This window comes from Sulfitobacter sediminivivens (assembly GCF_042611115.2).
Taxonomy (GTDB): Bacteria; Pseudomonadota; Alphaproteobacteria; order Rhodobacterales; family Rhodobacteraceae; genus Sulfitobacter; species Sulfitobacter sediminivivens.
Map to the genome: position 1 here is coordinate 1 of NZ_JBHGAR020000011.1, position 115,343 is coordinate 115,343.

Annotated in this window: 106 protein-coding genes, 2 tRNA genes and 2 pseudogenes (1 of these 110 running past the window's edge); 62 read left to right on the top strand and 48 right to left on the bottom strand. The window is 57.4% G+C overall.

All coding sequences use genetic code 11. From position 1 onward, the window contains the following. The first annotated feature begins 64 nt into the window (after window positions 1-64). Window positions 65-1,111, top strand: coding sequence for a DNA methyltransferase family protein (locus ACEWL3_RS12280; protein WP_386182525.1), 1,047 nt, complete (start codon window positions 65-67; stop codon window positions 1,109-1,111). Next, window positions 1,108-1,557, top strand: coding sequence for a hypothetical protein (locus ACEWL3_RS12285; protein WP_386182527.1), 450 nt, complete (start codon window positions 1,108-1,110; stop codon window positions 1,555-1,557). Before ACEWL3_RS12280 ends, ACEWL3_RS12285 begins: the two co-directional genes overlap by 4 nt. Window positions 1,558-1,677: 120 nt before the next feature. Here ACEWL3_RS12285 and ACEWL3_RS12290 read toward each other — a convergent pair. Then, window positions 1,678-1,767, bottom strand: a tRNA-Ser gene (locus tag ACEWL3_RS12290). Window positions 1,768-2,014: 247 nt separating this feature from the next. Between ACEWL3_RS12290 and ACEWL3_RS12295 the strand changes: the two genes are divergently transcribed. The 14 genes from ACEWL3_RS12295 to ACEWL3_RS12360 all read left to right on the top strand — a co-directional run bounded on the left by ACEWL3_RS12295 (window position 2,015) and on the right by ACEWL3_RS12360 (window position 13,640). Beyond that, window positions 2,015-2,908: an SPOR domain-containing protein gene (locus ACEWL3_RS12295; protein ID WP_386182528.1), complete on the top strand. Its 894-nt coding sequence runs from the start codon at window positions 2,015-2,017 to the stop codon at window positions 2,906-2,908. A 25-nt stretch (window positions 2,909-2,933) separates the two neighbouring features. Continuing rightward, window positions 2,934-4,103: a D-alanyl-D-alanine carboxypeptidase family protein gene (locus tag ACEWL3_RS12300; protein ID WP_386182530.1), complete on the top strand. Its 1,170-nt coding sequence runs from the start codon at window positions 2,934-2,936 to the stop codon at window positions 4,101-4,103. Next, window positions 4,100-4,726 (top strand): dTMP kinase, encoded by a 627-nt coding sequence (gene tmk / locus ACEWL3_RS12305; protein ID WP_386182532.1) that lies wholly within the window; start codon window positions 4,100-4,102, stop codon window positions 4,724-4,726. Before ACEWL3_RS12300 ends, tmk begins: the two co-directional genes overlap by 4 nt. Before the next feature lie 377 nt (window positions 4,727-5,103). Continuing rightward, complete coding sequence (locus ACEWL3_RS12310; protein ID WP_386182534.1) at window positions 5,104-5,877, top strand: extensin-like domain-containing protein; 774 nt, start codon at window positions 5,104-5,106, stop codon at window positions 5,875-5,877. A 184-nt stretch (window positions 5,878-6,061) separates the two neighbouring features. After that, entirely contained in the window at window positions 6,062-7,177 is a 1,116-nt protein-coding gene (locus ACEWL3_RS12315; RefSeq protein WP_386182536.1) for a DNA polymerase III subunit delta', read from the top strand. 19 nt (window positions 7,178-7,196) lie between these two features. Continuing rightward, entirely contained in the window at window positions 7,197-8,003 is an 807-nt protein-coding gene (locus ACEWL3_RS12320) for a TatD family hydrolase (RefSeq protein WP_386182538.1), read from the top strand. After that, window positions 8,003-8,803 carry an MBL fold metallo-hydrolase gene (locus tag ACEWL3_RS12325; RefSeq protein ID WP_386182540.1) on the top strand — a complete coding sequence of 267 codons (801 nt, stop codon included), beginning with the start codon at window positions 8,003-8,005 and terminating at the stop codon, window positions 8,801-8,803. The genes ACEWL3_RS12320 and ACEWL3_RS12325 overlap by 1 nt, the downstream gene beginning before the upstream one ends. Before the next feature lie 74 nt (window positions 8,804-8,877). Then, window positions 8,878-9,807, top strand: coding sequence for an AEC family transporter (locus tag ACEWL3_RS12330; RefSeq protein WP_386182542.1), 930 nt, complete (start codon window positions 8,878-8,880; stop codon window positions 9,805-9,807). 106 nt (window positions 9,808-9,913) lie between these two features. Continuing rightward, a complete protein-coding gene (locus ACEWL3_RS12335) occupies window positions 9,914-10,291 on the top strand; it encodes a hypothetical protein (RefSeq protein WP_386182543.1) in 378 nt (125 codons plus the stop codon). Then, the gene (locus ACEWL3_RS12340) at window positions 10,288-11,346 is read left to right on the top strand and encodes a Rieske 2Fe-2S domain-containing protein (protein ID WP_386182545.1); all 1,059 of its coding nucleotides are present in this window, start codon (window positions 10,288-10,290) and stop codon (window positions 11,344-11,346) included. Before ACEWL3_RS12335 ends, ACEWL3_RS12340 begins: the two co-directional genes overlap by 4 nt. Then, window positions 11,343-12,089 (top strand): hypothetical protein, encoded by a 747-nt coding sequence (locus ACEWL3_RS12345; RefSeq protein ID WP_386182547.1) that lies wholly within the window; start codon window positions 11,343-11,345, stop codon window positions 12,087-12,089. The genes ACEWL3_RS12340 and ACEWL3_RS12345 overlap by 4 nt, the downstream gene beginning before the upstream one ends. Further along, window positions 12,089-12,343 carry a hypothetical protein gene (locus ACEWL3_RS12350; RefSeq protein WP_386182549.1) on the top strand — a complete coding sequence of 85 codons (255 nt, stop codon included), beginning with the start codon at window positions 12,089-12,091 and terminating at the stop codon, window positions 12,341-12,343. Before ACEWL3_RS12345 ends, ACEWL3_RS12350 begins: the two co-directional genes overlap by 1 nt. A 426-nt stretch (window positions 12,344-12,769) precedes the next feature. After that, on the top strand, window positions 12,770-12,946 hold the full coding sequence (locus ACEWL3_RS12355; protein WP_386182551.1) for a hypothetical protein: 177 nt from the start codon (window positions 12,770-12,772) through the stop codon (window positions 12,944-12,946). A 157-nt stretch (window positions 12,947-13,103) separates the two neighbouring features. Beyond that, window positions 13,104-13,640 (top strand): Hint domain-containing protein, encoded by a 537-nt coding sequence (locus ACEWL3_RS12360; RefSeq protein WP_386182553.1) that lies wholly within the window; start codon window positions 13,104-13,106, stop codon window positions 13,638-13,640. A 775-nt stretch (window positions 13,641-14,415) separates the two neighbouring features. On the opposite strand, the gene ACEWL3_RS12365 is transcribed toward ACEWL3_RS12360, so the two are convergent. Both ACEWL3_RS12365 and ACEWL3_RS12370 read right to left on the bottom strand, forming a co-directional pair. Continuing rightward, a tRNA-Leu gene (locus ACEWL3_RS12365) sits at window positions 14,416-14,499 on the bottom strand. 126 nt (window positions 14,500-14,625) lie between these two features. Continuing rightward, window positions 14,626-16,284 (bottom strand): NAD(P)H-hydrate dehydratase, encoded by a 1,659-nt coding sequence (locus tag ACEWL3_RS12370; protein ID WP_386182555.1) that lies wholly within the window; start codon window positions 16,282-16,284, stop codon window positions 14,626-14,628. 168 nt (window positions 16,285-16,452) lie between these two features. On the opposite strand from ACEWL3_RS12370, the gene ACEWL3_RS12375 reads away from it, so the two are divergent. From ACEWL3_RS12375 to ACEWL3_RS12405, 7 genes are all read left to right on the top strand, one after another. Continuing rightward, a complete protein-coding gene (locus ACEWL3_RS12375; RefSeq protein WP_114878173.1) occupies window positions 16,453-16,791 on the top strand; it encodes a P-II family nitrogen regulator in 339 nt (112 codons plus the stop codon). A gap of 36 nt (window positions 16,792-16,827) precedes the next feature. Further along, on the top strand, window positions 16,828-18,234 hold the full coding sequence (gene glnA / locus ACEWL3_RS12380; RefSeq protein ID WP_386182558.1) for a type I glutamate--ammonia ligase: 1,407 nt from the start codon (window positions 16,828-16,830) through the stop codon (window positions 18,232-18,234). Between the two features lie 167 nt (window positions 18,235-18,401). After that, window positions 18,402-18,629, top strand: coding sequence for a hypothetical protein (locus tag ACEWL3_RS12385; protein WP_386182560.1), 228 nt, complete (start codon window positions 18,402-18,404; stop codon window positions 18,627-18,629). A 126-nt stretch (window positions 18,630-18,755) separates the two neighbouring features. Continuing rightward, complete coding sequence (locus ACEWL3_RS12390) at window positions 18,756-19,565, top strand: lytic murein transglycosylase (protein ID WP_386182562.1); 810 nt, start codon at window positions 18,756-18,758, stop codon at window positions 19,563-19,565. 257 nt (window positions 19,566-19,822) lie between these two features. Then, window positions 19,823-20,251, top strand: coding sequence for a glyoxalase superfamily protein (locus ACEWL3_RS12395; RefSeq protein ID WP_386182564.1), 429 nt, complete (start codon window positions 19,823-19,825; stop codon window positions 20,249-20,251). Next, on the top strand, window positions 20,248-21,582 hold the full coding sequence (locus tag ACEWL3_RS12400) for an SDR family oxidoreductase (RefSeq protein WP_386182566.1): 1,335 nt from the start codon (window positions 20,248-20,250) through the stop codon (window positions 21,580-21,582). The genes ACEWL3_RS12395 and ACEWL3_RS12400 overlap by 4 nt, the downstream gene beginning before the upstream one ends. Then, window positions 21,579-22,046 carry a DUF2269 family protein gene (locus tag ACEWL3_RS12405; RefSeq protein ID WP_386182568.1) on the top strand — a complete coding sequence of 156 codons (468 nt, stop codon included), beginning with the start codon at window positions 21,579-21,581 and terminating at the stop codon, window positions 22,044-22,046. Before ACEWL3_RS12400 ends, ACEWL3_RS12405 begins: the two co-directional genes overlap by 4 nt. Here ACEWL3_RS12405 and ACEWL3_RS12410 read toward each other — a convergent pair. Then, a complete protein-coding gene (locus ACEWL3_RS12410) occupies window positions 22,043-22,750 on the bottom strand; it encodes a heme-dependent oxidative N-demethylase family protein (protein WP_386182570.1) in 708 nt (235 codons plus the stop codon). The two genes, ACEWL3_RS12405 and ACEWL3_RS12410, sit on opposite strands and share 4 nt — an antisense overlap. A gap of 116 nt (window positions 22,751-22,866) precedes the next feature. Here ACEWL3_RS12410 and dddP point away from each other — a divergent pair, with 116 nt between their 5' ends. Further along, on the top strand, window positions 22,867-24,207 hold the full coding sequence (gene dddP / locus ACEWL3_RS12415) for a dimethylsulfonioproprionate lyase DddP (RefSeq protein WP_386182572.1): 1,341 nt from the start codon (window positions 22,867-22,869) through the stop codon (window positions 24,205-24,207). An 83-nt stretch (window positions 24,208-24,290) separates the two neighbouring features. On the opposite strand, the gene ACEWL3_RS12420 is transcribed toward dddP, so the two are convergent. Both ACEWL3_RS12420 and ACEWL3_RS12425 read right to left on the bottom strand, forming a co-directional pair. Continuing rightward, entirely contained in the window at window positions 24,291-32,765 is an 8,475-nt protein-coding gene (locus tag ACEWL3_RS12420) for a glycoside hydrolase family 94 protein (protein WP_386182574.1), read from the bottom strand. Then, window positions 32,765-33,787, bottom strand: a complete 1,023-nt coding sequence (locus ACEWL3_RS12425) for a universal stress protein (RefSeq protein ID WP_386182576.1) — start codon at window positions 33,785-33,787, stop codon at window positions 32,765-32,767. The genes ACEWL3_RS12420 and ACEWL3_RS12425 overlap by 1 nt, the downstream gene beginning before the upstream one ends. A 371-nt stretch (window positions 33,788-34,158) precedes the next feature. Between ACEWL3_RS12425 and ACEWL3_RS12430 the strand changes: the two genes are divergently transcribed. The 9 genes from ACEWL3_RS12430 (at window position 34,159) to ACEWL3_RS12470 (ending at window position 44,162) form a co-directional block, all read left to right on the top strand. Further along, window positions 34,159-35,493 carry a class I SAM-dependent methyltransferase gene (locus tag ACEWL3_RS12430; protein ID WP_435000962.1) on the top strand — a complete coding sequence of 445 codons (1,335 nt, stop codon included), beginning with the start codon at window positions 34,159-34,161 and terminating at the stop codon, window positions 35,491-35,493. After that, a complete protein-coding gene (locus ACEWL3_RS12435) occupies window positions 35,465-35,992 on the top strand; it encodes a universal stress protein (RefSeq protein ID WP_386182580.1) in 528 nt (175 codons plus the stop codon). Before ACEWL3_RS12430 ends, ACEWL3_RS12435 begins: the two co-directional genes overlap by 29 nt. A 551-nt stretch (window positions 35,993-36,543) precedes the next feature. Further along, window positions 36,544-37,527, top strand: coding sequence for a zinc-dependent alcohol dehydrogenase family protein (locus ACEWL3_RS12440; protein ID WP_386182582.1), 984 nt, complete (start codon window positions 36,544-36,546; stop codon window positions 37,525-37,527). An 83-nt stretch (window positions 37,528-37,610) separates the two neighbouring features. Next, window positions 37,611-40,268, top strand: coding sequence for an erythromycin esterase family protein (locus ACEWL3_RS12445; protein WP_386182584.1), 2,658 nt, complete (start codon window positions 37,611-37,613; stop codon window positions 40,266-40,268). A 391-nt stretch (window positions 40,269-40,659) separates the two neighbouring features. Beyond that, window positions 40,660-41,103 carry an Hsp20/alpha crystallin family protein gene (locus ACEWL3_RS12450; protein WP_386182586.1) on the top strand — a complete coding sequence of 148 codons (444 nt, stop codon included), beginning with the start codon at window positions 40,660-40,662 and terminating at the stop codon, window positions 41,101-41,103. Between the two features lie 24 nt (window positions 41,104-41,127). Further along, the gene (locus tag ACEWL3_RS12455; protein ID WP_386182588.1) at window positions 41,128-41,529 is read left to right on the top strand and encodes an Hsp20/alpha crystallin family protein; all 402 of its coding nucleotides are present in this window, start codon (window positions 41,128-41,130) and stop codon (window positions 41,527-41,529) included. A 44-nt stretch (window positions 41,530-41,573) separates the two neighbouring features. Continuing rightward, window positions 41,574-42,083, top strand: coding sequence for an Hsp20/alpha crystallin family protein (locus ACEWL3_RS12460; protein WP_386182590.1), 510 nt, complete (start codon window positions 41,574-41,576; stop codon window positions 42,081-42,083). A 56-nt stretch (window positions 42,084-42,139) separates the two neighbouring features. Continuing rightward, window positions 42,140-43,552 (top strand): DegQ family serine endoprotease, encoded by a 1,413-nt coding sequence (locus ACEWL3_RS12465; RefSeq protein ID WP_386182592.1) that lies wholly within the window; start codon window positions 42,140-42,142, stop codon window positions 43,550-43,552. 19 nt (window positions 43,553-43,571) lie between these two features. Beyond that, complete coding sequence (locus ACEWL3_RS12470) at window positions 43,572-44,162, top strand: nucleotide exchange factor GrpE (RefSeq protein ID WP_386182594.1); 591 nt, start codon at window positions 43,572-43,574, stop codon at window positions 44,160-44,162. A gap of 113 nt (window positions 44,163-44,275) precedes the next feature. Here the strand turns inward: ACEWL3_RS12470 and ACEWL3_RS12475 are convergent, their stop codons facing one another. Continuing rightward, a complete protein-coding gene (locus tag ACEWL3_RS12475; protein ID WP_386182596.1) occupies window positions 44,276-44,995 on the bottom strand; it encodes a DUF5765 domain-containing protein in 720 nt (239 codons plus the stop codon). A 291-nt stretch (window positions 44,996-45,286) separates the two neighbouring features. On the opposite strand from ACEWL3_RS12475, the gene ACEWL3_RS12480 reads away from it, so the two are divergent. The 6 genes from ACEWL3_RS12480 (at window position 45,287) to ACEWL3_RS12505 (ending at window position 49,812) form a co-directional block, all read left to right on the top strand. Then, complete coding sequence (locus tag ACEWL3_RS12480) at window positions 45,287-45,643, top strand: GerW family sporulation protein (protein ID WP_386182598.1); 357 nt, start codon at window positions 45,287-45,289, stop codon at window positions 45,641-45,643. A 6-nt stretch (window positions 45,644-45,649) separates the two neighbouring features. Next, on the top strand, window positions 45,650-46,231 hold the full coding sequence (locus ACEWL3_RS12485; RefSeq protein WP_386182600.1) for a DUF2953 domain-containing protein: 582 nt from the start codon (window positions 45,650-45,652) through the stop codon (window positions 46,229-46,231). Continuing rightward, window positions 46,228-46,476: a hypothetical protein gene (locus ACEWL3_RS12490; protein ID WP_386182602.1), complete on the top strand. Its 249-nt coding sequence runs from the start codon at window positions 46,228-46,230 to the stop codon at window positions 46,474-46,476. The genes ACEWL3_RS12485 and ACEWL3_RS12490 overlap by 4 nt, the downstream gene beginning before the upstream one ends. Window positions 46,477-46,480: 4 nt before the next feature. Further along, the gene (locus ACEWL3_RS12495; RefSeq protein ID WP_435000968.1) at window positions 46,481-48,034 is read left to right on the top strand and encodes a bifunctional aminoglycoside phosphotransferase/ATP-binding protein; all 1,554 of its coding nucleotides are present in this window, start codon (window positions 46,481-46,483) and stop codon (window positions 48,032-48,034) included. Between the two features lie 106 nt (window positions 48,035-48,140). After that, window positions 48,141-49,016: a helix-hairpin-helix domain-containing protein gene (locus ACEWL3_RS12500; RefSeq protein ID WP_386182606.1), complete on the top strand. Its 876-nt coding sequence runs from the start codon at window positions 48,141-48,143 to the stop codon at window positions 49,014-49,016. 61 nt (window positions 49,017-49,077) lie between these two features. After that, the gene (locus ACEWL3_RS12505) at window positions 49,078-49,812 is read left to right on the top strand and encodes a L,D-transpeptidase family protein (protein ID WP_386182608.1); all 735 of its coding nucleotides are present in this window, start codon (window positions 49,078-49,080) and stop codon (window positions 49,810-49,812) included. 15 nt (window positions 49,813-49,827) lie between these two features. Here the strand turns inward: ACEWL3_RS12505 and ACEWL3_RS12510 are convergent, their stop codons facing one another. Next, a complete protein-coding gene (locus ACEWL3_RS12510) occupies window positions 49,828-50,061 on the bottom strand; it encodes a hydrolase (protein WP_386182610.1) in 234 nt (77 codons plus the stop codon). A 312-nt stretch (window positions 50,062-50,373) separates the two neighbouring features. On the opposite strand from ACEWL3_RS12510, the gene ACEWL3_RS12515 reads away from it, so the two are divergent. Then, window positions 50,374-51,102 carry an SGNH/GDSL hydrolase family protein gene (locus ACEWL3_RS12515; RefSeq protein ID WP_386182612.1) on the top strand — a complete coding sequence of 243 codons (729 nt, stop codon included), beginning with the start codon at window positions 50,374-50,376 and terminating at the stop codon, window positions 51,100-51,102. Between the two features lie 641 nt (window positions 51,103-51,743). On the opposite strand, the gene ACEWL3_RS12520 is transcribed toward ACEWL3_RS12515, so the two are convergent. Further along, complete coding sequence (locus ACEWL3_RS12520) at window positions 51,744-52,898, bottom strand: trans-sulfuration enzyme family protein (RefSeq protein ID WP_386182614.1); 1,155 nt, start codon at window positions 52,896-52,898, stop codon at window positions 51,744-51,746. 196 nt (window positions 52,899-53,094) lie between these two features. On the opposite strand from ACEWL3_RS12520, the gene ACEWL3_RS12525 reads away from it, so the two are divergent. Together ACEWL3_RS12525 and ACEWL3_RS12530 are read left to right on the top strand one after the other, a co-directional pair. Further along, window positions 53,095-54,318: a bifunctional alpha/beta hydrolase/OsmC family protein gene (locus ACEWL3_RS12525; protein ID WP_386182616.1), complete on the top strand. Its 1,224-nt coding sequence runs from the start codon at window positions 53,095-53,097 to the stop codon at window positions 54,316-54,318. Between the two features lie 115 nt (window positions 54,319-54,433). Beyond that, entirely contained in the window at window positions 54,434-54,691 is a 258-nt protein-coding gene (locus ACEWL3_RS12530; protein ID WP_386182618.1) for a DUF6455 family protein, read from the top strand. An 81-nt stretch (window positions 54,692-54,772) separates the two neighbouring features. On the opposite strand, the gene ACEWL3_RS12535 is transcribed toward ACEWL3_RS12530, so the two are convergent. Further along, window positions 54,773-55,900: a hypothetical protein gene (locus ACEWL3_RS12535; RefSeq protein WP_386182620.1), complete on the bottom strand. Its 1,128-nt coding sequence runs from the start codon at window positions 55,898-55,900 to the stop codon at window positions 54,773-54,775. Window positions 55,901-56,157: 257 nt separating this feature from the next. Between ACEWL3_RS12535 and purB the strand changes: the two genes are divergently transcribed. From purB to ACEWL3_RS12560, 5 genes are all read left to right on the top strand, one after another. Next, window positions 56,158-57,462, top strand: coding sequence for an adenylosuccinate lyase (gene purB / locus ACEWL3_RS12540; RefSeq protein WP_386182622.1), 1,305 nt, complete (start codon window positions 56,158-56,160; stop codon window positions 57,460-57,462). Window positions 57,463-57,558: 96 nt separating this feature from the next. Beyond that, window positions 57,559-57,717 carry a hypothetical protein gene (locus tag ACEWL3_RS12545; RefSeq protein WP_386182624.1) on the top strand — a complete coding sequence of 53 codons (159 nt, stop codon included), beginning with the start codon at window positions 57,559-57,561 and terminating at the stop codon, window positions 57,715-57,717. Window positions 57,718-57,845: 128 nt separating this feature from the next. Next, window positions 57,846-58,364 (top strand): hypothetical protein, encoded by a 519-nt coding sequence (locus ACEWL3_RS12550; RefSeq protein ID WP_386182626.1) that lies wholly within the window; start codon window positions 57,846-57,848, stop codon window positions 58,362-58,364. Window positions 58,365-58,441: 77 nt separating this feature from the next. Next, window positions 58,442-59,509, top strand: coding sequence for a flagellar motor switch protein FliG (locus ACEWL3_RS12555; protein WP_386182628.1), 1,068 nt, complete (start codon window positions 58,442-58,444; stop codon window positions 59,507-59,509). A gap of 71 nt (window positions 59,510-59,580) precedes the next feature. After that, window positions 59,581-60,480 carry a lysophospholipid acyltransferase family protein gene (locus ACEWL3_RS12560; RefSeq protein WP_386182630.1) on the top strand — a complete coding sequence of 300 codons (900 nt, stop codon included), beginning with the start codon at window positions 59,581-59,583 and terminating at the stop codon, window positions 60,478-60,480. Window positions 60,481-60,512: 32 nt separating this feature from the next. Here ACEWL3_RS12560 and ACEWL3_RS12565 read toward each other — a convergent pair whose 3' ends face one another. Beyond that, entirely contained in the window at window positions 60,513-61,214 is a 702-nt protein-coding gene (locus ACEWL3_RS12565; RefSeq protein ID WP_386182632.1) for a DUF1223 domain-containing protein, read from the bottom strand. Window positions 61,215-61,440: 226 nt separating this feature from the next. On the opposite strand from ACEWL3_RS12565, the gene acnA reads away from it, so the two are divergent. After that, window positions 61,441-64,230 (top strand): aconitate hydratase AcnA, encoded by a 2,790-nt coding sequence (acnA, locus tag ACEWL3_RS12570; protein ID WP_386182634.1) that lies wholly within the window; start codon window positions 61,441-61,443, stop codon window positions 64,228-64,230. A 50-nt stretch (window positions 64,231-64,280) separates the two neighbouring features. Here acnA and ACEWL3_RS12575 read toward each other — a convergent pair whose 3' ends face one another. The 10 genes from ACEWL3_RS12575 to yajC form a co-directional block, all read right to left on the bottom strand. Beyond that, the gene (locus tag ACEWL3_RS12575) at window positions 64,281-64,820 is read right to left on the bottom strand and encodes a DsbE family thiol:disulfide interchange protein (RefSeq protein ID WP_386182636.1); all 540 of its coding nucleotides are present in this window, start codon (window positions 64,818-64,820) and stop codon (window positions 64,281-64,283) included. Further along, entirely contained in the window at window positions 64,813-64,971 is a 159-nt protein-coding gene (gene ccmD / locus ACEWL3_RS12580; RefSeq protein WP_386182638.1) for a heme exporter protein CcmD, read from the bottom strand. Before ccmD ends, ACEWL3_RS12575 begins: the two co-directional genes overlap by 8 nt. Next, complete coding sequence (locus ACEWL3_RS12585) at window positions 64,968-65,702, bottom strand: heme ABC transporter permease (RefSeq protein ID WP_386182640.1); 735 nt, start codon at window positions 65,700-65,702, stop codon at window positions 64,968-64,970. Before ACEWL3_RS12585 ends, ccmD begins: the two co-directional genes overlap by 4 nt. Window positions 65,703-65,754: 52 nt before the next feature. After that, window positions 65,755-66,411, bottom strand: coding sequence for a heme exporter protein CcmB (ccmB, locus tag ACEWL3_RS12590; protein WP_386182642.1), 657 nt, complete (start codon window positions 66,409-66,411; stop codon window positions 65,755-65,757). Beyond that, the gene (gene ccmA / locus ACEWL3_RS12595) at window positions 66,408-67,025 is read right to left on the bottom strand and encodes a heme ABC exporter ATP-binding protein CcmA (RefSeq protein WP_386182644.1); all 618 of its coding nucleotides are present in this window, start codon (window positions 67,023-67,025) and stop codon (window positions 66,408-66,410) included. The genes ccmB and ccmA overlap by 4 nt, the downstream gene beginning before the upstream one ends. Before the next feature lie 63 nt (window positions 67,026-67,088). Continuing rightward, on the bottom strand, window positions 67,089-67,442 hold the full coding sequence (locus tag ACEWL3_RS12600) for an Mth938-like domain-containing protein (protein WP_386182646.1): 354 nt from the start codon (window positions 67,440-67,442) through the stop codon (window positions 67,089-67,091). Between the two features lie 3 nt (window positions 67,443-67,445). After that, window positions 67,446-68,201, bottom strand: coding sequence for a sulfite exporter TauE/SafE family protein (locus tag ACEWL3_RS12605; RefSeq protein ID WP_386182648.1), 756 nt, complete (start codon window positions 68,199-68,201; stop codon window positions 67,446-67,448). Next, window positions 68,194-69,162: a protein translocase subunit SecF gene (gene secF, locus ACEWL3_RS12610; RefSeq protein WP_386182650.1), complete on the bottom strand. Its 969-nt coding sequence runs from the start codon at window positions 69,160-69,162 to the stop codon at window positions 68,194-68,196. The genes ACEWL3_RS12605 and secF overlap by 8 nt, the downstream gene beginning before the upstream one ends. 1 nt (window position 69,163) lies before the next feature. Further along, on the bottom strand, window positions 69,164-70,813 hold the full coding sequence (gene secD / locus ACEWL3_RS12615) for a protein translocase subunit SecD (RefSeq protein WP_386182652.1): 1,650 nt from the start codon (window positions 70,811-70,813) through the stop codon (window positions 69,164-69,166). A 35-nt stretch (window positions 70,814-70,848) separates the two neighbouring features. Continuing rightward, a complete protein-coding gene (yajC, locus tag ACEWL3_RS12620; RefSeq protein ID WP_114878132.1) occupies window positions 70,849-71,127 on the bottom strand; it encodes a preprotein translocase subunit YajC in 279 nt (92 codons plus the stop codon). 230 nt (window positions 71,128-71,357) lie between these two features. Here yajC and serS point away from each other — a divergent pair, with 230 nt between their 5' ends. After that, window positions 71,358-72,650 (top strand): serine--tRNA ligase, encoded by a 1,293-nt coding sequence (gene serS, locus ACEWL3_RS12625; protein WP_386182654.1) that lies wholly within the window; start codon window positions 71,358-71,360, stop codon window positions 72,648-72,650. Between the two features lie 28 nt (window positions 72,651-72,678). Here serS and ACEWL3_RS12630 read toward each other — a convergent pair whose 3' ends face one another. Next, entirely contained in the window at window positions 72,679-73,842 is a 1,164-nt protein-coding gene (locus ACEWL3_RS12630; protein WP_386182656.1) for a T6SS phospholipase effector Tle1-like catalytic domain-containing protein, read from the bottom strand. 89 nt (window positions 73,843-73,931) lie between these two features. Between ACEWL3_RS12630 and ACEWL3_RS12635 the strand changes: the two genes are divergently transcribed. Next, on the top strand, window positions 73,932-74,654 hold the full coding sequence (locus tag ACEWL3_RS12635) for a TspO-related membrane protein (RefSeq protein WP_386182658.1): 723 nt from the start codon (window positions 73,932-73,934) through the stop codon (window positions 74,652-74,654). 17 nt (window positions 74,655-74,671) lie between these two features. Here ACEWL3_RS12635 and der read toward each other — a convergent pair whose 3' ends face one another. Genes der through ACEWL3_RS12650 form a run of 3 tightly spaced genes read right to left on the bottom strand, consistent with a single transcriptional unit; the run spans window position 74,672 to window position 78,304 of the window. Beyond that, window positions 74,672-76,138 (bottom strand): ribosome biogenesis GTPase Der, encoded by a 1,467-nt coding sequence (gene der, locus ACEWL3_RS12640; protein ID WP_386182660.1) that lies wholly within the window; start codon window positions 76,136-76,138, stop codon window positions 74,672-74,674. Window positions 76,139-76,198: 60 nt separating this feature from the next. Further along, the gene (locus tag ACEWL3_RS12645) at window positions 76,199-77,551 is read right to left on the bottom strand and encodes a PQQ-like beta-propeller repeat protein (RefSeq protein WP_386182662.1); all 1,353 of its coding nucleotides are present in this window, start codon (window positions 77,549-77,551) and stop codon (window positions 76,199-76,201) included. Between the two features lie 51 nt (window positions 77,552-77,602). After that, the gene (locus tag ACEWL3_RS12650) at window positions 77,603-78,304 is read right to left on the bottom strand and encodes a tetratricopeptide repeat protein (RefSeq protein ID WP_386182664.1); all 702 of its coding nucleotides are present in this window, start codon (window positions 78,302-78,304) and stop codon (window positions 77,603-77,605) included. A gap of 230 nt (window positions 78,305-78,534) precedes the next feature. Here ACEWL3_RS12650 and ACEWL3_RS12655 point away from each other — a divergent pair, with 230 nt between their 5' ends. From ACEWL3_RS12655 to ACEWL3_RS12665, 3 genes are all read left to right on the top strand, one after another. Continuing rightward, on the top strand, window positions 78,535-79,782 hold the full coding sequence (locus ACEWL3_RS12655; protein WP_386182666.1) for an efflux RND transporter periplasmic adaptor subunit: 1,248 nt from the start codon (window positions 78,535-78,537) through the stop codon (window positions 79,780-79,782). Further along, on the top strand, window positions 79,779-83,660 hold the full coding sequence (locus ACEWL3_RS12660; RefSeq protein WP_386182668.1) for an efflux RND transporter permease subunit: 3,882 nt from the start codon (window positions 79,779-79,781) through the stop codon (window positions 83,658-83,660). The genes ACEWL3_RS12655 and ACEWL3_RS12660 overlap by 4 nt, the downstream gene beginning before the upstream one ends. Before the next feature lie 94 nt (window positions 83,661-83,754). Further along, on the top strand, window positions 83,755-84,225 hold the full coding sequence (locus ACEWL3_RS12665; protein ID WP_386182670.1) for a DUF302 domain-containing protein: 471 nt from the start codon (window positions 83,755-83,757) through the stop codon (window positions 84,223-84,225). A gap of 74 nt (window positions 84,226-84,299) precedes the next feature. On the opposite strand, the gene ACEWL3_RS12670 is transcribed toward ACEWL3_RS12665, so the two are convergent. Beyond that, complete coding sequence (locus ACEWL3_RS12670; protein ID WP_386182672.1) at window positions 84,300-86,162, bottom strand: ABCB family ABC transporter ATP-binding protein/permease; 1,863 nt, start codon at window positions 86,160-86,162, stop codon at window positions 84,300-84,302. A 116-nt stretch (window positions 86,163-86,278) separates the two neighbouring features. Beyond that, the gene (locus ACEWL3_RS12675) at window positions 86,279-87,577 is read right to left on the bottom strand and encodes a LysM peptidoglycan-binding domain-containing protein (protein WP_386182674.1); all 1,299 of its coding nucleotides are present in this window, start codon (window positions 87,575-87,577) and stop codon (window positions 86,279-86,281) included. 138 nt (window positions 87,578-87,715) lie between these two features. On the opposite strand from ACEWL3_RS12675, the gene ACEWL3_RS12680 reads away from it, so the two are divergent. Continuing rightward, window positions 87,716-88,267 (top strand): LOG family protein, encoded by a 552-nt coding sequence (locus ACEWL3_RS12680; protein ID WP_386182676.1) that lies wholly within the window; start codon window positions 87,716-87,718, stop codon window positions 88,265-88,267. A 367-nt stretch (window positions 88,268-88,634) separates the two neighbouring features. On the opposite strand, the gene ACEWL3_RS12685 is transcribed toward ACEWL3_RS12680, so the two are convergent. The 9 genes from ACEWL3_RS12685 to ACEWL3_RS12725 all read right to left on the bottom strand — a co-directional run bounded on the left by ACEWL3_RS12685 (window position 88,635) and on the right by ACEWL3_RS12725 (window position 96,763). Further along, entirely contained in the window at window positions 88,635-89,090 is a 456-nt protein-coding gene (locus ACEWL3_RS12685; protein ID WP_386182678.1) for a host attachment family protein, read from the bottom strand. A gap of 153 nt (window positions 89,091-89,243) precedes the next feature. Continuing rightward, entirely contained in the window at window positions 89,244-89,843 is a 600-nt protein-coding gene (locus ACEWL3_RS12690) for a superoxide dismutase (RefSeq protein WP_386182680.1), read from the bottom strand. A gap of 262 nt (window positions 89,844-90,105) precedes the next feature. Next, window positions 90,106-90,522 carry a hypothetical protein gene (locus tag ACEWL3_RS12695; RefSeq protein WP_386182682.1) on the bottom strand — a complete coding sequence of 139 codons (417 nt, stop codon included), beginning with the start codon at window positions 90,520-90,522 and terminating at the stop codon, window positions 90,106-90,108. 108 nt (window positions 90,523-90,630) lie between these two features. Then, complete coding sequence (locus tag ACEWL3_RS12700) at window positions 90,631-91,200, bottom strand: sarcosine oxidase subunit gamma (RefSeq protein WP_386182684.1); 570 nt, start codon at window positions 91,198-91,200, stop codon at window positions 90,631-90,633. Beyond that, on the bottom strand, window positions 91,193-94,210 hold the full coding sequence (locus ACEWL3_RS12705; protein WP_386182686.1) for a sarcosine oxidase subunit alpha family protein: 3,018 nt from the start codon (window positions 94,208-94,210) through the stop codon (window positions 91,193-91,195). Before ACEWL3_RS12705 ends, ACEWL3_RS12700 begins: the two co-directional genes overlap by 8 nt. After that, a complete protein-coding gene (locus ACEWL3_RS12710; RefSeq protein ID WP_386182688.1) occupies window positions 94,207-94,539 on the bottom strand; it encodes a sarcosine oxidase subunit delta in 333 nt (110 codons plus the stop codon). Before ACEWL3_RS12710 ends, ACEWL3_RS12705 begins: the two co-directional genes overlap by 4 nt. A gap of 291 nt (window positions 94,540-94,830) precedes the next feature. Further along, on the bottom strand, window positions 94,831-95,004 hold the full coding sequence (locus ACEWL3_RS12715; protein WP_386182690.1) for a hypothetical protein: 174 nt from the start codon (window positions 95,002-95,004) through the stop codon (window positions 94,831-94,833). A gap of 168 nt (window positions 95,005-95,172) precedes the next feature. Continuing rightward, entirely contained in the window at window positions 95,173-95,415 is a 243-nt protein-coding gene (locus ACEWL3_RS12720; RefSeq protein ID WP_114878115.1) for a hypothetical protein, read from the bottom strand. A gap of 103 nt (window positions 95,416-95,518) precedes the next feature. Next, entirely contained in the window at window positions 95,519-96,763 is a 1,245-nt protein-coding gene (locus tag ACEWL3_RS12725; protein ID WP_386182693.1) for a sarcosine oxidase subunit beta family protein, read from the bottom strand. Between the two features lie 261 nt (window positions 96,764-97,024). On the opposite strand from ACEWL3_RS12725, the gene ccmI reads away from it, so the two are divergent. Genes ccmI through ACEWL3_RS12740 form a run of 3 tightly spaced genes read left to right on the top strand, consistent with a single transcriptional unit; the run spans window position 97,025 to window position 98,983 of the window. After that, window positions 97,025-98,251: a c-type cytochrome biogenesis protein CcmI gene (ccmI, locus tag ACEWL3_RS12730; RefSeq protein WP_386182695.1), complete on the top strand. Its 1,227-nt coding sequence runs from the start codon at window positions 97,025-97,027 to the stop codon at window positions 98,249-98,251. Beyond that, window positions 98,248-98,754: a Holliday junction resolvase RuvX gene (gene ruvX / locus ACEWL3_RS12735; RefSeq protein ID WP_386182697.1), complete on the top strand. Its 507-nt coding sequence runs from the start codon at window positions 98,248-98,250 to the stop codon at window positions 98,752-98,754. The genes ccmI and ruvX overlap by 4 nt, the downstream gene beginning before the upstream one ends. Continuing rightward, window positions 98,744-98,983, top strand: a complete 240-nt coding sequence (locus tag ACEWL3_RS12740) for a DUF1289 domain-containing protein (RefSeq protein ID WP_386182699.1) — start codon at window positions 98,744-98,746, stop codon at window positions 98,981-98,983. Before ruvX ends, ACEWL3_RS12740 begins: the two co-directional genes overlap by 11 nt. A gap of 380 nt (window positions 98,984-99,363) precedes the next feature. Here ACEWL3_RS12740 and ACEWL3_RS12745 read toward each other — a convergent pair whose 3' ends face one another. The 5 genes from ACEWL3_RS12745 to dusA are packed head-to-tail and all read right to left on the bottom strand — an operon-like array spanning window position 99,364 to window position 103,476. Next, a complete protein-coding gene (locus ACEWL3_RS12745; protein WP_386182701.1) occupies window positions 99,364-99,963 on the bottom strand; it encodes a metallophosphoesterase family protein in 600 nt (199 codons plus the stop codon). After that, entirely contained in the window at window positions 99,963-100,817 is an 855-nt protein-coding gene (locus ACEWL3_RS12750) for an EamA family transporter (RefSeq protein WP_435000986.1), read from the bottom strand. Before ACEWL3_RS12750 ends, ACEWL3_RS12745 begins: the two co-directional genes overlap by 1 nt. 60 nt (window positions 100,818-100,877) lie before the next feature. Then, complete coding sequence (locus ACEWL3_RS12755; protein WP_386182705.1) at window positions 100,878-101,630, bottom strand: cupin domain-containing protein; 753 nt, start codon at window positions 101,628-101,630, stop codon at window positions 100,878-100,880. After that, on the bottom strand, window positions 101,624-102,445 hold the full coding sequence (locus ACEWL3_RS12760; protein ID WP_386182707.1) for a sulfite exporter TauE/SafE family protein: 822 nt from the start codon (window positions 102,443-102,445) through the stop codon (window positions 101,624-101,626). Before ACEWL3_RS12760 ends, ACEWL3_RS12755 begins: the two co-directional genes overlap by 7 nt. A gap of 29 nt (window positions 102,446-102,474) precedes the next feature. After that, entirely contained in the window at window positions 102,475-103,476 is a 1,002-nt protein-coding gene (dusA, locus tag ACEWL3_RS12765; protein WP_386182709.1) for a tRNA dihydrouridine(20/20a) synthase DusA, read from the bottom strand. A gap of 113 nt (window positions 103,477-103,589) precedes the next feature. On the opposite strand from dusA, the gene ACEWL3_RS12770 reads away from it, so the two are divergent. The 5 genes and pseudogenes from ACEWL3_RS12770 to ACEWL3_RS12790 form a co-directional block, all read left to right on the top strand. Then, the gene (locus tag ACEWL3_RS12770) at window positions 103,590-104,678 is read left to right on the top strand and encodes a site-specific integrase (RefSeq protein ID WP_386182711.1); all 1,089 of its coding nucleotides are present in this window, start codon (window positions 103,590-103,592) and stop codon (window positions 104,676-104,678) included. A gap of 91 nt (window positions 104,679-104,769) precedes the next feature. Then, a pseudogene (locus tag ACEWL3_RS12775) lies at window positions 104,770-105,962 on the top strand (DUF932 domain-containing protein). 171 nt (window positions 105,963-106,133) lie between these two features. Beyond that, complete coding sequence (locus ACEWL3_RS12780; protein ID WP_386182713.1) at window positions 106,134-106,541, top strand: hypothetical protein; 408 nt, start codon at window positions 106,134-106,136, stop codon at window positions 106,539-106,541. Between the two features lie 2 nt (window positions 106,542-106,543). Then, window positions 106,544-107,149 carry a hypothetical protein gene (locus tag ACEWL3_RS12785; RefSeq protein WP_386182715.1) on the top strand — a complete coding sequence of 202 codons (606 nt, stop codon included), beginning with the start codon at window positions 106,544-106,546 and terminating at the stop codon, window positions 107,147-107,149. A 163-nt stretch (window positions 107,150-107,312) separates the two neighbouring features. Continuing rightward, a pseudogene (locus ACEWL3_RS12790) lies at window positions 107,313-108,257 on the top strand (ParB/RepB/Spo0J family partition protein); the annotation flags it as partial. 352 nt (window positions 108,258-108,609) lie between these two features. Here ACEWL3_RS12790 and ACEWL3_RS12795 read toward each other — a convergent pair. The 7 genes from ACEWL3_RS12795 to ACEWL3_RS12825 form a co-directional block, all read right to left on the bottom strand. Continuing rightward, on the bottom strand, window positions 108,610-109,224 hold the full coding sequence (locus ACEWL3_RS12795) for a type 2 periplasmic-binding domain-containing protein (protein WP_386182717.1): 615 nt from the start codon (window positions 109,222-109,224) through the stop codon (window positions 108,610-108,612). Between the two features lie 451 nt (window positions 109,225-109,675). Continuing rightward, window positions 109,676-111,304, bottom strand: a complete 1,629-nt coding sequence (locus ACEWL3_RS12800) for an amidohydrolase (protein WP_386182719.1) — start codon at window positions 111,302-111,304, stop codon at window positions 109,676-109,678. 10 nt (window positions 111,305-111,314) lie between these two features. Then, on the bottom strand, window positions 111,315-112,244 hold the full coding sequence (locus ACEWL3_RS12805) for an ABC transporter ATP-binding protein (protein ID WP_386182721.1): 930 nt from the start codon (window positions 112,242-112,244) through the stop codon (window positions 111,315-111,317). Then, window positions 112,241-113,218 (bottom strand): ABC transporter ATP-binding protein, encoded by a 978-nt coding sequence (locus ACEWL3_RS12810; protein WP_386182723.1) that lies wholly within the window; start codon window positions 113,216-113,218, stop codon window positions 112,241-112,243. The genes ACEWL3_RS12805 and ACEWL3_RS12810 overlap by 4 nt, the downstream gene beginning before the upstream one ends. Then, on the bottom strand, window positions 113,215-114,093 hold the full coding sequence (locus ACEWL3_RS12815) for an ABC transporter permease (RefSeq protein WP_386182725.1): 879 nt from the start codon (window positions 114,091-114,093) through the stop codon (window positions 113,215-113,217). The genes ACEWL3_RS12810 and ACEWL3_RS12815 overlap by 4 nt, the downstream gene beginning before the upstream one ends. A gap of 14 nt (window positions 114,094-114,107) precedes the next feature. Beyond that, window positions 114,108-115,046, bottom strand: coding sequence for an ABC transporter permease (locus ACEWL3_RS12820; RefSeq protein WP_386182727.1), 939 nt, complete (start codon window positions 115,044-115,046; stop codon window positions 114,108-114,110). Window positions 115,047-115,064: 18 nt separating this feature from the next. After that, a protein-coding gene (locus ACEWL3_RS12825) for an ABC transporter substrate-binding protein (protein ID WP_386182729.1) crosses the window boundary here: on the bottom strand, window positions 115,065-115,343 show its final stretch. Its footprint extends 1,284 nt past the window's final position; the window shows 279 of its 1,563 coding nt (coding positions 1,285-1,563); its start codon lies beyond the right edge, outside the window — the gene reads right to left on this strand; its stop codon occupies window positions 115,065-115,067.

The following is a 115,343-nucleotide window of genomic DNA, read 5'->3' on the forward strand; positions in this document are numbered from 1 at the left end:
TGAAGCCATCATCCCGATGGACCAACGGCCAATCATGCACTAACTTTTAACATGGACCACTCAAGTGGGGCTGCTCAACTATCTAGGCATTCAGAAAAGTGGTCCGTTTGATGTTGACGGAGAAAAGGCGAGGACTTGGCTAACAGAACCAACAAACCCTAATGGGCGGCCCAATTCCACCTCCTTGAAGCCATACTGGAACGGAGATGACATAACAGGTCGTCCACGTGATTATTGGTTGGTCGATCTACCTCAGGGATTAGCCGAGGGCGACGCATCGCTCTTTGTTAGCCTTTTTGAACACGTATCTGTTTCCGTAGACGAAGATGGCAAGACCGTTAAAGAACTCCGAGAAGACCTTGGCGAACGTGCAGGGCCTCGTTGGTGGGAGCCACATTGGCCCAGACCTGAAATGCGAAAGCGCATTGCAAGTGTTGAACGATACATCATTACAGCTGAAACCTCGCAACATCGTCTATTCGTCTGGCTATCGTTGCCTGTTCTTCCAGATAAGAATTTAATCGTTGTGCCCCGCTCAGACGACACGACTTTTGGCATACTTCACAGTAAAATCCATGAAGTTTGGTCACTTCGCAAAGGGTCCGACCTTCAAGACCGACCACGCTACACTCACACTTCAACCTTAGCTACGTTTCCCTTCCCCGAAGGCTATACCCCCAATATCCCCGCCGCCGACTACTCCACGGACTCGCGCGCGGTCAAAATCGCCGCCGCAGCCTCGCGGCTGAATGAGCTGCGCGAAAACTGGCTTAACCCTGCCGACCTTGTAACTCGCGTCCCCGAAGTGGTCGCAGGTTATCCCGACCGCATCCTGCCAAAAGATGAAGCCGCCGCCAAAGAGCTGAAGAAACGCACCCTGACCAACCTCTACAACACCCGACCCGCATGGCTCGACCATGCCCACAAGGCGCTGGATGAAGCCGTGGCAGAAGCTTACGGCTGGGGCAATGATTGGCGCGATGGAAAGCTTACAGAGGATGAAATCCTGTACCGCCTGTTCAAACTCAACCAAGAGCGGGCGAAAATCGAGGCGAAAGCTAAGACAAAGGCCAAAATTAAACCTAAAACCAAATCAAAGAAGACAAAGTGACGCCGGGAACCCTACGCGCCCATATTCGTCCCCTGCCCGAATTCTTGCCCTGCACCCTCGCAATGGAAAAGGCTATTTCGGTTGGCGTTGGTTTTGACGGCGCATGGTATCGCTCGCAAAAAGAGCATTGGTTAGGGTGGTTGGCCGAATACAACGGCGCGGGCGCATATGGTCGATCTGACCAAACGCCGCGCAATGCTCAATATGCTTATAACCACTTCCAATGCGCCCCCATGTTGTTCTGGCTGGCTGAGGCGCTGGGTTTTGAAACAGACATTTTAGAAACGGCCTATGATGCGGTTATTGCAATAGATGCAATGGGTGCTGTCCAATGCGTAGCGCTTCGCCGGGTAATTCACTGGGAACACATCGAACGCAGGTTAGAGGTTTGGCCCTATGGCACGTTTGATCGACTCAGAATCCGGCTTGCTCAATACACCTCGTAGGGTTCACGCTTCAACGCAATCAGTCTTGCCATGCAAAATCGAACTGGCGGACAAATTGGGGGACACATCACGGACATGCCCACCTAATACTCTGTTATGAAATGATAAATAAAGATTAAGTGGCGGAGGCTCAGGGATTCGAACCCTGGGAGGACTTTCACCCTCGTCGGTTTTCAAGACCGGTGCATTCGACCACTCTGCCAAGCCTCCGCAGCCCGCCCCTCCTAAAGCGCCAAAGTTGATTCGGCAAATGGGCAAATGCATTCAGCCAAAATTTTATTTCATATCAGCCGCTCCGAGGGGAAATCTGCCGATCTGCCAAGGTCGGCCTTTTCAGGTGCGGCCATGCAGGTTAGAGTGCAAAAAAGCCTCTCTTGAAGGGGATGTTCAGACGTGCCGGAACAACCGGTAAAACAGGCCCTTTTCCATTCTGGGCACGCAGGCAAGGACAACAAACATGAGCAGGCCAACAAACCCCATGCGCAAACCGCACCGGGCAGTGACAATGCTAACAGGTGCTGCACTTTCGCTGAGCCTTCTGGCGGGATGTGATGAAAACGGCAAGTTTGCCATGCCCTTGCCAAAAGCCGGTGCCAAATCCAGCACAGTCGCCACCGCCAAATCCACCACGCTGGTTGAGCGTGACGTTGAAGCGCCCGACGTGTTTTCGGTCACCGATCAAGGATTGTGGGATGGCCGTCCCTCCCTTGGCGGTGTCTGGGTTGCGCATCCCGATGTCACCGATCCGGAGCGGGTGATCATCCGCAACGAGGCGAATGGCAAGTTCGTGATTGGCGCGTTGTTCCGCCGGGAACGTGACCTGCCGGGCCCCAAGCTTCAGATTTCGTCCGATGCGGCTGCGGCGCTCGACGTTCTGGCCGGCGCACCTGCCCCACTGAATGTCACCGCCCTGCGCCGCGAAGAGGCAGACGCGCCCGCCCCGGAAGCCACTGCAGTGGCTGGCACTGTTGCCGCCCCTGCCGAAATCACAGAAACAGCGCTTGATCCGATTGCATCCGCAGGTGCCGCAATTGAAGAGGCCGACCCCACACCCGTCGCCGCAGCGGCAGAATCAGCTCAGCCAGCCGCCCCTGCACCGCGCGCGCCTGCATCCAATCTGTCGAAATCCTATGTCCAGCTGGGTATTTTCAGCGTTGAAGCCAACGCCGAACGCACTGCCAAACAAATGCGCGGCGCGGGCATGGTGCCATCCGTCAGGCGCAGTGAGATCAATGGCAAGGCGTTTTGGCGTGTTCTGGTTGGCCCGGCGACAAGCGCATCTGAACTTGATAACCTGATCAAAGCGATCAAGGCTGAAGGCTTCTCTGATGCCTACGCCGTTTCAAATTGACCTGATTTAGGAGCATCTTAACCCAATGATCCGCCATATTTCTGCCTGTCTGGCGCTGATCCTGTTCAGCTTGCCCGCCTTCGCGTTTGAGACCCGCGCCACTGCGGCTTATGTTCTTGATCAAACAACCGGAACCGTCTTGTTGGCCAAGAATGCCGACACGCCTCTGCCGCCCGCGTCCATGTCAAAACTGATGACGCTTTACATGGCATTTGAGGCAATCGAACGGGGCAAGGAAGATGGCGGCCTTAATCTGGTTGAGGAATTGCCGGTCTCTCAACACGCCATGTCCTATGGCGGTTCGTCAATGTTTTTAAGGTCCGGGGAGCGCGTCAAGGTCGAGGACCTTTTGCGGGGGATCATCGTATTGTCTGGCAATGATGCCTGTGCCGTGATCGCAGAAGCGCTGTCGCCTGACGGGACAGAATACGGCTTTGCCCGGTTGATGACCCAACGCGCACAGCAACTCGGCATGACCAATTCAACATTCGCCAATTCAAACGGATGGCCGCAAGCGGGACACCTGATGTCAGTGCGCGATCTGGCGCTGCTGGCGAACCGTATCATCACTGACTTTCCACAGTTCTATCCGCTGTTCGCTGAGACCGAATTTGAATTCGACAACCGGGTCCCCAGCAACAAGTCAAACCGTAACCCGTTGTTAACGCTGGGTATTGGCGCAGATGGGTTAAAGACGGGCCACACCAGCGAGGCGGGTTATGGTCTTGTCGGCTCTGCCAAGCAAGGTGATCGGCGGGTGATCTTTGTCCTGTCCGGCCTCGACAGCGTTGCCGCCCGTGCGCAGGAATCTGAATCCATCGTTAATTGGGCGTTCCGGCAATTCTCGCAGCGGTCACTGGGCAAAGCCGGCACACAATTGGCCGAGGCCCCGGTGTCGATGGGCATGGCCCAGACAGTCGGTCTGGAACTGAAAGAAGAATTGTCGGTTCTCGCGCCGGTCGCAGGGGGTCAGGAAATGCAGGCCGAGGTGATCTACAAAGGTCCCTTTCGTGCGCCCATTTCCAAGGGTGATGAATTGGCAGAACTGGTTCTGACCCGTGAAGGTCTGTCTGAAATCCGGGTCCCGCTGGTTGCCTCAGAGGCAGTCGGCCCCGGGGGCTTCATGGTCAAGATAACCGCCGCCGTACGTCATCTTTTGGCGCGCCTCAACGCGGGGCCACAGGACGCGTCGTGACCGCCAATGACGCCCTAACGGGCCTGTTCATCAGTTTTGAAGGCATCGATGGGTCGGGCAAGTCCACGCAGGCGCATCTGTTGGCTGACCACCTGCGCGCGCAGGGGCGTGAAGTCGTGCTGACGCGCGAACCCGGTGGATCGCCGGGTGCCGAAGAAATCCGAGCTCTGGTCTTGCAGGGCGACCCGAACCGTTGGTCGGCAGAGACCGAAATCCTGCTGTTCACGGCCGCGCGCCGTGATCATCTGGAACGCACCATTCGCCCGGCTTTGGCGGCAGGCAAAGTGGTGATCTGTGACCGCTTTGCCGATTCCACTCGGATGTATCAGGGGTTGTCCCGTGGCGATCTGCGCCAGACGGTGGACACACTGCACGACCTGATGATCGGGGTGGAACCGGACCTGACGATTCTGATCGACATGAACCCTAAAAAGGGGCTGTCACGTGCGTTGTCACGGCAGACGGCGGAAGAACGGTTTGAGGGTTTTGGCGAGGTCTTGCAGACCAAGATGCGCGCTGGCTTTCTGGCGCTGGCCGAGGAATTCGCGGATCGGTTTGTGGTCATTGACGGCGGACGGAGCGTTGAGGACGTGGCAGTGGATGTGGTCCAAGCCCTAGGCTGAGAGGGACCCTTGTCGAGCGCTCCTTCGAAACGACTGCATCCCGGCAAATAAACATTGCCAAATTACACAATGCGGGGCAATCCAGATGTTCACTGCAGTGGGACTATTTGCAGTTACTTCCGTAACACCCTGAGCATGTGTGCTAAAGACGCCTTATTGTGTCTCGGGTGTTTTCAACTGGCCTCTGATTGGCGAAAAACGGGGGTGTTGAAGTTGTGAAATCGTATTGTTCCAAGCGCTTACAACGTTAGATTGCAAAGACAAAGGGTATCGGCCGCTATTGCTGCGTCGCAAGGTATGATAGGGTCCTGTATCAACGACCTGAAGAAAGAGACAAATAGGCAATCGGCCGAACCTGAATGGGAACGAGGTATTCTATGCGCGTATTGGTTCCATTGTTTATTTTATGTGCAAGTATGGCGGGTGCCGCGCCGGATTGCGAAGAACCTGAGCAGGCGCAATCACAAGATCTTGCGGTGTATGAACTGCCCGCAGATCTGGCGGTAATCTCCGAGCAAGACGCCGCCGCTGCCAACCCTAAACCAGACTTAATGGTCTCTCCAAGACCACGGCTGCGCCCTTGCAGGTCTCGCCAGATCGAAATCGGGCGAGAAAAGATGCTTGAACGCGGCGCGGTGTGTAGCGACTGGACCATTATCGGTGAAAACCGCAAGCCCTTTTCTGGGAAGTTGCGGGGATGCGGCATTGCCGACCCTGTACGCATCAGAGCTGTGTCTGATGTCTTGCTCAGCCAGTTGGCGACGATGGATTGCAGGACGGCCATTACGCTGAAGACGTGGCTGGAGAACACGGCAAAACCGGCCTTTGCGGATCAGGGAGGTGGTCTGAAGGGATTGCGCCTGTCCGGCCACTATGCCTGCAGGAAACAGAACAATCGGACCCGCGGGCGTCTTTCCGAACATGCCAAGGGCCGCGCGGTTGATATCTCGTCCTTCATACTGATGGATGGTACCGTGATCACCGTGCGCGACGGCTGGGCGAACAAAGCGACAAACGGTGTTATGCGTGAGCTCCACACAGGGGCCTGCGGTCTGTTCGGTACGGTGCTTGGCCCTGACGCGGACCGCTATCACAAAGATCATTTCCATTTTGATACGGCGCGTCGTCGCAGCGGATCTTATTGCCGATAGCGACCTGGCCCTGCTCCTGCTCCAATACGTCCAGCATTCCCTGTATCCTCGACCTCCTTTGCAGTGACCTTTCTCAAATCAATGCCAGCTAAGGCCTCAAACCTGCCATGCCCACGGCCATCGAACCCGCAATCTCGTCTCTCTCCTTCTTCCCTCTCGCCCCAAACATGGTACACCCCAGATCATGAGCGATGATGCCCCCCAACCTGACCGCGTAGACGGTGCCCTGCACCCGCGCGAAACCGTGCGCCTGATTGGGCAGGAAGCGGCCGAGGCTGCGTTTCTGGCGGCGTTCAATGCGGGCAAGCTGCACCATGCATGGATGCTGACCGGGCCGCGCGGCGTGGGCAAAGCTACACTGGCGTGGCGCATTGCGCGGTTTTTGCTGGCAACGCCGGACCCCGATGAGGGCGGTATGTTTGCGGCCCCCACACCCGGCTCGCTGGATATTGCCCCCGATCACCCGGTTGCCCGGCGTATTGCATCAGGCGGTGAAGGCGGCCTCAAGGCGGTCACGCGCAGCATCAACCCTGACACCAAGCGCATGCGCAAGCAGATCGTGGTGGATGACATCCGCGCGCTGAACGGTTTTTTCCAGATGTCCGCCGCTGATGGTGGTCGCCGGGTGGTGATCATTGATGATGCGGATGAGATGAACGTGAACGCGGCCAATGCGCTCTTGAAAATGCTCGAAGAGCCGCCTGCGCGGGCCACGCTTTTGTTGCTCAGCCATCAACCCTCGGGCCTGTTGCCCACGATCCGGTCGCGCTGCCGGGTTTTGCGCATGGGCACGCTGGATGCTGATCAGATGGCCGAAGCGCTGGCAGCCTCCGGTGTCTTGATCGAGGGCGATCCGGGCGCGCTGGCGGAACTTTCCGGCGGATCGGTGGGCGGTGCGTTGCGCCTGTCGCTGATGGGCGGGCTCAATATCTATGCGGAACTGGTGGCGCTGATGGCGTCCCTCCCCCGCATGGACCGCGCCCGCGCGATCAAGCTGGCCGAAGCCGCCGCCCAGCGCGGTGCCGAAGAAAAGCTGGCGTTGCTCTTTACCCTCGTTGATCTGTTGCTGGCACGGCTTGCACGCACCGGGGCCACCGGCACGCCACCCGCTGTTGAGGCCGCACCGGGCGAAGCGCAATTACTGCACCGTCTGTCACCAACCCCTGCGCAGGGTCGTGCATGGGCGGAAGTGGCGCAGGAGATATCTGCACGTGCGCAACATGGCATGGCGGTCAACCTTGACCCTGCCGCACTGGTCCTAGATACCCTGTTCAAGATGGGCGACACCGCGCCCCGCTAGCGCAGATACCGGGACAGGCATGACCAACCCACCACAGATCACAGACAGCCATTGCCACCTCGATTTCCCCGATTTCGAAGGCCAATTGACTGACATCATCGACCGTGCCACCGCCGCCGGTGTAACCCGCATGGTCACGATCTGCACAAAGCTCAAGAACGAACCGGCCGTCCGCGCCATTTCAGAGGCGCACGCACCGGTTTTCTATGCTGCGGGGACCCATCCGATGTCCGCCGCGTCAGAACCATTGGCCCGAACTGACGAACTGATCGCGCTTGCCCGCCATCCAAAAATGGTCGGGATTGGTGAAACCGGACTTGATTATCACTACACCGCAGAATCCGCTGATGTTCAGCAACAATCCCTGCGCATCCACATTGATGCTGCACGGCAAACGGGGCTGCCGCTGATCATCCATGCGCGCGCGGCGGACGACGATATGGCACGCATCCTGACCGAAGAACATGCAAACGGCGCGTTTACCTGCGTGATGCATTGCTTTTCATCTTCGGCTGCATTGGCGCAGGCCGCACTTGATTTGGGGTTCTACTTGTCGATGTCCGGCATCACCGCATTCCCCAAATCTAGCGATCTGCGTGACATCTTTGCTGCCGCACCGCTTGGTCGGATATTGGTTGAAACAGATGCACCCTACCTTGCGCCGCCTCCGCACCGGGGCAAACGGAATGAGCCCGGATACACGGCACATACCGCGCGCAAGGCGGCAGAGACATTTGGCATGGACTACGCCGATTTTGCTGCCCAAACGCAGGATAACTTTGATCGCCTGTTTACCAAGGTCGCACAATACAAGGCCGCAGCCTGATGGCAGAGATGCGTGTCACCATATTGGGCTGCGGGTCTTCGGGCGGGGTGCCGCGTCTGGGCGGTCATTGGGGGGCCTGCGACCCGACCGAGCCGAAAAACCGCCGCGGTCGCTGTTCCTTGCTTGTTGAGCGGGTCACGACGGAGGGAACCACGACCGTGTTGATCGACACCTCCCCCGACCTGCGCAACCAACTGCTTGATGCAGGCGTCGGGCGGCTTGATGCGGTGATCTATACCCACGCGCATGCGGACCATGTGCATGGGCTGGATGATCTGCGGATGATTGTCATTAACATGCGCGCGCGCCTGCCGGTCTGGGCCGACGCCCCGACCCGCGCCGCGCTTTTTGCGCGGTTCGGCTATGCTTTTGTGACACCAAAAGGCTCAATGTACCCGCCCATTCTGGACATGAATGACATTACCGGGGATGTGTCGATTGACGGACCCGGCGGCACCCTCACCTTCACCCCGTTTTTGGTGAAACACGGTGGCATGGATGCGCTGGGGTTTCGGATGAACGACGTGGCGTATCTGCCTGATGTGGCGTCTATTCCTGATGATGTCTGGCCGCATCTCGAAAATCTGACCTGCTGGATTGTGGACGCCCTGCGCCGGGATCCGCATCCGACCCACAGCCATTTGGCCCAGACCCTTGAGTGGATCGAAAAGGTGGCACCCCGCAAGGCGGTGCTGACCAACATGCACAATGATCTGGACTATGCGACCGTTTGCGCCGAGACACCCGACCATATCGAACCCGCCTTTGATGGGCTGACGCTGACATTCCCGCTTCCGTGACGTTTCAATCGGCCAGATAACCGCGGCGCGCGGCTCTGCACGCCTGCCCTCTCACCCCAACCACAGGTCCCGATTTGCAAACGCTCCTTGATGTCATCCTACCGGTCTTTCTGGTCATTGGCTTTGGCTATGTCGCAGTCTGGCGGGGTCTTTTCCCGATGACGGGCATCGACGGGGTGATGAGGTTTACCCAGAATTTCGCCATCCCCTGCCTGCTGTTCCAAGCCATCGCCCGGCTGGATTTGTCTGCGTCTTTCGATCCGCGCCTAATGTTCAGTTTCTACGCAGGTGCAGCTTTGTGTTTCGCACTTGGCATCTTTGGCGCACGGCTGCTTTTTAAGCGCGATTGGGAAGACTGCGTGGCCATCGGTTTTTGCTGTCTCTTTTCCAATTCGATCCTGCTGGGTCTGCCGATCACGGAACGCGCCTATGGGCCTGATGCGATGGCGGGCAACTTTGCCATCGTCGCGTTTCATGCGCCGTTTTGCTATGGTCTGGGGATCACGGTGATGGAATTTGTGCGCAACCGAGGCCAAACCGGTCTGTCGCTGGTGCGCAATGTCAGCCGCGCGATGTTCCGCAATGCGCTGGTGATCGGCATCCTGCTGGGCTTTGCCGTCAATCTGACCGGCCTGCCCATTCCCGGTGTTGTTGATGATGCGCTGTCGCTGATCGTGCGCGCCGCCTTGCCTGCGGCACTTTTTGCGCTTGGTGGCGTGCTGATCCAGTACAAGCCAGAGGGCGATATGAAGGCCATTGCCATGGTCTGCATCATCGCGCTGCTGGTGCATCCGGCACTCGTCTGGACTTTTGGCACCACCCTTGATCTGCCCCAGGATGCGTTTCGGTCCGGGGTGTTGACGGCGGCAATGGCACCGGGGTTCAACGCCTATATTTTTGCCAATATGTATGGCCGCGCGCGCCGGGTGGCGGCAACATCGGTGTTGATCGCCACGGCCAGCTCAATCCTGACCGTTTGGTTCTGGCTGATCGTGCTGGCCTAGCAGGTCGTCAACCCTATTGTTTTTGCTCACTTCCTTCTTGTCCTATGACGCACAATAGCGTTGTATTTGATTGAAATGCCGATCCACGTCGTCGTTGGAGGGGAAAATGACTGCGTCACTGTTTTTGATAGGCTTTGCACAGGGCTGGGTGGTGTTGGGCGCGGCCGTCGCCATCGCTTTTGTGCTTTTCGGGATGGATATCATTGACGAAGATGCACGCGGCGCACTGACGTTCAGACCGCTGATCGTGCCGGGCGTGATCCTGATCTGGCCGCTTGTGTTGTGGCGCTGGTGGGAATTGGCACATGGGGGCGACAATTGGCATCTGCGCCACAAACCACCGCGTCAGGCGCACGCGGTGGTGGCGGCTGTGATGGCCGTTGTTGTGATCCTGACGCTTGGCAGCGCCTATGCTTTTCGCCAGACATGGCCCGCTGATGTGCCCGCAGTCCGGCTTGCCCCCGCCGGGGAGGTCACACAGTGAGCGTCAAATACGTCCCCGTTCAATGGAACCGGAACAAATACATCTATGATGCGATCCTGATTGTCGGGATCATGGCGTTCTTGTGGATTTTTGTGAACCTGACTCCCGGTATTCTGGACCATGAGCGCGCCATCACGGGACAGATTCACAACGCCCGCGCCTTTGGGGCCTGTGCGTTTTTCATGATGACAGCGATCCTGACGATCGGACCACTTGCCCGGCTCGACACGCGGTTCTTGCCCCTGCTCTACAACCGCCGCCATTTTGGCGTTTTGACGGTTTTTGTCGCGATCACCCATGCCGGCTTTATCCTCAACTGGTACTTTGTTGGCGGGCCGATGGACAAATATCTGGCACTTCTGGCATCGAACACCGGCTATGGAAGACTGCTTGGCTTCCCGTTCGAGGCGTTCGGAATCTTTTCCCTTCTCTGCCTGATGATATTGGCGGCGACCAGCCATGATTTCTGGATGAAATTCCTGACCCCACGGGTCTGGAAATCGCTGCATTATCTCATCTATCCGGCCTATGCGTCCGTGGTGGCCCATATCGCCTTCGGGGTCCTGCAAGATCAGACCAATCCGGTTTTCGGAATAATCGTGGCGATTTGTGTCGCTGTTACGACCCTGCTGCATCTTGCCGCTGCCTGGGCCGAACGCACACGTCTGGACCCGGTGGCTACAGCCGCAGAGGCTTCATGGGAAACCATCTGTGCATTGGGCGACATAGCCCAGAGCCATGCCCGCGTTGCACGACTTTCAAATGGTGAAAGAGTGGCCGTTTTCCGCAATCACGACACCCTTTCCGCCATTTCGAACGCCTGCGCGCACCAGAACGGCCCGCTGGGCGAAGGCAAGATCATCAATTGCCTTGTGACCTGCCCATGGCACGGGTTTCAATATGATGTCACCAACGGCATGTCGCCTGCCCCTTTTACTGAAAAAGTACCAACCTACCGGGTGCGCGTGGTCAACGGACAGGTGCAGGTTGATCCCGACGCCAATCCGCCCGGCACCTTTGTCGAACCCTATGCTCTGTCGGGAGACACGACATGAAGCTCCCCAAGAAGCCATTTTTCGTTGGGTACCTGCCTGTCCCGGCGGCCCTTAAGGGGTTCCTGATCGGTGTAATGGCGCTCTTTGTCGTGCTGATGGGGGCGATGGGTCTGGTCGTGGGGGCGACACAGGATGACCCCGGTTCGGGGGCGTTCCGATTTGATTATGGCGCGCAGACGGTAACCGGCATTGTGCAAAACGCGCCCTACCCCACGCTCTATGTCACGCAAGGCAACGACCGTATCAAAGCGGGCCACACTCTGATGTTGGCAGGTCCCGCAAAACGGGGTGCCCAGCGCCGCACCGCGCCCCACGAGGGGCAATCGGCCGTGGTGACAGGTATCGTATTGGAGCGTGGATCAATCGACATGCTTCAGGTTCGCAGCGTCAAAGCGGACGACCAAGATCCAGCGCCCGTACCTGCGCAAGATTTGGGCGTCTGGCGGCTGACGGGTGAGATCTGTGATGGCAAATGCCTCGCCGGGGCGATGCGTCCGGGTCGGGGGCTTGCACATAAAGCCTGCGCCAATCTGTGCCTGCTGGGCGGTGTTCCACCCGTCTTCGTGTCCTCTCAGCCCGTGGAGGGCACTGAATTCTTGATGATCGGTGACAGCGGCGGTGGCGCGGTGAGCCCTTTGATGCTCGATTACGTCGGTATTTACATCTCTGTCGAAGGTCAGGTTGTGCGCCGTGGCGATCTGCTGCTGTTTCTGGTCGATGACACAACGATAGAAGTGCTGTGATGATTCTCAGCTTTTTCAAAATCCTGTTGGTCTTTATCGCTGCGCTGGCGCTGCTTTATATCTCACGGTTCTGGCCGCTTGAACTTTGGGCGCGCAACGGGGCAATGGCCGAACTTGGCCTGCGCCCGCAAGGGGGCCTTTTGCAGGTCTGGCTGAGCGGCACCAATCTTGCCGCGTTTGAGCTGATGATCTGGGCATTCATCGTTTTTATCACGCTGAGTGTCCTCGAAAAAATCGCCGGCCCTACCGTCTAACTCTCCACGTTCAGGGTCCGCTAAAATTCTCATACCTTTCTCAGAACAATCATAATCCGACACATCCTCAAGCATGGAAATCGGCAAACAACGCGCGGGATAACTGGAAACCGTCCGTATTGCGGTCTTCCCGTGAACAATGGGCACATACTCGCCCCATAGTTTCCCGTAATGAGGGTAAATTAATCACCCGTTATTGGTGTATCTGCGTGTGCAAAAAAAATAAATTCAACCAATTCCAGAACTGGCTCCCGTTGGGCTAGAAAGAGGAACGAGATTTAAACCAAGCTGATTTTATGCTGCAGCCCGTCTCCATCCCGTCAGGCAGCAGGGACGATTATTAATGAGTACTGACCGTGCGGCCTGCACCGCACGGTCACTTTAACACCCTAAGTTGCAATCTGGTTTGAGTTATTGGAGAACAATATGCATAAGACACAGACACACGGATCTGCCAATTATCGGCAATCATCCGATGCACGTCCGCCCAACGCACCGGCCGAAACGCTGAATGCCGAGCGGATCGAACGGGTACATTCCTATCTCTATGCTGTTTTTATGGGCGTCTGCATTTCGCTGATCACGCTCCAGTTTTTGGGCTGATGCCTTAGCGCCAACCATATTTCCACCGCACAAACGCAAATTGCGGTGACCAAAAGAGCGGGGCAATGTTCTCCTGGCCCTTGCTTGGCCTGCCGGTGTTGGAGGGCACCGGCAGGCCACAAAAACAGTATCTTAGTTTGTAATTTGTGAGTACCCCATGTTGCGGCCCTTTGACGACGAGCAGTTGCTCGAAAACATACGCGTGAAATTAGGTCCGGACGTCGTAACGCCGAGACCCCAACGCCCTGCGCCGGACACCCGGTCCTGGACATTGCCGGGCTTTGGTGGAAAAGCACGGGTAGCAACCTCATTCGGAAACTTGCCGATAGAAGCGCTGCGTCTTCGCGACCCTGTGAGAACACAGTCTGGTAGGTACCTGAAAGTACAGTGGATTGATAAAATACAGCTTGATGCCAAGTTCCTTTCGCTGCATCCAAAATCAAATCCGATTGTGATCCCGAGGGCGTCACTTGATCGGCAGCTTCCGATCAGTGATGTCTTGGTGTCGCCAGTGCAGACCCTTAAGTTGCCGCGACACACAAGCGGCACATCCACAACTTATGCTGAATCACTTGTCGGGCGGGGCTATATCGCCAGAAAGCCGCAGAGTGGGTTCACCTATTATCTGTTCCATTGCGGCGAACCTGCCTGCGTCAATATTGAAGGTCTGTGGTTCGACGTGTCACCTGAGTGATCAGAGCTGACCACCAGCATCCCCGTCTTGGTAGCGTCCCCCCACGAATCGCCAACGCCCCTGTGATGACCTGACTGACGTGGGGTCGGACCCCAACCGCATTCATCTAGAGATCTAAATGGGGCTGAGCGCCCGGCTTTGTCGTGTTGGCAGATCTAGGAATTGGATTGGCCTGCCCTGCACCCTAGTTTGTCGCCACCGGCGCAACAATCAAGGGTATCCGTGCAAAATGTCAGTGGTTGTGACTGTAAACAAATCACCCGTTAATAGTGAATTTTCACCCCCAAATTTTTTAAATTCAACCAATTGGAACGACTCAGGCTGAAATGCATATTCAACCATAGAAGGTAAACGGTTGTGGCCACGATCTTCGGTTCATTTCTGGCCCCGCGTCATTGTCGTTTCATCCCCGTGGGACAATGACGCGAAAGCATTCTTAACGAGTACAGGCCGCGCCGGGAAACCAGCGCGGCCTTTTTTCGCCTAATCGCGTAACGAGTGAAGTGGGAACCAGTCATGCCAAGGCAAATTTTCAGAGAGCCGGGAGTTTTCCAACTTCTAGAAAAGTTATCGGAACATGAAGCCGCCGAGCGCAGAGCCAGACGGCGTGGCGTGACCTATCGGGTTCTGGCCGGTGCCTGCATAATTTTGATTGGTTTTTCAGCGCTTTCTTAAGTGATGCTCACATGGCGTTTGGCAGATCTTGTGGAATGCCGGTTAAGCCACCCGCCATAACACGCGTCGACCGCAACCTTAATTTGATTTTCCGGCATAGTGGTGCGGGTGAAGGGACTCGAACCCCCACGCCATAGGCGCCAGAACCTAAATCTGGTGCGTCTACCAATTCCGCCACACCCGCACACATCGCCTTGGCGATTGACGGCCCTCGTATCAAACACGCGCGGGCTTGGCGAGGGTAAAAATCAGGCCCTTGAAAGGCACACTTCATGTGCTGCGGATGACCTGGGGAATGCCATGACACCAGCTATACACCCAGATGCCGGAACACTTTCGGCAATTCTTCGGGCAGGTCCTCGGCAATCAATCCGGGACCAAAGCTGCGGGCGCATTCGACGTGTAACCATGCGGCGACCTCGGCCATGGAAAACACTTCTGACGCAAGCGGTGCACCCGCCAGCCCCGCGATCATGCCGGCCAGAACATCACCTGCCCCGGCTGTGGCAAGCCACGGGGCGGCGCGATCGTACGTCGCCGCGTGCACCGATGCCCCACCGCCTCGTTCGGCGATGACGGTGTCGGCTCCTTTCAGCAAAACAACACAACCTGCCCTTTCGGCGGCCTGCCGCGTTACGTCGATCTTTGATGCGCCTTGGCGCAGCGCCTGCCCGAGATCGGGAAACAATCGGTCAAATTCACCTAAATGTGGCGTTAGGACCGTGCGCCCGTAGGTCTGCTCAAACAGGGTGTCGGGACAATCGGTAAAGCTACTGAGTGCATCAGCGTCCAGAACGACCACCGGATCGCGCCGGTCACGCGCCGTGGCGCGCCGGGCCAAAACGGCACCCACCATTGCACGCGTATTCTCGGACACGCCAAGTCCCGGGCCAAGGCAAAAACCCGTCACCCTGTCGTCGGCAACCTCGCCCAGCGCCGCAGGATCACGCAGCGCACGCAGCATGATGGCGTCCAGATGGCAGGCATTCTCTTGCAAGGCGGCAGGCGGGCACAGGACGGTCACCAACCCGGCACCGACCCGCAATGCCGCGCGCGCTGCCATCCGTCCGGCCCCACCCCGACCGACGCCCCCCGCAAAGACCATGATATGGCCACGGTCATATTTATGGGTCGCCAGTCCAGATCGCCCCATTTGGTCATTGGGCCACATCCGTTGTGGCAGCGGTTTGCCCAAAAATATCGGCTCAACCAGACGCGCGCGCTCGAGATCCGGCGGCATGCCGATGCTGACCCGCTCCTGCGCTTCGCCGTCAAGCCCGATGTCCGCGACGCGCAGTTCGCCGCATAGTGTCGGACCGAGGGCCAGATAATGGCCCGGCTTCGGGCTGTGAAAGGTGACCGTCAGATCGGCAGAGTTCAGCGTTCTGGGCCAGGCGTCAAAATCGGGATCATCGGGAGAGCCGTTGAAAGAAATAAACCCCGTATCCAGATTGAGGCCCGAAGGGCAATCGACGGCAACGGTTTTGATCCGGTGGCTCTTGGCCCATCCTGCCCTGCCCCCTTGGTTCAAGACCTGTGCGATCTCGTCCGGCAAGGCACGCGTCAGGCCGATGCCAAACACCGCGTCCACGACAATATCCGGTCGGGCCACCTTGAACACATTTTCTGCATGCAACAGACGGATTTCACCCAATTCCGCCCATCGCTTGAGGTTGGTTTCAGCATCCGGTGGTAGTTTTTCTGCATCCCCATAGAGAAACACGTCAACGTCCCAACCCCACTCCTTCAACAACCGCGCCACGACAAACCCGTCTCCGCCGTTGTTGCCCGGTCCGCACAGCACCACTGCCCGGTGCGAGGTCGCGGCCAGTTCCGGCCATACCTCAAACACGGCATCCACCACGCCGCGCCCTGCCCGCTCCATCAGCTCAAGCCCGGTTACGGCCCCCGCATCTATCGCGGCCTGTTCAATCTGGCGCATCTGGGCGGCGGTCAGCAGTTCGGTCATCTCAACTCTCGATTCAACTATGCCCAATTATTAGGCGGTTCGATTATTTTTCAGGCGCGCTCAAATAAATTGCACCGTCTTCAGACCCCAGACTAGCCCGTTGCATGGACCCTGCCCATCCAAAATGAAATGACGCCCTCAACGCGCGCAAATATTTGGAGGACCCTCATGAAAAAGATCGAAGCGATCATCAAACCGTTCAAACTGGACGAAGTGAAAGAAGCCCTTCAGGATGTTGGCGTTCAGGGTCTGTCTGTCATTGAGGTCAAAGGTTTTGGACGCCAAAAGGGACACACCGAGCTTTACCGGGGGGCCGAATACGTCGTTGATTTCCTGCCCAAGGTAAAAGTTGAAGTGGTGTTGGACGACGATCAGGTCGATGCCGCCATCGAAGCCATTGTAGATGCTGCCAAAACCGAAAAAATCGGCGATGGCAAAATCTTTGTCTCCACAATCGAACAAACAATCCGCATCCGGACCGGAGAAACCGGGTCGGACGCACTGTAATCATCACCACGACATTCCAAGCAGAGGACAAAACTCATGGACAACAAAGCGTTCCTGAAAAAGATCAAAGACGAGGATATCGAATATGTCGATATCCGTTTCACTGACACACGCGGCAAGCTGCAGCATGTGACTGTGGTGAATGATCTGGTAGACGAAGATTTCCTTGAAGAAGGGTTTATGTTTGACGGCTCTTCCATCGCCGGCTGGAAAAGCATCGAAGCGTCCGACATGAAGCTGATGCCGGATGTGGAAAGTGCCTATGTCGATCCATTCTATGCCGAAAAAACCATCTGTGTGCATTGTTCGATTGTTGAACCGGACACCGGCGAATCCTACGAACGTGACCCCCGCGGCACGGCCGAAAAAGCAGAGGCCTATCTGAAATCCTCCGGTATCGGTGATACCGCCTATTTCGGTCCTGAGGCCGAATTTTTCCTCTTTGACGATGTGAAATTTTCCAATTCAATCAACAAGGTATCCTACGAAGTTGATGCATCCGATGCGTCGTGGAACACTGACACAGACTATGAAATGGGGAACATGGGCCACCGCCCCGGCCTCAAGGGCGGCTATTTCCCGGTCAACCCGGTGGATGAGGCACAGGACCTGCGCGCCGAAATGCTCTCCACGATGAAGCGTCTTGGCATGAAGGTCGACAAGCATCACCACGAGGTTGCGTCGTGCCAGCACGAGCTTGGTTTGATCTTTGGCACGCTGACCACGCAGGCCGACGAAATTCAGAAGTACAAATACGTGATCCACAACGTCGCCCATGCTTACGGCAAGTCCGCGACATTCATGCCCAAGCCGATCTATGGCGACAACGGGTCGGGCATGCACGTGAACATGTCGATCTGGAAAGACGGCAAGCCGTTGTTTGCAGGCGACAAATACGCCGACCTCAGCCAAGAGGCACTGTGGTTCATCGGTGGCATCCTGACGCACGCCAAATCGCTGAACGCCTTCACCAACCCGACCACCAACAGCTACAAACGTCTGATTCCGGGCTTTGAGGCACCCGTGCTGCGCGCCTATTCCGCACGCAACCGCTCGGGCTGCGTGCGTATTCCATGGACAGAAAGCCCCAAGGCCAAACGTGTCGAGGCGCGTTTCCCTGATCCAGCGGCAAACCCATACCTGTGCTTCTCTGCCCTGCTGATGGCTGGCCTTGACGGCATCAAGAACAAGATTGATCCCGGCGAAGCCATGGACAAGAACCTCTATGATCTGCCCGCCGAAGAACTGGCCGGTATCCCGACGGTCTGCGGCTCCTTGCGCGAAGCAATGGAGGAATTGCAGAAGGATATGGATTACCTGCTTGCAGGCGACGTATTCACCAAGGATCAGATCGAAGGCTATATCGCGCTCAAGATGGAAGAAGTCCACACATACGAGCACACGCCGCACCCGGTCGAATTCGGCATGTACTACAGCTGCTGATCAACAATTCAGGTCAGAATCGACCGTTGATCATCAAAGGGCATCCTCACTGGGGTGCCCTTTTTCGTTAAATATCAGGGTGATCCAAAATGCCCCACCCGCGCCCAATTTTGGCCCCTATTATTAGTGAGATTGGGCCCCAGTACCCCAGTAGGTGGAATTTAACGATGGCCGTGTCTACAACTACTTTCGAACAACGCATCGCGCGCATTAACAAGGCGCAGGAGGTTACTTTTACTGGTGTAGCCAAGAAATCCGGTGGACGCGCCCGTTCAAAAAGCTCCATCTTTACGTTTCCATTTTTTGTTGGCGTTACCATCCTGACGGGCGGCGCAGCTTACGCTTGGGCCGCGACAACGCCCGAATATCAGTGGGTCCTTGCTTTCGCAGGCTAACCGCGCCCTACCTGCACGAACATCGTGCGGTATTACGTCACCACTCACGTCTGCCTAACTCTTTGCACCTTGCAGAATTCGCGTTAAGGTTCGGGAAATTTTGCCCCGTCCTTTGTGAGGTTTCAGATGCGCCAAATTAAATCTTTCATCATTTCATTATCCCTCACAGCCGCCCTTGCCGTGCCGGCCTATGCGGCCCCTTGTGGCAACAGCGGTGGCGGGTTCAACGCCTGGAAAGCTGCCTTTGCGGCCGAGGCAAAAGCGGCAGGTGTCAAACAGCGCGGTCTTGATGCGCTGGCTTCGGCATCCTACGCAAGCAGCACCATCGCGGCTGATCGCAATCAGAAGGGCGTGCGTTATGCGCTGAATGATTTCATCCGCATCCGGCTCGGCTCGCTTGATGGGTTTGCCGCATCGGCGCGCAAACGCAAGGCGCGCAACGCTGGTTTTTACCAGTCCCTTGAAAACCGCTATGGGGTGCCTGCGGGCGTGCTGCTTGCCATCCATGGCATGGAAACAGGCTTTGGCAGAAACATGGGCAACAGCGCCGTCGTGCCCGCCATCCTGACGCTGGCGTATGACTGTCGCCGGTCGTCCTTGTTCACCCCCCATGCGATTGGTGCCCTGATGCTTGTCGATCGCGGGACCATCACGGCCAATACCAAAGGGGCGAAACATGGCGAGTTGGGACATACACAATTCCTGCCCGGCAACGCATTACGTTACGGTGTCGATGCAAACGGCGATGGTCGTGTCGATCTCTACAATGAAGCGGATGCCTTGGCATCAACCGCCAATTACCTGCGTCAAAAAGGCTGGAAACCGGGGGCCGGATATCAAGAGGGCCAGACCAATTTCCGTGTCCTGAACCAATGGAACGCCGCGACCGTCTATCAAAAGGCGATTGCGCTCGCCGCTGCGCGCATCGACGGTTAACCTCATGAATGCGGCTAAACTCGGGCCCACCCATCCTGCTTCTTTTCGCCAAATATACTCAAAAGCCACAGCTGCCCTGCGCACCGCACATCGCGCCTTGCACGTGCCCTTTGCTGCTCCTATGTCATGACGCAAGGGTCAGGCCCCTGCCGTCCGCAATTCGGTGAAGCCCTGAAACGAACAACACACCAATCTCTCGCAGATTGTTGGGCAACGCGGACCCCCTTCACGCCTTTGCGAGAATAGGAGTGTTTGAAATGAATTATCCCGTCCCACCCCGTGACGTCTTGAAATCACAGGCAAAACGCCTGCGTGGTGACATGGCCGCGCGTGGTCAGATCATGAGCCATGCCGAAGCGCTGGAAACCATCGCCCACCAATGGGGCGCGCGTGACTGGAACACCATCGCCACACAGGCCCGCAACGATCACGCCAGTTTCACCCCCGGCCAGACCGTGTCTGGCCGGTACCTGGGCCATTCGTTCACCGGTCAGGTCAAAGCCGCACGCATATCGGCAAATGGCTTCTGGGCGCTTACCGTGCGCTTTGACACCGCGATCGACGTGGTCACATCCACGCATTTCAGCTCGTTCCGCCGACAGGTGAACGCGACGGTGAACCCCGGTGGGGTGTCGCCACAAAAGACCTCAGACGGCCAGCCACACATGGTGCTGGATATACCATGAGCAACGATGCGCGGGCAGGGCCATCGGTCAAATCTCCGCCAAGGGCAGTTGTCCTTGGCGGGTATGGTCTGATTGGTGCGGCCTGTCTGCGCGCATTGCAATCCGCCGGGTTTACGGTGACTGGCGTGGGGCGCGACGCAGATGCGGCGCGACGCGTCGACCCGGATGGTGATTGGCTGATCCGCGATATCGCCAGGATGCCCGCTGCCGATTGGGCGCGCGATCTGGCGGGCATCGATGTAGTGGTGAATGCGTCGGGCGCGTTGCAGGATGGCGCGCGGGATGATCTTGCGGCGATCCACGAAGGTGCGATCAAGGCGCTCATCGAGGGGCTTGGCGATCAGCAGACGCGTTTCATTCAAATTTCGGCTGTGGGTGTGGCGCTGGATGCCGCAACGGCCTTTATGAGCACCAAGGCCCATGGCGACGCGGCTCTCAAGAACAGCACGCTCGATTGGATCATTCTGCGCCCAACACTTGTTCTGGGCCGCACCGCTTATGGCGGCACGGCGTTGCTGCGCGCGGCCGCTGCGATGCCGCTCATTGGTTTTCAGGTTTTGCCTGAGACGCCGGTTCAAACAATCGCGCTAGACGATCTGGCCGCAGCCGTGGTGCAGGCCGCGCGCGGTGATATTCCGACTCGCACGCTTGCTGATGTGACATCAGCCGATGTGCACACATTTGCAAGCCTCACCAATAACATACACGGCTGGCTGGGGTTTGCCCCTTGGCGGTTCACCATCACCGTGCCGCGCCCCCTGCTGACCCTCACAGGCAAAATCGCCGACGGATTGGGCTGGCTTGGCTGGCGTTCCCCTTTTCGATCAACCGCGCTTACGGTGCTGGCAGACGGGATAAAGGGCGATCCTGCTGCCTGGCACGCGGCCGGTGGCGCAACCTGCCAGTCCCTGGATCAAACCCTGCGTGACATGCCCGCAACCCTGCAAGACCGTTGGTTTTCAAGGCTTTTCCTGCTGCTGCCTGTGGCGATTGCCACATTGTCCCTATTCTGGATATTGTCCGGTCTCATTGGCCTTGCCCGCACAGGTCCCGCCATCGAGGTTCTCACATCGCGCGGCATCGACGCCGGTATCGCATCTTTTGCGGTCATCGTCGGTGGCGTGATTGATTTAGCCCTTGGTACCGCAATTCTGTTTCGCCGCCACGCGCACCGCGCCTGTGGGGGGATGATCGCCGTTTCGCTCGGGTTTCTGGCCGCTGGCACTGTGCTGACACCCGATATCTGGGTCGATCCGCTTGGCCCCTTTGTAAAAGTGCTACCGGGCATTGTGCTGGCCGGCATTGTCATGGCGCTGATGGACGACCGATGATCCACGATCTGTTGCTCTTTGCCCATGTGATTGGGACCGCCGTGTTGCTGGGCACCGGCGCAGGCATCGCGTTTTTCATGGTTCTCAGTCAGCGCAGTCAAAACCCCGCGATGATCGCCCATGTCGCAGGGATTGTAGTGGTGGCCGATTGGCTCTTCACCGCAACCGCCGCTGTCGCCCAACCGATCACCGGGTATTTCCTGGCGCAAGCTGCCGGATGGCCGCTGACCTCTGGTTGGGTGGTTTGGGCACTGCTGCTTTATGTCTTTGTCGGGGTCTTTTGGCTGCCTGTGATCTGGATACAGAAACAACTGCGTGATCTGGCCCAAACCGCTGCGGCCCAGGGCATTCCCCTGCCCCCGCGCTTTCATCGCCTCTATCGCATTTGGTTTGCCTGCGGATTTCCCGCCTTTGCCGCTGTGCTGGCCATCCTCTGGCTGATGATCACCAAACCCACGTTCTAGGCACCGCGCACCACCCAGGTGTGAATGGTGAATATCACCGCATCACTCTTGGGCAGCCGCAAAATGCATTGCCGTTCAGAGCGCTGGAAAACCCGTGGCCGATCCTCGGCAATCCGACGTGGCTGATGCAGGTCCGGCTCTGCATAGGACAATCTGTTAAACCGCCACAGGGGCCGCCCCACCCGTACCCCATCAAACAATCGCTGGACCCGCCGCGCGATGTTGTCGTCATATTCAACCACCGTGTCGTGAATACCAACCAACGGCCGCCCGGCTTTGTCCGCCAAACGCCAATTCGCAGGGAAACACAGCACCGCACCGGTCAGCACATGTTCCTCGCCGCGCTTTTGCAGGACACAAATATCTTCCTGCACCAGATGCCCCAGCGTCCAAAGCGGTGCCGACCAATCCAATTCGACGCGCCGCCCATCGGGGGTTGTCACCTGCTCTTCGCCAACCTCAAACCCCAATCCCGGCAACAACAACAACGCCTCTGACAGCACTTCGCACGCCGCCTCAAACGCAGGCGGATCACACCACAACACCGCCTCAGGACGATTGGCGATCAGATCCGCCCGATACGCCATCTGCGCAGCATAGGCCTCATCCACCCGCAGCCAGTCATCTGCCGCACAGGGACCAACGCCGGGCAACTCTGCGGTGCCTCGTTGCGCATCCGGCAGCGCATCTTGCAAAATCATCATCCCTCAACTCCTACCAAGCGCCCCGCAAAAACGACATGCAAAAGCGTCGGGTTTTGCCAAATATTCCAGTTCAAACCGCGCCATGCTGGGACAAGCGATCATCCAGTGAGGTTCCCATGAACTACCATTACAGCGCCACCCGCAAAATTGACCCGACCTTGGGCAGCCATTTGCTCGACGGCAGCCCCAACGACAATGACCGCATTGAAATCGGCCCGACACAACTTGCCTTTGCCGAATGGAAGGCCGCCGGGCTGACCCTGCCCAATCTTGCGGCCATGCGCCAGTATCGCCTGGACCGCCTGACCAAAAACATCACGGATCGCGGCTATGGCGGTCTGCTGATGTTTGACCCGCTCAACATCCGCTATGCCACCGACAGCACCAACATGCAGCTTTGGAACACCCACAATCCGTTCCGCGCGGTGCTGGTCTGCGCCGATGGATACATGGTGATCTGGGACTATAAAAACGGCATGTTCCTCAGTGAATTCAACCCCTTGGTGCGCGAACAACGTTCTGGTGCGGATCTGTTCTACTTTGACCGTGGCGACAAGGTCGATGTGGCAGCCGACGTATTCAGCAACGAAGTCCGCGCCCTGATCGAGGCCCATGCAGGCGGCAACAAACGCATCGCGGTCGACAAGATCATGCTGCACGGGCTGCGCGCATTGGAAGCGCAGGGGTTTGAGGTCATGGACGGCGAGGAGGTCACCGAAAAAAGCCGCTCTGTCAAAGGCCCCGACGAAATCCTCGCAATGCGCTGCGCGTCAAATGCCTGTGAAGTGGCGGTGAAAAAGATGGAGGATTTTGCCCGCGCCAACGTCGGCGACGGCGTGACCTGCGAGGATGACATCTGGGCCGTGATGCACGCCGAAAACATCAAACGCGGCGGCGAATGGATCGAAACCCGCCTGCTTACCTCGGGCCCGCGCACCAACCCGTGGTTTCAGGAATGCGGCCCCCGGATCACCCAGGCAAACGAGATCATCGCATTTGATACCGACCTTGTCGGCAGTTATGGCATCTGCGTCGACATCAGCCGCACCTGGTGGATCGGCGACGAAAAACCGCGCCCCGATATGATCTATGCCATGAGGCACGGTGTCGAACATATTGAGCAGAATATGCAAATGCTCAAACCCGGCGTGATGATCCCGGAGCTTAGCGCGAACACCCATGTGCTGGACGCGCAGTTTCAGAAACAGAAATACGGCTGCCTGATGCACGGGGTGGGCCTGTGTGACGAGTGGCCCCTCGTCGCCTATCCCGACAACGCCGTGCCGGGTGCGTTTGATTACCCACTGGAACCCGGAATGGTGCTCTGCGTCGAAGCGCTTGTCTCCCCCGAGGGCGGTGATTTTTCGATCAAACTGGAGGATCAGGTGCTGATCACCGAAAGCGGGTTTGAGCGGCTGACGGAGTATGAATGGGATGCGGCGTTGATGGGGGGTTAGGCTGGGACTATTCCGGTGTGGCTTTGGTTATTTAGGGCGGATTTCTGGCAGTTCTGAACATTCATTTGTGGCGTGACTGCGTATCATTTCACGCTGTCGGATTGTTCCGCCTCAGCCCTAAATGGTGCGACTATGGTCGCGACGACCTGACATGTGCGATCCTTGCCCGGAAATCGAACGGAAAGCCCATCGATGGCGCACTGGTCCGCAACGATCCGCATCTCACCATGACCGATATTATCGGGATCCTTGATTGCAATTTCGATCCGGCCTTGTTCACTTTCGATTATGATTTCTGCTTGCCCCCAGTTGCTTGGCAGGCAGGGGTCCAACCGCACGCAGCACGCTTCTGGCTCTATGCCCAGAATACCGGAAACACCCAACTGCCAAGTCCAGCCGGCCGCACCGGTATACCACGACCACCCCCCCTGACCGATCTGTGCACCTACACCGGACACGTCACCGGCCAGAACATAAGGTTCCCGGCGGTAATGATCTGCATCTTGCAGGGAGCTGGTTCGCGCAATTGGGTTGATGATGTCAAACACGCGATGCGCAAGGTCGCCATCCTTGATCTTGGCGTATGCCATGCCCAGCCACGCAGCAGCATGGGTGTATTGACCACCGTTTTCGCGCACGCCTGGCGGGTAGGCTTGAATATATCCGGGATCACGTTCCGTCTTGTCAAAGGGGGGCGCAAGAAGCCGGATAAGACGCGCCTTTTCGTCAACAAGATCAGCGCCCGCCGATCCAAGAGCGGCGCGTGTACGGTCATCCACTGGCAGACCTGACAGAACTGACCACGCTTGCGCAATCAGATCAATCCGGCACTCGGTATTCCGGGATGACCCCCAAGGCATCCCGTCATCGTCAAAAGCACGCAAATACCAATCGCCATCCCATCCATGGCGATCCAGCGCGCTGACCAGATCATCGACGTGGGCCTGCCACAGATCTGCGGCGTCCACATGTCCTGCCTGCCCCGCGATTGGCGCAAAAATGCCGATAGTTGCGATCTGAAACCATGCAAGCCAGACGCTTTCGCCCTGCCCTTTCTCACCGATGCGGTCCATGCCGTCATTCCAGTCACCCCCACCCATGAGGGGCAAACCATGCGCGCCCGTTGCCATCATCCGGCCCAGCGCGCGCGCGCAATGATCAAACAGGGTTCCTACGTCGCCAGTCTCAAACAATGCATAGCGGTCGTGTTCTTCGGGACGTAGTTCAGGTGCCCTCAGGAACGGGATCTCGACATCCAGAATTTCCGTATCACCCGTGGCCTGAATATAGCGGCCCGTTACATAAGCCAGCCACACATAGTCATCCGAACACCGCGTGCGTACACCGCGCCCCAACGGTGGATGCCACCAGTGCAACACATCGCCTTGTTCAAACTGGTAATGTGCCGCCCGAAGAATTTGCGCCCGCGTTCGATCAGGATCCGTCAACAGCAACGCAAGCACATCCTGCAATTGATCGCGAAACCCGTATGCCCCGCCCGCCTGATAGAACCCCGCGCGCGCCATAATCCGGCAGCTCAGATTTTGGTAGGGTAGCCACCTGTTCACCATCAGATCGAAGGCCGGATCAGGAGTTTTCACCTGAACCGCGCCCAGCTGTTTGGTCCAAGTGGCCTGCAAAACCTCAACCGCATGCGCTGTTGTTTCAGGGTTCCGCCACTTTTCGACAATCGGGGCCAATTCGGTCGGGTCGGCGACCTCACCCAAAACAAAGACAACCTTCGCCTCTGCGCCCGCCGGGATATCCAGATGCACCTGATAGGCCGCGCAAGCGTCGCTGCCTTGGGGGAAACGCCCGCCCAGATCCCAACGTCGCAATCCTTCGGGATTGTGCACATTTCCCTCGCGACCCAGAAAATCGTGCCGATCCCCCGTCATGCTATGAGGGTCCATCGACGCTGTCAGAAATGCCGCGCGCGGTGCGAATTCCGCATTCCAAAGGTTGCGCCCGACGATGGCCTTCAAGTCTATCTCGTAGCGACTGATTACATGAGGGCGGGACGCACTCTCCAATGCACCCAACAGCCATTGCGCGTAATAGGTGGCCGTGATCCGGCGGGGCTGATCAGACGGGTTGGTCAGGCGCAGCCGAACAATCTTGACCGGGTCATCCACCGGCACAAAGCACTCCAGCTCCTGCTCCAATCCATGGCTATTCGTACACCAGCGCGTGAAGCCTGCTCCGTGTCTGATCTGACAATCGGCGTCCTGCCCCATCGGCTGTGGCGTCGTCGTCCAGACTTCGCCACTGGCCTCGTCACGCAGATACAGGACTTCGCTCGGCACATCGCCAACCGGATCGTTTGACCAAGGTGTCAGGCGGTGTTCGCCACTGTTTTCCGCCCATGTCATGCCCAATCCAGCCTCGCTGACAAGGCAGCCGAAACCGTCATTGGCCAGAATGTTGCACCAAGGTGCCGGGGTGCGGATACCGGTTGCAAGATGGATCAGATAATCACCGCTTTCAGGATCAAAACCGCCATATCCGTTATCGAACTGCAAATTATCGGGCCTGACGATGGCAGAAACCGGAATGTACGACGAATGTGGTTCCGGCACAAAAAGCGGTGGCTGATCCTGCGTTTCCAAGGCCTTGTCGAGCATCTCTCGAAGGCTTTTGTTGTCATCCTCCAGCACAACACAGGCCGACGCCTCCACCCCGCGCCGCATCGTTGCCGACATCTGATCACCCGCAAGCAGGTGAATACCGCCGCGCATGCCCAACATTCCCGTTGCATGGGTATCGCTGATGATGGACAGCACCTTTTCGCGCAGTGGCTCTTCGTAGCTGCTGGCCGCATCGCGCAGAATGACCAAGTCGAGCTTTAGGCCAGAATGGTGCCAAAGCCGGTGACCGCGCACCAAAATATCCAGAAGCGAAGACGATTCCAAATCCGATAGCTTGAGCAACAGGATCGGATAATCCCCGGAAATGCCGAAACGCCATAGGTCTTGCTGGCCCTTCCACGCGTCCGCGTTTGTCGGTGGTACCGTGCGGTGCGTACCGTGGGGATGCACCAGCAACGATGACAACACCTGTAACTCTGGTAAATGTTCAGGGGCAATCCCAAGTTTGCGCACGGTTCGCCCCGTCTCAAGCAAAGCGTCGCGGAATGTGCGGTCAATCATGGCGATCGGATACCGTTTGGCGACCTGCACTGCCTCACCGCGCGACGATGTGGCGACGCTTAGAAATACAAGCTGTTTGGTCTGCATCGGTTTCAACGATACCCGCACCTGAAGGGACATCACCGAATCAAGCGTCCACCCAGCCCCCTTGCCAAGACCACGTTGCACCCCTTCGGGCGCACGCGCAGTCTGATTGCGTCCGACAAACTGGCGGCGGTCTGTGTCCCACGCTGTGACTGCAACATCCGGCTCAGTGACAACCAGTTTATGCAACAGCACCGGTGGTTTGGTTTCCGGGCGGCGCGGCCTGCGCGTGAACACCAGTGCTTGCTCGTCGGGCAAATACGCACTGTGTACAAAAAGCTTGCTGAACGCCGGGTGCCGTTCATCGTCCAGTGGAGGGGCCAAGGTGACTTCAGCATAGGTCGTTACATTGATCGTTCGCGTGACGTCGCTTTCGTTTATCAGGGTCACACGACGGATCTCGACGTCATCATAAGGGGCCACGGTCACGTCCATGCGAGCGACAATCCCATCGTGTCGGCACAGCAGCTCTACCATGTGCTGGTGAAAAACACTCTTGGTGTCGACATCTGCGCGCCCTGTCGGTGCAGACCCCAGCGACCATAAATCACCGCTTTCGACGTCCTGAAGATAGACCCACATACCATCACCGGTGCGAACAGGATCAGGTCGCCACCGTGTCAGAGCCGTGCCATCCAAACTCAGCCCGCCGCCGCCACTTTGCGTGATCAGGGACGACATGCGGCCATTCCCCAAAATATGCACCTGCGGTACGACCAGTTCCGGCGAAGGCACCCACGGTGACAGTTCGGGTGCTTGGTGCATATCGGCGGGATGATCCCAGACTTCATCGGCACGCCCAAGTTCCAGCGATACGTCCCACGGCACCCGCTCCTGCAACAAAAGATCCATCGCACGTACGGGCTGTTCGCGCAAAAACCGGTGGACCATGACATCGTCTTGCAGGGCGTTGACGATGGCCGTTTGAACCATGCCCTGATGATGCGCCATGAACGTCGTGACAGCGACAAAGCCGCGCGCCCCGACGCTTCGATCGGGCGTGAAATCAAGCGCCTCTATAAACCCGTATCTGGTAAGCGCGCCAAGCTGTGCAAGTTCTGTGAGATTTTCGGCTGCGGCCTCTGGCCACCCGCACAGCGCCAAAGCCGACCCATAGGGTGCGATAACCAGATCATCGGTCAGCCCGCGGCGTATCCCAAGACCGGGTACACCAAAGGCGCGATATTGAAAGGTGCCGCGCGTGTCCGTTGTGGCGAATGCGGATTCTGATATCCCCCAGGGCACCTTGCGTTCAGCGCAATACGTGCGTTGAAAATCGACAGCTGTCAGCTCGCTCTCACCTAACAATGTGTCGCGGTAGCTGGGCAGGAACAGCGGCGGCATGAGGTATTCGAACATCGACCCATTCCACGAGAGGATCGATGGCTTGCCCTGAAGTCTGGTTATCGGGCGGCCGAAGGTGAACCAGTGTTCGACCGGCGCATCATGTTTCGCAATGGCAAAATAACTGGCCAGACGCGCCTCGGTCGCCAACAGGTCATAATGGCTGGTATCCATTTTCCCCAGACTTTGGTTGTATCCAATCCAGAACAACCGTGCGGACGTGTCATACAGAAATGAAAAATCCATGCCAAATGCTAGTTGATCCGCCTTTGCAGCGAGATCGCGCAGGGCAAGGCGCAGTGTCTCTTGCTTGGCCAATCCCGTCTGAACGGACTGGCGCATCTGATCCAGCCATTCGGTTGTTGCAGTGCAGGCTTTGGGGTGCGCCGCCGACCATGCGTCCAAAACCGCCATGAAGGTCTCTGAGGATGCCTTGTGATCCAACCAGGCAGGTTCAGAATACAGTTGGCCGGCAATCTCTTGGGCGACGGAAGAAACTGCATCCGGACAATCCGCTATGACTGAGAGCCAAGGCATGAAAGTATCAATATCGCGTGCAATGGCATTCAAGTCATGATGGAACCTTTCCAGCCATGTCGTGATGTCCTTCGCCTGCTCGGCTGTAAGATCAGGGGATTTTTCTATTGCCTCCAATGCAAGTATCTCAAGCGCTTGCCAATGCACGCCATCAAGGGCTGCAAGTCCTTCTTTCAATCGTAATGGAGACGCGATGATCTGTGAAATCTGATCCCGGATCACGCTTTCCGTCCGGTCCAAAGCTGAAAGATCGCGCGTCGGTACACTACGAAGTGCCTCGCACAACAGGTCCAGAGACACCTCAAGACTGCCGAAATTTGCGGGAACGATCACGGGAGCATCAACAAGATCAAGACACCCCTGCTTTAGCGTGACCAACGACACCGCCAGATTGCCGCTATCAACGACCGAGACATACCGCGGCTCCAGCGGGTCCAGCGTTTGGGTGTCGTACCAGTTCAGGACATGACCACGGTATTTGGCCATGCGTCCAAGGGTGTCGAGGGTATTGCGCGCACGTGCCGCAAAGTCGCTTGTCGTGATGAAACCCATGTCACGCGCAGCCAGTGCGGAGACAAGGAACATGCCAATGTTGGTCGGCGAGGTGCGGTGCGCAATCTCTTCCTTCTGACCGAACTGATAATTGTCAGGTGGCAACCAGTTGTCATCAGGCCCCACGAACGTCTCAAAAAAATGCCAGGTGCGCCGCGCCGCAAGGTTCAGGAATTTGCGCTGCGGATCGGTCAGTGATTGAGCGCGAAAATAGCGTGGCCTTGCGCTCCAGACCGATATCTCCGGCGCGATCAGCCAAAGCACAAGAACCGGCACAGCGCTCCAAAAACCCTGCAAATCAAAAAGCGCCAGATGCCCCGCCATCACCACCGCGAGTGCCGAGGACGGCCACATCAATTGCCATGACGTGCGCCGGATGTTGCCGTGCGATGTTTCGGTCGATGCGTGCGCCGCCGAGGTCCATTCCAACCGGTTTTTACCCGTGACATAAACCCGCCAAAGCGTGCGAAAGATCGCATCCAGTGCGATCAGGGTATCGCTGACCAGAAAGGCGATGAAGAAAAACCAGCGTCCGCTGGTGGTCCGAATATTGTGGACGGCATTGCCCAGTGCGCCGCGCCGGACACCGCCGGTTGCAATGGCAAACGCTTCGCCGATCAGATAACTGCCGGGTGCCGCAAGCGCCAAACCCGTCCAGACCAATGCGCTGCCCGGCATCAGCAGCCAGCCCGCAAGAAAAAACAACAGCAACGCAGGCGACATCAAACTGCGGCGCAGATTGTCCATCAATTTCCAGCGATCCAATCCCGACAAGGTCGTCTTATCGGTCTGGCCATCCGCCATCGGTACCCTGCGCCCAAGCCATGGAACCAACTGCCAGTCTCCGCGCATCCAGCGATGCTGACGCATGGCAAATTCCGGATAGGTTGCGGGGAGGTCTTCGTACAGAACAAGATTGCTGACCAATGCGGCCCGCCCGTACAGCCCTTCGAACAGATCGTGACTTAGGATGTGGTTATCGGGAACCCGGCCCAACATGCTTTGATGCAAGGCCGCGATATCGTAGATGCCCTTGCCGACATAAATGCCAGTCCCGAACAAATCCTGATACACGTCGGAAACGGCCCGACTGTAGATGTCTATAGCGGTGTCTCCGCCATAAAGATGCGTGAAATGCGTACCTTTGCCCAGCTTGGGCAAAATCTCGATCCGCGGCTGTAGAATCGCATGCCCTGATACAACCCGCCGGCTACTTTGATCAACAACAGCCTTGTTCAGGGGGTGTGCCATGATACCGACAAGGCGTACCGCCGATCCGGGCGGCAATTGCGTGTCGGCATCCAGCGTGATCGCATAGCGGATACCGCGCAATGTTTCGGCAGGGCCTGCAACCACGTCAAATGGGTCTTTTGCGTCGCCCAGAACGTAACGGTTGAACTCTTCAAGTTTGCCGCGCTTGCGTTCCCACGCCATCCAGCACCCTTCGGCTCCGTTGTACTTGCGGCGACGATGCAACAAGATGAACGGCGGACTGGCGTCCACAGCGTAGCGACGGTTAAGGTCTTCAATCCGCTTTTTCAGCGCGGCTTCGACCTCGGTGTCTTGTGGTAATGTTGCTTCCTGCGCATCGGCAATATCGGATAAGAGGACAAATCGAAACGTGGGATCCGGGTTCGCAATGCGCAGAATTTCCACCTTTTGCGCGATTGCATCCACTTCGCCGGGGGATGCGATGATGATCGGGATAATGATGGCAGTGGCACACTCTTGAGGAATTGCTTTTGAGAAGTCCATCTCGGGCAATATGTCCGGACGGCTAAGCCGGGTGATCATCCAATGGCCGAACCATACGCTCGGGATCGTTGCTGGCAGAGCAGTAAGTACAAGGCCAATAAGCCATTGGGCCAGAGTTGCATCTTGAAGCCAAAGATAGATCACCGACACCAATATCGCGGCAACCACAAGCAAGCTCAATCCGGCGGCATAAAGGATGCGCTTGTAGGCCGACAAGCGACGCTGCACTGCCAAAAACCAAGAAACCCGGCATTTCAATGCGGCCTCAAGCCTCAGCAGGCCCTCATCGACCAGCCAGTATCCGACATGACAGCGGCAGCCATCGGTTCTCTCACTTTGCGACAAAGCGACCGCCATGCGCGCAACTTCTGATTCCGAGCTGTCGCACCGCGATGCCAGTCGTTCAACCATGTCCCGGTACCGGTTGCGGGTCTCAAATGTCATTGCCAGATAGATTTCGGCGGGATCGTTTGCCAGTTCCGCTTCGATGCAACTGACCTCGTCGACAAAATCCGGCCATTTAATCGAATCCACGGCAATTAGATTTGTTATTGCCTTTGCAATGGCGTCGACAGGCGCGGTCTCGATTGTGGCCAAGGTCTCGGTGCTCAGGTTTGCCTGCGGCATCAGTGCTTTATCAATCGTCCCGACAGCGTGAATGAACCGCTCGAGACATGCCAGCCGAAGCATGGATGGCATTGCCCAGAGTTCAGCGTTGGTCAGCTCTGCGGACTGCTGGTATTGCTCAATAAAACTGATCAGGTCCGGCAGTGTGATCTGTGGTTCGAGAAGATCATAGACGGCCTGCGACAACGCAAACGCACGCGGCGGTCCTGCGCCGTCGGGTTGGGCCAGCGCTGGCAGCCTTTTGTAGAATTGCGGGGGAAAGTCCTCATTCAAGCGCCGCATGGCGCGCAGGATTTGGTAGTCATTGTCCAAGATCCAGTCCGCTGCGCGATCCTGACCGGGGGGCGGTTCGGAGCAATAAGTGCGCACCCGTTCAAACCATTCACTCAAGGTTGGCAGGACACGGTAGATGTCAAGAAAGGCAGGCGGGCCTGAGACGAAAGGGCGGTGCAGTGCCGCCAACTCCGGCCCAGTTCTTGCGTCAATCAAAGGCCTGTCCGGTTGGGTCATCAGTCAGTGCCAGCCGGTTGTCTGACCCCCGTTGACGACACCTTGCCAAATGCGTGATTGCTGTCAGGGTTGTTTCGAGGCCGTACCAGCAGCACCGGGATCTGCGCATTGTCCAAAACGTACCGCGCCACATCGCCGGTAGGCACGTCTTTGTGCCCACTTTGTCCATGTGTCGCCATTACCACAAAGTCAGCATATTCTTTTGACATGATGTCGATCAATGCGCGCCGCACATCACTGCCATGGGAAATTCTGACAAGAGCCCTCAGGCCGTTGCGTTCAAGTCGTTTCCTGATCCGGGCAAGATAGGTCTTGCCAGCCTGTTCATTGCGTTGCCTGACGAGGCTGAGCAGACGTTCGTCTTTGGGGGCCCCTGCCGCGAGTTCTGTCAGGCTGGACGCAGGCAAAACGTTACAGATGATCAGTTCGGCATGTTCGGCCCGAGCCAGCTTCATGGCCACCGGAAGTGCCGCTTCTGCACGGGACGACCCGTCGAGAGGCAGTAAAATTCGGCGATATTGCGCATTCCGCTCAATCAGCGCGTCATCCGGGATAATCAGGACTGCGGCACTTTGCGACGAAAGCACACCCCAAGCCGTCTCGCTCAAATGCCAGTCTGTATCGCTGCGGGGTCGCAGAGACGCTGCAATGTCGCCCTGTCGATGTTCCATGAACGCCTTGATCTGGTTGACGCATTGCCCTTCAAGAAGTTCGGCGCGGCAGGGGTGGTTGGCAATTTCCGTTTCCTTTGTCAGAAATCCCAATTGCTTCAGGGTCTTTTGTTTCTTTATGTCCCATTCTACGGGATCAATTGGACCGTTGCCGTTTACGGGTTTACACAAGACCTGTACCAAGACCACTTGGCCACCAAACGCGCTGGCAATTTTTTGTGCATGGCTGACGCTGGCCGAGGTTACGGACGCGTCTTCTAAAAAAACCAAAACGTCAGATGTTTCAAAGGCTTTTTCCGGTTTTGACGGTCGATCTTTGCCGGGCGGCATTGCCTGTTTTGATCGGGTCATTATTCGCACCATCCTTTTGAGCAGATGTCTCTGGCAAGGCGATAAGAGTCCGAAAACGAATAATTATCGCGATGGCATTCAGAGCATTTCAGTACGGTCCCCGCGCAATCGGGTAACGAAACCACACTTGACCAGATTAGATCCGAAACCTTTTCACCGATTGATTAGTGTCAATACGGTTTCTGTTTTATGCGCAAAGCTAGGCAAACTGACGTCATCGTCCCGGATCATCTGCGGCTATCCGTCGCGTTATTGAATATGATTTACTCGCACGCCCAATACCTTGCTCGCCGCCTGATTAGACCGAGACGAATGTACCTAGGACAGGGAGTGATCTGATGATCCGGTTTTCAGAATGCGCACTCGACAGAATGCTGCGTTCACTCATGCAAGATGGTGCCCTGCACGTCATCATGCCGTCTGGAGCCAGTCATAGATACGGCAACTTAGTTGGCGACCCGATAACAGTTCGGTTGCGCGACATCTCTTGCGTTCGGCATCTGGCTTTGAACCCAGAAATGGCCCTTGGCGAAGCGTATATGAACGGGGCGCTGACGATTGACGGGGATGATTTGCAAGAATTTCTGGCGTTGATCGTTCGCAATGTTCAGCGTGCTGCCGGAAATCGGGTCTGGTGGCAAAAGCCTCTGCTAAAATCCCGCGCCGCCTTTCGGTGGCTGGCGCAAAACAACGTCGTGGAGCGCGCGCGCGGCAACGTGGCACACCATTATGACCTGTCGGGGCGTCTGTATGAACTGTTTCTGGACAACGACCGGCAGTATTCGTGCGGTTATTTCAAAGACCCAACCGAGACACTGGATCAGGCGCAAGCACGTAAAAAGGAACACATCGCCCGGAAACTATTAATCGAACCGGGCATGACGGTCTTGGACATCGGGTGCGGCTGGGGCGGAATGGCGTTGACCCTGGCAAGAGACTTTGGTGCCCGTGTTGTCGGAACTACACTATCGAAAGAACAGCATGCCTACGCGACGCAGCGCGCAAAACGCGATGGTCTGGCGGACAGGATCAACTTCCGGCTCTGTGACTACCGTCATGTCGAAGGTACTTTCGACAGAATCGTCTCAGTCGGGATGTTTGAACATGTGGGACTGCGTCACTTTAATGATTATTTCCAGACAATCCGGGACCGGCTCTCTCCAGACGGCATTGCGTTGATCCACACCATTGGCTGGATGGCCCCTGCGACGGGGACAAATCCGTGGATCGCCAAATATATCTTTCCGGGAGGCTATATCCCGACCGTTTCAGAAGCCATGAGCGCCGTCGAAAAAGCCCGCCTGTGGGCGGCGGACATCGAATGTTGGCGCCTGCACTATGCCTATACATTGCGCCATTGGTACAACCGCTTTCGGCAGAATGAAGACCAGGTTGCGGCGATGTATGATGATCGTTTTGTCAGGATGTGGCGCTTTTATCTTGCCGCATGTGAGCAAACCTTCCGCAATGGCCCACAGGCGGTTTTCCAGTTTCAGCTTTCACGAAATATCGATGCCGTCCCGCTGACCCGAGACTATCTTTATGACCAATCATATCTGGCGGACACCACACCGGCAAACGGTGCCGGACGCGCGGCGCTTGTCGTCGATGGTGATCGGGCAATTCGCCCGTACGGATCTGACAATTCACATTTCACCCCTCGTAAGGAGCAAGACAATGATCAACAAAATACTTCTGGCCGTTGACGGATCAAGAAATGCGCAACGGGCCATAGACATTGCAGCCGAATTGACAGGCAACTTGAACTCAGAACTGTTTATCCTGCATGTCTTGATGCACGGTCGTCCAGCCGCAGAGCTGGTACGCATGGCCGAGGTAGAACATCTTGTCAAAGAAACGCAGAGTGTTGTCTCACCGGGCACGGCGTACGTTCCAAGAAGCTATCCTGAACTCCTGAGCGGCGACGCGACGGACTCCAGAACGGCAAAGATCATTGCAGCCCTCGGTGAACAGATCGTTGTCAGAGCGAAAGCTCTTTGTGCTGAAAAAGGTGCCAAAACAATCGAGACATCAGTGCGTTCGGGCGATTATGCCGAGGAAATCCTAAAATCGGCCGCGCAATTCAAGGTCGATATGATCGTGATCGGATCGCGCGGACTTGGGGCTTTCAAAGGCACGGTATTGGGCAGCGTGTCGCAAAAAGTACTGCATTACGCGCCCTGCAGCGTTCTGGCGGTCAGGTAGCCCAGCAAATCCACGGCCTCGAACATTACCGCGTTCAGCGCGCAGTGGGACTAGATTTGGCCGTCAATTTTCCATATTTGCCGAAGATCAGTGACGGTCTCCTTGGGTATTTTGAAATAGCGCGCAATCTCTGGATCAGACAGCCCAAGGTCTGCGAGCGTTTCAAGGCAACGTTTTGGCGTCGGACCCAAAAAATGCAGGTATTTCTGTAATTCGTATGTCAGTTCTTTTCGGCTTGACGGGATTTGGCTTGGAAGTGACCTCCCTCCGGGGCCAAGCTGCCGAATGATATCCAGAGTGTTGAAATAGTCTACCATTGTAAATTTTTCACCTCCACACAGGACAAAGTACGAACGTGATTTACGTATTTCAAAATATATTCATCGCGGATTGATTCCAATCAAGATGTTCGATCCTCATTTTTATTTGGCAGGAACTAGCTGATAAAATGTCAAAGAGGGGGCGGCATTCGTCTGTGGGACAATTGATACGCATCATTCTCACGCGCCGCAGACGCGATACAAGCCATGGCTATCCTTGGGGAGAAAGCTATGCACGCAATGGTTCTGCACAAAGGCGCGACTAAACTTCGGTATGAAGACGTCGCACCGCCAACCTGCGGCCCTCAACAGGTCAGGATCGCCATTGAGGCGTGTGGTGTGTGTCGTACGGATTTGCACATCATTGATACAGAGTTGAAGGACCCGGTGCTGCCGCTGATCCCCGGACACGAAATTGTCGGCAGGATCGTGCAAGTTGGTGGCAATGTCGAAGGGTTGGCGATGGGCCAGCGCGTGGGTGTACCATGGCTGGGACGGACCTGCGGTCACTGCACATACTGTAGTGCGGGCCTCGAGAACTTGTGTGATGCGCCCGGTTTTACCGGATACACGTTGAACGGTGGCTACGCCCAAGAATGCGTTGCCGATGCGGCATATGTGTTTGCGCTTTCCGGTGATGCAGATCCTGTTGGACTGGCACCACTGCTGTGCGCCGGACTGATTGGATATCGCAGTTACACCATGGCAGGTGACGCGCAGCGGCTAGGGTTCTATGGATTTGGCGCGGCAGCACACATCCTTGCCCAGATCGCGGTTTGGCAAGGCCGCGACGTCTATGCCTTTACCAAGCCGGGCGATAGCGCTGGACAGGGTTTCGCGCGTGCAAATGGTGCCATCTGGGCTGGCGGTTCAGACGAGGACCCGGACGTATTATTGGACGCCGCGATCATCTTTGCACCTGCGGGCGCGCTTGTCCCCAAAGCTTTGAAAGCGGTACGCAAGGGCGGTCGCGTCATCTGTGCGGGCATTCACATGAGTGACATTCCGTCTTTTCCTTATGAACACTTATGGCATGAACGTCAGATCATGTCCGTCGCCAACCTGACGCGGCAGGATGGAGAGGCATTCTTTCCGCTGGCCGAGAGGGCAGAGGTTCAAACACACACGACGCCCTATGCGCTCAAAGATGCAAATAAGGCTTTGGACGACCTGCGAAACGGCCATCTCAGCGGTGCGGCCGTGCTTGTCCCGTAATATGTTTTCAGCCTCTTCGGATTTCGCGCCGCAATTGATCAAACTCAATCTTGAGAGGCTGCGGACATCGTAGACTCAGTGTCATGGAACACACACCTCTTACATTTACTGACCGCGCTGACGCAGGTCGGCAATTGGCAGAAGTTCTTGCGGCACTAGAGCTTGATCAGCCGCTGATTTATGCGCTGCCGCGCGGCGGTGTCCCCGTCGCCGTCGAAGTCGCAAAATCGCTTCATGCGCCGCTTGATCTGCTGCTAGTGCGCAAAATCGGCGCACCCGGAAATCCAGAAGTCGCTCTTGGTGCGATCGTTGAGGGGGCGACCCAGGAAATCGTGATCAACCACGACCTTCTGAAGCTATCTGGCGCGGATGACACTTTCCTGGCCCGAGCCGTGGCCGATCAGCGCGCCGAACTTAAGCGACGGAAAATTCGATATCTTGGTGATCAGCCAAGGCTGGAACCTAAGGGTCGAACCGTTGTCGTTGTGGATGACGGGCTGGCCACCGGTGCCACGATGAAGGCGGCTTTGATCGGGTTGAAACGTGGCAATCCAGAGAGGATCGTTGTCGCCCTTCCGGTCGCGCCAAAAGCGGCTTTGGAAGAGATATCCGATCAAGCGGACGACATCATTTGTCTGCATCCAGCGACAGCATTTCGCGGCGTGGGCGGATTTTATCGCGACTTTCATCAACTGACCGACGATGAAACAGTGGCCCTGTTGCGGCAGGTTTCGACCAGCACGACAAATTGCGCAAATACGGTCACGAAACGCACCCACAAGAGGCAAGTGGCCATACCACCGTTCGGGTTGCCCGGCGATCTGACAGTCCCACCAAACCCGCGCGGTATCATCCTATTTGCCCACGGCAGCGGCTCCTCCCGAAGCAGCCCGCGCAACACATATGTGGCCCGCAAACTTAATGCGGAAGGGTTTGCGACACTTCTGTTCGATCTGCTGACACCCCAAGAAGGACAGGATCGCCGCAACGTTTTTGCCATTCCGCTGTTGGCTGAACGCGTGATCGAAGCCTCAATCTGGATTACCTCCGAGCCTGACCTTGAAGATCTTCCACTCGGCCTTTTTGGGGCAAGCACAGGTGCCGGGGCTGCACTTGTTGCCGCTGCGGAGCTAAAGGGCCGGGTGGCAGCGGTCGTATCCCGGGGCGGTCGACCGGACCTTGCCATGGAGTTTCTTCCTCAGGTCTCCAGCCCGACGCTGTTGATCGTCGGCAGTCTGGATCACGATGTCATCCGGCTGAACGAACAAGCTCTTGTCGCGTTGAAATGTGAAAAGAAGCTGGAGATTGTTTCAGGTGCCGGTCATCTATTTGAAGAAACGGGCACATTGGACAGTGCTGTTGACCGTGCAGCGAATTGGTTCAAAATACATCTTCGCGCACAATCGACGACGCAGCCAAAGCCCGCATCGCCGCCAAAAACCGACACCGCACGTTCTGTCCTGCGCGCCGCTGCCGAACCTTTGCCCCATATCAATGATCCTGATTTTGCCACGGCATTCGACCGGTTCGGGTCAAAGCGCGTGGTGCTTTTGGGCGAAGCGTCTCATGGCACCTCGGAATTCTACCGGGCACGGGCCGCCATCACTCGGCGCTTGATCGAAAAACACGGCTTTTCCAGTGTCGCCGTTGAAGCCGACTGGCCCGACGCTGCAATGGTTGACCGCTACGTCCGGCAAAAGCGGCCCGGGTCGATGAAACCGTCGCCTTTTGCGCGCTTTCCCACATGGATGTGGCGCAACGTGGAATTCGATGCGTTCACACGCTATTTGGAGCAATATAACCGGGCAAGAAAAGCCGATGACCGCGTCGCCTTCTATGGCCTTGACCTCTATAATATGAACGCGTCGATTGCAGCGGTTCTGGCGTACCTTGACCGTGTCGACGCAGCCGCAGCCGAAGTGGCCCGCTCGCGGTATGCTTGTTTGTCAGAATGGGCAAATGACCCGGTGGCCTATGGGCGCGCTGCGCTGACGCCCGGGTTTTCCGATTGTGAAGTGCCGGTCAGGAAAATCCTGATTGATCTGTTCATGAAACAACTGGTCTATACCGGCAACGACGGTGAACAGTTCTTTGATGCAGCACAAAACGCCCGCCTTGTCGCTTCTGCAGAGCAATATTACCGCGTGATGTATTATGGATCCCACCTATCGTGGAACCTGCGTGACCAGCACATGTTCCAAACCCTGCGCCAAATTCTGAACCGTTCCGGACCAGACAAGAAAATCGTGGTCTGGGCACATAATTCCCACATTGGCGATGCGCGCCACACCGATATGGGCCGGGTCCGTGGCGAGTTGAACATCGGGCAGCTATGCCGTGAGGAATACGGCGATACCGCCGCCCTTATCGGATTTGGAACGGCATCTGGCACCGTTGCCGCCGCGTCTGAATGGGACGCGCCGATGGAGACCAAAGACATTCGCCCGCCACGCCCCGAAAGCTATGAGGCGCTGTGCCACAGCATCAATGTTGAACGCTTTCTGTGGGATTTCAAGAAGGAGCAATCGCCTGAATTCCTGCCGCTTGTGAACCAGCAAAGATTGGAGCGCTACATCGGCGTTATCTACCGGCCCGACACTGAACGCGCGAGCCACTACAGTTTTGCCACCTTGCCAAAACAATACGACGCTTTCGTCTGGTTTGACCAAACCAAAGCGGTGACCGCTTTGCCAACACTGACAAACGCCGCAGAGGACGAAACCTATCCGTTCGGACTGTGATGCCCACCTGCCTTTTTACAATGACTTGAGGAGGAGGAAATGAGGATCGAAAATATGTCGCATTTGGCGTCATCAAAAATTTTTCGGCAGTTCTTGACAGCTTGGAATCCGCTTCCCAAATCGACTGCCGGAGATGCCGAAAACGGGTCTTCAGGTAGTGGAATGACGGATGGCGGGCGGAATGTAGCCATCCCTCTGGCTGCCATTCAGATGTACAGCCGCGCGCGTGCGCCGCCGGCTTGTCTGATCGTTCAGCTTTCCGTGCCTGACCGCGATCCAAAAGCACCTCTCACAAAACGTCCACCTATCCGGAGTTTTCGGAGTCCTTATCCGCTGCCTTCCGGAAACGGTAGAGCGCCTGACCTAAGTCACATCAAAAAGGAGTACTGCAATGCTACAAACAGTTTTTTCCCCGCTCAGCACCAGCGACCCGTTTGCTGATATGCGCCGGATGCAAACGGCAATGAACCGGCTCTTCAACGGGTCCAGAACACCCGGACAATCTGTGACCTATCCGCCAGTCAACTTCTGGGCCGGTGAGGACAGTATCGTGATGACCACCGAACTGCCCGGTCTGACCGAAAAAGACATTGAGTTGACCGTCAAAGACACAATGCTGTCCATTCGCAGCACATATCCGGAGCCTGAGAACGGCGAGGACATCATCTGGCATCGCCGCGAGCGTGTGGATGGAACGTTCCTGCGCTCGGTCGACCTGCCGTTCCGGGTCAATCCAGACAAAATTGACGCGCGCTTTGAGAACGGCGTTCTGATGGTCGAAATGCAGCGGCCCGAACACGACAAGCCGAAGCGCATCGCGATCAAAACCACCTGAACCCAATATTGAAAGGAGAGTATCATGGCACAAGAACTCGCGACACAAGACACGCGCGACGTGGCTGCAAACAACGGCGATGCAAACCGCAGAGCGATGGCATTCACGCCCGCAGTCGACATCTTTGAGCGTGACGAGACCACTGTGATCACAGCCGACATGCCCGGTGTGGCACCGGGTGACGTCGATGTGACGCTTGAACGTCAGGTTCTGACCCTACGCGGCAAGGTCAAGCCCTACGCGCCCGAGGGTTACCGTGCGCTGTCGTCCGAATACCGTGTTGGGGACTATGTCCGCATCTTCACGCTTTCGGATGAAATCGATCAGGCCAAAATCAACGCCGAGTTCAAGAACGGCGTTCTGCGGCTTGAATTGCCACGCTCAGCCGAAACCAAGCCAAAGAAAATCTCGGTAAAGGCGGCATGATCCGCCTTTGCGACTGATCAAACCAGTAATCGGAGGACCAGAAAATGCAAATCAGTGATCTAATCCCATGGGGTCGGGACAAAGAAAAGAGCCCGGCAAGTGAAAGAGAAAACGGATCCAATCCGTTGGTCTCGCTGCAACGCGAAATCAACCATGTGTTCCAGGACTTTTGGGACAAGGTAGAAAACGGTTGGAACGGCCGCAATGAAGTGGTGGGCATGTTCGGTCCCAGCACCGATGTGACCGAGACCGACAAAAGCGTCGACGTCTCAATCGAATTGCCCGGCATGACTGAAAAAGACATTGACATATCGCTCACCAGCGACGCGATGACCATCCGTGGCGAAAAGAAGATCGAGCACGAGGAAGAACGCAAAGGCGTCTACATGTCCGAGCGTTCTTACGGATCGTTCTACCGCACGGTGCCGCTGCCTGCGGGCGTCGACGCCGACAAGGCCGACGCGAAGTTCAAGAACGGCGTGCTGACGGTAAGCCTGCCCAAGACTGCTGAGGCCCAGGCAAAGGTTAAACGCATTCCCGTAAAAGCTGCGTAACGAATTCGGGGCCGGACATTGCCGGCCCCTACCCTTAGGACTCAAGGAGATAAGTCATGGCTGTTCTTGTTTCTCGTCTTGGCCACATCTTGGTGGTTCTTTGCATTCTTACCTTAGGTTTTGCCACGCCAGTGGCGTCGCAGACTGCGGATCGACCGCTGTACTTGAACGAAGATGGGCTGCCGACGCTGGCCCCGTTGCTGGCCGACGTGACACCGGCAGTGGTCAACATTTCGGTCGAAAGCCGCCAAACAGCCGATTTGAACCCGCTGTTCAACGATCCGTTCTTCAGGCGCTTTTTTGATATGCAGCCGTTCCCTCAGAGCCCACAACCGCGCCGCCAGATGAGCGCAGGCTCTGGCGTGATTTTTGATGCCAACGAGGGCTATGTGCTCACCAACCACCACGTCATCGAAAACGGCGAACGGATCGTTGTGACGCTCAAGGACCGGCGGCAATTCGATGCAGAGTTAATCGGCAGTGACCCAGGCACTGACATCGCCCTGCTCAAGATCGAGGCCGACAATCTGAAAGGGCTTGATCTGGGCGACAGTGATCGACTGCAAGTGGGCGACTACGTACTGGCGATCGGAAACCCGTTTGGCCTTGGCCAGACGGTGACGTCTGGCATCGTCAGTGCCTTGGGCCGTAGCGGTTTGAACATCGAAGGATACGAGGATTTCATCCAGACTGATGCGTCCATCAACCCCGGCAACTCCGGTGGCGCATTGGTCACCCTTGATGGACGGTTGGTTGGAATAAACACCGCGATCATCGCGCCGTCAGGCGGCAATGTCGGGATCGGTTTCGCCGTACCTGCAAACATGGCGGATGCTATTGTCGATCAACTGATCGAGTTCGGAGAGGTCCAACGGGGCCAACTTGGGGTTATGATCCAGGATTTTACACCTGACCTTGCGGAGGCCCTGGGGTTAGAGGGCGATGCCGGTGCCGTGATAACCCAAGTCGAGCCGGGCAGTGCGGCCGAGGCGGCGGGATTGCAATCCGGCGATCTCATTGTCTCTGTTGATGGTCGTTCCATTGCCGGGTCTGCGGATTTGCGCAGTCAGATTGGGCTGAAGCGACTTGGCAGAGACATAGAAATCGACATCATCCGAGACGGCCAAAAACTGACACTGACAGCTGCGTTGCGCAAAGGCGCGCAACTTGGTGCGAGAGCAGGCGAGCGAGGGCTCGGGCGGCTTTCAGGGGCCGAACTGCGTGACCTGCAACCGGGTGATCCGCTTTATGGTGACGTTTCCGGTGTTGTGATCGCCCAAGTGGACGCTGACAGCCGCGCCGCACGTTCAGGTTTGGAAGCGGGCGACATCATTCTGGCCGCCAATCGGGTCCCGGTTGCTTCAGTAGCCGAATTGCGCCAGCAACTTGCCTCCATCGACGGAGCGCTGGCGCTGACCATCCAACGCGGTTCATCCCGCATATTTCTGCTTATCCGCGAACGCCAATAACCCAGGAAAGGAACGCAGCATGGAAGAGAACAAAGACAAGATCAATCAGGCCTCCGATGAACCGACCCCAGATGAGACCAAAACAGCAGCCCCGGACCCGGAGGTGGACCTGGCGGTGCTTACGGACAAATGGAAGCGCGCACTTGCCGAGGCCGAGAACGCCCGCAAACGCGCCGACGCGGCCCGCTTGGACGGGCGTGACCATGGCGTGGCCCTCGCAGTAGAGGCCCTTGGTCCTGCTTATGACGACATCTGTCTGGCGATTGAAGCCGCGCATGCGAACGTGGATGCCGATACCCCACGGATTGCCGCGCACCTGGAGGGTCTGAGCAAAACCAAGAGTGCCTTTGAGACCGGGCTAAAGGCGCTTGGCGTCAGACTGATCGAACCAAAGAACACGCCTTTTGATCCGGTGCTGCATGAAGCCCTGCAAATGGAGGAAACTGACAAAGCCGATCCGGGAGTGGTCCTTGTTCTGCACCGCCCTGGATTCGCACTGGGACAGCGGCTCATCCGGCCAGCCCATGTGACCGTGAGCGCAAGCCCGAGCAAGCCGAAAAAGAGCGCGAGCACGTCAAAGAAAAGCACGGCCAAAGCGAAAAAGGACTGAGGCCACAGTATCTTGCGGCGCTGTCGTACGGTTCAAGGCAAAGGGTTCATCACCTCTTGTCACATGACACAATAGCGTGCGTGATCACGGCCAACCCACCTTTGACCGCACATCTAATCTTGCGCGACAGGTCTGCCCCACCAATGCGTGGTTGACACTGCTTGTCTGACAATCGGGCTGAGGCTGATCAGCAATATCAAGATCGAGAAAAGGCACCATATCGCGGGCATCTCGTTGGGGTTTGTTGTCAGGTAGGCGGCAAGGATCGGGCCAGTGGCCGCGTGGACGATGACGAACCGCCACGCGCCATAGAACAATGGCAAGACAAACGCGGCAATCAGATAGGTTGGGAACCCCGAATAAAGGCCGATCATATGTTCCATGTTCACCAACAAACCATTGTAGGGGACATCCCATGCAATATGCCAATCACCCGAAACCGTGCACCATCTCGCCGCGCACAATGCGCTGCCCGGCTGACAATCGCCGAGTTGGGGGGCAGGCAGGATCTGGGCCAGCATGACCAGTGACGACACGGCGCAGGCGGAGAAGACGCCGACCCGCACACGACGTTTGACCACATCCGGGACAAGCTCCATCGCGAATGCATTTATGAAGAACGGTTGAAGAACGATATGTAGATAAGACAGCACCGTCACCGATGTGTTAGCCGCTGTTCCGCATTGATCGACGACGCCATATCCAGCGACTTGCAGCGCCTCCATTATGGTAAAGTACCCAAGCGTCAGCCAAATTGCGGCGGGGTCCCCGCGACCATAGGTGACGGTTGCGGCAACCGTGCCAATTGCAACCATCCCAACAGATGCTTCCACGCTCCAACACATTGCGGCACAATCCTTTTGGCCCGACCGTAAAGCCTACACAGCCGCATCGGTTGATGTTGATCAATTCGCGGCCTTGCTGCTGCCCCGGAGATCTGACGCCGCGACAGGAACTGGATATCACCGCACGCCGTGATGGCGTTTCAAATGATGTCTAGCCATCTGTCTGACCTGACAGGTACCACATCGCGCTTCAGGAGTGCCCATTGATCCGCGTCAATTCGTCCCGCCCGTCATGAGCTAAACTTTTCAATCACACCCTCGAAACCAAAGGAGACACCAATGGAAGACGTTGAAAAACTACTGAAGGGCACTGTGGAGGAGTTGGACCAGTTGCTGAACGCCAAGAACGTTCTTGGCGATCCGATTGAGCGCGACGGGGCAACCATTATCCCGATTGTCAGCTATGGGTTCGGTTTTGGCGCAGGCGGAAATGTCGGCCAAAAATCAGGCAATTCAGCCGGAACAGGCGCTGGTGGCGGGATTAAACCACTGGGCGCAATCATCTTTGACAACGAAGGCGCGCGGGTTGAATCCGTCAAGGGGGCATTGACCAACATGACTGAAATTGTCGCCGAAGCTGCGACCGCCGTCATGGAAAAAATGGCAACGTCAAAAGCCAAGCCAGATAAAGCCTGATTGGCCATGGCATTGCTAATCGCGATCGTGATGTGGCTATTGCTTGTTGTGCTGGCCTTGGCCTGTCTGGCCCTGATCACACCAGTGTTTGTCAGGGTTCATCTGACAACATCGCCGCAATTCGCTTACCGGGTCGAATTGCACACGCTGGCTGGACTGGCCCCCGGTATCACGGTCGCCGATGGACCACGCAAAGATCCGAGCGCCACACCCAAGACCAGGCACAGTCCGAAACCGGCACGACCAAAGCGACGCAAAACACCCTCTCGCAAGCGCAGTCAACGCGCTGCTTTTAGGGCCTTGCCAACCCTGATCGCAGATATATTGCACCGTATTCGTCTGACAAAACTGCACATTGACGCTGAATTCGGCCTTGGCGATCCTGCAGAAACCGGATGGATATGCGGGCTCTTGATGCCGTTGCAATATGCTGTCCCGATCCCTGCAACCATTTCGCTGAATTTGCGGCCAAATTTCACCAGACCCAGCTTGAACGGCAGCCTGACGGCTGTCGTTCGGGTTACCATGGCCGCGCTGCTTGTCCCGGTCGCGCAATTTGCATGGCGTGTGTATGGACCGCACCGATGACAGTTTCACTGGATCAGATCATCAAGGTTGGGCCGCTGCGGATTGCGCTGTTATCTGATCGCGCCGTCAAGGCCATTCACTGCAATGGGTTTGTCTTCTTTACGGGACGAAAACACCCGGTTGCGGTTTTGATCAGGCAAGGCGCAGCATTGAACGCCTATGAACTGGACGGTCATCCACTAACGCGTGCGCATGTGGAAAAGCTGTGTCCCGGCGCTTGGCGCTGTGTGCGTGATGCGCGTTGACCCCATGACCCGGACCTCAAGAACCTTCGACACGCAGGAAGACGTCATTGCTTTTCTCTCATCTGCGGACACCCACCCCGGCTGCGCACCCGTCGAGGTCGTCCAAACCCATGGCGCACTTGTCTTTCTTGCGGGCGATGTCGCGCTCAAGATCAAACGCGCAGTACGTTACGATTACATGGATCTGTCGACGCTCGAGCTGCGCGAAAAGATGATCCGACGCGAGTTGGCCTTGAACCAACCCATCGCCCCCGAGATTTACCAATCCGTGATGCCTGTCACCCGCGCGCCGAACGGAGATCTTGCGCTGGACGGCGACGGGACACCTGTCGAATGGGTTTTGCAGATGCGCAGGTTTCCGGCGTCGGATGAACTGTCGGTGATTGCGCGTGAGGGTCGACTGGATGACGCGCTTGCCCGCGATCTTGGGCAAAGTGTATTTGACTTCCACGCCAAGACGCCGCAGCGCACCGCTGACGGTGCGACGCTGATCATCGATATTTTGGATGAATTGGACCGGGTATTTGCAGGACTGGACGGCTTGCTGGACACAGCGCTGATTGCCCGGTTTCATGTGCAAAGCCGTGCCGCATTGAACAACATTGAATTGCTTTTGCGCCGACGCAGCGTTGGTGGTCATGTTCGGCGCTGCCACGGCGATTTGCATCTGCGCAATCTGGTGATGCTGGGCGGCAGGCCCGTTCCTTTTGATGCGCTGGAATTCGATGAGGTACTGGGGACATGCGATGTCCTTTATGATCTGGCGTTTCTCATCATGGATTTGCGGCATCGCGCCCTTGATCGCGCAGCCAATATAGTGCTTGTTTCCTATCTGCTGGCGGCCATGGGAAACGAGGACAGCGGGCTGGCTGCACTGCCCCTGTTTATCGCGGTTCGCGCCGCAATCCGCGCGATGGTACTGGCCCAAACAGCCCTTGCGACAGGATCGCCCATTAATGAGGACGCGACACGTTATCTAATCGAGGCGTTTGCCGTTCTGTCGCCACCCGAACCTGCGCTTGTCCTGATTGGTGGTCTTTCTGGAAGCGGAAAAACAACCGTGGCGCAAGAAGTGGCACCCCAAATCGGGGCAGCACCCGGAGCGGTTCTTTTGCGCAGCGATACAGAGCGCAAGGCGATGCGCGGCGCGGACCTTCGAACCCGGCTTGGCGCGTCCGCCTATACGCCCCAAGCACGTTCCGCCATCTATGACAGGATCATTCAACGTGCACGAAACATCTTGAAAACCGGCCATTCCGTGTTGATTGATGCCACTTTTCTGCTCCCCGAAGACAGGGAAAGAGCGACAAAGATATCAGCGGACACCGGCATTGCGTTGCATCGGTTTTGGCTGGAGGCCCCACCCGACATATTGATTGATCGGGCGACGGCCCGGCGCGGCGATGCCTCTGACGCTGATGCGGACGTAATTCGGGCGCAAATAGCAAATAACACGCCGCCGCACGACTGGACGATCATTTCCGCCGCGGGCTCGATTGCAGACACCGCCCTGCGCATTGAACTCGTGTTGAGGGAAGCTGGCGCAGTCCCAGATTGATCTGTCCTCACTCTGCACGCTCTGCGCCCGATCCCCATTGATGGCGATCAATAGGGAACGCTTGCGGCTGAATTAAGGTGAGGAAGATAATTGATCGGAGGATATAATGGCTCCCAAACCTGCACCGAACGACGCTTTGTCCGAAAACCGCTTTGTTGCTGACAAGCTGGATGAAGTGGCGCGCCTTCTGGACCAGCAGAACGCATCGCTGTTCCGCGTCCGGGCTTACCGCGATGCGGCAAATTACCTGCGCGGCTTGCCCCATCCAGTCCGGCTTGACTATCAACGTGGCGGCAAACGCGGGCTGGATGACTTGCCGACAATCGGACAATCCATCGCGGCCACCATCGCCGAAATTCTCGATACGGGTAGATCGGGCGTTTTGGACCGGCTGCGCGGTGCGGCCGACCCTGAGCAGGTGCTGCGGACGGTTCCGATGATTGGCCCCGCGTTGGCCCGCCAGATCCATGAGGATCTGGGCATTGAAACATTAGAAGCACTAGAGGCCGCGGCTTATGACGGACGACTGGCCACCATCAAGGGGATTGGTCCGCGCCGGGTCGAAAGCCTGCGTCATTCTTTGGCTGACATGCTGGCGCGCAGACGTCCACGACACGCCCCAATAGATCGACAGCGACCATCCGTCGCTGACATTCTTGCTGTTGACCTGACATACCGCAGCAATCTGGATCAGCTGCCCAAAATCAAACCGCGCCGGTTCAATCCGAACGATGAAGCCGTTCTGCCGATCCTGCACACCGAAAGGGACGGATGGCAATTTACCGCGCTTTTTTCCAACAGCCCGACAACGCACCGTTTCGCAAAAACCCGCGATTGGGTGGTGATCTATTTTGAACGCGCGGATCAGCCTGAAGGACAAGTCACGGTTGTCACAGAACATGGCGGGCGTCTTGACGGTAAACGGGTCATTCGCGGGCAGGAAAATGCCTGCGCAGCCCATTATGAACGGCCGGAGAAGTAGCATCTGAAACGGCAATGAAGCGCCTTGAACATGCGCATTGAATGGGGGGAATGAAACCTTGATGAAACATCGAAAATGGATCTTCGCCGCATTGGCCCTTGGCATTCTATTGGCGTTTTGCGCAACTCCCGCAAGGGTGGCTGGCAATGACTTTCAAGCCCGATTGGACAGGGCCGGCGTCCCTTATCAGATCCCACCTGACGGCAAAGCCATTCTCATCAACATCCCGGCTTTTGAACTAATTGCGTTCGATCAGGGCATACCCGTGCTGCGCAGCCGTGTCATCGTGGGTACACCGTGGCACCGCACACCGCGATTGAACACCTATGTCTCATCCGTCCGCTTCCGTCCGACATGGCGGCCGACCCGCTCGATGGTTGCCAGCGGCGAATACAAAGATCGTATATGGCCTGCGGGTCCGAACAATCCTCTTGGCCTTGCTGCTGTGCGATTACAGCCGGGGTTGTTGGTCTATTTACACGACACAAACCACCGAGAAAAATTTGATCAGGACTATCGCGCCTTGTCCCATGGTTGCGTGCGGGTTCAGCAATGGGACCAGCTGGTCGCATTTGTATTGGGAATGGATATCGCAGAAGTGCATCGATTGGCGAATGGTCGACGTACCTTTGACGCTCCCGCCCCGCCGATACCGGTGACTCTGGCGTATTTCACGCGGTTTCCAAATGCTTTGGGGCAGATTGTTGATCATCCTGACATCTATGGGCTTGGACGCGCGATGAATACTGCCCTACCGGATGAAGCGACCTGCGAGGTTGCAGGCTTGGTCGATTGAGAATCGCGCGGCACCTCAGGCTTGGGCGACCCCTACCCTGTGATTCTTCCCATAGGCTTTGGAGCATCTTGGGCAGGTCGTATAGAAAATGAACACATCCTGGGCAGTTTTGATCCTCCCCCTTTGAATTGGCCCACGCCTAGCTAGGAAACGGAGGATCTGTACTGCTACCCCTGTTTGGACCACCCGACTGGAGATTTTCCTTGGGGTGGTGCTCAAGGTGACAGGTGCAGCGAACGGAACAGACATTCTATCGCTGGCGCAAGCAGGATGGCGGCATCTAACCCGTCTTACCTCGGTTGTTCTCGTTCTCGGTTAAGACCAGTGGATGATCCTGAAACGTCACAACCCGCAAATCCGCAAACGTCGGCATTGAGTTCGTTCAGAAAAGAACCGCGCGCAAAATTGATTATCATCAATTCTAAGCGCAGCGATCTCACCTAAAAAGAATACGTCAAATATTCCTGTAGCTGTCCGAGGTGATCATGCGGGACATTGAAATACAGCAAAGACGGGCATTCTTGCATTTGCAAGAGAACATATTCTGTTCTGGAGGCTGAGATGTTGGACATTGCGGCGCGAATTCTGTTGTTTCCGATATTGGCGTTTCAAGCCGTAAACGTAAGGCTCACCGCATTGCGCTTGGCCGATCCTGTCGGTCGCCGCGACGGTGTAAGTGGACAAGGGCCGGTCCTGCGTCTTTTGATTATCGGCGACAGCTCTGCTGCAGGTGTTGGCACCTCGCATCAGGAAGAAGCGCTGCTGGGCCACATGCGCAAAAGGCTATCACAAACAAACACCGTCCATTGGGTAGTGGATGCCAAGACTGGCGCGACGACTATGGATTCCATAGTCCGGTTAAAACAATGCCAGCAGCAAAAGTTTGATGTCGTTTCAGTTTCACTTGGCGTAAATGACATCACCACTCTTGTACCACTATCGGTTTGGCTAAGGCACTTCTCAACTTTGCTTCAGGTCATCGAAAACAAGTTTCAGCCAGATATAATCTGCGTCTCTGGCATTCCCCAGATGCAATATTTTCCGTTGCTGCCCCAACCGCTCCGTTGGGTGGTGGGCGCGCAGGCGCACCGATTTGATCGCGCGCTGCGTAGGCTCTTAGCCAATCGCGCCAATTATCGCTTTATTGAAATGGACTTCGAACCTGATGTGTCAAAGATGAGTCCCGACGGATTTCACCCTGGTCCAAAGATTTATGCAGAGTGGGGGAGCAAAGTCTATCGTGCAATCCGTGGCGATGTCAGGCGGCTGAGTAATCCAAACACCAGATGAGCACGCGCAAATTTCTGCCGCGCGACTTGGTGGGAAAGGAGTCATAAAAACTCCGCCACTGCTCACGCAAGCGTGAGAGATTCTGAAAGACAATGTCGGCTTGGTTGCCCAAATCGGTCGCAAGGGAAAATACCCGCACAAGCGACCCATGTTTTCAAAAGTCAGACATTAGATACGCACATTCATGTGAGACCAAGCGTGCTTTTGCATTATCCGCGACTGGTTAAATCAGAATAATACACAACAGAGCGCATCAAAGGGCGATTCCACGTTACATACATAAAGCACACAAGGTCCGCCAACCTGTTGATTTTAAGTCTCAAACGGCCCGATCCATCAAGGGACAACCTCAGAGATTATCTTCGAATGACTGCTTCGCGGTTGTTTCCTGACCCTGGTGCATCCCGCAGCATTTGGTAAAATGGGCTCAAACCAGACCTTAGCCACAGACGGGACAAATGTCTGGTATGGGCCTAAGTAAGCAAATAACGTTGCCTCTCTTAATTCCCACCCAAACCAACGCACGACCCCCTTTAGCCCCTCCCCAAACCCCCAGCGCCACCGACGCAATACCGACGTGATACAGCCACATAACAGCGCTCCGTTTTCCCGGTTAATTCAAACCCTTAGCCGGTGATTCTCTACTGTCCCAGCGCCTGTGATAAATCCGCTTCCAAATCCCGCACATCCTCGATGCCCACCGATACCCGCAACAGCCCTTCGGGGATGCCGGTGTGCGGCTCAATGGTGTGGCGGTGTTCGACCAGGCTTTCCACCCCACCCAGCGATGTGGCGCGGTGGAACACCTGCAAACGGCCTGCAACCCGCAGGGCCTCGGGTGCGCCACCTTTAATAATGAACGACAACAGCGGCCCGAACCCTCCTGTCATTTGGCGTGCCGCCACAGCATGGCCCGGATGGGAGGAAAGGCCGGGGTAAAGCACCGCCTCGACCTTTGGATGGTCTGCAAGGAACTCCGCTAACGCCATGGCATTGCGTGACATTTCCCGCATCCGGAGCGGCAGCGTGCGCATGCCACGGGTCAGCAACCATGCCTCCATCGGACCAAGGACCGCGCCGGCGCAATCGCGGTCCTCACGGATCATCGACCATATTGTGGCATCGGGATCAGCTGTTGCCAGTGACCCGGCCAGCACATCAGAATGGCCGTTGATGCCCTTGGTTGCCGAGTGCATCACGATGTCCGCACCCAGCGACAGGGGGTGGCTGAGGACCGGGCTGGCGGCGGTGCTGTCCACGATCAGTTTTGCGCCCACCGCATGCGCGGCTTTGGCGGTGGCCGCAATATCGGTGATCCGCAGCCAAGGGTTCGATGGGGTCTCAACCCATGCAAGAGCTGGGCGGTGGTTCTTACATGCCTGAGAAAACGCATTTATATCAGAGGCTTCAATCTCATGCAGCATGATCTGACGCCGGGTGCAAAAGTCGCGTATCCACTTGGTTGTGCCCCAGTAAATCTGGCTTTGCACCAGCACGGACGCGCCATTTGGTACGGTGCGAAACACCGCCGCAATCGCCGCCATGCCCGAGGCAAAAAGCAGGGTATCCTCGGCCGCTTCAAGCGCGTTCAATACCTTTTCGGCCACGCGCACGTTTTCGTTGTGAGACCGCAGATAGACGTTGTCGGGGTTCACCGGCTGGTAATCGGCATCCCGCGCAAAGGTCGTGGCAAAGTGCACCGGCGGCACAACCCCACCACTGGCCTTGTCTGTTGTGCCAGCTGCATGGGCGGCGATGGTGGCGGGGCGCAGGCGGGATTTTGGCGCGTCGGTCATGGGGCATCTTTCTGAAAGAAGGGTTAGACAACTGCTACAACGCGCTTTTGGAACACGCAAACGATGGGTTGATTTGATGGTCGCACATCACGACCCGATGCCTCCCGCGTCACGGGGTCGTGAGAAGGCTGTCACAGCCCTTGCGCCGCCCTGTTCGATCACCCACCCTTTGAAGCAACGCACAAAGGAGTACGCAATGCCCACCCACCGCATCACTTTTCCCGGCCATGACGGCAGCACGCTGGCGGCGCGGCTTGACATGCCGGATGGGCCGCATTTGGCGACAGCGCTCTTTGCGCATTGTTTTACTTGTGGAAAAGACATTCCGGCGGCACGGCGTATCGCTGCGCGTCTGGCAGGGATGGGCATTGCGGTGTTGCGGTTTGACTTTACCGGGCTTGGCCATTCCGAGGGTGAATTTGCCAATACGTCGTTCACGTCAAACGTCGATGATCTGATCGCGGCCTGCACGTATCTGGATGGGGATGGCAAACCACCCTCATTGCTGATCGGGCATTCGCTGGGCGGCGCGGCGGTGCTCAAGGCCGCAAGCCAGATGGACCAGATCAAGGCTGTCGCCACCATCGGTGCCCCCTTTGACCCCGAACATGTGACCCATAATTTCGCCGATGCCCTGCCAGAGATCATTGCAAATGGCGTGGCAGAGGTGAGCCTTGGTGGGCGGCCGTTCAACATTGGCAAAGGCTTTATCGAAGATGTGGCCAGCGGGGCCCTCACCCCGGCGATTGCCAAACTGAATGCCGCCCTACTGATTTTGCACGCGCCGCGCGATGAGATTGTCAGCATTGACAATGCCAGCCAGATCTTTCTGGCCGCCAAACATCCCAAGAGTTTTGTCACACTTGATAATGGGGACCATTTGGTCGCCCGCGCGGCGGATGCAGAATACGCCGCTGACGTGATTGCAACCTGGGCGGCCAGGTACTTACCTCTCAAACCGCCCGCGCCACCACCGGGCGCGCCCGAGGGCATTGTGCGCGTATCTGAGGCTGATCCAAGCGGGTATTTGCAAGACGTGATGTCCGGCCCCAATCATCATGCCCTGGCCGATGAACCTGCAGCCTATGGCGGCACCAACCGCGGCATGTCGCCTTACGGCTTTCTTTCAGCGGGCCTTGGGGCCTGCACCTCAATGACCATCCGCATGTATGCCCGGCGAAAGGGTTGGCCCCTGGAACATGTCAATGTGGATATCTGCCATGATAAAGTGCACGCTCAAGACGCCGAAACAGGCAGTGGCGACAAGATCGATACCTGGCGCAGGCGTATCTATCTGACTGGTGATCTGACCGGTGACCAGCGCCAGCGCTTGCTTGAGATTGCGGATAAATGCCCGGTACATCGCACGCTTGAGCGGTCATCTGAGGTGCTGACCGAACTCGTGGACGGGCCAGCTTAGCGGCCATCGGGCCCCAAAAATCGCCCCATTTGATCAAGATCAAGGAATTCTTGCCGGAAACACGGCAAACTGCCATTCACCGACAAATGGTTTCGGACGTGAAGTGGAGCGACCAATGGCAATTTTTTCGAAGATCGGCAAAAGTGCGGATCTCATGTTCGGCCTGACCGAACGGATGGATGTTGATCTGGGCGCGCTTGCTCAAACCAACCCGGAACAGGCGGCACAGGAATATCGGTCGATGGTGCTGCAGTGCACAGGATGTAGCGACCCGGTGGCATGTGCAAAATTGCAGCGCTCAAACGACCATTTGGATGAGGCACCGGAATATTGCCGCAACCGCGACGCTCTCAATGCGTTGCGGGTCAAATAAGGGCGGCTGTTGTCGTGAATTTCCTGTAATCTGAATGGCATGGCCTTTGCAGGCCGTGCCATTCGGTTTCGGGAAGCTGTTTTAGTCGGCCAAGACCAATGTGGTCTCATCGACGGGTAGGATTTCATCTTCCTCTGGCGTGATGGCGGTCGTGACCGATGGCTCGTCCTGCTGCGCGATATAATCGTCAATCAGTCCAGTCTGGTCCTCACCGACACCAAGTTTTTCACCAACCCAATCAACCATCTCGGGTGTGATATCTTCAGCAGTGTAGGTGGAGTTACCCGTAGCGTTCATGCCCGCCACGATGGCATCAATCATCGCCTCTTCCGAAGATGCGATGGCTGTCGTTTCGACCTCTGTCTCGGCATCCTGCAGGGCAGAGAAACCGGCACTGGTTGCGTCGACCTGACCAAGTGCCGCAGTGGCCGCGGTCACATCACCGGTCCAATCGGATACGGCTTTGTCGTAAGCGTCCAGATCAACAGTGCCATCGGCAGCCGTAAAGTCAACTTCTTGCGGTGCTGCGGTGTTCGCAATATCGGCAATCGTGGCTGACAGCGCGTCGAATTCATCCTGCGTTGTCGGAACGTCGAGGCCCAGAAGATCCAGCGATTGTGCAAGGTCATCCGAAAGCGTTGCATAGTTCGCAATCGCCTCTTCCAAGGCCAACTCCGCAGCAGCGTTTTCGGCGCTGGCCTCTACGAAATCGCGAAAGCCCTCCATCTTGGGGTCGGATGAATTCATCAAGCCGTTGATGTTGCGATTAAGCGAATTGAGCCCCTTCAGCTGCGCATGCAGGTTCTTGGTCCGAGGTGCCAGTTCAGGAGGCCGCTTTGAATTGGTCGTCGCGGTTTTGACTGAACTGTTGCTGCGGGTACTCTTGCTGGCTTGAGATTTGTTCCCTTGAGACTTGGAGACTTTCGACCCCTGCCCCCAAGACCGCGCAATGGACCGGCCTGAGGACTTTTTGACGTTCCCGCTGCTGGCCTTACTGCGCCCGTTGCCCGCGCTCTTGCCGCCAGAGTTGCCGCCCTTATCGGCCCCTTTGCCGCCGCCATTTCCACCGCCGTTTCCGCCGCCGCCGTTACCGCCACCGTTGCCACCCTTGGCAAAGGCCGCAGCGTGGGTGTTGTTGGTGATCTGATCGGTCAGGACTGGCGCACCAAGGATCAGTGCAGCAGTCGCCAAAAGTGCTGTAACGCGCATAATTCTCTCCTATTTTCCAAGAACGTTGTACCTGATTTGGTGCAAAAGAAAGGCAATTTAGTGTCAAATCCAAGGTGTCAGCAGGAATTTGCCTTGCAGGCATGGATCAAAAGACCATTCGATACGGCGCGTTCCAAGGACATGATCGCCTAGAAGCGGGCTTGTTGCCGGATGCTCCCGCTGGGCGCTTGTCCTTGCCCCCCCGTCAGTCTATTGCCCATTTGACCCCAGAAACAGTCTCAGAAAGTGTGTGCCCGATGATCCCCCGTTATTCCCGTCCTGATATGGTCGCCATCTGGTCCCCGGAAACCAAATTTCGCATCTGGTACGAAATCGAGGCACATGCCTGTGACGCGATGGCCGATCTGGGCGTGATTCCGCGCGCCAATGCCGATGCGGTCTGGAAAGCCAAAGACGTGCAGTTTGACGTCGCCCGGATTGATGAGATCGAGGCCGTCACCAAGCATGACGTCATCGCGTTTCTGACCCATCTGGCCGAACATGTGGGCAGCGATGAGGCACGTTTTGTCCATCAGGGGATGACCTCATCTGATGTGCTGGACACCTGTTTCAATGTGCAGCTGGTGCGCGCCGCCGACATCCTGATTGCGGATATGGAATTGCTGTTGGCGGCGCTGAAACGCCGCGCAATGGAACACAAGGACACGCTGCGCGTGGGCCGCAGCCACGGCATCCACGCCGAGCCGACCACCATGGGCCTGACTTTTGCACGATTTTATGCGGAGATGGACCGTAACATGCGGCGTCTGAAAACCGCCCGCGAAGAGATTTCGACCGGTGCCATTTCCGGGGCCGTTGGCACATTCGCCAATATCGACCCGGCCGTTGAGGCACATGTTTGTGAAAAACTGGGCCTGACGCCCGAACCGATCAGCACGCAAGTGATCCCCCGCGACCGCCACGCTGCGTTTTTTGCAGCCCTTGGCGTGGTTGCAAGTTCCATCGAGAACGTCGCGACCGAAGTGCGCCACATGCAGCGCACCGAAGTGCTTGAGGGTGCCGAATTCTTTTCAGCCGGGCAAAAAGGCTCCTCAGCGATGCCGCACAAGAAAAACCCGGTACTAACCGAAAACCTGACCGGGCTGGCCCGCACCATTCGCATGGCAGTCATCCCGGCGATGGAGAACGTGACACTTTGGCATGAGCGCGACATTTCCCACTCAAGCGTTGAGCGTGCGATCGGCCCTGACACAACGATCACGCTCGATTTTGCGCTGCACCGTCTGACCGGGGTGATCGATAAGATGTTGATCTATCCCGACAACATGCTGGCCAACATGAATAAATTCAGCGGTCTTGTGATGTCGCAACGGGTTCTGTTGGCCTTGACCCAGGCGGGTGTCAGCCGCGAGGACAGCTATAAGCTGGTTCAGCGCAATGCGATGAAGGTCTGGGAACATGGTGCGGATTTCAAAACCGAACTTTTGGGAGACGACGAGGTTCTGGCCGCCCTGTCGCCCGCCGAAATCGAAGAGAAATTCGACCTTGGCTATCACACCAAACATGTGGACACGATCTTTGCCCGCGTGTTTGGCGATTGATCGGTACGGCAACCCCGACTCAACCGCGTTAATCTGCTTTGAAAATGGGGGCGGATTCTGTATGATCCGCCTAATGCACATCAAAGGAGTAGTATAATGAAACTGAGACTTGCATGTGTGGCCCTTGCACTGGCCCTGACACCCGCATTGTCTTTTGCGGCCGGTTGCCAGCACGACAAACAAGCGATGTCCTGTACCGAAGGCAGCAGTTATGATGCGGCATCAGGCACCTGCGTTGTGGACGCGACCACTTAACCTAAGCCCAGATAAAACGTCCCAGACCAAACGCAATTGTGAAGCGTTAACAGCAGCCTCCCCTTTACCGGGTATGCAAACATGCTATGTTTTTTGCTAACACGAGCTTGATTATCTGGAGTTATTTCATGCGTATCTTGATCGCCACTGCCCTCACCCTTGCTCTGCCAACAGGCCTTTTGGCCGCAGGTGGAGACGGAGGTGCACCGTCAAAGCCAAAATGCGAAGACGGTCAAGTCTATGATAAGAAATCCAAAAAATGCGTCGCCGCTCAGGAGGGCAATCTTGATGTCGACACGCTTTATGAAACTGTGCGCGAATTAACCCATGCCGGGCGGTATATCGATGCACAGACTGTGTTGGCGGCCATGCCGCAGTCCGATGACCGCACCTTGACATATCTGGGGTTCACCAACCGCAAGATGGGCCGCATGGATGTGGCGATGGGCTATTATTCTAAGGCCCTGGCGGTTAACCCCGCAAATATTCTGGCGCGGTCCTACATGGGTCAGGGGTTGGTTGAGCAGGGGAAGATTGCCGATGCCCTGGTGCAATTGCGGGCCATTCGCGCGCATGGCGGCGGCGGCACATGGGCCGAGGCATCCTTGCGCACCGCAATTGCGACGGGCCAGACCTATACCTACTAAAATTTGCCAAAGCTCCTAAACCTTTTTTCATGATTGCCTGCCATTAAAGACCTCAGGCAAAAGGGGTCAGGCAAACGATGAACGACATGGTACCCATGGGCAATTTCGCGCCGCTTTCCACTTCGATGGGGGGCGGCGTTTCTGCGTTATTGAGCAAGCGTGCCAAGGCCGCAATCGTCGTGCGTTTACTGCTCAACGAAGGGGCCGACATTCCGCTTGAGGATCTGCCGGACGAATTGCAGGCCAATCTGACACATCAGATGGGTAACATGCGCGTGGTTGACCGGGACACATTGGCGGCTGTGGTGGCGGAATTCTCTGACGAGGTGGAACGGATCGGCCTGTCGTTTCCTGATGGCATTGCCGGTGCTCTTGATGCGCTGGACGGCACCATCAGCCGCCAAACCGCGGCGCGCCTGCGCAAAGAAGCGGGCGTGCGACAGGCCGGCGATCCGTGGGACCGCCTGAAGGAACTGGGGCCAGAACGATTGCTGCCGGTTCTGGAGCATGAAAGCATCGAGGTGGCCGCTGTTATGTTGTCCAAATTGCCCGTGGCCCTGGCTGCGGATCTGTTGGGCCGCTTGCCCGGCCCGCAGGCCCGGCGCATAACCTACGCGGTGTCGCTGACGGGCGCGGTCACGCCGGATGCGGTCGACCGGATCGGGCTGTCACTGGCCAGCCAGTTGGATGCGCAACCGGTCCGCGCCTTCGACATTGACCCGGTTGAGCGGGTGGGCGCGATCCTGAACTCATCAACGACCCTGACCCGGGATGACGTTTTGACCGGGCTGGATGAAACCGACATGGGGTTTGCCAATGCGGTGCGCAGGGCGATCTTTACCTTTGCCAATATTCCCAAGCGCATAGCGCCGCGCGACATTCCGCGGGTTCTGCGGGAGGTCGATCCGGCCCAATTGATTACCGCACTTGCGGGGGCGGAAGCGGCCGGAAACGGCGCAACCTTGGAATACATCCTTGAAAACATGTCTGGGCGCATGGCCGATCAATTGCGCGAGGACATAACAGAAGCCGGCAGCGTCAAACCAGCCGATGCCGAAACAGCGATGGCAGACATTGTCACGGTGATCAGGCAGATGGAGCAATCCGGTGATCTGTTGCTGGTGATCGAAGAGGATGAAGAATAGGGTCGGCAGCGCCTTGTTGAGGGCCAAGACAGCGGATATGTCTGCGCTATCTGTTTTCCCCGTCGAGGCTTATGTCGCACCCAACCGTCCCATCCGCCAGTCTGATGCGCAAGACCGGCCATTATCTGAGCAATGCGTTGATAGTGGGCGTGATCCGAATTGCATTGATGCTGCCCTATGCATCGCGGGTCCGTGCGGTCGGCTGGCTGGTCCAGCATATACTTGGCCCGATGGCCGGATACCGCAGACGCGCATTAATCAATCTCGACCTGATCTGGCCAGAGCTGCCCACAGCGGAACGGCGCGCCATTGCATCACGCTGCCTCAACAACGTTGGCCGCACCTTCATTGAGAATTATTCGGCCCATGATTTTCCTGAAAGGATGGCTAAGAACACACCGCAGGGACCGGGCTTTGACGCGCTGGAAAAAGCGGCGGCCAAGGGGCAGCCCGTGATCCTTGTCACTGGTCATTTTGGGAATTACGAGGCAACACGTGCTGCCTTGGTTGCCCGTGGTTTTGATATTGGCGGCCTCTACCGCGATATGAAAAACCCTTATTTCAATGCCCATTACGTCAAAACAATGAAGCGTTTCGGTGGCCCGGTTTTTCCGCAAGGCCGCAAGGGCACTGCCGGGTTTGTGCGCCACCTCAAAGACGGAGGGCAATTGGTGTTGCTCTTCGATCAGCACGTACAATTTGCACCGATCCTGGATTTTATGGGTGAACCGGCACGCACCGCCCCCTCAGCCGCAGAGCTAGCTTTGCGTTACAACGCCCTGCTGATCCCGTTTTACAGCATCAGGAAACCCGATGGGCTGAACTTTGACTGTATTTTGGAAAGCCCTGTGCCGCATTCGGACGCGACCACCATGACCCAAGCCCTCAATGACAGCTTGTCATCGCGGATCAGCGCAAATCCCGATCAATGGTTCTGGGTCCATCGTCGCTGGCGCAGCCACGAACCCTAACCGGGACCGCGTCTCGTTGTGGAACCGCTGCGCTATCTTAGCCGGGCGGCCGCCAGAATAGGGCCTGCGCCTTGTACCTGAATGATGACGACCGCAGGTTTGTCGCCCGGAGCAGCAGCGGCCATCGCCAGCGGTGTTGCCCCATCCCAGGTGCCCAGAACCTGCCAGCCTTCAACGATATTGGCGTATTCAATGGTTTTGCCGGCATTTTCACCACGCTTTATCTCTGTCACCCGGCGCGGCGTGTAGCGCAGCATATGCACTGTCATCGGCCCCTTCACCGCCCCGAGCATTTGCGCCGCAATATTCAGGTTCGTACCATCGCGCGAGATATCCAGCCCGACGCGCGGCGTTTCCTGAGCATGGTGCGAAATCGCTTTGGATAGCGCCATTGCTTTTGCCCCGACGATATCGGTTTGCCCCTGCACTACCATCTCGGGCGTGTAAATTGACCGGCGCTGTGCGGCATTGGCATAGGCGCGTTGGCGATCGGCATGGGCTGGATCGCCAAATTCGTCTGTCCACCCGATGTAGTCCCAATAATCCACGTGCAACGCCAGGGCGATGACATCATCGCGGTCGGCCAATTCATGCAAAAGCGCGTCCGCAGCCGGACATGACGAACATCCCTGAGAGGTATAAAGTTCAACAACCACCGGATAATTTTGCGCGACAAGCGGTGTCCCAATGTTCAGGGCAGTAATGGCGGCAAGGGCAAGTGCGGCGATTTTCATGTGATTCCAATGATTGTTGTTCAACGTCCTTCATGCCTAACGTTCAATCTTTGTAATGACCAATCAACGTTTCTTGAGACCTTGATGATGAACTTTGCTTCAAATTCGGTACACAATGGTATACATTGGCTGTGATATTGACTGAATAGCAGTTGAATAGCGGGGACCATAATGGCATCTACGCAACAAGCAACTGCCACCCATCACCAGTGCAAGGAGCCACTCCATGACGATCCAAGTTGGTCAGGACACCGCCAAAACCCGCAAAACGCTCACCGCAGGCGATCAGAAGATCGCGTATTATTCGATACCTGCCGCAGAGGAAGCCGGACTGGGTGATTTTTCCAGACTGCCCGCCGCGCTCAAGGTTGTGCTTGAAAATATGTTGCGGTTTGAGGATGGAAAGACGGTTACTGTCGACGACATCAAGGCGTTTGCCGAATGGGGAGCCAAGGGTGGCAAGAGCCCACGCGAGATTGCCTACCGCCCTGCCCGCGTTCTGATGCAGGATTTCACAGGTGTTCCAGCGGTCGTTGATCTGGCTGCGATGCGCGACGGGCTGGTTGCATTGGGTGGCGATCCGGAAAAGATCAACCCGCTGAACCCTGTTGATCTTGTCATTGACCACTCTGTCATGATCGACGAATTTGGCAATCCGCGCGCGTTTCAGATGAATGTGGACCGCGAATACGAACGCAATATCGAACGCTATACGTTCCTCAAATGGGGACAAAAAGCGTTCAACAATTTCCGCGTCGTCCCCCCCGGAACCGGTATCTGCCATCAGGTGAACCTTGAATATCTGAGCCAAACAGTATGGTCGGACAAGGACCAGAACGGCGAAATGGTTGCCTATCCTGATACACTGGTTGGTACAGACAGCCATACGACAATGGTCAACGGTGCCGCCGTTCTGGGCTGGGGTGTTGGCGGGATCGAGGCCGAAGCCGCGATGCTGGGTCAGCCGATTTCCATGTTGATCCCCGAAGTTGTCGGGTTTGAGCTGACAGGCGAGATGAAGGAAGGCACCACCGGTACCGACCTTGTACTCAAGGTTGTTGAAATGCTGCGTGAAAAGGGCGTGGTTGGTAAATTCGTCGAATTCTACGGTGCCGGTCTGGACACGCTGCCATTGGCGGACCGTGCAACAATTGCCAACATGGCACCTGAATATGGGGCCACCTGCGGCTTTTTCCCGATCGACAAGGAAACACTGCGGTATCTGACCACCACGGGACGTGAAAAAGACCGCATCGCGTTGGTCGAAGCCTATGCAAAGGCAAATGGTCTGTGGCGCGACGACGATTACGCGCCGATCTATACCGATACGCTGAGCCTCGATATGGGCACCATCGTCCCCGCGATCTCTGGCCCGAAGCGGCCACAGGATTACATCGCGCTCGACACCGCGCATACGGCCTTTGCCGAATACGTCAAAGGTGTCCGGTCCGGCAAAGACGCCTCTGCGGCGCAGGAAATCACTTGGGAAGGTGAAGGCGGACAGCCCGAGCCGCGCGATATTCCCGGCGATGAGGGCAACCACAAGCGCGGCTATGTCGCGACTGAGGACGGCAATTATCAACTGCACGACGGTTCAATCGTGATCGCATCAATCACGTCCTGCACCAATACGTCGAACCCTTATGTGATGATCGGGGCCGGCCTTGTGGCGCGCAAAGCCCGCGCGCTTGGCCTGACCCGCAAACCTTGGGTCAAAACCTCGCTGGCACCGGGATCGCAGGTTGTTTCGCATTACCTTGAGGCTGCTGGTCTGCAAGAGGATCTTGATGCCATCGGGTTCAACCTTGTTGGCTACGGGTGCACAACCTGCATCGGCAACTCTGGCCCGCTGGAACCGGCGATCAGCAAGGCGATCAATGACTATGATTTGATCGGCACCTCGGTCCTGTCCGGGAACCGCAACTTTGAAGGCCGGATCAGCCCGGACGTGCGCGCCAACTACCTCGCGTCACCACCGCTGGTTGTCGCCTATGCGCTGGTCGGGGATATGAACCACGACCTTACGGGTGCGCCTTTGGGTCAGGATCAGGACGGCAACGATGTCTATCTCAAGGACATCTGGCCCACCTCCAAAGAAGTTGCCGATCTGGTGCAACAAACCGTCACCCGCGAGGCGTTCCAGACAAAATACGCCGATGTGTTCAAGGGCGATGACAAATGGCAGGCCGTTGAGACCACGGACAGCCAGACCTATGATTGGCCGCCACAGTCCACCTATGTTCAGAACCCGCCCTATTTCCAGGGGATGGGCAAGGACCCCGGTGTGATCACCAACATTGAAGGTGCTAAGGTGCTTGCGCTCTTGGGTGACATGATCACCACCGACCACATCTCGCCTGCGGGATCGTTCAAGGAAAGCACACCCGCCGGTCAGTATCTGGTTGAACGGCAGGTACCGGTGCGTGAATTCAACTCGTATGGGTCGCGCCGTGGCAACCACGAAGTGATGATGCGCGGCACCTTTGCCAACATCCGGATCAAGAACGAGATGCTGGATGGTGTCGAGGGCGGGTATACACGCGGCCCCGATGGCAAACAGACCTCGATCTTTGAGGCGGCAATGGCCTATCAGGATGCCGGCACACCACTGGTCATCTTTGGCGGTGAACAATACGGTGCCGGGTCATCGCGTGACTGGGCGGCCAAGGGTACGGCCCTGCTGGGGGTCAAGGCCGTGATCGCCGAAAATTTCGAGCGCATCCACCGCTCCAATCTTGTCGGGATGGGCGTGATTCCGTTTGAATTCACCGGCGGCGACACCCGCAAATCGCTCGGCCTGACAGGTGAGGAAACGGTGTCGATCTCTGGTCTGGATACGATCAAGCCGCTGCAGGAAGTGCCATGCAAAATCACCATGGCGGACGGTTCGATTAAAGAGATCGCCATCAAATGCCGCATCGATACCGCGATCGAGATTGAATATATCGAACACGGTGGCGTGCTGCATTATGTGCTGCGCGATCTGGCCAAAGGCGGTGCCATCGCTGCGGAGTAAATCTGCACATTTACAAGAACAAAGGCCCCGAGGGTAATTCGGGGCCTTTTTTATTGCTCCAGGGCTTTGGTCAACGCCGGTAGGAACCGCTGTTCATAGTCGCTGCCTACCAAAGGACCGGCGAAGCGGAACAAAACAATACCATCTGGCCCCACGATAAAAGTCTCTGGGGGGGCGGTGACGCCCCAGTTGATCGCGGTTCGCCCTTGCGGATCAAATCCCACAGCGACAAATGGATTGCCATCATCGCGCAGGTATTTCGTGGCGGCACTTTCGGTGTCTTTGAAATTCACGCCAATGATCGCAATCCCTTCGGCCTGCATTTGCAGCAGTTTGGGGTGTTCGGCGCGGCAAGGTGGGCACCAGCTGGCCCAGAAATTCACCAATGTTACCTCACCTGAGGTGAGGGCATCCGGTGCGGGAGCTGGAAAATTGGAAAGGGGCGCATTGGGCAATGCCGGTGCCAGCTGACCTACCAGGGTTGACGGCAACCCTTCAGGGTCGTCGCGAAACATGCCGACTGCCGCAAGGGCCACGAATGCGGCAAAGATCACGGGCGGGGCGATCATCAGCGGTCGGATTTTAGCCATTTGCCTTTGCCTCCGCCTCTGCGCGCGCAAGGGCCGCCTGAGCGGCTTTTCCCCGGCGCAATGTCACGACAACTAAAAGTCCCAAAAGCGCAAGCGAGGCGGCATAGGCCGACAACACTTCAAATGCATATTTTCCCAGCTCCGGCATCATACCTCCCTGCCCGCCCGCGCCAGCAAGGCAGCTGTCCGGCGCAAACGTATCTCGGTTCCGGTGCGGTAAATCACCAGCGCCACAAACAACAATCCAAAGCCCACCATGCTGACCAGTAGGGGATAGAAAAATACATCTGCAACTGTGCGCCCGCCTGTGGCCACCGGCACCGATGTTCCCTGATGAAGCCCTTGGTTCCAGAACTTGACCGCATAGCGTGACAGCACCGCAAAGACCGATCCGACAAGGCACAGCACCGAAGTGAGGTCCGCCGCAGTGTCGGGATCCTCAACCGCTTCCCATAGGGCGATGTAGCCCAGATAAAACAGAAACAGGATCAGGAATGAAGTCAGTCTCGGATCCCACGCCCACCATGTGCCCCACATAGGCTGGCCCCAGAGTGCGCCTGTGATAAGCGCGATCACCGTCATCACGATGCCGACAGGTGCCGCCGCTTTGGCCGCCAGCGCACTCACGTGGTGGCGCCGGATCAACCAGATCAGCGAGGCAATCAGCATCATGAACCACGCATTGATCGCCATCAGGGCGGCAGGCACATGCAGATAGATGATCTTGACCGTGGCCCCTTGCCGGGCATCTTCGGGCGTGCCGAAAAAGCCCCAGATCAACCCCACCGCAACGCAGATCACCGCCGCTGCCCAGACATAGGGCTGCACCCGCGCGCTCAGCGCCAGAAACTTGACCGGATTTGCATATTGCCAAAGGGACATGGCGCTTATCTACCCCTCTGGCGCGCCGCGCTCAATGGACAAATGGCCGCGCTCATCGCAGGCCCATCCGCAACACCGCGGCAGAGGCAAAAGGCATCATCGCAATGGTGGCAAAGGTGATCCCCGCGAGCATCAATATTGGGGTGGTCGCGTCCAGCCCAGCGGCCCCTTGGCGCGCGGCCTCAGCGCCAAAAATCAACGTCGGCACATAGAGCGGCAGCACCAGCAACGACATCAGCAATCCCCCGCGTTTGATACCAACGGTGAGGGCGGCCCCAAAGGTGCCGATCACCGACAGCGCAGGTGTGCCAAGCGCCAAGGACAGCACCAGCCAGCCATAACCAGTTGTTGGAAGGTTCAGCAATATGCCCAGCACAGGTGCTGCCAGAACCAAGGGCAACCCGGTGGTCAGCCAATGGGCCAAGGCCTTGATGCTGACCGCCGCCTCCAGCGGCAACGGTGCTGTGACCAGCAGATCAAGGGTGCCATCCTCGTAATCCAGAGCCAGCAACCGGTCGAGCGACAAAAGGCACGCCAAGAGCGCGCCAAGCCACAGCACGCCCGGCGCGATGGTGCCCAGCAACGTCGCCTGCGGACCCACGCTGAAAGGCACCAGCACCGTGACAATAAGGAAGAACGCCAGCCCAAGGCCAAAGCCGCCGCCCGCGCGGAACGCCAGCCGCAGGTCGCGTATCAGCAAGGCAATCACAAAAATGCCTCGTCGCTTGCGCCGGCGCGGGTTCTGTGCGTGGCCCGGTAGCCGGTTACATCCAGCACGTCGGCCTCTAGTTCCAGATCAACATGTGTTGCAATAAGGGCCGATCCCCCCTGTCCCAAATGCGCGCGCACCGCGTCTGCAAACATGCGCGTGGCCTCGGCGTCGAGGGACACTGTTGGCTCGTCCAGCACCCAGATGGGACGCCCTGTCACCAACAATCGCGCCAGACCCAGCCGCCGCTTTTGCCCTGCGGACAATGTCCCGGCCAATCGGTCTGCCAGCGGCCGCAGCGCATAAGCGTCCAGGGCGGCATCAATGCGGCCCTGCCCAAAGACCGCCGCCCAAAAGCTGAGGTTCTCGGTCACACTCAGCATCGCCTTGAGCCCATCGGCATGACCGGCATAGGCAATCTGATCCTGCGCGCCGGTGATCTGCCCGGTCAGACTGGGTTGCAGCCCGGCAATCGTGCGCAGCAATGTCGTCTTTCCCGCCCCGTTTGGCCCACGCACAATCAGCGCTGTGCCTGGGGCCAGCTCAAAACCCAGCCCCGTCAAAACAGGAATACCCCCCCGCGCGAGGGTCAGGTTATCAACGCGCAATGTCATGGGTCAGCAGTATCGCATCGCAGCGCAGGCCAAAAGCGTTCATTGCGGCGTCAACGCGCGTGCTCAAACCGGCAGGACAGCCAGCGCAATCCGGCGGCCTTCGCTGAGCAGGACATTATAGGTGCGACAGGCGGCGGGCGATGACATGGTCTCAGCGGCGATGCCGGCCTCGGTCAGCCTCTGGTGCAAGGCATCCGGCAGATGCGCGATATCTGCGCCGGTGCCAACAAATAGCACATCAATTTGCCCCGCCAACCCCAGCAGCATCTCGGCATCCTCAAAGCCACCCCATGTTTGCGTGCCCATCGGCCCCGCCACCACGGGCCCCTTGATCACCTGCCCGCCAATACGGAAAAACCCCGGACCATAGCCATCAACTGGCTTGGCATCTGTGAATACGATCTCATGCAGGCGCATCGGTTATCCTTTCCACAATGGCAGGCCAATGATAGCCGAACAGGCGATCACGACATAGGCCACATTGCGAAAAACCCGTTCGGCTTGCGGGTCAAAAAGCCGCGCCCCGATCACATTGGCAATCAGATTGGGGATACCGACCATCAATCCGAGCAATGCAATCTTCCAAACCATCAATCCCGACAGCCAGAGCACGGGAAACAGCACCAGATCAATCGCCAGCAAATAAAGCAGAAAATTCGCGCGGATCACCCAGATCGGCAGTTGGCTGGCCATATAGAGCATGATAACTGGGGGGCCGGGAATGCCCGCGAACCCGGTCATAAAACCACCCAATGCCCCCGTCGCAATGGTCAGACCACGCGACAGCGTGCCTTTGTACCGCCAGCCCGAGACGGTCAGGATCAGCAGGATAATCACTGCGATTGAGATGATCCAACCAAAGATCAGCGGGTTGATCAGGCTTAGGCACAATAGGCCGATTGGCAGGGCAATCACCGCGCCGATCATCAGCACGCCCACGTCACGCGGCCGCCCTTCGCGCCATGCAGCCGGCAGATTTGGCAAGGGGCCAAGCATTTCAGCAGCAACCAGGAAAATCACCGCCTCGACAGGCGACAGGATGGAGGATGCAACCGGCATGATGATCATCGCGCTGCCAAAGCCCGCGAAGCCGCGCACCAGTCCTGCGATAAATACTGCCAGAACCAACCAGATCAGCCCGTCCGTGGACAGGGCCGATTGAATGGCATCAAGCATCTATATTAGCGTATTGGTTGCCTGCGTTGGGGTCCTGCTTGGTCCAGTCGCGTTTGACGCCGAAATACAGCAGGATCGCCGAGGCCACAAAGATCGACGAATAGGTCCCGACGATCACACCCCAGATCATCGCAAAAACAAACCCACGGATCACATCACCGCCCAGCACAAAGAGCGCGATCAGCGCCAGCAAGGTGGTGAACGAGGTCATGAATGTCCGGCTCATCGTCTCGTTGATGCTGAGGTTCAGCACCTCGTTGAGGGGGCGTTTTTTATATTTGCGCAGGTTTTCGCGGACCCGGTCAAAGACCACCACCGTGTCGTTCAACGAATACCCGACAATGGTCAGCAAGGCCGCAATGATGGCCAGATCGAACCGGATCTGCAGTTCGGAAAAGATACCGATGGTCAGCAAAACGTCGTGCACCAGCGCCAGAACCGCGCCTGCAGCAAACTGCCATTCAAAGCGCAGCCAGATGTAGATCAGGACCGCACCAATTGCCAAAACCACCGCGATAACAGCAGTTTGGATCAATTCACCAGAGACCTTGGGGCCAACGGATTCCACCGAGATAAACTTGATATCGGGGCGGACCTGTTTCAACGCCGCCTCAACCGCCTCAATGACTTCGACTGTCACTGCCTCTTGTTCATCCTGAGCCTGTATGCGGATCATCGCGACATTCTGGTCGTCACGAAATGACGGATCGAACACTTCGGTGATGGTGATATCGCCCAGATCGAGCGCGTCCATCGCACCGCGATAGACGCCAATATCAACGGGGAGCGGGCTTTCTGACCGAATGGTCGTGCCTCCGCGAAAGTCGATGCCAAAATTCAGGCCTTGTAGCATGAACGACCCAAAGGCCACGATCATCATAACCCCGGAAATACCCAGCCACAGCCTCCAGCGTTTGAAGAAATCAAAGCTCGTGTCGTCCTTAAACAATCGCAAACGCATGTCAGACCTCAATCGTTTTTGGACGCCGCCATTCGAACCAGATGACCACCATCAAGCGGGTGACAAAGATGGCTGTAAAGACGGATGTGATGATGCCCAGTCCCAGTGTGATGGCAAAGCCGCGCACCGGACCAGAGCCCATGGCAAAAAGAATAACTGCCGTAATGAGCGTGGTGATGTTGGCGTCGATAATGGCTGACAACGCTTTTTCATAGCCAAGGGCGATGGCCCGTGCCGGCCCTTTGGCGGTTTTCAGTTCCTCGCGGATACGTTCGAAAATCAGCACGTTGGCATCCACGGCCATCCCGACGGTTAAAACGATACCCGCAATGCCCGGCAGGGTCAGCGTGGCCCCAATCATGCTTAGAATGCCGAACAGGATACCGACGTTAACGATCAGCGCGATGTTCGCGAAGATGCCAAACAAACCATAGCTGACCCACATGAAGAACAGCACAGCGGCAAAGGCTACCATCGTGGCGACCTTGCCCGCATCAATGCTGTCTTGCCCCAACTCTGGACCAATGGTGCGTTCTTCGAGAAACTCAAGACCGGCCGGCAATGCACCGGCGCGCAGCAGCACGGCGAGGTTGGTCGATTCCTCAACAGAAAAACGTCCGGTGATAATGCCCGAACCACCCGGAATATGGCTCTGGATGGTCGGCGCGCTGATCACTTCGTCGTCCAGCACAATCGCAAAAGGTGCGCCAATGTTGTCGGCGGTATAATCGCCAAACTTGCGCGCACCGGATGTGTTGAACCGGAAATTCACCGCAGGTGATCCATTCTGATCAAAGGACGGCTGCGCGTCGACCAGTTCTTCGCCGGTGACCACGGGGGCGGATTCGATGATGTAATACACACCCTCTTCGTCCGCTGCAGGCAACAGCGCGTTGCCGATGCCGGGATTGGCATTTGCATCAGACCCCCGGCTTACCACCGGACTGAAGGTCAGCTGTGCCGTTGTCCCGATGATCGCTTTCAGCTCGGCGGCTGAACCGACACCGGGCACCTGTATCAGAATACGGTCTGACCCTTGGCGCTGAATGGTCGGTTCACGGGTGCCGACCTCATCAATGCGGCGGCGGATGATTTCCAACGATTGCTGCATCGTGCGCTCATCGGTGGCCTGTTTTTCGGCGTCCGAAAGGGTCACGGTTATGACACCCTGATCGCCGCTCACGTCGATATCGTTTGACCCTGTGCCGGTCAGCGTGGTCACCGGCCGCGCCAGACCGCGCACAATTTCCAACGCTTCCTGCATCTTTGTCGGATCGTTCAAACGCACCCGCAACTCGCCCTCGGGCGATTGCTGGCGGCGCACGGGCGTCAAACCGCGCAGGGCATCCCGCACTTCGGGCCAGGATGCCTCCATCCGGCTGGCATATACATCAGCGACTTTCACTTCGGCCAGCAGATGCGCACCACCGCGCAAATCCAGGCCAAGATTGACGAGGCCCGATGGCATCCATTCCGGCCAGAGTGCCTTTTGCGCTTCCAACTCTGGCGTGGAGCCCGCAATCTCAATCGCCTTGATCGCATCATTGTGCTGCTCAACCGGCGAATAAAACGCATTGGGCAGGGCCATCCACAAGCCCAGCGCACAGGTCAACGCGATCAAAATCCGCTTCCACAGATCAATCTGAAGCATGGTTCCGCCTTTTTAACTGGGCCAGAGGGGCGGGTTTATTTTGCGGGTTCGGTCTTGGAAACCACAGTGGCGATTGTCGACTGGACAATGCGCACCTTCACACCATCGGCAATCTCAACTTCGATTTCGCCGTCGTCTTTGACCTTGACCACTTTGCCGATCATCCCGCCTTGGGTCACAACCTGATCACCCCGGCGCAATGCGGCCACCATTGCCTGATGTTGCTTCACTTTCTTCTGCTGCGGACGGATGAGCAGAAAATACATGATCCCGAAAATCAGGATAAGTGGCACGAATTGCTGGATGCCTTGCATGGAGGTTGTCCTTTTTGATGTGGCTGTCACAGCGCCCGTAAAAAGGCCCGCGAATTTTGGCAGAACCTAAGCGGGGTGCCGCAGCTTTGCAAGGCGAGATAGGGGATTAACAGGGTGGGTATTAAGGTTTCTGCGCACACTCATTCTTGATAGGTGAAGCAGACCTACCCCAACCCAATGGATTGGGGCATAACGCACCCAGACCGACTCGAATTTCAAGGACCACCCCCATGCACGATATCCGCGCCATCCGTGACAACCCTGCCGCCTTTGATGCTGCCCTTGCCCGCCGGGGCGATGCAGCGGTGTCCGCACCCGTGTTGGCACTGGACGAGGCGCGGCGCGGCAAGATCAGCGCAGCTGAGGCGGCACAGGCCGAGCAGAACAAGGCCAGCAAGCTGGTGGGGGCCGCCAAGGCCAAAGGCGATGAGGCCGAATTTGAACGGCTGCGGGCGCTGGTCAGTGACAAAAAGGCCGAAGTTGCCGCGATGCAAGCCGAGGCCAAAGAGCTGGATGCGCAGCTTGCGGATATGTTGGCGCGGATCCCGAATATTCCAGCTGACGATGTGCCAGATGGTGCCGACGAGAACGACAATGTCGAGGTGCGTAGCTGGGGTGACAAACCCACCTTCAATTTCACTGCCAAAGAGCATTACGAGATTATGGGTGTGATCCCCGGCATGGATTTTGAAACCGCTGCCAAGATTTCAGGCGCTCGGTTTGTGATGCTGAAAGGGGCCGTGGCGCGCATCCACCGGGCCCTCGCCCAATTCATGGTCGACACCCATGTCGATCACAACGGACTGACCGAGATGAACACGCCGGTGCTGGTCCGCGATGAGGCAATGTATGGCACGGATAAGCTGCCCAAGTTCGGCGATGACAGCTATCAGACCACCAATGGCTGGTGGCTGGTGCCAACCTCCGAAGTGCCGCTGACCTATACGGTTGCGGGCGAAACGCTTGACGAAGGTAACCTGCCCAAACGCTATACCGCACACACGCTTTGTTTCAGATCCGAGGCAGGCAGCGCTGGCCGTGACACCGCTGGCATGTTGCGGCAGCACCAGTTTGAGAAGGTTGAAATGGTCAGCATCGTCCACCCCGACCACTCAGACGACGAACAACAACGCATGCTGCGCTGTGCCGAGGATATTCTGGAACGGCTGGGCATCCCTTACCGCACCGTTATCTTGTGTACCGGTGACATGGGGTTCGGGGCGCGGCGCACCTTTGATATCGAAGCCTGGGTACCGGGTCAGAACACCTATCGGGAGATTTCTTCCGTCTCAACCACAGGCGATTTTCAGGCCCGCCGCATGAATGCACGGTTCAAGCCCGAGGCCGGTGGCAAGCCGCAGTTTGTGCATACACTCAACGGATCCGGTCTGGCCGTGGGGCGCTGTCTGATTGCGGTGCTTGAGAATGGTCAGCAAGCGGATGGTTCGGTGAAACTGCCGCAAGTTCTTGCGCCTTATCTGGGTGGCAAGACGATCCTGGGCGCGGATGGCAAGTTGGCCTGACCCTACATCTCCGTCTGCATATCCGGGATCAGGCGTGCGGCTTGCCGCCAAACAATTCCGGCTTTAGCGCCCGCAACGACAGCGGGCGGTAATCCTCCCGCGCCTTTATGCGTTCCTCAGCCGAGCTGTGCAGATCAACCGGATGCCCCGGCCCTTTGCGCCAGTCCAGCAGCGATCCTGCAAGGCGGTAAATCAGCGGCGCGCCCAAAAGCTCTGGACTGTCTGCTGTCGGATTTGGGTCCGCATCCAACAAGGGCGGGGTGTCATTCAGGCGCAGTCCTGCGTGTCGCGCGCCCGCAGCCATCCACTCAAGCGTGATCGACGTGAGCCCCCGAGTTTCGGCCGACCCGCCAACAACCGAATGTGTGCCGACGAACCATATCTGCTGATAGGGGCGCGCATCCGTGCGTTCGCCTTTGTTCAGGCCGGGATCATCAATGCCCTGTTCGAGATTGTCCCAGAGGCTGGGCCGGTAGAAAATCCGACGTTCGTCCAGAGCCACTGCATGGCGGGCGGATTTCACCATGCTGGACAGTTTGGTGTCATGGAACCGATATTTTCGGTTCCATATCCACGCGATGGGGCCAAGGATGCTGGTGGGGATGCCAAGCGATCCGACCGTGTCCCATACACCCAAAAAATCAATCTTGATCAACTGTGGTTCTGGTTCGGCACTTTCCAACGGATTACTGCCGCGCCAAACGATCTCTTTGGCCGATGTTGCATAGCGCGGCGACAGCGCCCTGCGCTTTTCGATGATGTGCGGTCTGTCGGGGTGGTTTTCCGGGCCGGGCAGACGGTAAATTTCAAAGGCTTCATCAACGCGCGCTGCTGTGGGGTTGTCGATGATGCCAACTTTGCGGATCATTCCGGCAAGCGACCGCGCGGTATATGCTCCGCGCGAAAAGCCAAAGATCAGGATGCCATCACCAGGCTGATAAAGCATTGCAAGCGCGCGGTACGCCTGTTTGATATTTCCGTTCAGCCCCCAACCAAACGCACCGCCACCGACCTTATTCAACAAATTGCCAAAACGGGTCGCCCATTTGCCCCCTGTACCGACGCCCGGCACGTAGACCGGGCGCTGATCCACTGCGGCGGCTGTGGCTTCAAACAGGCGATGCACATGGGTTGGCTGCGCCTGAAAAGCATCGTTCCATGTGCCGTCGCAAAAGATTGCAATCCTTGCCATGTTGTAAATCCTTGTTCACACGCTACCATCTGTTGGCCAAATCAAAAAACAATACCCGCATTTGGCGAAAAGTAAAATTTTGTAGGTGAATGATGTCCGGTTCTTTGCGCCCTTTTGTTGCGATCCTGTGTTTCTTGCTCAGCATTACTTTTGCTGTTTCTCCGTTCTTTGTGGACGGGTTCGCGGGCTTTGATCCCAACCAGTTCCCCGTGCCTCAGGATAATCCACCCGTGCAGCCCGCGGGATACGCTTTTGCCATATGGGGCGTGATTTACGCCTGGTTGATCCTTGGACTGGGCTGGGGAGTTTTGATGGCACGTGGGGACGCGCAATGGCATGACATGCGGGTGCCACTGTCGCTGTCACTGGCCTTTGGCACTGGGTGGCTCGCCGTGGCGGTGATGAGCCCGATCTGGGCCAGCGTGTTGATCTGGCTGATGCTGATCACGGCGCTGATTGCCCTTTTTCTGGCCCCCGTTGCGGATTCGCCATGGGCATCGTGGCCTGTGGGGCTTTATGCTGGCTGGCTCAGTGCGGCGTCCTGCGTGTCTCTTGGATTGCTTGCCGCGGGCTATGGCTGGCTCGATCAAACAACAGCAGCTCTGATTTTTGTGGGTCTCGCCATCGTATTGGGCGGCTTTATCCAGGCGGCATTGGGCCGGCGCGCGCCGACCTATGGCGTTGCGGTGATCTGGGCCCTGGTCGCCGTCGTCGTGGCCAATTGGGACAGTGCGCCCCTTGTCGCCTATGTCGCGGCGGGGGGGGCAGCCGTGCTGTGCCTGCCGACGCTACAGGCGTTTCGCAAGCGCTGATCAACAGCTGCCCGCGTTCAATCCTTGCGCCGACCGGCTGTGTGCTTGCGCAGTTTTGACGGCGGGGCCTTTTTACGGCCCTTATAGGGGTTCGCATCCGATTGGCCACGCATCCACAGCCGGATCGGTGTGCCGGGCATGTCGAAGTCCACCCGCAACCCATTGACCAAATAGCGGCTATAGCTTTCCGGCACCTTGTCAGGATGGCTGCACATCACCACAAACCCTGGGGGCCGCGTCTTGGCCTGAGTCATGTACCGCAGTTTGATGCGTTTGCCCTGTGGGGCGGGCGGCGGATGCGCCTCGACCATGCCAGACAGCCAGCGATTCAGTTGTGCGGTTGTGATCCTGCGGTTCCAGACATCATAGGCGCGCATAATTGCATCTTGCAGGCGATCGAGCCCCCTGCCGGTTTTTGCGCTGACCGTGATCAAGGGGGCTCCCCGCAGTTGCGGCAACAAACGCTCGAAACTCTCTTTGAGGTCTTTGAGCTTGCCCTGACGGTCTTCTTCAACGTCCCATTTGTTCACTGCGATGACCACCGCACGGCCTTCTCGTTCTGCCAGATCTGCGATGCGCAGATCTTGTTGTTCAAAAGGAATTTCGGCGTCCAGCAGCACAACCACAACTTCCGCGAATTTGACCGCGCGCAAACCGTCGCTGACGCTGAGTTTTTCCAGCTTTTCCTGTATCTTGGCCTTTTTGCGCATTCCGGCTGTGTCGAAAATCCGCATCGGCACACCCAGCCAATCGGTGCGCAGGGAAATCGCATCACGGGTGATCCCCGCCTCTGGCCCGGTCAACAAACGGTCTTCACCGACAATCTGGTTGATCAGCGTCGATTTACCCGCGTTCGGGCGGCCCACCACCGCGACCTGCAAGGGTTTGGCATTGGTTGGAATGGGCACAAAGTCTTCGCCCTCTTCGGCCTCTTGCTCGGTCAGATCCACGTCAGTTTCCGGTGCGTCTTCCAAGGCGCGTTCGGCAAATTTGTCGGCCAGGGGCATCAGATGGGTGTAAAGGTCATTAAACCCTTCGCCGTGCTCTGCTGACAGCCGGATGGGTTCGCCCAACCCCAGTGAATAAGCCTCGATCACACCGGCATCCGCAGCGGCACCTTCACCTTTGTTGGCGGCCAAGATTACATGGGCGGATTTCTTGCGCAGGATGTCGGCAAAGACCAGATCGGAAGGCGTCACGCCCGCGCGGGCATCAATCATGAACAGGCAAATGTCGGCCATATCCACCGCGCGTTCGGTCAAGCGGCGCATGCGGCCTTGCAAGCTGTCATCGGTGACCTCTTCCAAACCCGCCGTGTCAATCACCGTGAAACGCAGATCAGCCAGCCGCGCGGCCCCTTCACGCAAGTCGCGCGTGACGCCGGGCTGGTCATCGACCAACGCCAGACGTTTGCCAACAAGGCGGTTAAAAAGCGTGGATTTGCCCACATTCGGGCGGCCCACGATCGCGAGGGTAAAAGACATGTGCAAGGCTCCGGGCCTCAGGTGAGGCAGATCAAGCCCGCGCTCTACCCCATTTCGCGCTTAACGGAAAGCGTGCAATTGGCCCTTTGTCGAAACGACATAAAGCGTGCCGCCTGCCACCACGGGGGCGGTCGTCGCGCCATTTGGAATTTCGGTAACGCCGGTCAGCATCCCGTTGGTTGGATCAAAACTGCGTAACTTGCCATCATTTGAGGCGACAATCACCCGGCCACCGGCAATGATCGGGCCGTAATGGGCGAAAATCTCGGATTGTTTGCGTGGTTTATCTTTGACGAACTTCGGCAAAGGTGTGCCCCAGATCCGGCTGCCATCGCTGGCGTCAAGACGCACAAGTTCGTTCAGATCTGTGATTGCAAACACAGAATCGCCTGCGGGCCAAACCGGGCCAATGGCCCCGTCGCGCGCGGTCCAGATGCGTTTGCCACTGTTGACGTTAAGCGCGGCAAGACGCCCTGATTGATTGCCGACATACACACGGTCGCCAGATACCACCGGTGCACTTGTTACATCAGAAACGGAGCTGAGCGCGCGACCGGGGCGTTTGCCGACCACAGATGTGTTCCAGCGGCCAAGACCGCCCTGGCGGAAAACCCCCTGCACTTCGCCTGATCCAAAGGCAAAAATTGCAAACTGGTCGGTGATCGCCGGTGCCGGTGCGCCCAGTACGTTATTGACTGTGGTGCTGGCACCCATCTGCCATTCGACCCTGCCGTCGGACTTGCGCACCGCCCAGCCGGTATCGTCGCCTGCCGTGAGATAGACCAGATCGCCCCAGACCGTTGGCGTGCCTGAACCGGTGGCGTCAAGGTCTTGTGTCCAGCGGATGCCGCCCGAGGTGACATCAAGCGCTGCCAACACACCATACCCAACCGAGACATAAAGCGTTTCGCCTTCGACCGCCAATCCGCCGCCTGTACCTTGACCCTGCTTGTCGGTGACAGGGGTCAGATCGCGGGTCCAAAGCGGCACGCCGGAGAGCGATGTCGCTGTGACCTGTGCGCCGGAATCAAGCGTAAAGACGCGGCCACCGGCCACGACGGGATCCGCGGTAATACGCAGTTTGCGGCTGTCACCGCCGCCGATATTGGCGGTCCACGCCAATTGTGGTGCGCTGCGCAACGCCGGGTGGGCAACACGGTATTTTGCGGTGCCGATGCTGTGTGTCCAGCTTGCATTGTTGCTGGTGCCGCCAAGCGAAATGGCGCGGGCCGTATTGGTAACTTCACCTTGATCGAGCGGCTCGGTCACTTCAGGGTTTTGCAGAACGGAGCGTACATCTTCGCGCAGACCCGGCAGATAGGTTTCTCTTTCCGCGCAGGCGCTGAGGACCAGAAGTCCGGAAAATAGCCCGCCGATCATGGCCTTAGCTGAAAAGCGTGGTTGGTTTATCATGGCCCTGCTCACTTCTTTTTCATCTGCTCAAATGACGACTGTTGATCTGCGTCAGTTGCCGTTCTCAGCGGGCTGTGCGCCAAACTGTGCAGCGTCATTGCCCAGTTCAGGTTCGCCCCCCAGCGCCACAATCACCTGTCGCGCGCGTTGTTGCAAGTCCGAGGTGGTTTCAGCGTCAGATATGATCGCCTGATATCGCGCAATTGCGGCGTCTGCGTCGCCTTCATCAATGTCGATAAGTGCCAATTGTTCGGTGGCCAGCAAGCGCAATGCATTGCCCGGCTGTGCCATCGCTTCCAACGCCTGCCGCCGGTCGGCAACAGGGGTGCTGCCGCCTTGCAAGGTCAGCGACTTGAACTGCGCAATTTGCCGGTAGATCTCAGGCAGTTCACCGTCCAAAGCCACCGCATTCAGTGTCTCGATTGATGCGGCGGTATCGCCCGCATCAGATTGCTCAGCCGCAGTCATCAGGAGCAACACGGCCGCCGAAGATGGCGCACCGGGTTCAATCGCGGCTAACGCGGTGACGCGGTCGGTGCTGTCGTTGTCCGCAAGAGCGCTCAGCATGGCATCACCCAGCGCTTCTGCCTGTGCGCGGGTCTGTGACTTGCGGTATTCCGACCACGCCGCCCCGCTAACAATCAAGATCACCGCCAGAATGGCGATCCAGCCATAGCGCCGCAAATACCCATAAAACCGGTCGCGGCGCACCTCTTCGTTGACCTCTTCAATAAAACTGTCGGTATTGCTCAACGCACCTGCCCCCGGTCTGGATTTTGCCCCTCATACCGCGCAGAACGTGCCAAGCCAAGTGCTTAGCATCTTCAGGTTTGCAGGGGTGCCCCGATCACGCTTAACCAAGACAATTTCACTGCGATAAAATACTTGCCATCTAAACTGGTCTGTTTAGTTTACATGCGCTAAATAGACCGCAATAAATGCCGCGTTGTGGCGCGGCCGACCTATTAACGCGGAGTTGCTTTATGCGTGTGTTTTCCATTCTGGCTGCAATTGCCGTGACCATTCTTCTGGCCATGTCTATTCTGGCGCGCCCGCAGCTACTGGCATTCTTTGGGGCGGATCCGGTTGAAACCGCAACCCAAGCCACTGAGACTGTTGTTGGTGAACCCAAAACCGAGGCTGCGGAAACGCCGAATCTGGTCAAGGTGATGGTAATGCGCAGCATTGCCAAACAAGTCGGCAGCGCCGTTGTGCTGCGCGGCCAGACTGCCGCGGTACGACAGGTGGATTTGCGCGCTGAAACATCCGCAGTTGTCGTGTCCGAACCCTTGCGAAAAGGCGCACAGATCGCAAAAGGTGACACGATGTGTGTGCTGGACCCCGGTACCCGTGGGGCCGCTCTGGAAGAAGCGCGTGCCCGGCTGAGCGAGGCGCAATCTCGGATCCCGGACGCGCAAGCGCGGGTTGAGGAGGCGCGTGCGCGGCTGGCAGAGGCCGAGATCAATCAAAATGCCGCCGCGCGGTTGAGCGAGGATGGTTTTGCTTCTCAAACTCGGGTCGCTTCGGCGGATGCTGCTGTTGCATCTGCAAAGGCGGCGGTGACTTCCGCCACCTCCGGCCTCGGGGCAGCGCAGTCTGGCATCGAAGCGGCGACAGCCGCCGTAGCTGTTGCCGAAAAGGAGATTGAGCGTCTGACCATCAGAGCGCCGTTCAGCGGGCTGCTGGAAAGTGACACGGCGGAATTAGGCAGCCTGCTGCAACCCGGTGCGCTGTGCGCGACAATCATGCAACTTGATCCGATCAAACTGGTGGGCTTTGTCCCCGAAACTGAAGTGAACCGCGTGAGCATTGGCGCGCCCGCGCAGGCGCGACTGGCGGCGGGCGGCACACAGGTCACTGGGACCGTCACGTTTCTGTCGCGCTCTGCGGATCCGGCCACGCGCACCTTTGGTGTGGAAATTGAAGTACCCAATACCGATCTGGCTATTCGCGACGGTCAGACAGCGGAAATCTCGATCGCCTCTGCCGGGGTCACGGCCCATTTGATCCCGCAATCCGCGTTAACCCTGAATGACGATGGCGCGCTTGGTGTGCGGCTGGTGGATGACGCAGCCTTGGTGTCGTTTGCGCCGCTCCAGATCATGCGCGACACAGTCGATGGCATGTGGGTCACCGGCCTCCCTGCAGAGGCGGATGTGATTGTCGCGGGACAGGAATACGTCACCGCCGGCGTTACGGTGGCACCGACCTGGCGCGAGGTATCCCAATGAACGGCATTGTGGCATGGGCCGCCGGACGTGCGCGGATGGTGCTGGCCTTTATCCTGCTCAGCCTCGTGGTGGGCGGATATTCTTATTCGACGTTGCCCAAAGAGGGCGAACCGGACATTGAAATCCCGGCTTTGTTTGTATCGGTCCCCTTCCCCGGTATTTCGGCCGCAGATTCAGAGACTTTGTTGGTCAAACCGATGGAAACCGAACTGGCCGATCTGGATGGGCTGAAATCCCTGTCCGGCACGGCGGCGGAAAACTATGCCGGCGTGGCGCTGGAGTTTGAGTTTGGCTGGGACAAGACCAAAATCATGGCGGACGTGCGCGATGCGATGTCCACAGCCGAGGCAAACTTTCCCGACGGCGCAGATAAATACTCAATCAACGAGATCAACTTTTCCGAATTCCCGATCATCATCGTCAACCTGACCGGCCCGGTGCCCGAACGCACGATGGCGCGGGTGGCGCGTGACCTGCAGGATGATCTAGAATCGATGGATGCCGTGCTTGAGGCTGGCATCGCGGGCAACCGTGATGAGATGTTGGAGGTTCTGATCGATCCCTTGCGCCTTGAAGCCTATGACGTGACGGCGGGCGAATTGATCAACACCGTGCAAAACAACAACCAGTTGATTGCAGCAGGCGAGATTGAATCCTCGCAAGGCACATTTGCCATCAAAATCCCTTCTTCATTCGACGAGCCGCGTGATGTTTATGCGCTGCCCGTCAAGACCAATGGCGACCGGGTGGTGACCTTGGGCGATCTGGCCGAGATCAATCTGACCTTCGAAGACCGGCTTGGCACCGCGCGATTCAATGGTGAAAAAACGCTCGCCTTGCAGGTGGTAAAGCGCAAGGGTTTCAACCTGATTGATACGGCCACTGCGGTGAAACAGGTTGTTGCGGAAAAAAGTGCCGCGTGGCCAGATGGCTTGCGGGCGGCGGTGACAGTTGGCACGTCAAACGACCAAAGCCGCATTGTCGACAGCATGGTGCAGCAATTGCTGGGCTCGGTGCTTACCGCAATTGCGCTGGTGATGATTGTGGTGCTGGCGGCGCTTGGCATCCGTGCAGCGATTCTGGTTGGTTTTGCGATCCCAACGTCGTTCCTGCTATGTTTTGCCTTCCTCGCGTTGATGGGCATCTCAATCAGTAACATCGTGATGTTCGGTTTGATCCTGGCCGTTGGCATGTTGGTCGACGGGGCCATAGTGGTAGTAGAATATGCCGATGCGCGCCAGCAAGAGGGCGTGGGGCCTATGCACGCCTATGTCCAAGCCGCGCAGCGCATGTTCTGGCCAATCATTTCGTCAACGGCGACGACACTTTGTGCATTCCTGCCGATGCTGTTTTGGCCCGGTGTGCCGGGTCAGTTCATGGGCATGTTACCCGTCACGCTGATCTTTGTTCTGTCGGCATCGCTTGTAGTCGCGCTCATTTACCTGCCGGTATTGGGAGGTGTCACAGGCCGGCTGGAACGCTGGATGGCGGACCGGATGCATGCGATTGCAGGCCTCAGGTGGTATTTGCATCTGCTGTTGTTCCCGCTGGCGATTGCGATGATCATGCTTCCCATGGCATTAATGCAACCCTTCTTTGGGCTGATTTCTGCCCGGTTCGCTGTCATGGACGGGCTGAATGTTATTGGATCGGTGGTTCCGACCTTCGCGGTTGTTTTCTTGTGCATTGTGGTTCTCTGCGCGCTTATCACTATTGGGCTTTCGGGCGCGATGATGGCGCTGCTGGCATTCTTTGGCCTGTTCACCCGTTTGGGACGGGGGGGTCGTTGGATCACCTCGCGACTTTTTCGGAAGGAACCTGACCGCGTTTTCGCGGGCTATCGCCGCAACCGCTTTGGCCGGGTGATCGAAATTATCGCAGGCAACCCCGTGATGCCTTTGGTCGTCGCAGGCGTTGTGTTTGTTTTCGTGGGCACAGTTCTGATCTTCTTTGGCAACAACTCAAAAGGCGTCGAGTTCTTTGTCGAATCCGAACCGGAGCAGGCCATCGTCTATGTGCTGGCGCGCGGCAACCTCAGCCTTGAGGAGAAGGACACGCTGCTGCGAAAGGCCGAAGACATCGTGCTGGCCCATCCGGGCGTTCAAACGGCGTTTTCCTTTGCCGGAGAGGGTGGTCTGGACAGCAACACCGGCGGCGCACAGGCCCCCAAGGACTCCATCGGGCAAATCCAGCTTGAGACGATCCCCTGGGAAGACCGCCCCAATCTGAGCAAGGTGTTGTTCACGGTTCCGCTGATCGGGTATCAGGTTACCCGCCAAACGCAGGACCCTGCTTTTGATGGTGATTTGATCATCGCAGAGCTGACCGAGCAGCTTGAGAATATTCCCGGCATTCGCATTGAAATTCTGGCCCAAGCCCGTGGCCCGGCGTCGGCCAAACCAGTGCATCTGCGTCTCAAATCAGACAGCTTTGTCGATCTGATCACAGCCACAGCAATTGCGCGCGCCGAATTTGACGCCACCCCCGGTCTGACCCTGATCGAAGACACCCGCCCCCTGCCCGGCATCGACTGGAAGATTGATGTGGATGTCGAAAAAGCCGGTCAATATGGCGCGGATGTTCTGACCGTGGGCGCGATGGTGCAACTGGTCACGCGCGGGCTTTTGCTGGACACGATGCGCGTCGACAGCTCGGATGAAGAAATCGACATTCGTGTGCGTTTGCCTGAAAGCGACCGCGTGTTGAGCACGCTTGACACGCTCAAGGTGCGCACTGCCGATGGGCTGATCCCGCTGAGCAATTTCATCACCCGCACGCCGGTTCCGAAACTGGCCGAGATCAACCGTGTCGACCAAAAACGGTATCTGGACATCAAGGCGGGCGTGGGTGTCGGGCTGATGAAGCTTGTCCAGATCAAGACTGTTGATGGCGTCGAGACGCAGGAAACCTTTGCCAGCCTGCGCCCCGCGGCAGGGGACACCGATTTTACCGCCGCTGACGGGGTGGCGTATAAGGTCACGAAACGCACCGAATTGGGACAGGGCGCGGATTTGCAGGCGTTGGCGGATAAAGGAACATTGCGGCTGGTGCCGATCACCGCGAATGAACGGATCGCCGAGATCACCAAATGGCTCGACACCAAGCCGCTGCCTTTTGGTGTCGGGTATGAATGGACGGGAGATCAGGAAGATCAGGAAGAATCGCAGGCTTTTCTCAGCTCTGCCTTTTCGGCAGCGTTGGGGTTGATGTTCATCATTCTGCTGGCGCAATTCAACTCGTTCTATAATGCCGGGCTGGTATTGCTGGCGGTGGTGCTGTCCACCACCGGCGTGCTGATCGGCATGTTGGTGATGGACCAGACATTCTCGATCATCATGACCGGGACCGGGATCGTGGCCCTGGCTGGTATTGTGGTAAACAACAACATCATCCTGATTGACACGTATCAGGAATATGAACGCTATATGCCGCGCATTGAGGCGATCATCAGGACCGCTCAGGCCCGTATCCGACCCGTGCTCCTGACCACGATCACCACAATGGCGGGACTTGCGCCGATGATGTTTGGCCTGTCCCTGAACTTTGCCGAGGGTGGTTATACGATCAATTCACCGACTGCCCTGTGGTGGAAACAACTTGCCACAGCTGTAGTATTTGGCCTTGGCATTGCAACGGTACTGACCCTCATGGTCACACCGTCAATGTTGGCGATCCGGGTTTGGGCAACAACATATATCCGCTGGATTGCACGGTTGCTGGCCAAGCTGTCACTCGGCCGCGCCAGCAAGGCCGCGCGCGATTGGGCGTTGCAGCGTGACGCTCGGCGCTACACCGCTCAAGAGATCATTTGGGACAATGATCAGGTGATCCCACCCGTTCCACAGCCCAAAACCGGCAAGCTGGCTGCGGCGGAATAACACCGATGAACCAAATGTGAGGGGGTGATCCCCTCACATCGTGGCTTTTTGGGGCTAGAGTTGATCTCATCTCGTACCGAAAAGGAATTCGCCGATGTCACCTCGTTTCATCTTTCGCCCGTTTGTCTTTGCCACAGCGCTGAGCGCCCTCATGACCTTTCCTGCCTATGCCGCTGATATGATAACTAAAATCAGTCCCCATTCCGTAACCATCACAATGGACCATCTGGCCGCCGCAGTCGAAGGTGCCGGGGCCACGGTGTTTGCCCGTGTCGATCACGCCGCAGGAGCGGCAAAGGTGGACATGGAATTACGCCCTACGGAATTGCTGATTTTTGGCAATCCCAAGCTGGGGACGCCTGCGATGCTTGATGGTCAAACCGCTGGTCTGGACCTGCCGTTGCGCGTGCTGGTCTTTGCAGATGCAGAAGGCGTGGTGCAGGTCACCTATCATGATCCGGCTGATCTGGCTGAAACGCACGGGTTGCCCGCAGATGCGCAGTATCTCGCGATGATGACAGGGGCACTAGACAAGCTGACATCAAAGGCGATCGCAGAGGAATAGGGCATTTGGGTGGGCCGCCTGTGCCCACCTCACGCCAAGCCCGACGCGGCAATCAATGCCACCACAATGCCGTGTTACGCCGCACCTTCTTCGGCCTGTTGACGGGTCCACAATTGGGCATAGCGGCCGTCGCGCGCCAAAAGATCCTCATGGGTGCCCTGTTCGACGATCTCGCCCTTTTCCAGCACGACGATGCTGTCCGCGTCCGAAATCGTGCTGAGCCGGTGGGCGATGGTCAGCACCGTGCGCCCCTGCCCCGCCCGGTGTAGCGCGTCCTGAATCTCGTGCTCTGTCTCACTGTCCAGCGCACTTGTCGCCTCGTCCAGCAGCAGGATCGGCGGATCCTTGAGCAAGGTACGCGCAATGCCCACACGTTGCTTTTCACCACCCGACAGCTTCAGCCCCCGTTCGCCCACCGTAGTGTCATAGCCATCTGGCAGGCTCAGGATGAAATCATGGATTTGCGCATCCCGCGCGGCCTGTTCGACATCGGCCTGACTTGCCCCCTCGCGTCCATAAGCGATGTTGTAGCCGATGGTGTCGTTGAAAAGCACCGTGTCCTGCGGCACCACGCCGATGGCCTGATGCAGGCTCAGCTGAGTGATGTCGCGCACGTCCTGACCGTCGATCTTGAGCGCACCGCCCTGCACGTCATAAAACCGGAAAAGCAGCCGGCCAATGGTGGATTTGCCCGACCCGGTTGAACCGACAATCGCAACCGTCTGACCCGGCTTTGCCTCGAGTGTCACGCCGCGCAGGATGGTGCGGTCTGCATCATAGCCAAAGGTGACGTTTTCAAGTGTGACCCGCCCACCGGTGACATCCAGATCGGGTGCGTCGGGTTTATCGGCAATTTCGGCAGGCTGGTCGAGCAGTCCGAACATCTGGCCCATGTCGACCAATGCCTGACGGATTTCGCGGTAAACGGTGCCCAGAAAGTTCAGCGGCACGGTGATCTGCACCATATAGGCATTCACCATGACAAAATCGCCCACTGTCAGCGTCCCGTTCTGAACGCCGATCGCGGCCATCACCATTACACCCACAAGGCCCGCCGTGATGATCAGCGACTGGCCAAAATTCAGGAATGCCAGAGAATAATTGGTCTTGATTGCGGCGACTTCATAGCCTGCCATGGCCTCGTCATACCGGGACGCTTCGCGGGCTTCGGCACCGAAATACTTCACCGTTTCATAGTTCAGCAGGCTGTCGATGGCCTTTTGATTGGCATCAGTATCCTGATCGTTCATCTGTCGGCGCAGTTTCACGCGCCATTCGGTAACAGCAAAGGTGAACCAGACATAAACGGCGATGGTCACCGCCACGACAGCCAGATACCAAACGTCAAAAAAGATCGTCAGAATGACACCGATCATCAACAGTTCAAGGATCAGCGGCCCAATTGAAAAAAGCAGAAACCGCAGCAGAAAGTCGACGCCTTTGACCCCCCGTTCAATGATGCGGGACAGCCCCCCGGTTTTGCGGGTGATGTGATAGCGCATCGACAGCTTATGAATGTGCTCAAAGGTCTCAAGCGCCAGCATCCGCAGTGCGCGCTGCCCCACGCGGGCAAAGATTGCATCGCGCAACTGCTGAAATCCCACCCCCATCAGACGCGCCATGCCGTAAGCCACCGTCAGGCCCACGGCCCCCAGCGCCAAGATTGGCACGCCCTCGTTTGACAGCGCGTCAACGGCCCCTTTGTAGAAGAACGGGGTGATCACCGTGATCAGTTTTGAAGCAAACAGGGCCACCATTGCCCAGATCACACGGCGTTTCACCCAAGGCATATTGGCAGGCCACAAGTAGGGCGCGACCTTGCGCAGCACCAACATGCCTGACTGACGCTCGGCCTGATCGGCAAGCTCTTCGTCGGTCAACAATGGTTTTTGATCTGCTTTTTGAGATGTGTCCGGGCGGGCAGTGTCAGCGGGCATATAACTTCCAATGTGGTTGGCCCGTTACATAGTCCGCCCATGGCTGACTTGCCAGCCGTGACAGGATTTTTCATAAAATTCGAAAGGTTTTCTAATCAAGATTCAGGCGTGCGCAATCAATCCGGCAGATCAAAAATCTGCCCGGGATAGATCAGGTCCGGATCGCGAATATCGCTCTTGTTCGCTTCAAAGACCCGCACGTACAGGCGGCCATCGCCGTACCGGTCGCGCGCAATTGCCCAAAGGGTTGCCCCCGTTTGCACCGTGATCGCCTTGATCGGGCTCTCCTGCCCGGCGGTTGCTTGCGCCAAAATTGCAGCAGATTCTCGTTTGAAAGGTGTCTCAACCCGGCTGGTGACGCTGCCATCTGCCCCAACTTCGTCGACGCGCAGGGTGTATATGCCTTCGTCCACATTCGGGACATTGCCCCGCCAGCGGCCCTGTTCGTCAACCGGAAGGTCAATCACGGCGTCGTTGTCGAGGTAGACGCGCACGGTCTGTGTCTCGGGCTGCGCGCGACCGGCCAATTGCACGTCGCCGGCGTCGGAATAGCTGATGGTATCCAGCGCGACACTTGCCATCAATTCAGGTGCTGCGGGATTAAGAAGTTCAACACCCTCTGCCGTGGATTTCAATACAGCAACGTCGGGTGTACCAGCCGCGGTGGCTTGCACCGCCTCGGTGGCGGGTGCGGTGATTTGCTCGGGAATTGCTTCCGATGGGGCGGTTTTCGCTGTTTCTGGCTGAACTGTGGTGATCTCAGCTGTGACGGCAGACGGCGCATTTGTGTCTGGGTCCACGGTTAAGGGTTCGGCCTGTGGTGTTTCGCTGAGTATCTCAGGCGCGACTTCAGCCACGGCAACAGGACTTGTGGTCGGGGCAAGGATAATTTCGTCAAGCGAGGCTATCTCTACGCCGTCCACGCTCTGTGACAGGGACAACACATGCCCTTCCCCATCTGGCGCGACGATCACCAGGGTCGCGAATTTCCCGGACCCGTCTGCGATCGCAACACCAATAACCTCTCCGTCACGCAGAACCTGTACTATTGCATCAGGGGCCGCACGGCCCGCCACAACGGTCATGCCATCTGGTTCGCGGCGCACCTCATCAAATGCGGGTGGTGCAATTTGAGGTGGTTCAGCATTGTCGGTGGTCACCTCAGGTTCAGCGAGCGCGTTGTCGGTTGCCACGACACTCCCGGTCTTTGGTGCGGCATCCTCGACTTTGGCTGTGTCGGCTGGCGGCTCGGCGGGGGCCTCGCCCTCAGGCTGCACCAAGGCGGTGGATGTCGTCACGTCGACAGGATCATCTTTGGTGCCGAACCAGACGGCAACGGCCAGCACCGCGATTGCGGCCACACCGATCCCTACCGCGCCGGATATGCCACCCAGACCAGCCTGAATTTTGTTCATATCAATTTGTCCCTTTGACCTGACAGCTGGCCATCCCAACGGTTGAGACCTTGTATCAAGCAGGTTAACACGGGTCAAAACACAGCGCGTCACTTTTGTTTTTTTCCTGAACTTCGAACCCGCAAGGATGGCCTTACGATGATCCAAAAATCTGTCTGCGTTTTTTGTGGCTCACGGCCCGGCAATGACCCAAAATTCACCGATGATGCGGAGACACTTGGTGCGGGGCTGGCCGCAAAGGGCCTGCGGCTGGTTTACGGTGCGGGCGATGTGGGGCTGATGGGGTCAGTGGCGCGGGCGGCGCAGTCGGCTGGTGGCGAAACCTTTGGTGTCATTCCTCAGCACCTCGTGGATTGGGAGGTCGGCAAGACAGATTTGACGACCTACGTCGTGACCGAAACCATGCATGAGCGTAAGAAAGTCATGTTCATGAACTGCGATGCAGTGGTGGTTCTGCCCGGCGGTGCGGGGTCACTTGACGAACTTTTTGAAGTCCTGACATGGCGGCAATTGGGCCTACATGAGAAGCCTGTTTATCTTGTAAATACAAAAGGCTATTGGGATCTTTTAATGTCTTTGTTGAACCACGTTGTAACCTGTGGATTCGCAAATGAGACTCTGTTGGATTACATAACGATACTGCCTGACGTTGACACTGCATTAAAGGCTTTGGATCAGACTTTGGCTTGAAGGGTTTTACGGCCAGCGGGCTATGGCAAGCCTGATCGACCCGCCGGATTTCGTCACGGCCAAATCAGTCCTACGCGCAGAACCGGACCATTCTCACGCGCATTTTTGCGCTCCTGAGACAGACAAAACAGTCTTCGCGCCCGTCACTGGCCGCGCATTCTACTGTGCACGACCTAGCAAAATACTTGGCTAAAGCGGTGCGTGGATTTGGCCCAAAATCGCCGTTGGCTGCAGAAAACAAAGCGCCTTAGCTGCGTGCGCGTTTGTGATAGGATTGTCACAGGGCGACGCGCCCGAACCATGACCTACGCTGAATTCACCATCGCTCGCGCGCATCCAAACTCCCGAACGATCAGCTTAAGGTTGACTACTTTCCAGCCAATTCGTTCTTTACGATTTTTTCAATTTCTGGGATCGGGTGATTGGTTAATGTTTTGGGCACCTCACCAACCACTTTATCGGCCACTTCTTTGTGCAATTCATTGCGCAATTCGCCCAATGTCTGCGGCGGTGCAACGATGACGATTTTTTCAAACGCGCCTTTGTGCGCTTGGGTGAACAGGATATCCGCCAAGTCTTTGGCGAACCGTTCTTTGGCCAGTTGGTGCCAATCTGTGTCTGCTACTGCGGAGCGGTGCACAGATGGTCCATCGTTAAAGCGGCCCGGGCGATTGGCAGCTTGTTCTCGGGTTGGGGGATTGTCCTGCTCTTCTTGACGGATGACCTCAAGAAAAGGGTCTTCACCGTCGGTCTGATTTTCCAGAAAAAGGGCCTTTTCGCCATCTGCAACGAGAACCCAGGTGCCATTGCTCAATCGGGTCATAAATAGCCTCCGTTATTTTGACGTCTGTCTTAACTTAACGCCGGGAAAGCTTGCACAGTTCCGAACATCCGCAAAACGCAATTCGCCTTGCAGGATAAAAAAGGCCCCGTCGCAAAACGACGGGGCCAAAACTTTTTATTTTAAGTCAAACGTTTACATCCGCGATGCGACATTTTCCCAATTGACCAGATTATCGAGGAAGTTTGACAAATAGTCGGGACGCGCGTTGCGGAAATCGATGTAATAGGAATGTTCCCAGACATCACAACCCAGCAACGTCGTTTGACCAAAACACACAGGGTTTACGCCGTTTTCGGTCTTGGTGACCTTCAGGCTGCCATCCTTGGCTTTGACCAGCCATGCCCAACCGGAACCGAACTGGCCAGCGCCAGCCGCTTTGAACTCGTCCTTGAATTTGTCGACTGAGCCAAAGCTTTCGGTTATGGCTTTTTCCAGTTCACCCGGCATTTTGCTGTCGCTTGGGCCCATCATTTCCCAGAATTGGTTGTGGTTCCAAAGCTGGCTGATGTTGTTGAAAATACCACTTTGCGCCACCGCGCCGGCATCATAGGTGCCTGCAATGATATCCTCAAGTGATTTGCCTTCCCACTTGGTGCCTTCAATGGCCTTGTTGCCATTGGTGACATAGGCGTTGTGGTGCTTGTCGTGATGATATTCCAAAGTCTCGGCGCTCATGCCTTTGGCGGCAAGAGCATCATGGGCATAGGGAAGATCGGGAAGTTGAAAAGCCATTCGGTGGGCCTCCTCAATTGAAATTTCAGTCTGGGCCACATGAAGCGCTGCGGCACCTTTCGTCAAGGTCAACGCATGTGATTAGATCGGGTTCCGGCGGTATTTCGACCGTAATGACCTGTGTCTGGTGCAATCCCGCGTGGCTTTGGTCCTGAAAAGAAGGACCCAACCGTTTTGCATAAGATATCTGCCCAAGTGATCCGTGCATCTCCTTTTTCGCCCAGCAGTGTTAAACAGAAGTGAGCAATTGATGTGGATTTTCTCATTTCCGCCGCGTCTTGCAGCCACCGTTCGCGCGTAAATCAGTGTCGTAGCCATTTGGAATGGTCGACACTTGCACGGCCCCTGTCGTCTTGGCGATGGAGGCCCGGTAGTTCACACCCGCAAAACTTGTTCCGTCGTCGGTTTTGACGCCCTTAACAGTCCATTTGACGATCAGCCTTTTGGCATTATCACGCAGAACGGTGCCGGATACGGGTTCCTTGGCAAAGCTTAACGTCATGGCATCGACGATCTTGACCGTGTTGTCGCCGGGCAGAATGATTGCAATCTTGGACGAAATCCAACCCTTGGCCCGTTCATAATCGGCGATGTCACATTCGTATAAGACAGCGCTTGCCACGCATGGACCTGCCAAACCCAAGGCAGCGATGTTCGCCAAGACCACATTTTTCATCATTACACCATCCGTAGTATGCCGCAATGAGAGCTAGCATACTGGCTTTGGACGACAACCCAGAATTGCGGCGATCCCGCATCAAAGCAATGCGTTACGTGACGCTTGAGATCAGAAGTGATCAACCTCAGAGCCGGGTTGCGCGGCGGCCTTCAGCAGGTCAAACATGTATTGCGCCACCGAGCGAAAACAGATGATCTGAAACGTCTCATCATCACGCATCCAGAACGCGGCAGGCACCTGCGCCATGCGGGTGCGGCGGAACATGCCTGCGGTAAACTGGTCCGGTGCCAGATCAACGGGTGCCAGCTTTGCCATCACCTCGCGGGCACGTGGGCCTTTGACCTGAAACACCGCGCGCGCGTCTGAAACGTTGACTGCCAATGCATGGTGATTTTCGATGGTTTTGTTTATTTTATCAAGGCTTTCCGGGACGTCGTTATACGGACACATCACCAGAAGTTCGTCTGGCGACATCCACGCGATACCGCGTTCACCGACGCAGTTACACATCCGGTCCGCAGGGTAATCGACCCCGGCCACCGCCGTGGACGCGTTGCGGATATGCGGCGCATCCAAATCGCCACGCAGTGTGATCATGCCAAGCGGACCGATTTCCGAAATGGCGGCGATACCCGTCTCATGACGGACATTGTTGAGGGCTGTCACCGGATCAGACATTTCCCTTCTCCCCTTCTTTGTCATAAAAAACCGGGTCGACGATTTTCGCCTCATAGGTTTTGCCATCGGTTCCGGGGAAAGTGATCACCTCGCCCATGCGGTCCGGGCCGTTGTGCACCAGACCCATCGCAATGCCCTTGCCCAACACGGGCGAATGATAGGTCGATGTGACGCGCCCGATCATATTGCGCTGTCCGTTTTCATTGCTGCCTTCGCCCACGGCATAGGCCCCATCCGGCAATGTGGACCCATCCGTGGTCTCAAGACCGACCAGCTTCCAGCGGTTCGGATCGGTCATATGCGTGCGTTCCTGGGCGCGCTTGCCCAGATAATCGTCTTTCTTTTTCGAGATTGCCCAGTTCAGGCCCAGATCCTGCGGGATGATGGTGCCATCGCTTTCGTCGCCAATCATGATAAAGCCTTTTTCCGCGCGCAGAATGTGCAGACATTCGGTGCCATAGGGCATGACGCCCAGATCGTTGCCCGCAACCATCAATGCGTCCCAGAATGCCTGTCCCAGACTTGCATCCACGGCAATCTCATAACTCAGCTCGCCCGAGAACGAGATACGGTAAACCCGGACCTTGAAACCACCAAGGGTGCCATCCGCCCAGTCCATAAACGCCAGCGCTTCCTTGGAGACATCCATGCCGCCGAGTTTCTCAAGGCATTTGCGTGCATTGGGACCCACAACCGCGATCTGTGCATATTGCTCGGTTACATTGGCCGTATAGACTTTCCAGTCCCACCATTCGGTTTGCAGCCATTCTTCCATGTGACCGTGGATACGCTCCGCGCCGCCGGTGGTGGTGTGGCAAAGGAAAGTCTCATCATCGATGCGCGCGACCACGCCATCGTCGATCAGAAACCCGTTTTCGGAACACATAAGCCCGTACCGGCATTTGCCCGGCTTCAGCGTCGACATCATGTTGGTGTACATCATGTCCAGAAACTTGCCCGCGTCCGGCCCTTTGACTATGATCTTGCCAAGGGTCGAGGCATCGAGCAGCCCCAGCTTTTCGCGGGTGTTGGTGACTTCCCGCATCACGGCATCATGGGTGGATTCGGCACCCTGCTTATAGGCATAGGGACGTCGCCAGTGGCCGACCGGTTCGAATTCGGCACCGTGGCTTTCGTGCCAGCCGTGCATTGGGGTGCGCCGGACCGGCTGAAACACGTCGCCGCGCGCTTCGCCGCCAATCGCGGCCATGGAAATGGGATGATAGGGCGGCCGGAAAGTGGTGGTGCCCACTGTCGGAATATCCGCATCCAATGCACCCGCAAGTGTTGCCAATCCGTTGATGTTACTTAACTTACCCTGATCCGTCGCCATGCCCAGCGTGGTATAACGCTTGGCATGCTCAACACTGACAAAGCCCTCTTGGGCCGCCAGTCGCACATCAGAAACCTTGACGTCGTTCTGATAGTCCAGCCACGCCTTTTCGCGCAGCTTTACCGATGCACCCTGCGGCATCATCCAGACTGGGGCCATCGGCGCATCTACGCGGCGTTCCGCCTTGGGGGCGCTGCTGTCTTTGGGCAGTTTGAAGCCGAGGCTGACCGCGACACCATCTGCCGCTGCATGGGCGTCACATAAAACGTCGTCCAGCGCGAATACGCCTGCTGCTGCTCCCGCAGGGGTAACAAAGCCCAATCCATCGGCACCCTTAGGCGGGTTATCCACATCGGGGGAAAAACACGCAAGAGCAGTATCCCAGCGCAGTTTGCCACCACAGTGCGACCACAGATGCACCACCGGTGACCATCCACCCGACATGGCAACTGCATCACAGGCGATCTCTTCCAACACAGCACCTTCGCCGGCTTGGCTGCAGACCTCAACGCCCGTCACGCGTTTGCCGCCTTTGACCGACGAAACGGCATGACCCATCACGACGCGAATGCCCAATGCCTTGGCCTGCGCCATCAATTGACTATCCTGCGGCAGCACCCGCGCATCGAGGATCGCGGGCACGTCGAGACCTGCGTGTTTTAGCGCAATTGCCGTTAGGTAAGCGTTATCATTGTTTGTGACGACCACGGTGCGGTCGCCCACGGACACGCCAAAGTTAACCAAGTAGTCGCGCACAGATGCGGCAAGCATCACACCGGGAATGTCGTTGCCCGCAAAACTGAGCGGACGTTCCAGCGCACCTGTCGCGGTGATGACATGGCCTGCCCGAATGCGCCACAAACGGTGGCGCGGTCCGGCGCTTTGGGGCGCGTGGTCGGTCAGGCGCTCATAGCCCAGAACATAGCCATGGTCATAGACCCCTGCCCCCATGCAGCGGGTGCGTATCTGAACATTCTCCATTGCTTTCAGTTCAGAGACGATATCGTCCACAAACTTGTCCACAGGATTGCCATCAATGCTGCCCCCATCGACCGGCGCACGGCCACCCCATGTATCTGTTTGCTCAAACAAGATAACACGCGCGCCAGAGCGGCCTGCCGAACGCGCCGCCTCAAGACCCGCGACACCGCCGCCGATCACCAGCACATCACAGAACGCATAGAAATGTTCATAGGTGTCTTCATCGCGGGCTTTGGGTGCTCTACCCAAGCCCGCCGATTGGCGGATGATGGGTTCATAGACATGTTTCCACGCAGCACGCGGATACATGAACATCTTGTAATAGAACCCTGCGGGCAAAAATCGGCTTAGGTATTTGTTGATCGCGCCCACGTCAAATTCAAGGCTGGGCCAGTGGTTCTGGCTTGCGGCTTCCAACCCTTCAAACAGTTCGGTTGTGGTGACGCGCTGGTTTGGCTCAAATCTGCCCTCGCGCCCAAGGTTCACCAGACCATTGGGTTCTTCGGGGCCAGCCGCCACAATACCGCGCGGACGGTGGTACTTGAACGAGCGTCCCACCAGCATCTGGTCATTTGCCAGCAGTGCTGACGCCAATGTGTCACCCTCATAGCCGCGCAACTGTTTGCCGTTGAAGGTAAAATTGACCGGTTTGGATTTGTTCAGCAGGCGACCTCCTGTGACCAGACGTGTGCTCATGCGCTCAGTTCCTTCTTGGACCAGCCGGGGCGTTTTTCTTCGATCTCTTCCAGCAGCTCAGGCGGCGGCCCGTAGGTCTGCGCGCTATAGCTGCCAAACACTTCAAGCGTCATCGTGTCGCGCGCCACATGAAACCACTTGCCGCAGCCGTTGGCATGACGCCAGCGTTCAAAATGCACGCCTTTTGGGTTCGCGCGCATGAACAGATAGCTTTCGAACTCCTCTTCGGTTGATCCCGGACCAAAGCGTTTCAGATGCGCCTCACCTCCACCGTGAAATTCGGTTTCTTCGGCGGTGACACCGCAAGCGTGGCAGGTCAGGATCAGCATGTCATTGCTCCGATCTTGGGAAATATGTTGGGCATGCCTTTATGAAAGGCACGCGGGTCATGGATGGATTTTTGAAAGCAATTGGCTTGGCGCGCACCGCCACGCCGTCTGGGCATGACTTCGACGGGCACAGACTGTTTCCCGGTGCATATCTCAACAAAAGGCGGGCATCCTGCCAGCCGATCAGCCCGCGCGTTCAACCAAGCAGCAGTCCGCTGACCTGTTGAACATATCGCAAATGTTAATGCACCCCAGAGGGTGTTTGGCCAGGGCTGCGCGTAAATGCGCCGTTCAGCCGTTGGTGTCGGCTGCGCCAGTCTCGGCAGGTGCTGTTGGTGCTGCGTCTTCAGTTGGCGCTGACCCGTTCCCGAGCATTGCAATGCCCGCAATGAAAATGACCAGGACAACAATCGCGATGATGACACCGCGCTGGGTGCCGTTGCCGCTGTGAATGGTTTCTGACATGGTCCATTCCTCCTTTTGAATAAGGAAATCATGGCATCAAAGCACAATCTGGCAACAGTTTTATCCGAATGCTTCGGTTTTCGGCCATTCATGGCCCAGCCCGCCACGCAAAAGCTGGCACCGTTTCGGATGCCAGCTTGCTTGATTTTTCCGTTATGCAGGAAAGCTTTAGTTGCCTTCAACAGTGCCTTCGACGGCTTCCGCAGCACCTTCAACGGCAGCGCCTGCACCTTCAACAGTGATGTTGACGTCATCAGACCCGCCGACGTCACCGCCCGCAAACATGAAGTACGCAAGTCCTGCGACCACGACGACAAGTGCGCCGACGACAAAGCCCATACCGGACCCACCAGTGGTGGTCGTGGTGGTTGTGGTTGTGTGATCGGAGCGTGTTTCGTTAGGGTCAGCCATTGGTTGTCTCCTGATATTTCCAATTCTGCACGGTCAACGCAGCCCGCAACGGCATGGTTCCGCACGAAGATTGGTCTTTCAGAGATGGTGTCGAACAGATGCATCAATGCGCGACCCCCGCGGCCACGCTTTCATCAATAAAGCGTCCTTCCTGGAACCGGTTCAGCCCAAAGGCGTCGGTCAGCGGTGAACGCCCCTTGGCCATCAGTTCGGCCATTGCCCAACCGGAACCGGGAATTGCCTTGAACCCGCCGGTGCCCCAGCCACAGTTGATAAACACGCCATCAACGGGCGTTTTCGACAGGATCGGTGACCGGTCGCCCGTCACATCCACAATCCCGCCCCACTGGCGCAGCATCTTAAGGCGGCTGACCATCGGGAAGGTCTCAATCAACGCACGCACGGTTTCCTCGATGTGGTGGAACGACCCGCGCTGGGTGTAGTTGTTATAGCCGTCGGTGCCGCCGCCGATAACCATCTCGCCCTTGTCAGACTGAGACATATAACCGTGGACGGTGTTGGCCATCACAACCACGTCCATACAAGGCTTGATCGGCTCAGAGACAAGCGCTTGCAAGGCCACCGATTCAATCGGCAGGCGGAACCCGGCCATATCAGCCAGATGCCCGGAATGGCCCGCAACCACCATGCCCAGCTTGTCGCAATCGATGTCGCCGCGCGTCGTTGACACGCCGGTGACTTTGCCGGCCGTTTGACGGATGCCCGTGACTTCGCATTTCTGGATCACATCCATGCCCATGTCGGAACACGCACGCGCATAGCCCCAGGCCACCGCATCGTGGCGTGCGGTGCCGCCGCGCGCCTGCCACAGCCCCCCCAAGACAGGATAGCGCGGCCCGTCGATGTTGATGATTGGGACCAGCGATTTGACCTTTTCCGGCCCGATAAATTCGGTCTTCACGCCTTGCAGGTTGTTGGCATGTGCGGTGCGTTTGTATCCACGCACCTCATGTTCGGTCTGCGCCAGCATGATCACGCCGCGGGGCGAGAACATGACGTTATAGTTCAGGTCCTGGCTCATGGTTTCATAAAGTGAACGGGATTTCTCATAGATCGCGGCAGAGGGATCCTGTAGGTAGTTGGAGCGGATGATTGTGGTGTTGCGCCCGGTGTTGCCGCCGCCAAGCCAGCCTTTTTCCAAGATCGCCACATTGGTGATGCCAAAATTCTTGCCAAGGTAATACGCTGTGGCCAATCCGTGCCCACCCGCGCCCACAATGATCACATCATAGCGTTTCTTGGGCTGTGCATCGCGCCATGCCCGGTTCCAGCCTGTGTGGTGGCGCATCGCCTCGCGGGCCACTGCAAATACTGAGTACTTCTTCATATTAGGCTTCCCCGGCATGGATAGACGATGTTCTCACGACAAATACGACATAGATTCGCATCGCGGGCGCATCCTGTTCTGTTCTGGAGTGATCAGTAGAAAAGAGGATACTCCCCACGGCACTCCTTAGCAATTTTGCGACATTGCCTGCAATTGGGGATTATCGCGTGCCAGCCCAATCCGCACCATGTCAATTTGTCCCCTTTTGTCGATCCGTTTCACAGGTTAGGTAGACCCCATGAATAACTTGTCGAAACATTCATGATCTTCTGGATAACCACTGTCGCAATGGCCGCTTTGGTGGCCTTGTTGCTGGGCCGTGCGATGTGGCGCGGCGCGCAAATTGCAATGCCGGAACCAGAGCAATATGACATTCAGGTTTATCGCGACCAATTGGCTGCGGTCGAGCGGGATGTGGCCCGCGGCGTCGTTCCTGCCGATGATGCGGAGCGGGTGCGCACCGAAATTTCGCGTCGGATATTGGCGGCGGATGCGGCACGGGCCGATGTGCCCAAAGTCGATCAACATCGCCCATCAATCGTGCTTTTCATCGTCGTTCTGGCCTTGGTCGCTGGCAGTATCGCCCTTTATGCCAAACTGGGACAGCCGGGATACGGTGATCTTGCACTTGCGGACCGCATCGCCTTTGCCGAGAAAATGCGCGAAACCCGGCCCGATCAAAAGAGCGCCGAAGACAGCCTGCCAGCGACACCGTCCCTTGAAGGGCTCGGCGCGGATTATCTGAAGCTTCTGGACCAGCTACGCGCAACCGTGGCCGAACGGCCTGACGATCTGCAAGGACACCGACTTTTGGCCCAGAACGAAGCAAATGTAGGAAACTTCAGTGCCGCCGCTGCCGCGCAGAAAGAAGTGCTGAGGATCATGGGTGGCAGCGCTACGGTCAAGGATATCGGTGATTATGCTGAACTCCTGGTCTTGGCAGCGGGCGGCTATGTGTCGCCTCAGGCCGAGACAGCGTTGCGCGCCGTGCTGGCCCAGGACATGGAAGATGGCCGGGCACGGTATTACATCGGTTTGATGATGGTTCAGACCGGGCGGCCCGATATCACCTTTCGTCTGTGGGACAACCTGCTGCGGCGCGGCCCGGCGGATGCGCCCTGGATTGCGCCGATCCGCGAGCAGATCATGCCCATCGCGCAGTTGGCCGGGGTGGATTACACATTGCCCCCATCTGGCACTGGTGATGCAAAAGGCCCCTCTGCTGCTGACATTGATGCCGCCGCCGAGATGAGTGCCGATGACCGAATGGAAATGATCGGCGGCATGGTTGCGGGCCTCTCGGACCGGCTGGCAACCGATGGCGGGCCGCCCACCGACTGGGCCCGATTGATTACCTCGCTTGGGGTGCTGGGGGAACAGGATCAGGCGCTTGCCGTTTTTAACAACGCGTTGGAGGTCTTTGCCGGTGACGCAGGCGCGCTTGACATCATCCGCGCGGCCGGAAGCCAGGCCGGGGTTGCCGAATGATCATCGACGACATCACCGAATTTGCCGCAGCCCTACCGCCGATGCAGGCCTTGATCGGTCTTGATCTGGGTGAAAAGACCATTGGCGTTGCGGTCAGCGATAGTTTTCTAAGCGTCTCGACCCCGCTTGAGACCGTGCGGCGCAAGAAATTCGGCCTTGATGCTGCACGTCTGGTCGAGATCATTACAGACCGACGCATCGGCGGTCTGGTGTTGGGGTTGCCGCGCAACATGGACGGCTCGGAAGGACCGCGATGCCAGTCAACACGCGCCTTTGCCCGAAACTTTGACCGCTTGTTGCCGCTGCCGATCACCTTTTGGGATGAACGCCTGTCCACGGTTGCCGCTGAAAAAGCGCTGCTTGAGGCGGATACGACGCGAAAACGTCGCGCAGAGGTGATTGATCACGTCGCTGCCGGGTATATCTTGCAAGGCGTGCTTGACCGCTTGGCGGTGCTGCGCACAGGTGGCTTACAACAAGGTGGCGCGGAAATTGGTGGATGACGTTTGGAAGCGCGACGAAGTCGAAAGCCCCTGCATCAAGATTTGCGTGGTGCATCCTGACTCGCGGCTCTGCACGGGATGTCTGCGGTCCATCGACGAGATTGGCCGCTGGTCACGGATGAGCCCGGATGAAAGGCGGATTGTGATGGCTGAACTGCCCAGCCGCGCCGGTGCGTTTTCTAAGCGCCGTGGAGGACGTGCGGCACGCATGGCGCGGCGGCAGAGCTAGCTCTGGTCATCGTATCTGCGCAATCGAATGGAGCAGGTCGAGACCCTGTTCACATGTAATCGCGCCGTCTTGGCCTGACGGGGCATGATTGCTGTTCTTTGCAAACGCTGAGAGTCGCGCAAATGAACAGCTGGTTTGATTTCGAAAGCGACCTTGAAATCCAAACGCATGTTGCCCGGTGGTGCGGGTGTTTGCGTCCCAGTATCCAAGATTTCCCTTTGGCCCCGTCAATATGATCCTCATCAAACACACTACCTTTTGTTACTCTCGGTTCTCCCGGTGTTTCCGGATTCCATGGGTTTGAGTATTGTGTTTGAAATGGCAACAATAAGGCGCGGTCGGGGTGATTGTGGGGAATATTCAATCTACAATTGTATTTGTCAGACTTTGAACCAACTTAGGGTCGGCCCAAGGTTGTGTACGGGGCAATGGCCGACCTGCGCCGACTGACCAAAACTTGCCTGAATATGACCGCACAAATGCAGGCGCGGTCCCTTGTTTTGCAGCACATCGAGTACGGAGGATGATCCCTCATGGCGGCCGTCCTTCTGGCGGTCACAAAGGCCTTTTGGTGGCGTATGGGTGACCAAAACTGCACCCGGCGGACAGGCCGCCAAAGCACGCGCCGCCTGAGGCTCTGTCATCGCGAAATTCCACACCTCATCGGTGCGGCGCGGGATCTCGGCCCCGAGGCCAAAAAACGCGATGTCCTGAAACCGGACGGCATCGCCGTGCAGCACATGCCCATCGTGCCAATCGGTGCAATAACTGCGCATTTCGGCCAGTCGGTCGTGGTTGCCAGGCACAAGGATCACCGGGCGCGGAATGGTTCTGAGCAGATCCAAAAGGGGCGCTGCCCCCTGCCCCTTGGTGGCCAGATCACCGGCGACCACCACAACATCTGCCTGCGCTGCAGAGCCAACAAGCGCTTGGGTTGCGGCCAAATCACAATGCAGGTCTGAGGTCGCCAATATGTGCATTAAATTCTCGCAAATCTCAGGAGTGCCGCCCCGCTGAGCGTCGCAAAGGTGGCGATCAGCTTTGGCAGGTCCATACGTTCGCGGAAAAAGAACACCCCGATCAGCAGCGCAAAAACAATGCTGGTTTCGCGCAACGCTGTCACAAGCGCAATCGGTGCCTGGGTAAAGGCCCAGATCACCAGCGAGTAGGCCACGAAGGATGCGGTCCCGCCAATGAAAAAGATGCGCAAGCCGCTGGTAAAGGTGCGCCTCAGGACCTGGGGTGTGGTCATCGCAAGATAGGCGGTGAATACGATGGCATTTAGCACGCCAAGCAGCCCATAAAACCCCCATGGACTGCCAGAGACCCGCGCGCCCAGACCGTCAATCAGTGAATACGATGCAATGAAACACCCGGTGATCAGCGCCAGCCTGGCCGCGGGCAGGTTGCGGGTACCGTCCGACTGACGCACCAGTGCCATGCTCATTAACCCCAATGCGATGATCGCCACTGCCAGCAATTCCAGCGGGGCCAGAACCACGCCCAAGCCAAACACCGACACCGCCGCAACAATCAGCGGAGCAGAGCCGCGCGCGATGGGGTAAACTTGGCTGAGATCACCTTTGTTGTAGGCGTTGAGCAAGAACACCTGATAGCCAAAATGGCACAACATGCCGCCGATCAGATAGGGCCAGCTGGCAAACGCGGGCAGCGGTACCAGACACAAAACAATCAACGCCGCGGGCGTGTGCCCGATTACCACGCAGGCCATATTGACCCGCTTGTCCGCGCCGCCCTTGACCAATGCGTTCCAGACGGCGTGTAACAATGCTGCACAAAGGACAGCCGTAAAAACAAGTGAAGACAAACGCATGATCCTGATTGAGTGTCGGGCAAAGCAACCACGGGTGACAGACAGAGACAAGCGAAATGATCAGGCATCAACCCATGCGTCTGGCGAAAACTCGGGCCGGAAATAGGCGATCATGCGACCCTCGGGCGGGGCGATCGCCTGAGGGTGCCAAATATCAACGCCGTGCAACATATGGCGGTGCAACAAGATTGCCTGACCCGGTTTGGCCACAACCGGCACTGGTTCAGTTTCCGCAAACACGGTACGGCGCGCGCCGTGATAGGTGTCTGTCAGGTCTACCTTGGTCGGGTCTTTATCCCCAATCTCACCGCGAAACGCCGCCCCCATAATCCGGTGGCTGCCGGGCCAGACAATCAGCGGTGCGGCATCCGCGACATTAAGCGGTAGACCAAGAATAAAGGCATGTGGTTCGCGCATATAGCGCCGCCGATGAGTACCAACGGGTAACAGCCCGTCCACATGGGCCGCCTTTCGGGAAATCCGATACTGGTGATTTGCATCTGTTTCGTCCGGGTCCTGTCTGGGATAGCCCGGATAGACAATGGACAATTGCGCGGGGTGCCAGATCTGTGGCCGCTTGATGTGTTCGGCCCAGGGACCATCCAAAGCGACACCCGCGATGCTGCCGTCGGGATCATTGGGCAAAGCGTCGACACCGACAAACCACGTGTCACCGTGGCGCAGATTGGCGGCGCGCATTACAGGGTCCTTGGACACCTGAACCGCAAGCCGATGCGCGGCATTGGTCCAGGCCAAGGTCGCCGCGTCATGGGCAAAGACGCAAAAACCGTCTCTGGCCCACGTCGTCACCATCCCAACGCCTTGCGCAACATGTTCAGCGCGACCAGCACTAAAAATACCGCAAATACCCGTTTCAGCCGCTTTGGGTCCGTCGCATGGGCCAGCCTGACCCCTAATGGTGCCGTGATCAGCGTCATGGCGATAACAATGATAAACGCCACAAGATTAACCGCCCCGATGGTCAGCGGCGGCTTGCCTGACTGCATGTCAACGAAAAGGAACCCAACAACTGCGGGCACGGCAATCAGCACGCCAAACCCTGCTGCGGTGGCAACAGCACGGTGAATCGGCGTGTTATAAAGGCTCATCAACGGCACTCCGAAACTGCCGCCGCCGATGCCCATCAGGACCGAAAGGAACCCCACACCGGGCGACAGGATGACGCGTGCGACGCCCGTGGGCATTGCCTCAGCCACCCGCCAATGCGCGCGACTGAACCCCATATAGAGGCCTACAATCAAAGCCAGACTACCAAAGATAATCTGCAGCGTATTGGTGCGCAGTTGGGCGACCAGCAGCATGCCTAAAATCGCCCCGATCACGATACCGGGTGCCCATGTGCGCAGGATATCCCAATCCACGGCACCCTTTTTGTTATGGCTGTGTACCGACCTGATGGATGTCACCATGATGGTGGCAAGCGAAGTTGCCAGACACATCTGCATCAACTGCGGACCGCCATAACCAAGTGTTTGAAACGCATAGAAAAATGCGGGCACCAGAACAATGCCGCCGCCCACGCCCAAGAGGCCTGCAAGCACACCGGCAAAGGCACCGATTATCATCAGCAAAAGCGTCATCTGCACCAGTAACATTGTCTCAGGCATCTTGAGGTCCCCACGCGGTTCTGACGGTGCTACACCGCTTCTTGGGGTTGGACCAGTGTTTCCACCGCGCCAAGAGCATCGAGCACAAGCGCGGATCCAGCCCCCGGCAAATGTGCGCCTTCGGACAACATCCGCCGCCAGATCCGGGCACCGGGTCGCCCGGTAAATAGGCCCAGCATGTGGCGCGTGATTTGATTCAGCTTGCCGCCCTGAGCCAGATGCGCGTCGATGTAGGGTACCATTGCCCGCACGGCATCGACGGCATTGGTGTCCCCGCCTTTGCCAAAGATCACCCGGTCTGCTGCACACAGGATATCGCAGGGCGCATGATAGGCACTGCGCCCGATCATCACCCCATCCAAACCCGCGTCGAGAAACCCTTTGGCCTGATCCAACGTTGTGATCCCGCCATTGACCGAAATATGCAGATTGGGAAAGAGCCCTTTCATTTGGCGCACGATGTCATAATCAAGTGGCGGAATATCGCGGTTTTCCTTGGGCGACAGCCCTTCCAGCCACGCCTTGCGGGCATGGATCGCCACACGGGTACATCCCGCGCCAACCACATGCGCCAGAAATTCGGGCAGCACCACCTGTGGGTCCTGATCGTCCACGCCAATGCGGCATTTCACCGTGACTTCGACCTCTACGGCCGCGCGCATCGCCGCGACACAACGCGCAACAAGCGCAGGGTGCTCCATCAGGATCGCACCAAATGACCCGGACTGCACCCTGTCCGACGGGCACCCGACATTGAGATTAATCTCGTCATACCCCGCCTGCGCCCCAATCCGCGCCGCCTCGGCCAATTCATCCGGATCAGATCCGCCCAATTGTAACGCGACAGGATGCTCCGACGGATGATGATCCAACAAATGCAGCGCACCACCCCGCACAAGCGCCGGCGAGGTCACCATTTCCGTATAGAGCAGCGCCTCTTTGCTGAGCAAACGGTGCAGATACCGGCAATGGCGGTCTGTCCAATCCATCATTGGGGCAATAGAAAGTCTAGCATGTTGATTTATTTTCATATTTTATGTATCTTCAAACTGTGGGCGGCGGTTGCTGCTACGCTGCACTACGCCCCAATATCCCCGAATTTGCCCCTCTACGACGACTCATTGCACACACAGCGCACACGAAAATGGCCTCCATCACAAAACTCCCCTCCGGTGCTTACCGGGTCAAGATCAGACGAAAGGGCCGCTACGCGAGCGAGACGTTTCTCCTACGCGATGACGCCCATCGCTGGGCGCGTCAGGCGGAGACCCGGGTGGATCAGGGGTTAGCCCCGAACAAGTCATCCGTCTCACGTCTCGCAACCTTCGGCGATCTGATCGATCTTCACATAGTGGATATGTGCGAGGTAGGCAAACCGCCGCGCCGCAGCAAGGCCGCAACTCTTGCCGCCTTGAAGCGCGATCTGGTCAAGGAGCGGATCGGGCACCTCGATCGCCAAAAGATGATCGATTATGGCAAAATGCGCGCGGAGCAAGGCGCGGGTCCGGTGACACTTGGTATCGATATCGGCGTGACCAAAATGGTCATCACCCATGCTGCTGCCGTCCATGGTCTCGACATCTCCTCCGAACCCGTCGATCTGGCCCGTGTCGCCTTCAAACGACTCGGATTGATCGGCAAGGGCACCGAGCGGGATCGCCGACCCACTAAGGATGAGTTGAACCGCCTTTTCCGCTGCTTCGATGACAACGACCGGCTAACCCTGCCAATGACTAGGATCGTGCAGTTTGCAGTGGCCACAGCGATGCGGCTGGACGAAATTTGCCGGGTCGAGTGGACGGATCTCGACCTTGATCGGCGCATGCTCCTGATCCGCGACCGGAAAGACCCACGCAATAAGACTGGCAACGACCAGCGGATCCCGCTCTTTGCCGCCACTGGGTTCGACGCCTGGGCGCTTGCTACGGCTCAGGCCAAGGAACTTCGGCGCGCGACGGGCCGGATTTTTCCCTACAATTCGCCATCCGTCGGAACAGCCTTCCGCAGGGCTTGCGTCGAAGTCGGCATCAAGGACCTGCACTTCCACGACTTACTCCATGAGGGCACAAGCCGCCTGTTCGAGGCCGGCTTCGCCATCGAACAGGTCGCGCTGGTTACCGGGCACAAGGATTGGAAGATGCTGCGTCGCTATACGCATATCCGGCCGGAAGCGTTGCATGGCTTGGCCGCGGCGCGCCCGCCGTTCCCGTCCGGTCACCTAGCAGCCGAGTGATCACAGAGAGTGAGAGGAACGCTTTCCCGGTCCGTGACGGGATTGGAGCTCGAGAGAGAGACTCCCGGCCGCCCGTCGCGGGAGAAAACCCATGAATACCGAGATTATCGATGCCGGGCGTGACATCAGCGGCGGCTACAAGGTGGATGTGTCGCGCGGCACGAATGTGGATCGCGTCTCGTCCGAATGGTTCTCGCGACCGGATGACGAGCGGTTTTTGTCGCTCGACGATCTCTTTGCCTCGGTCAAAGGCCGGGCCGATCGGAGCCGGACGCGAACAGTGGAAAGCGCTGCGATCCGCGTCGAGGCCCATCGCGACAACCCCGAGAAGTTGGGGCTGGTCCTGCCCGGAGCTGATGAGCCGATTGCGCCAACGCATTGGAGCTTTGGCCAGCTTTCGAGCCTCGTCGGCGCGCCCGCCGCCTATCTGCGCCAACTGCCTGCACCATTGGCGGGGATCAACCTGCAATATGGGCTGACCAACCACCGCGCGGAACAAATCAAGACACTAGAAACCGGGGATGGGCGCACCAACTGCGTGCTGTGACCGGCCCCGACTATGGCCGCATCTACGATCACGAGCTTGTCTCCGCCGTCCAGCGCATCGCAGGCAACGGCACGGGTGACACGCGCTGGAAGGTGCCCGGCGTACTTGACTGGTCGACCGGCATCTACAATCCCCGGGTCGATATCACCAAAGACACCACCACACTTTATGCTTCAGACCGCGACGTCTTCCTCTTTCTGGTCGATGATCTGAACCCCATTGAGGCGGGGCTGCTGCCTGACGGCTCGCCAGACCTCTATTTCCGGGGGTTCTACTGCTGGAATTCGGAAGTCGGAGCCAAGACGCTCGGCATCGCCAACTTCTACCTGCGCGCGGTCTGCCAGAACCGCAACCTCTGGGGCGTCGAGGATTTCCAAGAGATCAGGATCCGCCACTCGAAATACGCGGCCTCCCGCTTTGCCCACGAGGCCGCCCCGGCGCTGACCCGCTTCGCCGAGTCCTCGTCCGCGTCATTTATCGACGGCATCCGCGCGGCGCGCGAGAAGATCGTCGCGCGGACAGACGAGGACCGGCAGGATTTCCTGCGCAAACGGGGCTTCTCGAAGGCGGAGACGGGGCGGATCGTCGAGACGGTGCTGGCCGAGGAAGGCCGCCCGCCCGAGAGCGTCTTCGACTTCGTGCAGGGGATCACCGCCGTCGCCCGGTCGAAGCCGCAGCAGGATTCGCGGCTGGTGATGGAGGGGAAGGCGAAGGGGTTGTTGGAGCAAACCATTTAGGGGATTATTTCTTGACTTCTGGCATTCCAAGAATGGAATGCCAGAACGCTCAAAAGCCTTGTCCCAAGAGCGCGTCTGCTGCAAACTACAACACGCAGAGGCTCAATGAGTTGGCTCAGATTGCATTATAGTGACTCCTAAATATCCATTTGTTAAGCGGGAAATTTTAGAATGAATAGATATCAAGATCCAAAGCACCCAGACTGCTGGATAGAATGCCCAGGATCTGGAACCGCAGTGTACGCTGACCCACCCGGTCGTTGCATCAAAAATTGCGGTGAAGACGGCCTGGCGGAAAGCCTACGTATGATGCTTCCTTTCATACGCGTGAATGTGTCATTTTCCATTTCTACGTCCCTGCCTTTTGTAGGCATTTATGACCTTCTTACCTTGCCATTTGATCAGCTAGATAACGCTAATAGATATCAACAAGTTCTGAGAAGACTTCAAGAAATTGATCGTTCTGGCGAGGGCAAGGAGGCAAAGTCTGACTTTATTTTCTCTGGGCAGATATCTCTTTTAGACCTGCTCGTATCAATCGCGAACCACTTCGGGGGCGAGCAAGCTGCTAAGGCGTAACTTTGAATTTGAAAGCCAACAACATACCACGAGACTGGTCCACGATTAACTCCGTTCGAGCGTCTTTTGTCAGCCAGGCTTTGGCGGCAGCGTCTCTTTCAATTGTCATACTGCCAAAGACTGGTTTCGTCGAATGGGTCTTTGGTGCGGATTGGCGCTACTATGTTACCTTAGTCGGCGCATTTCTCTTTTTGCTTGGGTACCTTTTTCCGATTCTTGTTGCGACACCTGAGTACCGGCAACCGAGAAGTCGGACTGAACACCTTGAGTATTGGAAGTCGGTTTCTTCTTGGGGTTTCTTTTCCGATCGGCGTGACCAATTTAAGAACATCCTTGACCGGTTCGAAGAAAATCAGCCGCCAGATCTGCCAAACGGGACAAAATTGAACGCCACGACAAATCTCACCGATGCTAAAAAGCTATGCGAATGCAAAGACTGGAAATCGTTTCAAGGCGCAATGTATGACGCCGATCTGCAGATGCGCGCATATGATCAGCATGGATTGCGGTGCGCCACTGCCGTTCTTTTGTTCTCAGGAATCTGTACTATCGTTTCTCCGAACGTCATTACGTTTCTTTGTTACTTTCTCAAATTCTGCGGGGAGTAGGCTTGCTGCCCTCAAGGGGAAAGATGAACTGCGTGGTAGGTAGAGTTGAACCGCAGGGGTGTCTCGCAGATAGCCTCTAGAGTGAGAGGGGTGTCGGGTTTTCCGTGACGGGTTTGGAGGTCGAGAGAGTGGCTCCCGGCTGGCCCGTCGCGGAGATATCTCAATGACCAAGCAACAAAAGATCACCCTCAGCGCCTCGCGCGACATTCCCCTTAACAAGCTGATGCTGAGCCAGTCGAACGTGCGCCACGTCAAGGCGGGCGTCTCGATCGAGGAGCTGGCCGAGGACATCGCGCGGCGGACGCTGCTCAGTTCCATCACAGTGCGGCCCGTGCTGGATGACAATGGTGCCGAGACCGGCATGTTCACGATCCCTGCCGGTGGGCGGCGGTTCCGGGCGCTGGAACTGCTCGTGAAGCAGAAGCGCTTGAACAAGACGGCGCTGGTCCCCTGCATCGTACGCATGGACGGCCTCGCCGAAGAAGACAGCCTGGCCGAAAATATCCAGCGCGCACCGCTGCATCCGCTGGACCAGTTTCGTGCGTTTCAGGCGATGCGCGAGAAGGGCCGCACGGAGGAGGAGATCGCCGCCGCCTTCTTCGTCTCGGCCAGTGTGGTCAAGCAGCGGCTGAAGCTCGCCGCAGTCGCACCCGCGCTGCATGACGTCTACGCCGAGGAGGAAATGACGCTCGACCAGCTGATGGCCTTCACGGTCAATCCCGATCATGCGCGGCAGGAGCAGGTTTGGGAGGCGCTACAGCGGCACTATTCGCGAGCGCCTCATGAGATCCGCCGCATGCTGACCGAGGGTGCGGTGCGGGCCTCGGACAAGCGGGCGCAGTTCGTCGGGCTCGAGGATTACGTCGAGGCCGGGGGCGAGATCCTGCGCGACCTGTTCCAGCAGGACGACGGCGGCTGGCTGCAGGATGCCGCCCTTCTTGACGTCATGGTGCGCGAGAAACTGGCCGAGGGGGTGCGCGCCGAGGGCTGGAAATGGGTCGAGGTCGATACCGAGTTCCCTTATGGCCACACCTTCGGCATGCGGCGCATTCATGGCGAGGCTGATCCGATGAGCGACCTCGAGGCCGTGCGACAGGCTGGCCTAAAAGTCCTTGCAAGCGCAAACCGCAGCCAGTTGAGGCTGTGGGTCACCATCTGTGCTATCATCGGGCGTACCATGCGCCAGAACGGCAACCTGTTTGCGGACTGACAGACCTCAATCGACGATCTTCACAAGATCAAAGCCGCGGCCTGATCTTTTGCCCTCAGCCAATCAGACCTATTCGGGGTGGCAAAGATCGCCGGATTGGCTGTCCTGACCAGATCGCCCCCCTGGGCGAGATACCGTCCCAAGGGCCGTCGACAAGCTGGCGGAATACATCCTGCATCATGCTGACCACCTGATCGGCAAGGTCTCAAAGGTCCTCCTCCTCCTTGCTGAGAAGCATCAGGGTCCGTTGCTATTCAATGTCGAGAACATGAAGCTCGATATCGCGGATCGGCTGCGGGCTTTGATACAGACGCATCATGGATGTAATTGCCCAGCCATAGCCGATCTGTACGAACCTCAGAATGCTCTGGCCGGAATCGAAACTGTATTTCGGGTTCCCCTTTGCGCCCATCTTATGTGCGATTTTCGCGGCGCGCTGCCCGAATTTCGCCGTACCGGCATAGGCGATCTGTGGCTCGGTCCGAATGATCCCTTCGAAAGTGGCACCTTTTGATTTGGGGGACGTGATGATGACATAAGGGTCAAGCAGGATTTCGGCGCGATGCGCGAATTCCTCTGGATCAAACGGATGGCTGTCCACCAGCATATCAAAATGGTGGGCCTGAAACACATCCTCTTCCCAAGGGGCAATCCCGGCACATAATTCGACAGATTCCGCCAATTTCCCGGCAATCGACAAGAATTCGGGCCCCATAAAACACGACATGCTGCCAGGCATTGCGATCTTCAGACGCTGTCGTGTGGCACCCGGCGCAGGCTGGAGGCTGCTGACAAGCCGGGTAAGGGTTTCAAGTATCTCCGACAATTCCTTTGCCAGCCGTTCCCCTTGGGCAGTTGATGCCACGGGACGCCGGGACCGCGTGACAAGTATCGATCCGAGGTACGCCTCAAGCCGTTGAAGTTGCTAGGATATCGCAGCTTGAGGCTGGCCTGCAAGTTTGGCAGCGGTGCCCAGGCTGCGCGTGTCAGCGATCGCTCAGCAGCAGCAGAGCAGCGCGAAGTCGGGCAGAGACTGAAACGTATTGGGTATTCATTATTTTTTAAGAGTTTTATCGATGAAGCTTATAGATCAGTTAGGTATCCAAGTAGATGTAATTCCTGCACAAGCAAGATCATTAGGGTTTCGGACGGCTTTGATCGATCCGGGCCTGCGCAACGGTGCCGCAGATTGGGGCGTGATCCACGCAAAGAGATTTCATTCTGCGGAACGGAATAATCTGGCAGACCAGAAACTGAACGCGGGAATGCTCAACAATAGAGCCGGGCATGGTCGGGCGTGGCCACCTCCAGCACTCTTAAGGACTGGAACTCCGGAAAACGGTTTTGCCACGCCTGACGGTTCGGGTCGTCACCGTCGCCAGCAGTGTATTTTTCGGATTCAGAGGATTTTGGTTCAGCACCGCGAAATCAGCCAACTTGCCGATCTCAATAGAACCGCGCTCATGCTCTTGAAACACCTGCCATGCGGCGTCGATGGTCTGGGCACGCAGCGCTGACAGGACCGAAATCCTCTGATCCGGGCCCAGAACCTGTCCTGTCGCCGTCATTCTGTTTACCGCACAATGTGCCAGATGGATGGGGCGGGTCGGCGTGACCGAGGCATCGTTGTGGAGCGTGAACCGAACCCCATGCCGCTCGGCGGCCCCGGCTGGCGAAATGCCTTCGGCCCGCTCAGGTCCCAAAAACGTGTCCGCATGACGATCACCCCAGAAATGGATATGCGCCGAAAAGAAGCTGACCGTCACGCCTAGCTTGGCCATGAGGGCAAGCTGATCATCGTGCAGCAACTGGCCATGAATGACTGTGTGGCGATGATCGTCGCGTGGATTGGCCTTCAACGCGCTGGCTACTGCATCAAGGAACAGATCAGCACCCGCATCACCATTGCAATGGCAATGGATCTGGAACCCGAGGTCATGCAATTTGCATACCTGAGCGGTCAGTTCCTGCGCCGTCATATAGGGCGTTCCGCATGGTGCCTCCGGATTTATGGGCCGGTGATAGCTGTCCCGCAGATATGCCGTTTGCAACTGAAATGCCCCGTCCGCAAAAAGCTTGCGCGGGCCAAGGGTGAAATGCGGATTGGCAAGGCGGTGCATCGCCGCCCCGCCTTGACTGAGCTCAGGTTCCAGTTCTCCAATGGGCAACACCGTGAGGTCAATGCCCGGATCGTCATCTACAGACTTGCTGTTGAAGTGATCCAGAAGTGCGCGGGTGGCCCAGGCATTCTGGGCGGCTGTTACACCATAGGACAGGTATTCGTTGCGTGTTGCATCAAAGCCTTTCCAGAACCTTTCGCGGTCGATCAGAAAGTCGGTATCGCCCATCGCCCCCATGGCAGAGAGACCCTCAATCAATCCGGTCAGGCGACCAGTGACCGGATCCCGCCCGAAACGCCCGCCCACAGGGTCGGGGTTGGCTTCGTCAATCTCGCGCATGTCCAGTGTCATCGAATTTGCCACGCCATTGTGACCAGACGCATGCAAAACCCAGATCGGATGCTCCGTCGATACGCTATCGAGTTCCGCACGGGTGGGCATGCGCCGCTCGGCGATTGTGGTGTTGTCAAAGAGAACGCCCATGACCCATTCGCCCTTGGGCGTCTGGGCAGCCTTTGCGGCAAGCCGTGCCAGTGCTGTCGGAATATCCGCGCAATCCCCACGCAGACCCGACGACAGATCAACGCGAAACAGCGTGATAAATCCCGGATCGGGGAAATGCCCGTGCGGATCAATGAACGCCGGGATCATCGTCTGCCCTTGCAGATCAACCTCTTCAGTCCCGTCAGCGGCCTGCTGACGCAGGTCTTCCCACCTGCCAACTCTGGCAATTCTGTCACCAATAGTCAGCACGGCCCCGGCCACTGAATTCTGGTCATCCATCGTCAGAATGGGGCCGTTGTGGAACAGGATTGATGCGGTCATTGTTGTTCTTTCAGGAATTCAGGGGCGTCAGACATCGCACGCCATGGCCGCCATCCGTAGCCCATGCCGGAACAGCGGTACAGACGCCACTGGCCACCGGACAACGGTCGCGGAACTCACAACCCGATGGGCGTTGGATCAGGCTGGGCGGTTCACCCTTCAACGCGATCCGGTCAAGCCGGGCATCGGGGTCGGGTTCAGGGTTCGCGCTCAGCAGGCAGTTGGTGTAGGGGTGGCGGGGATTGTGAAAAATCGCTTCCGTCGTGCCTTCCTCGACCAGCCGACCAAGGTATAGGACGCCCATTCGGTCTGCGACATGGCGCACGACGTTCAGGTTATGCGTGATGATCACCATCGAAAGCCCCAACCGTGCCCGCAGATCGTTGAGTAGATTCAAAAGCTCACCCTGTACAGACACATCCAGCCCCGCTGTGGGTTCGTCCGCAAGGATCAGCTTGGGTTCCAGCGCCAATGCCCGCGCAACACCCACGCGCCGTGCCTGCCCGCCGGACAGCTGATAAGGATATCGATCCGCGAAATGCGCAGGCAGGTTGACCAGTTCCAACAGGCGCTTTGCCTCGGCGTCCAGATCGCGGTCTTTCATGCCTTGGATCTTGTATGGTTCGGTGATCAGGTTGCGGATGGTCAGGCGCGGCGACAGTGACCCTGTCGGATCCTGAAACATCATCGCGATGTCCTTGCGGAGCGGGCGAAAATCGCGCTCTTTCAACCCGCGAATTTCACGACCCTCAAATTTGACCGATCCGCCCTGCGCCGGGGCCAGCCCGGCAATGGCACGAATGACAGTTGTCTTGCCCGACCCGCTTTCGCCGACCATTGCATAGGTTTCGCCCTCGCCCACGTCAAAGCTGACCCCGGCCAGCACATTGACCGGGCCATAGCTTGTTTGCAGATCGCGCACTTCCAGAACGTTGCTCATGCCGGTACCTCTTCGTGATTCAGCCAGCAGGCGGCATTGTGTCCCTCGCTCAGCCGTGCCAGCGGCGGCATCGTTGCGCAGCGGTCCATTGCCTGTTCGCAACGATCGCGGAAAATGCAGCCCTTGGGCAGATTGGCAAGGTCCGGGACTTCTCCTGGGATCGTGGGCAGGATGCGCGCGCGTTCCTTGATATGGCCGGGGTCGCATTCGATCAAACGGCGGGTATAGGGGTGCTTGGGATTGTGGAAAATCTCACGCACCGTGCCGCTTTCGACAACCGCCCCGGCATACATCACCACTACCCGGTCACAGAGTTCCGCAATCACCCCAAGGTGATGCGAGATAAACAGAATGGCACAGCCGACATCTTTCTGAAGTTCCTTCAGCCGCTCGATGATCTGGACTTCCAGCGTGGCATCCAGCGCGGTGGTCGGCTCATCCGCGATCAGCAGGTCTGGACCCGACATCAGCGCCATGGCAATCGCGATCCGCTGGCGCATGCCGCCAGAGAACTCATGCGGAAACTGCCGCAGCCGCACCACTGGGTCAGGGATACCTACCGCCGCCAGCATCTGCGCGGCCTTGTCCCGCTTTTCAGCCTTTGACGCCGTCGACCGGTGCTGGATATCCACCATCTGCCTGCCAATGGAAATCACGGGATTATGCGTCTGCATCGGGTCCTGAAACACGATCGAGATTTCGCCACCGCGCAAGCTCCGCATCTGACGTTCACTGTTTTGCAGCAGGTTCTGACCCTTGAAGCGGACCTCGCCCTTGCGAAACCGCGTGTTGGGAGCGACCAGCCGCAGAATGGCCGAGATCAGTGTCGATTTCCCGCAGCCGCTTTCGCCGACGATGCCGACAATCTCGCCCTTGCGCACGTCAAAGGCAATGTCGCGCAGCGCCTTCAGATCTCCGCGCGCGGTCTCATAGTCCACGCTTAGGTCGTCGATTTCCAACAAGGTCTCGGTCATCGGTTCTTCCTCAATTTGGGGTCCACGACATCGCGCAGGCTTTCCCCCAGAAAAGTAAAACCAAGGGTCGCCAGAATGATCGGCAAACCGCCCCCGACAACCAGCCACGGCGTCTGACGGATCAGCACATAGCCGTCTTTGAGCAGCACACCCCAGCTTGGGGTCGGGGGTTTCACGCCAAGACCAAGGAAGGACAATCCGGCCTCAAGCGCGATGACGGTGGGAATGTCCATCGCTGCCAACACTGCCAACACCCCGATGATATTGGGCAGCATGTGCACGATCAGGATACGCGCCGTGCTGGCCCCCATCGCACGTTCTGCCAGAATGAATTCGCTGTTGCGCAGGGTCAGCGTCTGGGTCCTGGCCACCCGCCCATAGGTCGGGATCGAGGTCGCCATGACCACAAAAACCACCGTTTGCAGGCTGGGGCCGACCAGTGCGACCACGGCCAGCGCAAACATCACCGTCGGAAAGGACCGGATCGTGTCAAAGAGCAACATCAGCAGGTTATCAAGCCACTTTGGCCCATACCCCGCGATCATCCCCAGCGTCAGGCCAATCGCCATCGCCGCAAAAATCGCCGGAAGCGCCACTTTCAACGCCACCTGCCCGCCCATAATGACCCGCGAAAACGTGTCGCGCCCCAACTGATCGGTACCCAGCAGATGTGACCAGGATGGCCCGACCAGCCGGTCGGGAATGTTCATCGCAACCGGGTCATAAGGTACGATCCATGATGCAAAAATGGCCGACAAAACGATGATCCCCACGATCAGCAGGCCGATCAGGCCCAGCGGGTCGCGGGCAACGCCGGTAATGATCAGCGCCAGTTCGGACCGGCTTTTCGGTGCGTTTGCGGTTGTATCAGTCATCTTGCGCCCCCCCCTCAGTTTGCGGTCCGCGCGCGCGGATCTAGAATGGCATTGATCAGATCGGCAAGTGCTGTGGACAGCACAAACAGCGCCGTCGACACCAGCACAGCGCCCATCACAATCGGATAATTGCGGGTCGTGATGCTGTCGATCACCAGCTTGCCCAGCCCCGGACGGGCGAAGACGATCTCGGTGAAAACAGCGGAACTCAGCAGGAAGCCCATGCCGACCCCGATCACCGTCACCACTGGCAAAATGGCGATGCGCAGGGCATAGATGCCGACGATCCGCCGCTCGCTCAGGCCAAAGGCACGGGCGGTGCGGATGTGGTTTTCGCCCAGCACCTCAAGCATGGAGGCGCGCACCAGACGGGCGATATAGCCCACCCAGCTCAGACCGATGGCCAGCGACGGAAGGACAAGGTGATGCACCTCGTCCCAGAACCCGTCACCCACGCCAATCGCCGGAAACCACTGCAACTGTACGGCAAAAACCAGCAGCGACAGCAGGGCCACAACAAAGGCCGGGGCGGCGATAAAGCTGACGGAAATCGCGGCGGCAGCCCTGTCGATCCAGGTATTGGGATGCGCCGCCGCATAGCAGCCAAGCCCAATTCCAAGTGTGGCAGACCATGCAATCGCCGAAAAGATTAGCTTGAGCGTATGGGGAAGTTGCTCAAAAACGATGGTCGTGACCGACCGGCCTGAAAAAACATCAACCCCCATATCGCCGCGTAGCAAGCCGCTGAAAAAGATCAGCAATTGCTTTGGCAGCGACTGATCAAGCGCCATTTCGGCGATCAACCGTTCTTTGAGTTCCGGCGTGGCACGCGGCCACAGCATGATCGTCACCGGATCACCGGGGACCGCGCGGATCATCAAAAACATGACCGTGACCGCCACGACCAGAATGAGCGCCGCAAGGGCAAATCGTTTAATTGCGAATGTGAACATTGCGACGCTCCATTGTGTTTATGCTTTGCCGAAATACCGCAGCAAAGGCAGCCCATCAGGGCGCAGTGCAGGCGTGATGCGCGAGGTATGCACCACCGGCGTCGCTTCGTGGGTGATAATGCGGTAAGCGCCGCTTTCTTCCATCATGTCCTGCGCCCGGCGATACATCTCGTCGCGCTTGGCCACATCAGCTTCAGCGCTTGCAGCCGCGTGCAGCGCATCGAATTCCGGGTTGCGGAAGCGTTCCCAGTTCCAGATGCCCGCCTGGTCGGTGGTGAACCATGCCGTTGCATAGGA

Coding starts and splice junctions, on each gene's coding strand:
- ACEWL3_RS12530 (WP_386182618.1), top strand. CDS start 54,434: ATGGCAATTTTTTCGAAGATCGGCAAAAGTGCGGATCTCATGTTCGGC.
- ACEWL3_RS12760 (WP_386182707.1), bottom strand. CDS start 102,445: ATGCCTGAGACAATGTTACTGGTGCAGATGACGCTTTTGCTGATGATA.
- ACEWL3_RS12715 (WP_386182690.1), bottom strand. CDS start 95,004: ATGTCAGAAACCATTCACAGCGGCAACGGCACCCAGCGCGGTGTCATC.
- ACEWL3_RS12445 (WP_386182584.1), top strand. CDS start 37,611: ATGGAACACACACCTCTTACATTTACTGACCGCGCTGACGCAGGTCGG.
- ACEWL3_RS12485 (WP_386182600.1), top strand. CDS start 45,650: ATGGCATTGCTAATCGCGATCGTGATGTGGCTATTGCTTGTTGTGCTG.
- ACEWL3_RS12630 (WP_386182656.1), bottom strand. CDS start 73,842: ATGGCAAGGATTGCAATCTTTTGCGACGGCACATGGAACGATGCTTTT.
- ACEWL3_RS12745 (WP_386182701.1), bottom strand. CDS start 99,963: ATGCACATATTGGCGACCTCAGACCTGCATTGTGATTTGGCCGCAACC.
- ACEWL3_RS12770 (WP_386182711.1), top strand. CDS start 103,590: ATGGCCTCCATCACAAAACTCCCCTCCGGTGCTTACCGGGTCAAGATC.
- ACEWL3_RS12660 (WP_386182668.1), top strand. CDS start 79,779: ATGAACGGCATTGTGGCATGGGCCGCCGGACGTGCGCGGATGGTGCTG.
- ACEWL3_RS12515 (WP_386182612.1), top strand. CDS start 50,374: ATGTTGGACATTGCGGCGCGAATTCTGTTGTTTCCGATATTGGCGTTT.
- ccmI (WP_386182695.1), top strand. CDS start 97,025: ATGATCTTCTGGATAACCACTGTCGCAATGGCCGCTTTGGTGGCCTTG.
- ACEWL3_RS12370 (WP_386182555.1), bottom strand. CDS start 16,284: ATGACCGAACTGCTGACCGCCGCCCAGATGCGCCAGATTGAACAGGCC.
- ACEWL3_RS12385 (WP_386182560.1), top strand. CDS start 18,402: ATGGCCGTGTCTACAACTACTTTCGAACAACGCATCGCGCGCATTAAC.
- ACEWL3_RS12495 (WP_435000968.1), top strand. CDS start 46,481: ATGACCCGGACCTCAAGAACCTTCGACACGCAGGAAGACGTCATTGCT.
- yajC (WP_114878132.1), bottom strand. CDS start 71,127: ATGCAAGGCATCCAGCAATTCGTGCCACTTATCCTGATTTTCGGGATC.
- ACEWL3_RS12780 (WP_386182713.1), top strand. CDS start 106,134: ATGAATAGATATCAAGATCCAAAGCACCCAGACTGCTGGATAGAATGC.
- ACEWL3_RS12390 (WP_386182562.1), top strand. CDS start 18,756: ATGCGCCAAATTAAATCTTTCATCATTTCATTATCCCTCACAGCCGCC.
- ACEWL3_RS12675 (WP_386182674.1), bottom strand. CDS start 87,577: ATGAACAAAATTCAGGCTGGTCTGGGTGGCATATCCGGCGCGGTAGGG.
- ACEWL3_RS12705 (WP_386182686.1), bottom strand. CDS start 94,210: ATGAGCACACGTCTGGTCACAGGAGGTCGCCTGCTGAACAAATCCAAA.
- ACEWL3_RS12725 (WP_386182693.1), bottom strand. CDS start 96,763: ATGAAGAAGTACTCAGTATTTGCAGTGGCCCGCGAGGCGATGCGCCAC.
- ACEWL3_RS12655 (WP_386182666.1), top strand. CDS start 78,535: ATGCGTGTGTTTTCCATTCTGGCTGCAATTGCCGTGACCATTCTTCTG.
- dddP (WP_386182572.1), top strand. CDS start 22,867: ATGAACTACCATTACAGCGCCACCCGCAAAATTGACCCGACCTTGGGC.
- ACEWL3_RS12535 (WP_386182620.1), bottom strand. CDS start 55,900: ATGCGCGTTACAGCACTTTTGGCGACTGCTGCACTGATCCTTGGTGCG.
- ruvX (WP_386182697.1), top strand. CDS start 98,248: ATGATCATCGACGACATCACCGAATTTGCCGCAGCCCTACCGCCGATG.
- ACEWL3_RS12665 (WP_386182670.1), top strand. CDS start 83,755: ATGTCACCTCGTTTCATCTTTCGCCCGTTTGTCTTTGCCACAGCGCTG.
- ACEWL3_RS12680 (WP_386182676.1), top strand. CDS start 87,716: ATGATCCAAAAATCTGTCTGCGTTTTTTGTGGCTCACGGCCCGGCAAT.
- ACEWL3_RS12750 (WP_435000986.1), bottom strand. CDS start 100,817: ATGCGTTTGTCTTCACTTGTTTTTACGGCTGTCCTTTGTGCAGCATTG.
- ACEWL3_RS12425 (WP_386182576.1), bottom strand. CDS start 33,787: ATGACCCGATCAAAACAGGCAATGCCGCCCGGCAAAGATCGACCGTCA.
- ACEWL3_RS12420 (WP_386182574.1), bottom strand. CDS start 32,765: ATGACCCAACCGGACAGGCCTTTGATTGACGCAAGAACTGGGCCGGAG.
- ACEWL3_RS12635 (WP_386182658.1), top strand. CDS start 73,932: ATGATGTCCGGTTCTTTGCGCCCTTTTGTTGCGATCCTGTGTTTCTTG.
- ACEWL3_RS12315 (WP_386182536.1), top strand. CDS start 6,062: ATGAGCGATGATGCCCCCCAACCTGACCGCGTAGACGGTGCCCTGCAC.
- ACEWL3_RS12360 (WP_386182553.1), top strand. CDS start 13,104: ATGTTGCGGCCCTTTGACGACGAGCAGTTGCTCGAAAACATACGCGTG.
- ACEWL3_RS12450 (WP_386182586.1), top strand. CDS start 40,660: ATGCTACAAACAGTTTTTTCCCCGCTCAGCACCAGCGACCCGTTTGCT.
- ACEWL3_RS12430 (WP_435000962.1), top strand. CDS start 34,159: ATGCTGCGTTCACTCATGCAAGATGGTGCCCTGCACGTCATCATGCCG.
- ACEWL3_RS12300 (WP_386182530.1), top strand. CDS start 2,934: ATGATCCGCCATATTTCTGCCTGTCTGGCGCTGATCCTGTTCAGCTTG.
- ACEWL3_RS12295 (WP_386182528.1), top strand. CDS start 2,015: ATGAGCAGGCCAACAAACCCCATGCGCAAACCGCACCGGGCAGTGACA.
- ACEWL3_RS12720 (WP_114878115.1), bottom strand. CDS start 95,415: ATGGCTGACCCTAACGAAACACGCTCCGATCACACAACCACAACCACC.
- ACEWL3_RS12550 (WP_386182626.1), top strand. CDS start 57,846: ATGCGTATCTTGATCGCCACTGCCCTCACCCTTGCTCTGCCAACAGGC.
- ACEWL3_RS12375 (WP_114878173.1), top strand. CDS start 16,453: ATGAAAAAGATCGAAGCGATCATCAAACCGTTCAAACTGGACGAAGTG.
- ACEWL3_RS12405 (WP_386182568.1), top strand. CDS start 21,579: ATGATCCACGATCTGTTGCTCTTTGCCCATGTGATTGGGACCGCCGTG.
- ACEWL3_RS12645 (WP_386182662.1), bottom strand. CDS start 77,551: ATGATAAACCAACCACGCTTTTCAGCTAAGGCCATGATCGGCGGGCTA.
- purB (WP_386182622.1), top strand. CDS start 56,158: ATGATCCCCCGTTATTCCCGTCCTGATATGGTCGCCATCTGGTCCCCG.
- ACEWL3_RS12555 (WP_386182628.1), top strand. CDS start 58,442: ATGAACGACATGGTACCCATGGGCAATTTCGCGCCGCTTTCCACTTCG.
- ACEWL3_RS12335 (WP_386182543.1), top strand. CDS start 9,914: ATGACTGCGTCACTGTTTTTGATAGGCTTTGCACAGGGCTGGGTGGTG.
- ccmA (WP_386182644.1), bottom strand. CDS start 67,025: ATGACATTGCGCGTTGATAACCTGACCCTCGCGCGGGGGGGTATTCCT.
- ACEWL3_RS12545 (WP_386182624.1), top strand. CDS start 57,559: ATGAAACTGAGACTTGCATGTGTGGCCCTTGCACTGGCCCTGACACCC.
- ACEWL3_RS12490 (WP_386182602.1), top strand. CDS start 46,228: ATGACAGTTTCACTGGATCAGATCATCAAGGTTGGGCCGCTGCGGATT.
- ACEWL3_RS12460 (WP_386182590.1), top strand. CDS start 41,574: ATGCAAATCAGTGATCTAATCCCATGGGGTCGGGACAAAGAAAAGAGC.
- ACEWL3_RS12500 (WP_386182606.1), top strand. CDS start 48,141: ATGGCTCCCAAACCTGCACCGAACGACGCTTTGTCCGAAAACCGCTTT.
- der (WP_386182660.1), bottom strand. CDS start 76,138: ATGTCTTTTACCCTCGCGATCGTGGGCCGCCCGAATGTGGGCAAATCC.
- ACEWL3_RS12700 (WP_386182684.1), bottom strand. CDS start 91,200: ATGTCTGATCCGGTGACAGCCCTCAACAATGTCCGTCATGAGACGGGT.
- ACEWL3_RS12410 (WP_386182570.1), bottom strand. CDS start 22,750: ATGATGATTTTGCAAGATGCGCTGCCGGATGCGCAACGAGGCACCGCA.
- ACEWL3_RS12600 (WP_386182646.1), bottom strand. CDS start 67,442: ATGCGCCTGCATGAGATCGTATTCACAGATGCCAAGCCAGTTGATGGC.
- ACEWL3_RS12400 (WP_386182566.1), top strand. CDS start 20,248: ATGAGCAACGATGCGCGGGCAGGGCCATCGGTCAAATCTCCGCCAAGG.
- ACEWL3_RS12525 (WP_386182616.1), top strand. CDS start 53,095: ATGCCCACCCACCGCATCACTTTTCCCGGCCATGACGGCAGCACGCTG.
- ACEWL3_RS12695 (WP_386182682.1), bottom strand. CDS start 90,522: ATGATGAAAAATGTGGTCTTGGCGAACATCGCTGCCTTGGGTTTGGCA.
- ACEWL3_RS12435 (WP_386182580.1), top strand. CDS start 35,465: ATGATCAACAAAATACTTCTGGCCGTTGACGGATCAAGAAATGCGCAA.
- ACEWL3_RS12465 (WP_386182592.1), top strand. CDS start 42,140: ATGGCTGTTCTTGTTTCTCGTCTTGGCCACATCTTGGTGGTTCTTTGC.
- ACEWL3_RS12520 (WP_386182614.1), bottom strand. CDS start 52,898: ATGACCGACGCGCCAAAATCCCGCCTGCGCCCCGCCACCATCGCCGCC.
- secD (WP_386182652.1), bottom strand. CDS start 70,813: ATGCTTCAGATTGATCTGTGGAAGCGGATTTTGATCGCGTTGACCTGT.
- dusA (WP_386182709.1), bottom strand. CDS start 103,476: ATGAAAATAAATCAACATGCTAGACTTTCTATTGCCCCAATGATGGAT.
- ACEWL3_RS12820 (WP_386182727.1), bottom strand. CDS start 115,046: ATGTTCACATTCGCAATTAAACGATTTGCCCTTGCGGCGCTCATTCTG.
- ACEWL3_RS12350 (WP_386182549.1), top strand. CDS start 12,089: ATGATTCTCAGCTTTTTCAAAATCCTGTTGGTCTTTATCGCTGCGCTG.
- ACEWL3_RS12800 (WP_386182719.1), bottom strand. CDS start 111,304: ATGACCGCATCAATCCTGTTCCACAACGGCCCCATTCTGACGATGGAT.
- ACEWL3_RS12710 (WP_386182688.1), bottom strand. CDS start 94,539: ATGCTGATCCTGACCTGCCACGCTTGCGGTGTCACCGCCGAAGAAACC.
- ccmD (WP_386182638.1), bottom strand. CDS start 64,971: ATGATGCCGGAGCTGGGAAAATATGCATTTGAAGTGTTGTCGGCCTAT.
- ACEWL3_RS12565 (WP_386182632.1), bottom strand. CDS start 61,214: ATGAAAATCGCCGCACTTGCCCTTGCCGCCATTACTGCCCTGAACATT.
- ACEWL3_RS12395 (WP_386182564.1), top strand. CDS start 19,823: ATGAATTATCCCGTCCCACCCCGTGACGTCTTGAAATCACAGGCAAAA.
- ACEWL3_RS12510 (WP_386182610.1), bottom strand. CDS start 50,061: ATGTCTGTTCCGTTCGCTGCACCTGTCACCTTGAGCACCACCCCAAGG.
- ACEWL3_RS12440 (WP_386182582.1), top strand. CDS start 36,544: ATGCACGCAATGGTTCTGCACAAAGGCGCGACTAAACTTCGGTATGAA.
- ACEWL3_RS12505 (WP_386182608.1), top strand. CDS start 49,078: ATGAAACATCGAAAATGGATCTTCGCCGCATTGGCCCTTGGCATTCTA.
- glnA (WP_386182558.1), top strand. CDS start 16,828: ATGGACAACAAAGCGTTCCTGAAAAAGATCAAAGACGAGGATATCGAA.
- ACEWL3_RS12345 (WP_386182547.1), top strand. CDS start 11,343: ATGAAGCTCCCCAAGAAGCCATTTTTCGTTGGGTACCTGCCTGTCCCG.
- ACEWL3_RS12355 (WP_386182551.1), top strand. CDS start 12,770: ATGCATAAGACACAGACACACGGATCTGCCAATTATCGGCAATCATCC.
- ACEWL3_RS12815 (WP_386182725.1), bottom strand. CDS start 114,093: ATGACTGATACAACCGCAAACGCACCGAAAAGCCGGTCCGAACTGGCG.
- acnA (WP_386182634.1), top strand. CDS start 61,441: ATGACGATCCAAGTTGGTCAGGACACCGCCAAAACCCGCAAAACGCTC.
- ACEWL3_RS12560 (WP_386182630.1), top strand. CDS start 59,581: ATGTCGCACCCAACCGTCCCATCCGCCAGTCTGATGCGCAAGACCGGC.
- ACEWL3_RS12685 (WP_386182678.1), bottom strand. CDS start 89,090: ATGACCCGATTGAGCAATGGCACCTGGGTTCTCGTTGCAGATGGCGAA.
- serS (WP_386182654.1), top strand. CDS start 71,358: ATGCACGATATCCGCGCCATCCGTGACAACCCTGCCGCCTTTGATGCT.
- ACEWL3_RS12810 (WP_386182723.1), bottom strand. CDS start 113,218: ATGACCGAGACCTTGTTGGAAATCGACGACCTAAGCGTGGACTATGAG.
- ACEWL3_RS12755 (WP_386182705.1), bottom strand. CDS start 101,630: ATGGTGACGACGTGGGCCAGAGACGGTTTTTGCGTCTTTGCCCATGAC.
- ACEWL3_RS12470 (WP_386182594.1), top strand. CDS start 43,572: ATGGAAGAGAACAAAGACAAGATCAATCAGGCCTCCGATGAACCGACC.
- secF (WP_386182650.1), bottom strand. CDS start 69,162: ATGCGTTTGCGATTGTTTAAGGACGACACGAGCTTTGATTTCTTCAAA.
- ACEWL3_RS12585 (WP_386182640.1), bottom strand. CDS start 65,702: ATGTCCCTTTGGCAATATGCAAATCCGGTCAAGTTTCTGGCGCTGAGC.
- ACEWL3_RS12455 (WP_386182588.1), top strand. CDS start 41,128: ATGGCACAAGAACTCGCGACACAAGACACGCGCGACGTGGCTGCAAAC.
- ACEWL3_RS12605 (WP_386182648.1), bottom strand. CDS start 68,201: ATGCTTGATGCCATTCAATCGGCCCTGTCCACGGACGGGCTGATCTGG.
- ACEWL3_RS12480 (WP_386182598.1), top strand. CDS start 45,287: ATGGAAGACGTTGAAAAACTACTGAAGGGCACTGTGGAGGAGTTGGAC.
- ACEWL3_RS12670 (WP_386182672.1), bottom strand. CDS start 86,162: ATGCCCGCTGACACTGCCCGCCCGGACACATCTCAAAAAGCAGATCAA.
- ACEWL3_RS12690 (WP_386182680.1), bottom strand. CDS start 89,843: ATGGCTTTTCAACTTCCCGATCTTCCCTATGCCCATGATGCTCTTGCC.
- ACEWL3_RS12310 (WP_386182534.1), top strand. CDS start 5,104: ATGCGCGTATTGGTTCCATTGTTTATTTTATGTGCAAGTATGGCGGGT.
- ACEWL3_RS12320 (WP_386182538.1), top strand. CDS start 7,197: ATGACCAACCCACCACAGATCACAGACAGCCATTGCCACCTCGATTTC.
- ACEWL3_RS12805 (WP_386182721.1), bottom strand. CDS start 112,244: ATGAGCAACGTTCTGGAAGTGCGCGATCTGCAAACAAGCTATGGCCCG.
- ACEWL3_RS12575 (WP_386182636.1), bottom strand. CDS start 64,820: ATGGCTAAAATCCGACCGCTGATGATCGCCCCGCCCGTGATCTTTGCC.
- ACEWL3_RS12325 (WP_386182540.1), top strand. CDS start 8,003: ATGGCAGAGATGCGTGTCACCATATTGGGCTGCGGGTCTTCGGGCGGG.